Below are 113,996 nucleotides of genomic sequence, written 5' to 3'. Positions count from 1 at the left end.
CCCCTCGAGTGCACGGGCGGATGAAGCGGCGGTTGGCGGAACGCAGGACATCGCCACGTGCTGCCACGAAAAAAGCGCTTGCGCGAGCGCTTACAGGCGGATCGTGCGCCCCTCGCGCGCCGAGCGATAGATCGCCGCGACGATCCGCATGTCGCGGAGCCCCTCTTCGCCGGAGACGATCGGCTGGCGACCGGTCGCCACGCATTCCGACATATGGTCGAGCTGTCCGGCAAACTGCGTGGAGCGCGGCCCGGGTGGCGGCGTGACCGCCGTCTCGCGGCCGTCCGCGCCGACCCACATGTGGTTGCCGTCGTAGCGCGTCGCGGGTTCCAGCTCGATCCGTCCGCGATCCCCCATCAGCAGCACATGGTTCTGGTTTGCGCTGTACATCGACTGGCAACTGGCAATTGCCCCCGACGGGAATTCGAGCGTCCAGTCGAGGATATCCTCGACTTCCCGAAAGCGCGGGTCGCTGCGGTCGGTCGATTCCCGTGCCGTCACGGCGACCGGCTCCTCACCGGTCATGTAGCGCGCCGCTTGCAGGCTATAGATTCCCATGTCCATCAACGATCCGCCGCCCGACATCGCCCGCCGCAGCCGCCATTTGGCGGGATCGCGCTGGATGAAGCCATGCTCGCTGCGGACGTAGCGGACCTTGCCCGCTGCACCGCTACGCGCGAGCCGCATGGCCTCCAGGTTATAGGCCTCGAAATGACAGCGGTAGCCGATCATCAGCTTGCGATCCGCGGCCCGACAGGCCGCGATCATCGCCTCGCACTCGGCGACCGACACCGCCATCGGCTTCTCGCACAGCACGTGCTTGCCGGCGCGCGCGGCGCGGATGGTGAATTCGGCATGCATCGCATTGGGCAGACACACATAGACGATGTCGATCGCGGGGTTGTCGCGGATCCGGTCGAAATCGGCATAGGAGTAGATTGCGCCGGACCCGAGCCCGTGCTCAGCCGCGACCCGCTCCGCCTTGGAGCGATCCCCGCTCACCACCGCCACGAGCTTGCTATGCGTGCAATGGGCGAATTGCGGGATGATCACGCCGAGGCCGTAGCCGCCAAGCCCGACGATCGCATAGCCCAGCGGCCGGGCAGACGCCGCCCCGGCCATGCCGCCCGGTGCCAGCAAGAGCGCCGCCGAACCCAGCAGCACATCGCGTCTTGCGAAGTCCATCGCCATTCCTTTCATATCCCCGACGTTTCGTCGATCAACGTCGCCGACGGTCAGTGCGCCAGCGTCCGACCGTTCCAACCCAACGACCGGGCAGTGATGGCGAGTTGCGTACGATTGCGAACCTGCAGCTTGCGCATCAGCGCGGTCATGTGCGCCTTGACGGTGGCTTCGGCGATGCCGAGGTCGAAGGCGATCTGCTTGTTGAGACGGCCGGAATAGACCCCGTCCAGCACCTTGCGCTGGGTCGGAGTCAGCAGCGCGAACGGTGGCGGTGCCCCCCCGGCAGCCTGGCCCGGTACGGCCTGGGTCTTCGAGACCGCGTGTCGCATTGCCTTCACAGAACCTCTCCCTGTCGATCCGCGGTGCGATGCACGCGGCGTTCGGCCCGTTCCGGCCAATTGCGCGGGACCCCTGGTCGAGTCCTCGTTGCCGCATCCTAGGCAAATTGGTTGGACAGATTCAACCCCTGACTATGTCGTAATGCTGCATTTATGGCCTTTGTTGCTAATTTCACGCAATGTTGTCCAACAGCTTGACGGCCCTGCCCGTCCCCTCGCATCGTCGTTGATGATCATGCGGTGGACCGGCTAGACCTGCGTAACCGTGACCGCGGGAGGAGAGCGAACGATGAGCGAGGGGCGTCTGGCCGACCGGGCCTATGCCGGCATCGTCGAGATCATCAATGCCGACGCCCTGTCGGTGGGCGATCGTCTGCCGTCCGAAGCGCGCCTGGCCGAGATGTTCGGCATGTCGCGGACGATCGTCCGCGAAGCGCTGGTGCGGCTCGCGTCCGACGGGATCACCGAAGCGCGACGGGGTGCGGGGTCGTTCGTCAAGAGTCGACCCTCCGACCAGTTGATCGCCTTCATGCCGATGGACCATATGTCGGCGACGCTCGGTACTTATGAAGTGCGGTTTGTGCTCGAGGCGGAGGCCGCCCGACTGGCTGCGGCGCGACGATCCGCCGAGGAAATGGCGCATATCGACGACGGGCTGCAGCGGCTTCGCACGGCGTTGCTGTCGAGCGCGCCCGCGCATGACGAGGATATGGAATTCCACCGCCGGATCATGCTGGCCACCGCGAACCCCGCCTTCCTGCTGGCGTTCGAAGCCTTGTTTGCCGACGTCGACCGGATCATGCGGGCGGGTGTCGACATCTCGCGCTCGCGTCCGCCCGAAGTGATCGGCGCGATGCTGCGCGAACATGAGATGATCGTCGATGCGATCCGCGTGCAGGATCCGGACGGCGCCGCGCTGACGATGCGCTGGCATCTGGCGGAAGGCCGGAAACGGCTGATGCCCTGAAGCGATCGGGTTTGCGCTCCGACCGCTAGCTGCTCCGCGCCGCGGCCGTCTGGGTGCGCAGGCCTGCCGCCTCTGCGGTCAGCCATGCCGTCGCCGCGGCGCACAGGGCCTCCGGCGACGCGCTTGCATCGAGCGTCATGGCCGCTTCGTCCGCGGCCGGCCGCTCCAGCGTGGCGAGCTGGCTGTCGAGCAGGCTCGGCGGCATGTAATGCCCGGCGCGCGCCGCCATCCGCTGGTGCAGTTGCGCGGGCGTGTCATCCAGCAGGACGAAGCGGGTCGGCTGCCCGATCGCGGCGATCAGCCTGTCGCGATAGATCCGCCGCAGCGCGGAACAGGCCACCACCGCAACCCCTTCGGCCCGCATCGCGGCCCCGACGGCCGCGCCGAGCCGATCCAGCCACGGCCAGCGATCCGCGTCGTCGAGCGGATGCCCGCTGCGCATCTTCGCGACCGCGGCGGCATCGTGGAACGAGTCGCCCTCCACGAACGGTGCGGCCAGCGCCTGCGCCAGGACCGTCCCGAGGGTCGACTTGCCGCTCCCGCTGACGCCCATGATGACCACCGCCATCGGCGCGATTGCGCTGTTGCTATATGGCCGCTGCACACTGTGTCCCCGTACCGGACGGTACCTTCGCACGGAACACGTGCGACGGCCCGGGCCATGTCGCAGCACGCTCTAGCGCAGCTCCGTCGCGCTTGGGAACTACGACCATGGTCGCGGATGGCATGACCGATTACTCAGACTATCCCGCCCTTGACCAGTCGTACAGGCGCTGGCCGAGGAGAGCGTCGACGTGACGAAACAAACCGCGCGCTGGCTGGTGACGACGGCGGCAATCCTGCTGCCCGGCGTCGCATTCGCCGCGTCGCCGCACACCGCCCTCGCCCGCTCGACGCTCGCCGCGCAACCGGGCGATCCCCGGGCGATTACCGTGAAGGGCGGCGCCGATGGCCGCAGCGACGCGACCGCCGCGATCCAGCAGGCGATCGACGCCTCCCGCCGCGCCGATGGACAGGGTGCGGGCATCGTGTTCCTTCCCACGGGCCGATATCGCCTCACGCGGAGCATTCTCGTCCCGCCCGGCGTCCGCATCTTGGGGGTCGGCCCGACCCGCCCGGTGCTCGTCCTCGCGGATGCGACGCCCGGGTTCCAGAGCGGCGTGGGAACGATGGTGATCTTCACCGGCGGCGACCAGTATAATGTCGGCCGGGTGCCGGTTCCGGTTCCGACGGTCGTTCCCCCGCGCGACGACGTCCGCGACGCCAATTCGGCGACCTTCTATTCCGCGATGAGCAATGTCGACGTGGCGATCGGCGCGGGCAATCCGGCGGCGACCGCCGTGCGCTTCCACGTGGCGCAACATGCCTTTCTCAGCCACATGGACTTCCGGCTCGGATCGGGGTTCGCTGGCGTCTACCAGGCAGGCAATGTCATGGAAGACGTGCATTTCCACGGCGGCCGATACGGTATCGTCACCGAAAAGACCTCGCCCGCCTGGCAGTTCACGCTGATCGACTCGAGCTTCGACGGACAGCGCGACGCGGCGATCCGCGAGCATGAGGTCGACCTGACGCTGGTCAACGTCGCGATCCGCGACACGCCGGTCGGGATCGAGATCGATCCTGGCTACAGCGACTCGCTCTGGGGCAAGAACGTGCGGTTCGAGCGCGTGTCGCATGCGGGCGTCGTGATCAGCCGCGAAAACAGCGTGTTCACCCAGATCGGCTTCGACAATGCAGTCGCGACCGACACACCCGTGTTCGCGCGATTCCGGGAAAGCGGCAAGGTCGTCGCCGGCCCGGGACGAAGCTATCGTGTCACTGCGTTCAGCCACGGCGTCGCGGTCCCAGGGCTCGGCACGATGGGGACAATCTCGACCGACGCGCAGATCACGCCGCTGCGCACGCTCCCCGCGCCGGGCGCTCCCGCGATCCGGGCCTTGCCGGCGGTAAAGGACTGGACCGACGTGCACACGCTCGGGGTCGTCGGCGACGGCAAGACCGACGATACCGCCGCGCTGCAACGCGCGATCGATACGCGCCGGGTGGTCTACCTCCCGATCGGCTTCTACCGGGTCACCGCGACGCTCAAGCTCCGCCCCGACACCGTGTTGCTCGGCCTTCACCCGGCACTGACGCAGCTGGTGCTGCCGGATGGCAATCCTGCGCACGCCGGAGTCGGTGGCGTGGTGCCGCTGCTCGAAACTCCGCGCGGGGGGCGGAACATCGTTTCGGGAATCGGGCTGTTTACCGGCCGCATCAACCCGCGTGCGTCGGCGCTGCTGTGGCGATCCGGCGCGGACTCGCTGCTCGACGACGTCAAGATCATGGGCGGTGGCGGGTCGCCGACCGCGGACGGTCTCCCGCTTGGCGCGAAGACCGCGCGGAGCGGCGATCCGGTCGCCGACAATCGCTGGGACGCGCAATATCCGAGCATCTGGGTCACCGATGGCGGAGGCGGCACGTTCGCCGATGTGTGGACACCGAATACCTTCGCGCAGGCGGGATTCTACGTCTCCGATACCAAGACGCCCGGCCACGTGTACGAGCTGTCGGCCGAACATCATGTCCGCAACGAGATCGTGCTGGACGGTGTCGCGAACTGGGAGTTCCTCGCCCCGCAGACCGAACAGGAAGTCGGCGAGGGCATGGACGGCATGTCGCTCGACATTCGCAACTCGCGCAACCTGTTGTTCGCCAATTATCACAGCTACCGCGTCACGCGGACGTTCCATCCCGCAGCACATGCGGTCCAGCTGACCAACAGCAGCGACATCCGCTTCCGCAACGTCCATATCAACGCCGAAAGCGCGTTCGCAAGCTGTGAGGCGGCGGGCTGCGGCACCTACGTTCGCGCCAGCAAATTCCCGTTCGAGAATGCGATCGTCGACAAGACCCGTCACGGTGTTTTGCGCGAACGCGAATTCGCCCGGCTCGACCTGCCCGCAACACCCGCTTCGGCTATCGAAGCGACCCCGGGCATTCCCGGGATCGGCCCGGTTCGCAAGCTGGAGGACGGGTTCTTCTCGATTTCGGGCGCGACGGTCGATGCCAAGGGCGCCCTGTATTTCGTCGAACATCGGTTCCAGCGGATTCATCGCTGGACCGAAACCGCCGGGCTGGAGACGGTTCGTGATGCGGCGCTCGATCCAGTCAACCTCGCGATCGATGCGTCGGGCAAGCTGCTTGTCCTGTCCTCGCTCGGCGCCGAGGCAAGCGTCTATTCGTTCGATCCGGCGGCACCCCACACGGACATTCGGATGATCCCGCCGACGCCGGCCGGCGCGCACCCGGGGGCGGATACGTTGCTCCCGGTCAACTGGTGGAACAACGGCGAATTTCGCGATCAATATGATGCGAAGACGGATCATTTCACCACGCTGGGCGAAATGTTCGCGCGCGATGCAGGCACGCCCAAGCCGCTCGAATATGTCTCGCCCGACGGCAGCCTCGTCCTGCCGGCGTTCCGGGTGTGGCAACAGGGTGCGCCCGACCATGTCGGCTGGCGCTTTTCGGATACGCTCGACGCGCATGGTTTCGTCCGCGGCAAGATCGGATCGCGCGTCTTCGTCAGCAATGAATCCGAGGGGCGTACGCTCAGCGGGGTCGTCGGCACGGGCGGCACGCTCACCGACCTGAAGCTGTTTGCCGAGCGTGGCGGTGAAAGCGTCGCGGTCGATCGTCAGGGACGCGTGTTCATCGCCAACGGGCAAGTCTTCGTCCACGCGCCCGACGGCACCCCGATCGGGCAGATCGATGTCCCGGACCGGCCGCTTCAGCTGATCCTTGGCGGCCCCGATGGCCGGACCTTGTTCATCCTGACGCATCACGCGCTCTACGCCGCGCGGCTGGCGCCGGGATGACGTTTCACGACGACGATCAAACAAGAAAAACAACAGGGTGGGGATTATCATGAACATCAATGCATCGGACACTCTTCCCGCAGGGCGACGCCGCGTCGCCCTGCTCGGCGCCAGCCTGGCATCGCTGATGGCGGTCGCGCTCGCGGTCCCCGCGGCCGCGCAGACTGCGCCGACGCCAGCGCCGGACCAGTCCACCGCCGCGCCGGCGCCGCTTCCGAGCGACGCGCCCGCCGCGAAGGCCGATGACGACATCGTCGTCACCGGCTCGCGCATCACCGCCAGCGGGTTCACCGCGCCGACCCCGACGACCGTGATCGGCGCGGCGGACATCGCGCGCAATGCCGAGCCCAACGTCTTCACCACGATCGCGCAATTGCCTTCGCTGCAGGGGTCGAGCGGCGTCACCACCGGCACCAACAGCACGTCGAGCGGGCAGCAGGGCCTCAGCTCCTTCTCGCTGCGCGGGCTCGGCACGATCCGCACGCTGACGCTGCTCGACGGACAGCGCGTGGTCGGGGCGAACGTGACCGGCGTGCCGGACATCAGCCTGTTCCCGCAATTGCTCATCAAGCGGGTCGACGTGGTGACCGGCGGCGCGTCCGCCTCCTACGGCTCGGATGCGGTCGGCGGCGTCGTCAACTTCATCACCGATAAGCGCTTCGTCGGGTTCAAGGCGAACGTCCAGGGCGGCATCACGACCTATGGCGACAACAAGCAGGGCCTGTTCCAGGCCGCGATCGGCAAGAATTTCTTCAACGACCGGCTGCATGTCCAGCTCAGCGGCGAATATGACCATGAAGACGGCGTTCCCGCCGGCGGCTTCGGCGAGGCTGCGCCGAATGGCCGGAGCTGGTATCGCACGAGCACGTTCGTCAACCGCAACGTCACCAACGACGGATCGCCGCAATATCTCGTGCGCGACCATGCGCAGGCGTATCAATATACCAAATACGGCCTGATCAGCGCCGGCCCGCTGCAGGGCACCGCGTTCGACGTCAACGGCAACCCGTTCCAGTTCCAATATGGATCGGGCGGAGTCCCCGCCAAGAATGCGGCAGGCAACGTTTCGGGCTGTTTCTCGGCCGGCGGCTTCTGCCTTGGCGGCGACCTGTCGGGGAACGTCGGGATCGGTACGACGCTGCAGTCACGGCTCGATCGCTACAACGGCTACGGCCGGATCGGCTTCGACATCAACGACACGAACGAGATCTACGCGACCGTCAACGTCGCGCAGGTCGATACGATGAACCAGCCCAACCCGGGTGCGACCAAGTCCGGGCTGACGCTGCAATGCTCGAACCCCTATGTCCCCGCCTCGATCCAGGCCGCCTGCACGACCGCGGGAATCACGCAGTTCCAGTTCGGGACGAGCAACGGCGAGTTGCCCAAGAACATCTCGGTCTACCCGACCCGCAAGCAATATCGCTTCGTCGGCGGCGCGACAGGCAAGGTGCCGGTATTCGGAACCGACTGGAGCTATGACGTCTCCTACGAGCATGGCGAGAACATCACCGACATCCATGTCCAGAACATCACGCTGACCCCGCGCTACAATGCCGCGATCCAGGCAATCTCGCTGAACGGCCAGATCGTCTGCGCCAACGCGGTCGCCCGGGCGAATGGCTGCGTTCCGATCAACATCATTGGTGGCTCCGCGCCCAGCGCCGCCGCTCTTGCCTATATCGAGCCCGGCAACGGCCCGACCCAGCATACCCGCCAGACGCAGGACGCGTTCAACTTCAGCTTCAACGGTTCGCCGCTGACGCTGTGGGCGGGCCCGGTCTCGGTCGCAGCCGGCGCGGAATATCGCAACGAATTCTACCACGTCGTCGGCGATCCCTACGGGAATGGCGTGTCGGACGAGAGCCCGTACACCGCCGCCTACCCCGCCGATCCGTTGCTTTCGACCAACGGCGCCAACTGGTATGCGGGCAATTACCACAATGGCCGCGGCAGCTATCACGTCGCGGAAGGGTTCCTCGAAGTGAACCTGCCCTTCATCAACTCCGACAAACTGGGCAAGGCCAACCTGAACGCGGCGGGCCGCGTGACCAATTACAGCACGTCGGGCACGGTCTATACCTGGAAGATCGGCGGGACCTGGGACACGCCGATCGACGGGATCCGCCTCCGCGCGGTCACCTCGCGCGACGTGCGCGCGCCCAACCTGTCGGAGTTGTTCGCCGCGCCAATCACCACCACGCTTCCCAACTTTACCAATCCGTTCAACGGCACCGCGCTGACCGTGCTGCAGAATGCGATCGGCAATACCGCGCTCAAGCCTGAAATCGCGCGCAACACCACGGCCGGGATCGTGCTGACGCGCACGTCGTTGCTGCCAGGGTTCAGCGCCTCGTTCGATTACTACCGGATCAAGATCAACGGCGTGATCTCGACGCTCAACGCGCAACAGGAGGTCAATCTCTGCTTCACCGGGATTACCTCGCTGTGCAGCGCGTTCAATCTCGCGCCGGCATCGGGGACGCCCTTTGTCAACCTGCAGGCCTTCAACCTCGCATCGATCTTCACGGATGGATTCGACATCGAGGCCAGCTACCAGACGTCGCTGGAGAAGGCTGGGATTCCCGGGCGGCTGGTGCTGCGCGGGCTTGCCACCAATGTGAAGAATTTCATCACCGATCCGGGCGTACCGGGCACGATCCCGACGCAAGGCGCCGGGGTGAATGCGGGCAACACGCCGTCGTGGAAAGTGCTCGCGACCGAAAGCTGGACCACCGATCGGTTCAGCTTCAACATCCAGCAACGCTGGATCAGCGACGGCGTCTACAGCAACGAATATGTCGTGTGCAGCGCCGGCACCTGCCCGACCGGGCGGACCGCGCTGGAGAACACGGTGCACCCGACGATCGACAACAACACGATGCCAGGCGCCTTCTACCTGGACGTCGGCGGGTCGTTCAATCTCACCAAGAAGCTGAACGTCTATTTCAAGGTCGACAACCTGCTCGACCGCGACCCGACCCCTTCTCCGCAGACCAACACCGGCGTCGACATCAACCAGGGCTTGTATGATACGCTTGGTCGCTTGTTCCGCGTCGGGGCGCGCTACAACTTCTAGGTCCGCCATCCCCTCGCCGTGGCCGGTGGTCGCGGCGCTTTTTTGTCCCGGCCGTCGGTCGGGACGTTGTGTTTGAGGATATGCCATGTCCGGCTGGTCGCTCCCGTTCCGCACGATGCTGCTCGCCTCGCTGAGCGCGATGGCGCTGCCGGCATGCGCCTCGACCTCCGTCTACCAGATCGCACCGCAAGACCCGCGTGCCGTCACGGTCGAAGGCGCGCGCGACGGTCGGGCGGACGACAGCGTTGCGCTGCAGCGCGCGATCGACGCGGCCGCCGCAAAAGGTGGGGGCGGAATCGTGTTCGTGCCGTCGGGCCGCTATCGCATCAGCCGGACGATCTTCCTCTGGCCAGGCGTGCGCGTGTTCGGGGTCGGCAAGACGCGCCCGGTGATCGTGCTGGGCGATGCGACCCCGGGGTTCCAAAAGGGCCTCGCCACTATGGTGATCTTCGCCGGAGCGAAACCCGGCGCGGTCGACACGGCGGCGGCGTATCGCACCCCCTTCCCCCCGCCCGGAAGCGTTCCGTTCAATCCCGATATCGCGGATGCCAATCCCGGCACCTTCTATCCCGCCCTGTCGAACGTCGATTTCGTGATCGGCAAAGGCAACCCCGCCGCGACGGCGATCCGCTTCCACGCCGCCCAGCACGCCTATCTCGCGCATATCGACTTCGCCATCGGCTCGGGTCTTGCCGGCCTCTACCAGGTCGCCAACCAGGCGGAAGACCTGCATTTCCACGGCGGACGCTATGGCATCCTGACCGAGAAACCCTCCCCCGCCTGGCAGTTCACGCTGCTCGACTCGACCTTCGAGGGCCAGCGCGAAGCGGGGATCCGCGAGCACGAGGCCAACCTGACGCTCGTCAACGTCGCGTTTCGCGACATGCCGGTCGCGATCGACATCGACCGCGGCTATGGCGACTGGCTGTGGGGCAAGAATGTCCGCTTCGACCGCATTGCCACGGCGGGCGTTACCATCAGCAACGAAAGCACCGTCTTCACCCAGATCGGGTTCGAAAATGCGGTTGCCCGTGCGACTCCGGTCTTTGCGCGCTTCCGCGACAGTGGCCGGCAGGTCGCTGGCGCGGGCGCCAGCTACCGAGTCGCTGCCTTCACCTACGGCCTCACGCTCCCCGCCTTGGGCACGACCGGCACCTACCAGACCGTCATGACCGCAGCGCCGATCGCGCGGCTTCCCGCACCGTCCCCGCCCGCGATCCGCCCGCTGCCGCCGACCGCCCGCTGGTCCAACGTCCGCACCCTCGGCGCCGCAGGCGACAACAAGACCGACGATACCGCAGCCATCCAGCACGCGATCGATACGCATCGAACGGTTTATTTTCCGGCCGGGCGCTACGTCGTCACCGATACGCTGCGGCTCAAGCCCGACACGGTGCTGGTCGCGCTGCACCCGAGCCTGACCCAGATCATTCTCCCCGACGGGACACCCGCATTCCAGGGTGTGGGAAGCCCCAAGGCCCTGATCGAAAGCGCAAGCGGAGGCGATGCGATCGTGTCCGGGCTCGGCCTGTTCACCGGCGGGATCAACCCGCGCGCGACCGCACTGCTGTGGATGGCGGGGGCCGGGTCGCTGGTCGAGGACGTCAAGTTCCAGGGCGGGCACGGGACGGATCTGGCGGACGGCACGCGCTTCGATCCGTATAATGCCAACCACACGGGCGACGCGGATCCCGCCAAACGCTGGGACGCGCAATATCCGAGCCTGTGGGTCACGCGCGGCGGTGGCGGGACCTTCGCCAATCTGTGGACCCCGGACACCTATGCCGCAGCCGGCATGCTGGTTTCGGACACCGATACCCCTGGCCATGTCTACCAGATGTCGAGCGAGCATCACGTCCGCAGCGAGTTCGTGCTCGACCATGTCGCCAATTGGGAATTCCTCGCGCCGCAGACCGAGGAGGAAGCAGGCGAAAGCCAGGACGCGACCTCGTTCGAGATCCGCGATTCGCGCGCCATCCTCATCGCCAATTATCACGCATATCGCGTCACCCGCTCGATCAAGCCCGCGCCGGCGGCTGTGCGATTGTACGGGACCAACACGGTCCGCTTTCGCAACGTCCACGTCAACGCCGAGAGCGGGCTTGGCACTTGCGACGAGCAGGGCTGCGCAACCTATTTGCGGGCCAGCAAATTTCCTTACGAAAATGCGATCCAGGACATGGCCAGCGGCCTCCAGGTACGCGAACGCGAATTCGCCGTGCTCGACGTCGCCGGTCGTGCGGTTCCGGCTGCCGAGACCGGACCTTACGCAAACACCAGGGTAGAGCGGATCGCGGACGGTTTCTACGCCGCCGCCGGCGGGGCGATCGGTCCCGACGGATCGCTCTATTTCGTCGATCATGCGGCGCAACGCATCTATCACTGGGCACCGGAGCAAGGTCTCTCGATCGTCAGCGACGCGCCCCTGGACGCGGTCAACCTGGCGGTAGCGCGTTCCGGCGACCTGCTCGTCCTGTCGTCCGCGGGACGCAACGGCACGGTCTACAGCCTGACGCCGGATGCGCGGAACGGATCAATCACCACCATCGCCCCGACTCCTGCCGCCGACCATGAGACCGCCGCCACGGTCCTGCCGGTAAGCACCTGGAACAATGGTGAATTTAAGGATCAACTCGACCTCGAACGCTACACCTATCCGACGCTTGCCGACATGTACCGGCGCGACATGGCGCTCCCCAAGGCGCAGGCCTATGTCTCGCCCGACGGCAGCCTCGCGCTTCCCGCATACCGCACGTTCCAGCAAGGGCCGGCGACCTTCCGCGGCTGGCGCTTTTCGGACTCGCTGGACAGCTACGGGTTCGTCACCGCTCGGCCGGGCGAGCCGGTATGGGTCACCAACGGATCGGAAAACCGGACCTATCGCGGCCGCCTCGGCGCGCACGGCGCGGTCGTGGACCTCACCCCCTTCGCCGACCGCGGCGGAGAAAGCGTCACGACGGATGCGCAAGGCCGCGTCTATGTCGCGAACGGCCAGGTCTTCGTCTACGGCCAGGACGGCACTTCGCTCGGACGGATCGATATTCCGGCCCGTCCGCTGCAACTGTTGATCGGCGGCGGGGGCAAGACGCTGTTCGTGCTGACCCATCATGCTGTCTATCGCGTGGCGATTGCCGACTGACGTGCCGCAGGTGATGGACGGGATCGCCGACCAGATGATCGCGGCGCTTACCGGCCACGAGCTGAATACAACGCAATCATCGCGACAATTATCCAGCGCAACGTAGCTATGCCGACAGAAACAGTCGCTATCGTTCCTTAACGCTTTATCAGAAGCGAAGAATGACGGGAAAACAGACGGATAAAAGGGGCACGGGCACGTTCGTTAGTCCCGTCAATTTGCATCACCGTAATCTGCTCGAACCATTAACCGAATTTAACATTACAACTCAGCACGGCGTGTTCAAGTTATGCCTTGCTTTAGGTCGCACTCTCAGGTGTACTTGCCCAACTCATTGTCCACAGTGGCCGTTATTGGCCCTGCAAGCTCGGGAGGGCAGTTCAGTGAATACAATATACCTTATAAATAGTATTTTACGTTTGAGTTTTATGATATTTTTCTCTGCGACCCTCTTGCTGATCCCCAGTGAGGCCTACGCACAAGCGCAGACATGCAACAATCTTATCGAGCTATCACGTATTCGAAGCTCGCGCATTACAGACAACACGAGCTTTCACCAGTTTATTAATAACTTTTGCAGGCAACACTCGGAAGCCCATACCCAAGGTAAGTCTATGAGCGGTGGAGGCTCCTACGAAGGGTTCGCCGCAAACTTCGGCAGTTCCAGCATGTCTGCGGATGCAATTGCGGGAAAATACTGCAGCGATACCCAATCAACTCAATCCCGCGCCGATGCCTTTCAGCAATATATAGAGGAAATTGCCCCCGGCGCGTACACAGCCTATGATAACTGCTTAAAGATGTCGTATTATCTTATAGGTTTCGGAATAAATCCCGCCGCAATTGGCGCGAGCTCTGCCCGCTTCAGCGTATCCAACCGCTCTCCCAGTTCCGGCAACGCAGAGTCCATCGCATTTACAACGTCGCTTGGAGTACATTGTAATTGGAGTAACCCTGCAGGCCAAGCGTCACAGGGGAGTTCGGTCGTTCTCCGTAGCAACACGACCGCCAATCTTATTTGTAGTAGAAATTCGGCGTCGACGCTAGACAGCGTGTCCATCTTCGCGGCTACGCGTGCTGACTCCGAGGTCGTAATTCCCTGGGATAGCTATACCGACGGTGTTCCCGATTCCCTTTTGCAACGCCTGCAAAAGGCGATCGCCGATCTTGACGCCGTTACGGTTAGCACAAGAAACGCCGTTGTCGCGTTCAACGCCAACACCTGTCCGGCCGGCTGGTCGGAATTTACATTGGCGCAGGGAAGGTTCATCCGTGGCTTGGACCGAACAGGAACGAACATCGATCCGGCAGGCTTACGTCAGGTAGGCAGCACGCAGGACGATCAATTTAAAGAGCATTCTCATACACGCCCACAGGACGTATGGGACGACGGCAGTCCGAATGATGGTACTCAAGCCGGGGGAACGGGACTCGGTTTCGGATGGGCACCCTCGTCGCCACCACCCCCCACGGGCAAAGCTGGAGGTGATGAAACCCGGCCGAAGAACGTTGCGCTACTTTACTGCGTCAAAAACTAATTATTTCGATTTGGGGCGGGGGCTTGCTTCCGTCCCTCTGTTTGATCATGGCGCCGTAAACAACCCTAACAATCCCGCCATCAGTGCTGAGTCTCGCAAGAGCTGCCTCGTCGGCATCAATTACATGTCACGTCAATTGTCTCGTCGAGACCGATTTGAGGGCGTTGCTTCAATACCTGGCATCAACTTCAAACAGGCGTTCAGACAGGACAAAGACCTACGAGCCGGAATCTATATTCGTTATCAAGCTTTCGATTTCGGAAAAGTCGAAACGCCGATTGACACCGAGCAGAAAACCACGGAAATACGCCGCATTGCGGGTGTAGCTCAATGGTAGAGCAGAAGCTTCCCAAGCTTACGACGAGGGTTCGATTCCCTTCACCCGCTCCAGCCGATCAGATCCGCTGCACGGTGAACCGCAGCCGGCGCGCTCCAGACGCAGCGCGGCCGTGGCGGCGGAACCGCTGCCTTTTTTCGCGGACCATAGCCTGACGATCGTGGCCCCCATTCGCAAAGCGCTCACCGCCAACGCCGCGAACCTGCGCCAGATTGCGCGGATCATGGTCGGGACGAGTGCGGCGTTCGCGGCGTACAAGGCGCTCGGTCTGCACGAGGGCTATTGGTCGGTCTTTACCGTGCTGATCGTCATGCAGGGGTCGATCGGCGGAACGCTCGGCGCGGCGACGGACCGGTTGCTCGGGACGCTGATCGGCGCGCTCTTGGGCGGGCTGGGGGCGGCGTTGCAACGGACCGCGACGATCGAGGTCGGGCTGGTTCTCGTGACGGTGACCGGCATCGCGGCGTTTGTCGCGGCCATCCGCCCGCGGTTGCGGATCGCGCCGGTGACCGCGGCGATCATGCTGCTCAGCGCGCCGCCCGGGGCATCCGTCCAGGATTTCGTGCGCGACCGGGTCATCGAGATCGGGATCGGCGGGATCATCGGCGTGCTGGCGTCGATGCTCGTCTTCCCGGCGCGGTCGCACGGTCTGGTCATCGCGCGGACGGTCGCGGTGCTCGGGCACGTCGCGCGCATGCTGCGGGAACAGGCGCGAGCACTCACGGCGGGAGAGGCGTTGCCGTCCTCCCCGGATCACGCCGCGCTCCGCCTGGCGCTGGGGAACGTCGAACTGGCGATGAAGGACGCCGATCGCGAACGTGCGTCGCGGCTTGCCGATCACCGCATCCCCGCCGCGGTCCCCCGGACGCTGTGGCGCGTCCGCAACGACCTCGTGCTGATCGGGCGCGCGCTCGACGAACCGCTGCCCGGTGCCGCAATGGCTGCGCTGGCGACCCCGGCGGGCGCGATGCTCGAAGCGCACGCGCTCGTTGCCGCCAATTGTGCGGTGGCGTTGACCGCCGGCACCACGGTCGACCGCGGCGAGGCTACCGCATCGTATCGCGGGTTCGGGCTGGCGCTCGATGCGTTCCGGGGCAGCGCCGCTGCGACCACGCTCGATTTTGAGGCGTCGGGGCGGGTCTTCGGCCTCGCCTTTGCCGCCGGGCGGCTTCATCGCGACCTGCTCGACCTGGCGGCGCGTGCCGACGAAATCGTACCCTCGAAGGTCCTTGCCGCCAACGTCGCGTGAGACCGCAAACACCTTGACCTGTCGCGCGCCGGCCCTAGCGCCGGGCGATGACCGACACCCCGCCCCCCGCCGATCTCGCCGCGACCGTCCTCGCGTTGCTCGATCTCGAACGGCTCGACACCAACCTCTATCGCGGTCCGCGCAAGCCCGGCGCGACCGGACGCGTCTTTGGCGGGCAGGTCGTCGCGCAGGCGCTGATGGCGGCGCAACGCACGACCGATCCGACGACGCGCGTCCACAGCATGCACGCGTATTTCCTGCGGGCGGGCGACGAGACCCTGCCGATCATTTTCCATGTCGAGCGCGATTTCGACGGAAAGAGCTTCGCCAATCGCCGCGTGACCGCGCTGCAGAATGGGCTCGCGTTGCTGACGCTGGCGGCATCGTTCCAGCGGCCCGAGCCCGGGCTGACGCATACGACGGCGATGCCGGTCGTGCCGCCGCCAGAGAACCTGTTGCCGCTGGACGTTCTCGCGGACGACTATGCCGACCACTTTCCGGCGGCGGCAATCGCCTTCCTGCGCCGACCGAGCGCGTTCGAGATCCGCCCCTGTGCCACGCCCGCCTTCCTGCAGCGCGCCCCGGCCCCCGCCGCCTCGCATGTCTGGATCCGGTTGCGCGGCGCCGGTCCGCAAGACCCCGCCGTCGGGCGCGGGATCCTGGCCTATCTGTCCGATTATGCGCTGTTGAGTGCGTCGCTGATCCCGCACGGGATCAACATGTTCGACCATAGCATGCAGGTCGCGAGCCTCGACCATGCCATGTGGTTCCATGACGATCCCCCGCTGGCGGACTGGCTCCTGTACAGCAGCCACAGCCCGTGGAGCGGCCATGGCCGCGGGATCGCGCGCGGCATGATCCACAGCCGCGACGGCAGGCTGATCGCACACGTCACTCAGGAGGGGTTGATCCGGATGCGCCCCGATCTTGGCCCGCGAACGACCGTCCCCCACCTCCCTTGAGAACGCGAAGCGCTTGATCGAGGTTGTGAATTTGGTTGACTTCTAATTTGTACGGACAATAAGGAGAGCCAACCGGATATGAGTCCGGATGGAAGAGCGAAGCCGCGCCAGACGGGCCCTTCCGCTGCCAAGAGGATGTCAGAATGCGTCATTCGTACGCCGCGATGCTGTGCGCGTCGCTCACCCTGTTTCCATCGACCGCCTTCGCGCAGTCCGCCAAACCTGCGGCGTCTCCCCTCGACACGGACACGTCGTACCAGACGATGCTCGCGCTGATCGACGAGATGGTCGCCAACAAGCTGGTCTCGCGCGAACGCGCCGATGCGTTGATCGCTACTGCTCGCAGGAAGGCGCAGACCGCCATCGCCACGGCCGCCCCGCCGCCCGCGGTCGCCGCCGTGCCGCCGCAAAATCTGGCAGCGACACCCCCGTACCCCGGCGCCAAAGTCGCGCCCGTTGCGGTCAGTCAGCTGAAGACCACGGACTCGCCCGCCCCGCCACTGCCGGCGGATCTCGCGGTCGACTGGACCCGCGGCGCCCCGGTGCTGAGCAGCCGCGACGGGATGTTCTCGTTCAAGCCGCGCGGCCGCATTCTGGCGGACATCTCGTCCAGCACCGGATCGGCGTACGACCCGCGCAACATCACCGTATCGACGTTGCGGCAGTTCCGCTTCGGCGGCGTGGGGACGATCGGCAAGAACCTGTTCTACCAGTTCGAAGCGGACTTCCGGCGCAATGCGGTCGAGGTCGTGCAGACGTTCGTCGGCTATCGCACCAAGTTCGGCAAGACGGACGCGGACATCCGCTTCGGCAACCTGATCACCGACCGCGGCATGGACATCGGCACGGCGGCGACCGCCAACCCGTTCATCACGACGAACATCAATACGACCGCGCTCGCGACCCAGGGCGGGCGCGTCTACCTGCTCGGCGTGGCGGCGCGCGCGGGCGGGGAGAATTGGCACGTCAGCGCCGCGGTGCACGGCGATGCGATCGACAGCGATTTCACGCGCGGCGACAATCGCATGTTCCTGACGCGCGCGCACTGGAACCCGATCCTGACCAAAAACGCGGTCGTCCACGTCGGCGGGTGGGTGTATGACGAGAATATTCCGGGCACCTCGCCGGCGACCACGGTCGTCCAGAACATGTCGGGGGCGATCAACAACAGCATCCGCGTCGAATCCGCCCCGCTGACCGGCGCGACCGGGTCGACCGCGTTCGGGCTGGAATTCGGCGGCACGCTCGGCAAGATCTATGCGTTCAGCGAATACGGTCAGCGCACCGTCCGCGGCGGACCGGGCGCAACCTTCGCCCACGCCAAGGTAAAGGCCCTGTCGGTCAACGGCGGCTGGTGGATCACCGGCGAGAAGCCGACCTATTCCTCGCGCAGCGGGACGTACCTTTCGCCGCATGTGAAGCATTCGATCCTCGACGGCGGGATCGGCGCGTTCGAACTGGTCGCGCGCTATGAGGACATGGACGCATCCGGCCTGCCGCTCGGCGGGACGGGCTGGGCCGGGACGGTCGGCCTCAACTGGTATCTCACCAACAACTTCCGCTTCATGGCGGACTATATCCATTACCGTACCGACAACCGGACCGGCAGCTTCCAGGGTCGCGACACCGGCGACACGCTCGCAGCCCGCGCCGAGGTGGCCTTCTAACATTCTGTTACAAAGCGGAGGTTGCCACCAAACCGCAACTTCGATAATGTCCGTACAAACGTTCAAAGGAGAGTCCCGTTGAGCCTTTCTGCCATCAAGGTCGGCGACCATCGCTACCGCGCCAGCTACGGCCGCTATGTCGAGGATTTCGCCGTCGGCGACATCTACGAGCATCGCCCCGGCCGCACGATCACCGACGCCGACAATATCCAGTTCTCGCTCATGACGATGAACGCGCATCCGATGCACTGCGACGCGCAATATGCCGCGAAGAGCGAGTTCGGGCGGCTGCTGGTCAACAGCGGGCTGACGCTTGCGATCGTGCTCGGCATGACGGTCAACGACGTCAGCGGCAAATCCCCGGCCAACCTCGGCTGGACCGATATCAAGCTGACGCACCCGGTGTTCGGCGGCGATACGCTGACCGCGGAGACCGAGGTGCTTGCGATCCGCGATTCCAAGTCGCGGCCGACGCAGGGGATTGTCACCACGCGGACCCGCGCCTTCAACCAGGATGGGGCGCAGATCATGGAATTCACGCGCAATTCGCTCGTCTACAAGCGTGGACACGCGCCCGACGACATCTGACCCGATGGCCGACGCGCCTCCTGCGCTCGGCCCCCTGAACGACGGCAACAGATCTTCGATCAAGAAGGCCCCGCCGGTTTCATCACGAGAGGTAGCCGAGAATGGCCGATCACCTTGCCGTCAACGCCGGATCCCGGCTCGACCGCCTTCCGATATCGCGGTTCCACTGGCGGATCCTCGCGCTGATCAGCGCGGGTGCGTTCCTGGATGCGTTCGACGTCTATCTGGCGGGCGGCGTGATCGCCGCGCTCAAGGCGGAGGGGTTCTCGACGCTCGCGCAGAGTGCGGTGTTCATGTCGATGACCTTCCTCGGCATGATGATCGGCGCCGGCATGGCCGGCTACATCGGCGATCGCTTCGGCCGGCGCGCGTCCTATCAGTTCAACCTCGCGCTGTTCGGGCTCGCGTCGGTCGCGGCGATCTTCTCGCCCACCATGACCTTCCTCATCGTCTGCCGCTTCGTCATGGGGATCGGGCTCGGCGCGGAACTCGTCGTCGCGGCGGGAACGCTCGGCGAGTTCATCCCCCCGGCGTTTCGTGGCCGCTGGGTCTCGATCATGGGCATGGTGGTCAATTCGGGGCTGCTGGTCGCGACGTCGATCGGCTACATCGTCATCCCGACCCTCGGCTGGCGCTATATGTTCGCGATCGCGGGCGCTGCCGCGCTGATCGTCTGGATCATGCGCAAGAAGATGCCGGAATCGCCGCGCTGGCTCGAATCGGTCGGCCGGTTCGAGGAGGCCGAGGCGACGCTGACCGCGATCGAGCGCGAAGTCTCCGCGCAAAAAGGCCCGCTCCCCGCGCCGGCGCCCGCGCGTGCGATCGCAATGGTTCACGCCCCGCTGAAGGCCCTGTTCGGCCCCAAGCTGCGCAACCGCGTCATCGCCGCGACGCTTGCCGCGATTGCGGTCAACGTGTCGGTTTACGGCTTCGTCGCATGGCTCCCGACCTTCCTGGTCAGCCATGGCACCGGGATCGTCACGTCGCTCTGGTATACCACGCTGATGTCGTTCGGCAGCGTGTTCGGCGCGGTCATCGCGATCGGCATCGCCGACCGCATTTCGCGCCGCCTTTCGCTGATCCTGACGGCGGTCGCGATCATGCTGTTCGGCTTCCTCTACCCCAATGCCCAGGGGGACGTGATGGTCCCGCTCACCGGCTTCCTGCTGGTGTCGAGCATCTACACGCTCGTGACGCTCGCGCTGTTCGCCTATATCCCCGAGCTGTTCCCGACCGCCTACCGGTTGCGCGGCACCGGGTTCGCCGGGATGTGCGGGCGCGCCGCCTCGATGGTCACGCCCTATGCGACCGTCTTCCTGTTCGCCAACTTCGGGTTGCACGGCGTGCTCGGGATGGTCGGCGTGGTGCTGGTCGCCATGATCATCGCGGTCGGCCTGCTGCGGGTCGAGACGACCGGGCAGTCGCTCGACGAGGTGTCGGCGGATGAACTCGCCGCCGCCGCGGGTGCAACCGCATGACCTTGCTCTCCGCCACCTACGCGGCCTTCGCCAACGAACTGACGATCGACCGGGTGCCATCGACCGTGCTGGAGCGCGCGCGCCACCTGATCCTCGACGCGGTCGGCACCGGGATCGCCGCAATCGGCGCGCCCTGGGCGAACCGCGCCTTCGCCGCTGCCGAGGAACTGGGGCAAGGCACTGCCCCGGTGCTGGGCCACGGCCGCGCGCTCGTGCCGCGCGATGCGGCGATGCTCAACGGCATCCTGATGCACGGGCTGGATTACGACGACACCCACGCCGGCGGGATCATCCACGCGACCGTCAGCGCCTTCCCCACCGCGCTGGTCGCCGCGGACCGCGCCGACGCCTCGGGCGCGGATCTGCTGCTTGCCTATATCGCGGCGATGGAGGTCTCGACCCGCGTGGCGAGCGTATCGGGCGGCGCGTTCCACGGATTCGGCTTTCACCCGACCGGGCTGATCGGCGCGTTCGGATCGACCGTCGCGTCCTCGCGGCTGCTCGGGCTTGATCCGTCCCAGAGCGCGATGGCGCAAGGCATCGTCCTGTCGATGGCCGGCGGCAGCCTCGAGTTCCTCGAGGACGGGGCCTGGACCAAGCGGCTTCATCCCGGCTGGGCGGCGAGTTCGGCGATCACCGCGGCGACGCTCGCGCGGCACGGCTATGTCGGGCCGACCGCGGCCTATGAAGGGCGCTTCGGGTTGTACGCGCTGTATCTGCGCGATGCCGCCCCGGAGCACATCGCGCGCGCAACCGCCGGGTTGGGCGACGTGTGGGAAATCGACAATGTCGCGGTCAAGCCGCTGCCCGCGTGCCACATGACCCACGCCGCGATCGATGCCGCGATCTGGCTACGCCAGGAACACGGGCTGCGCGGCGCGGACATCGCGGAGGTCACTGTCCTCGTGCCCGAAGCCGTGATCCCGATCGTATGCGAACCCGCCGCCCCCAAGCGTACGCCCGCGACCGGGTACGATGCGCAATTCTCCATCCCCTATACGGTGGCGACCGCGCTGCTCATTGGCAGCTTCACGCTCGACGCGCTCGATCCGGCCGCGTTGCGCGATCCCGCCGTGCGCGATCTCGCCGGGCGGGTCGCCTATGCGATCGACCCCGACAGCGATTACCCCACGCACTTTACCGGCGAGGTGATCGTGCAAACCCGCGACGGCCGGACGCTGCGGCGACGCGAGGGGGTCAATCGTGGCGCTGCCGACCGGCCGCTGAGCAACGCCGATATCAGCCGCAAGTTCGTGGAAAACGCCACTCGCACGATCGACGCACCACGCGCCGAGGCGATCCGCGCCGCGATCCTCGCGATCGACCAAAATCCTGCACGCACGCTGGCCGACGTGCTCGCCCACCGTCCCTGACCTTCAAGGAGCCTGTCCGATGAACATGGAAACCCCGCTCGCCGCCCCCGGCGCAATGACCGAAGAGGAAGCGATGATTCTCGATTCGATCGAGAAATTCCTTGTTACCGACGTGAAGCCGTTCGTGCACCAGCTCGAACATGACGACGAATATCCGCAGAAGATCGTCGATACGATGAAGGAAATGGGCCTGTTCGGCCTGATGATCGCACCGGAATACGGCGGGTTCGGCGTATCGACGCTGATCTACGCGCGGATCATCGAGCGGATCTCGACCGTGTGGATGTCGGTCGCTGGAATCATCAACAGCCACATGATCATGGCGATGACCGTCCAGCGCTGCGGCACGACCGAGCAGAAGGACTATTACCTCCCCAAATTCGCAACTGGCGAACTCCGCGGTGGGATCGGCCTGACCGAGCCCGATGCGGGCACCGACCTCCAGGCGATCCGGACCACCGCGGTCCGCGACGGCGACGACTATGTCGTCAACGGGTCCAAGATGTGGATCACTAATTCGGGATCGGGCAACACCATCCTGCTGCTGGTCAAGACCGATCCGACCGCCGAGCCGCGCCACAAGGGTATGAGCCTGCTGATCGCAGAAAAAGGCCCCGGCTTCATCGTGTCCAAGAAGCTCGGGAAGCTCGGGTACAAGGGCCTCGACAGCAACGCACTGACCTTCGACGACTATCGTGTCCCGGTCAGCCGCCTGATCGGCGGAGTCGAGGGCGTCGGGCTCAAGCAGGTGCTCGGCGGGCTCGAACTCGGGCGGATCAACGTCGCCGCGCGCGGGGTCGGCATCGCGCAGGCGGCGCTCGACGAGGCGGTCGCCTATTCGCAGACCCGCAAGACCTTCGGCAAGCCGATCTGCGAGCATCAGGCGATCCAGCTCAAGCTCGGCGAGATGACGACCCGCGTCTATGCCGCGCGCCTGCTCACCGAGAGCGCCGCGCGCGCCTATGACCTTGGCCAGCGCTGCGACATGGAAGCGGGGATGGCGAAATATTATGCCACCGAAGCAGGCCTGGAAAACGCGATCGAAGCGATGCGGATCTTCGGCGGTTACGGCTATTCGACCGAATATAACGTCGAACGGCTGTACCGCGACGCGCCGCTGCTCACCATCGGCGAGGGCACCAACGAGATGCAGCGGATCATCATCGCCAAGCAGATCATCGCACGGAACCCGGTATGACCCAGCCCGCTTCCACCATGTCCGGCAACCAGCCGCTTGCTGGCCTGCGGATCGTCGCGGTCGAGCAATATGGGGCGGGTCCGTTCGGCACGCAGCAGCTCGCCGACCTGGGCGCCGAGGTCATCAAGATCGAGAACCACAAGGATGGCGGCGATATCGGTCGCCACGTCGGGCCCTATTTCTTCGGGCCCGGCGACAGCCACTTCTACGAATCGCTCAACCGCAACAAGCGCAGCCTCGGGCTCGACCTCAAGAGCCTCGAGGGACGCGCGGTGCTCGAAAAGCTCGTCGCGGAATCCGACGTAGTATTCAACAATCTGCGCGGCGACCTGCCGGTCAAGCTCGGGCTCGATTATGCCGCTTTGTCCAAGGCGAACCCGGCGATCGCCTGCGTCCATCTGTCGGCGTACGGGCGCACCGGCAGCCGCGCGGCGTGGCCGGGCTATGATTACCTGATGCAGGCGGAGGCAGGCTATCTGTCGCTCACCGGCGAACCGGGCACGCCGCCGTCGCGCTTCGGGCTGTCGATCGTCGACTTCATGACCGGCACCACCGCCGCGCTCGCCATCCTCGCGGGCGTCGTCTCGGCGCGCGCGAGCGGGGTCGGGCGCGATCTGGACGTCAGCCTGTTCGACGTCGCGCTCGGCAACCTCAACTATGTCGCCGAATGGTATCTCAACGGCGGCGTGAAGGTGGAGCGCACCGCTCGCTCGAGCCATCCGTCGTTGACCCCGAGCCAGCTCTACACGACGGCGGATGGCTGGATCTTCGTCATGTGCAACAAGGAGAAGTTCTGGCAGACGCTGACCGTGCTGATCGAGCGGCCCGAATGGGCGGAGGATCCGCGCTACGCGACCTTCGCCGACCGGCTTGCCAACCGGCCCGCGTTCAATGCCGATCTCGACGCGGTGCTGGCGACGCGAACAACCGCGGCGTGGATGGAACGGTTCGCCGGGCGTGTCCCCGCCGCGCCGGTGCTCGACGTCGCGCAGGCGCTCGACAATCCGTATCTGGCCGAGGCCGACCGAATTCTCGATTTCCAGCATCCCGAACATGGCCCCCTCCCCGGCATCGCCTCGTCGATCCGCGCGGGCGGCGCCACGCATCCAACGGTTGCGGCACCGACCCTTGGCCAGGATACCGACGACATTCTTGCGAAGCTCGGCTATGCCGCGGCCGAAGTCGCGGACCTGCGGGATCGCGCGGTCATCCGCTGACCGGGATGGTTACCGCGCGCTACCGTCCCTTGCGGTGCGGGGCATTGTCCGTATCATCGGGCAAAGCCTCTTATCCGCAATGGACCGTCCATGCCGCCAATCCGCCAGCAACCGCGCTATCTGCAACTCGCGCAGACGCTGATCAGCGAGATCGAGGAGGGGCATTATCCAGTCGGCGCGCTGATGCCGACCGAATTCGAACTGTGCGACCAGTTCGGCGCGAGCCGCTTTACCGTGCGCGAGGCAATCAAGCGGCTGGTCCAGCAGGGCATGGTCAGCCGCCAGGCGGGGGTCGGCACGCGCGTGCTCGGCCTGCCGCGCCCCACCGGCTATCGCCAGGTCATGGAAGGGCTGTCGGACCTACAGCAATATACGCAGGAGACGACGCTCACGATCCTCGAACGGCGGACGGTCGACATTGCCGGCGCGCTCGCCGTGCAGCTGGGCGCGACCGCGGGACAGACCTGGCTGCACCTGCGCGCCTTGCGGCGGGCGGACGGCAGTCGGCCGATTTCCTATTCGGACGTCTATATCCACCCCGCCTTCCGCAGCCTGAAGCTTGCCGATGAGGTGGGCGACGTGCCGATCTTCAAGCGGATCGAGGAACAGTTCGGCGAACAGATCGCCGAGGTCCGCCAGCAGATCGAGGCCGTGCCGATCGCCGCCGCGGTTGCCCGGTTGCTGGAGGCCAAGACCTCCTCCGCCGGCCTGCGGCTGACGCGCAGCTACCTCAACGGCCGCGGCGAAGTCGTCGAGATGGCGATCAATACGCACCCGGCCGATCGCTACAGTTATTCCCAGACCTTCCGCCGGGAGCAAAATCCCGGTCCTTGAAAGACCCGACGCCATGATCACCGCCCCCGCCCGTAGTATCCTGTTCGTTCCCGGCGATCGCCCCGAACGCTTCGACAAGGCCCGGGCGAGCGGTGCCGATCTGGTGGTGATCGACCTCGAGGACGCGGTGCTGCCCGAACGCAAGGCCGCCGCGCGCGACGTCATCCACGATGCGCTCGCCGGGCTGGGCGATCCACGCTTCGTGGTCCGGGTCAACAGCCTGGATACCGAGTGGCACGCCGAGGATGTCCGCGCGCTTGCCGGCTTGTCCGGTGTCGCCGGGCTGATGCTGCCCAAGACCGAACGCGCCGGCGACCTGTCCGCGCTGCAGGCAGCTGCGGGGGGCAAGCCGCTGCATGCACTGGTCGAGACGGTCGCGGGCGTGCTCAACCTGGCGCAGTTGGTGACCGCGCCGGGCCTGGTGCGCCTTTCGTTCGGTACGGTGGATTTCCAGGCCGATGCCGGGATCGACGGCGATGCCGCCGAACTCGACACGATCCGCACGCAGATGGTCCTGCACTCGCGCGCCGCCGGGCTCGACGCGCCGGTCGATGGCGTTTCGACCGACCTGTCGGACGACGCGGCGCTCGCCCGCGATACCGACCACGCCCGCCGGTTCGGCTTTGGCGGCAAGCTGTGCGTCCATCCGCGGCAGGTCGCGGTGGTCAATGCCGCGTTCCTCCCGTCCGACGCGGACGTCGCCTGGGCGCAGCGCGTGATCGCCGCGATCGACGGCGCGTTCGGCGCGGTGGCGGTCGATGGCAAGCTGATCGACAAGCCGGTGGTGGATCGCGCGAAACGCCTGGTCGCGATGCACCGGCGCTACGCCACGGTCGACTGACCCTGGTTCAGTCCGGTCGCATCGACGGCCACCACCCGAGCGCCTGCGGGGTGCCGGGTCCCGCGCTCGGGGCAATTACCGCCACGCGTACGCGAGCGGCCCCTCGCGGAAGGCGAACCGGTCGACGTGGCGCACGACCGCATCCTTCCGGCCGTCGAGCTGATCGGGCGCGGTTGCGTCGATCCGGATCGTCAGCAGGTCGGCCGTCGCGTCGAACGTCACGGTTGCATCCCCGGGGAACGACGCACCTCGCGCGTCCTTGGGAAAGGCCACGGTGCCATGGTCCGCGGTAAAGGCGACCGACAGATGATGCGCCCAATGCTTGCACGTCTGTTGCAGATATCTGGCGGCATGCGCGGTCGGGACCTGCGCGATGGCGGACAACGCCATCACAGTCGCTCGATCTTTTGCGCGGCGTCATCGATCAGCGCGACGACCTGATGGACCGTCTCGATCGCCACGTCCTCGCTGCGCAATTTGTGCAGCAGCACTTCCCGTAAATTGCCCATCGCGCGGCGCACCGATGCGCTGTCGGTACGCGCCCGCTCGGCCCCGACTTCGGCCAGCCGCGCCATCAGCGCCGCGACCAGTTCGGCGTTTTCGGCGAGATGCTGCGCGCCGGTCTCGGTCACCGCGTACAGCTTCTTCGCGCCCTCCGCCTGGCGTGCGGCGATCAGGTCCATTTCATCCAGCAGGGTCAACGTCGGATAGACCACCCCCGGGCTGGGCGCATAGGCTCCGCCGGTCAATTCCTCGATGCTACGGATCAGATCGTAGCCATGGCGAGGCTCATCCGCGATCAGCTTGAGCAGGACCAGGCGCAATTCGCCGCCGTCGAACATGCGACGTCCCCGCGGCCCGCCCCGCCCCTCGGGATGATCGCGTCCGCCAAAACCGCGAGGCCCCCCGCGCATCGTCGCCATGGCTGCACCGCGGCCACCGCCATGCCGGTGGTGGCATCCATGGCCACCCTGATGTTCAAATCCAGTCATATCGTTTTTCCTATCTGAGATGCCACTAAGATATATCTTATAGGCGCGACTACAAGGCCGCACGTGCAAATTTCGGGAACACTCCTATCTTCAGGCGATGGCCGACCTTTTTGCCGCGTTCGATCCCCCTGCCCCGGAGCCCGTCGCAGCCTCCGCCCCGCTGGCAGATCGGCTACGCCCGACCACGCTCGCCGAAGTCGTCGGGCAGGACCACATCACTGGTCCCGAGGGGGCGATCGGCCGGATGGTCGCGGCGGGCCGGCTGTCCTCGATGATCCTGTGGGGCCCGCCCGGCACCGGCAAGACGACGATCGCGCGCTTGCTGGCGGATGCCGTTGGTTTGCGCTTCATGGCGATCTCTGCGGTTTTTTCGGGCGTGGCGGACCTGAAGAAGGCGTTCGCCGAGGCGCGCGACCATGCCCGGATCGGCAAGCGGACATTGCTGTTCGTCGACGAGATCCATCGGTTCAATCGTGCGCAGCAGGATGGCTTCCTGCCGTATGTCGAGGACGGTACGGTCACGCTCGTCGGGGCAACGACGGAAAACCCGTCGTTCGAACTCAACGCCGCCGTCCTCAGCCGGGCGCAGGTGCTGATCCTGCACCGGCTGGACCATGCCGCGCTCGGGCACTTGCTCGATCGCGCGGAGCATGCCGAGGGACGCCCCCTGCCGCTGACCCGCGAAGCGCGCGACGCGATGATCGCGAGCGCGGATGGCGACGGCCGCTTCCTGCTGAACCAGTCGGAAACGCTGTTCGCCGTGAACCTTCCTGCCGCGCTGGATCCGGCCGGCCTGTCCGCCTTTCTGCAGCGGCGCGTGGCGGTGTACGACAAAGATCGCGAGGGGCATTACAACCTCATTTCCGCCCTGCACAAAGCCGTGCGCGGATCCGACCCGCAAGCCGCGCTCTATTATCTGGCACGCATGCTCACCGCCGGAGAGGAGCCGCTGTATCTGCTGCGTCGGATGATCCGCATGGCGGTCGAGGACATCGGCCTCGCCGATCCGGGGGCACTGACCCAATGCCTGGCCGCGAAGGACGCGTATGACTTCCTGGGGTCGCCCGAAGGCGAGCTCGCGATCGCACAGGCCTGCATCTATCTCGCGACCGCCCCCAAATCGAACGCGGCCTACAAGGCGCAGAAAGCTGCGTGGACGTCGGCCCGCGAAACCGGTTCGCTGATGCCGCCGGAGAACATCCTGAATGCCCCGACCAAGCTGATGAAGGACATCGGCTATGGCAAGGGCTATGCGTATGATCACGATACGGCGGAAGGGTTTTCGGGCTCGAACTACTGGCCGACCGGGATGGAGCCGCAAACGTTCTACAAGCCGACCGAGCGCGGGATGGAAAAACGGATCGCCGAGCGCATGGCCTGGTGGGCGAGCCTGAAGGCAGGCGATGCCTGAGCGACCTGCGTTCGAGCGTTCTGCGTCCACGTGACCCCGACCCATTTCACCCGATTTGCCGCGATCGACTGGTCCGGCGCCAAAGGCGCGCGCCATCCCGGCATTGCGCTCGCGGTCTGTGCGACGGGCGATGCGGCCCCCGTGCTGGTCGACCCGCCGCGCGGCGTATGGTCGCGAACCGATATCCTGCACTGGTTGCACGCACAGGCGCGCGAGCCGTTGCTCGTCGGGTTCGATTTCAGCTTTGCGGCGCCGTTCGTCGAACGCGGCGCCTATCTGCCGGGGGAAACCGCGGCGACCGACCCGCGCGCGCTCTGGGCCTATGTCGATCGGAACAGCGCCGATCCCGACCTCGGCGCGGCATCGTTTCTGGAGGCACGACGCGGGCAGCATTTCTATCTTGGCGCGGCCGATGGGGCAAAGGCGCGCTTCATGCACTACCGTCGCTGCGAAGCGCATTTCAACGCGAACGGTGGGGGCAAGCCATCGACCGTCTATGACGCGATCGGCGCGGCGCAGGTCGCCAAGGCAAGCTTTGCGGGCATGCGCCTGCTGCATCATCTCGATCCCGCCATTCCGGTCTGGCCGATCGATGCGCCGCCACGCGACGGGGCCTGCGTCGTCGAAATCTACACCACGATCGCCGCGCGCGCAGCCGGCCTGCGCAAGGGGCTGAGCAAGCTCCGCGACGGCGCGGCGCTGGACGTGGCGCTGGCGCAGGTCGGCAGCGCCCCGCATACGCCGCTGGACCGCTATACCGACCACGCCACCGACGCGATCCTGACCGCCGCCTGGCTGCGCACCCACGCGCGACGCGACGATTTCTGGCACCCGGCGGCCATGACCGATCAGATCGCGCGTACCGAGGGCTGGACCTTCGGCGTCACTTGACGCATGGAATGCGCGCGAGGGTGTGATCCTCCACGCCGGTTTAGCTCAGCTGGTAGAGCAGCGGTTTTGTAAACCGAAGGTCGCGGGTTCGATTCCTGCAACCGGCACCATTTCCTTGCATGACGCCGCGCACCGCGTCCCGCATCAGCTCGTGGTACTGCGGAACGCGTTTGATCAGGATGCCGTCTCGACGCCGCCTGTCAGATGCCAGCCATCCTCTTCGCGTACCATGCGACGACCACAGCCCTTGCAGACGGTATACCGCTTGCCGTCGTTCCACCGCACCCTGTGGCCGTTGCGATAGTGATATCCGAACAGACATTTGATCCGTTGCACGAAATACATAGTGACCCTCACCCCTGCCCGGGACGATCTTACACTATTTAAAGTATCCACGTCGATATGCTGGATAACCGTTCCTTGACGTTTCGTCCCATCTTCACGGTCGATTCTGTCCTGGCGACGATCAAGCCCGCCGGATCGCTGCGCACAGACGATGGACGAAAATAACCGTATAGTCATCAGGATGACGGGACTTCGATGACCGTAACCGCCGAGCGCAGGACGGTTCGCGCGGATGATCGGCTGCGGGCATCGGCAGAAAGATCGCCGCCGCAAACCACGCACATGATTGCATGATCCGCCGATCCGCCCGATAGGCGGTCGCGTGATCAAGGTTGTCAGCTACAACATGCACAAGGGAATCGGTCTGGATCGCCGTCGCGACCCGCGGCGTATTCTCGACGTGCTGTGCGAGATCGATGGCGATGTCATCGCGTTGCAGGAAGCAGACCTGCGGTATGGCACGAAGGCGGCAGTGATCCCGCACCGCCTGCTGGAGGATCATTCGCCCTGGCGTGCCGTCCAGTTGCACGATCGGGCGAGCATGGGGTGGCACGGCAATGCCTTGCTCACGCGCAAGGGGAGTGAAGTCCTCGACAGCGCCGCGCTCCATATCCCGGCGCTTGAACCCCGAGGCGCGATCCGGGTGGATGTGTCGATCGACGCGACCCCGATTCGCGTGTTCGGCATGCACCTCGATCTTTCGGGCTTGTGGCGACGCCGGCAGGCGCGCGCGATCCTGACGCATGCCGACGATTGCGCGCCGCCGATGCCGACCGTGATGATGGGCGATCTGAACGAATGGACCCCGAACGGCGGATGCCTGCATGACTTCCGCCGCGAATTCGCGATCGCACCGACCGGCCCGAGCTTTCACGCACGCCGCGCGATCGGGCGGCTCGACCGAATCATGACCCGGGGCTTTCGCGTGCGCGACTGCGGTGTCCACAACAGCGCGCTTGCGCGCAAGGCATCCGACCACCTGCCGATCTGGGCGCTGATCGAACCGTTATGACGCGCGACAAGGAGCTTCGTCTCGCGCTCGTGTGCTACGGCGGGATCAGCCTTGCGGTCTATATGCACGGGATCACCAAGGAGATCTGGCGCCTGGCGCGCGCAAGCCAGGCGTTCCATGCCAGCCCGGCCGCCGCCGAACCGCGATCCGGCAGCGCCGAAATCTACCTCGCCTTGCTGGCCGAGATCGAAGCGGTGACCGGAACACGGCTTCGCGTGCTGATCGACATCATTGCCGGCGCGAGCGCGGGCGGCATCAACGGCGTGTTTCTCGGTCAGGCGATCAGCACGGGGCAAAGCCTGGAACCCCTGACGCAACTCTGGCTCGACTCGGCGGACATAGAAGCGCTGGTCGACGAGAAACAGGCTCCGGCAACCCGCTTCTCCAAGGCCTGGGCGTTGCCGCTCGCATGGGTCGCGGCACGCAGTACGGACGGTGTCGAAGCCACGGTCGAAAGCGGCGCGCGGGACGAGGTCCGCGCGAAGCTGTCGCACTTCATCCGCTCCCGGTGGTTCGAGCCGCCCTTCGGCGGGGAACGCTTTACCGGGCTGATCCTCGATGCACTCACCGCCATGACGGCGGCGCCGCGTACGCCGCGCCTGCTCCCGCCCGGACAACCGCTCGACCTGTTCGTGACCGTAACCGACTTTCGCGGACATCCCGAACGGCTGACGCTGCATTCGCCGCCCGAAGTGCTGGAAACCGAACACCGCGTCATCGTGCCGTTCACGGATCACGGCACCGATTGCGAGACCCTCGCCGATCCCGCCGAACTCGCATTTGCCGCGCGCGCGACATCGTGTTTCCCCGGGGCCTTTCCACCCTTCATGGTAGGCGAGCTCGACCGGGTCCTCGAACGGCGCGAAGTCCACTGGCCCGGACGGGAGGCATTCCTGAAGCGCATCCTGCCGCGCCAATATGCCGCCAATGCCGCCGAAACCGCCGTGCTGATCGATGGATCCGTCCTCAACAACGCGCCGTTCCGTCCGGCAATCGAGGCGTTGCGCGAACGCCCTGCCCAGCGCCAGGTCGATCGGCGCTTCGTCTATATCGATCCGCACCCCCGCGGCAGTTTCGGGTTCGCGGCGTCCGGCACCAAAACCCCCGGCTTTTTCCAGACGATCATCGGAGCGATGTCGGAATTGCCGCGCCAGCAACCGATCCGGGACAATCTCGACGAGATCGCCGACCGCTCGCGTCGGATCGAGCGGATGCGTTCGATCATCGCCGGTATCCGGCCCGAAGTGGAGAAACAGGTCGAGGCGCTCTTCGGCTATACGTTGTTCCTCGATTCGCCGACGCCGGTGCGGCTGGCGGCATGGCGCCAACGCGCGCAGACCGCGGCGGCAAAGGCTTCGGGCTATGCCTATGCCGCGTACGGGCATCTCAAGATTACCGGGGTGGTGGAAACCATCGCCGCCCTGCTCGACGGCGCCGGCGGGGAGACGGGTCAGCAACGCGCGGACCGAGTCCGCCGTCTCATCGACGAAGCCGTTGCGCTTCAGGGATTCGACGAACTGAGGCCCGGCTTTGCCGGCGGCGCCGGCCAGCGGACGATCACGTTCCTGCGCACCTTCGATCTGGGCTTCCGCTTGCGACGCCTGCGGCTGCTGGCGCGGCGGATCACCGAGCTCGAGGGCGCGCACCCCGAGACCGAACTCGGTGCGATCCGAGAAGCGGTCTACGCCAGCCTGTCGGAATACCTCGAATGCAAGCGGACCGACCGCTACGCCGCGCTGCGGCGGGACGTGCGGCTGTTGCGCAGCGATGCGCGCCCGCTGCTCGACAAGCTGGGCGGCGTAATGGGGTTGCAGGCGCTGGACACGGCGACCGAAGCGCGCCTGGCGGCGGCGTTCGCCGGCCTGTCGCGCGACGTGAAGCGCACGATCCTGCTGACGTATCTGGGGTTCCCGTATTTTGACGTCGCGACGCTGCCGCTGCTGCAGGGCGAGGGTCTCGATGAGTTCGACCCGATCAAGGTCGACCGCATCGCCCCCGACGACGCGACGTCGATCCGGTCCGGCGGGGCGGAGGCGACGCTGAAGGGCATCCAGTTCAACAGCTTCGGCGCGTTCTTCAGCCGTGCCTATCGCGAAAACGACTATCTCTGGGGCAGGCTGCACGGCGCCGAGCGGATGATCGACATCCTGCTGTCGACGCTCGACCCCGACCAGCGGCTGAAACCGGGGCGCAATGCCGCGATCAAACGCGCCGCTTTTCTGGCCATCCTCGACGAGGAAGCCGACCGGCTGACGACGATCCCCGGCCTGTTTGAGACGCTGCGCCGCGAAATCGGCTGAGTCTGGTCAAGCGGCGCGGTTTTGAGTAGCCTTGCGCCCATGCAATTCCTCAAAATCCTCTTCTGGTGCCTGCTCGCCTTCATTGCGGCGGTGTTTACCGTGGCCAATTGGACGAGTGTCGCGATCCGCCTGTGGGGCGGCATGGAAGCGCTGGTCAATCTGCCGGTCCTGCTGCTCGTGACCTTTCTTGCCGGATTGCTGCCGACCCTCGCCTGGCATTCGACGCTGCGCTGGCGGCTCCGCGCCCGGCTGGCGAACGCCGAGCGTACGCTGGCGGACATGCGGACCGCCATGGCGCCGCCGCTGCCGCCAGCCACGATGGCGCCGGGCGCACCGCGGGCGTCGTCCGACCTTACCTCCTCAGCGTCCGACAGCGGAGTAATGCTGTGACCAATCGCCTGTATGTCGCGCTCGACACCCCGGACCTGGCGAAGGCGCATGCGATGGCCAGGCGCGTCCGCCATCATGTCGGCGGGATCAAGCTCGGCCTCGAATTCTTCCTCGCCAACGGTCAGCCCGGGGTGCGCAGCATGGCCGAACATGGCCTGCCGATCTTCCTCGACCTCAAGCTGCACGACATTCCCAACACGGTGGCCAAGGCGATCATGGCGCTGCACGGGCTCGATCCCGCGATCCTGACGGTCCATGCCGCCGGTGGCCGTGCCATGCTCGAGGATGCCAAGGCCGCGGCGCCGACCGGGACAAAGGTGGTCGCTGTGACGACGCTGACCAGCCTCGATACCAGCGATCTCGCCTCGATCGGCGTGCCCAGCAGTCCGCATGATCAGGTCCTGCGACTGACCGACCTCGCGCGGGAAGCCGGGATCGATGGCGTCGTCTGTTCGGGCGCGGAAGTCGGGGCGGCGCATGCGCTGTGGCCGAAGGGCTTTTTCGTCGTCCCCGGAGTCCGACCGCAAGACGGGCCGGTGGGCGACCAGAAGCGCGTCGTCACGCCGCGCGCCGCGCTGGACGCCGGCGCATCGATCCTCGTCGTGGGGCGCCCGATCACCCAGGCCGAGAACCCGGACATGGCCGCGCGCGAGATCGAAGCGACGCTCTGAACGGCACCCCCGGTGCGGCGGTGCGCGTTTTTCGATGGTTAAGCCTTGCGTGATATCGCTTGCGCCTACGTCGACGAGCCGCAAGGACGGTTGCATGCCTGTTTCTGCCAAGATCTGCGGGCTTTCCACGCCCGAAACGCTCGATGCCGCCATCGCTGGCGGTGCGAGCCACGTCGGGTTGGTGTTCTTCCCGCCCTCCCCGCGTCACGTCGGTCGCGACCGCGCGGCCCAACTTGCGGCGCGGGTGCCGCAGCGCGTCGCGCGCGTCGGCGTGTTCGTGAACCCCGATGATTCAACGCTCGATTCGGCGATCGAGGCCGGCAAGCTTGCGGTGCTGCAACTCCATCAGACATCGCCCGAGCGCGCCGCCGCGATCAAGGCGCGGACCGGACTGGAGCTGTGGGCGGCGGTGGCGGTGCGGACCCGGGCCGATCTTGATGGCGCGCTGCCCTACCAGGGCATCGCCGACCGCATCCTGTTCGATGCAAAGACGCCGCCGGGTGCCGCATTGCCGGGAGGCATGGGGGTTCGGTTCGACTGGACCCTTCTGCACGGCTTCCGCCACGCGCTCCCGTGGGCGCTGTCGGGCGGGCTCGACGCCGTCAACGTAGGCGAGGCGGTGCTTGGCACCGGGGCGACCCTGGTAGACGTCTCGTCTGGCCTGGAGAGCGCACCGGGCATCAAGGATCCGGCAAAGATCGGTGCCTTCCTCGGCGCCGTGGCGATGTGCTGAAACCGGCGCCGCGTGATGCGCGGCACGGTATGGCTCCCTGAGTAGGATTCGAACCTACGGCCGCTCGATTAACAGTCGAGAGCTCTACCGCTGAGCTATCAGGGAACAAGGCAGACCTGCGGATGTCGACGACACGCCCGCGTGACTGGATTGGCGTATCCGGCGAAAGTGGCTCCCTGAGTAGGATTCGAACCTACGGCCGCTCGATTAACAGTCGAGAGCTCTACCGCTGAGCTATCAGGGAACATCGCGGAGGCGCGCCTATAGCAGCGGGTTTCGCGCGAATGCAAGCGGTGTTACGCAGGTTTATCGCATCGGGCTGAAACCGCCCAGGCCGTGCAGATATTGCGTGTGGATATCCAGCGACACGATGCCCGAGCCCACCGCCACCGTGGCCGCATCGACCGACGGACGCGCGCGCCCGATCCGCGCGTTGCTCCGCAGACCGACGCCGTCGGCGAAGACGTCGAACTTGTCCTGCGCGCGCCGCGAATGCAGCATCAGCAGCGCATACCGTCCCGGGTGCGGCACCTTGATACACAGGCTGACCGCGCCGGTCTCCGGGGTCGCCACGGTCACCCGGCGAAACACCTTGCCCGCCGTGAGCAGGTCCGTATCGGATCGCATGAAATCGTCGGGATTGTCGGGATAGAGTTCGAGCTTCACCTGCCCCTGGCGATCCTTGAGACCCAGCACGTTGACCAGGATCGCAGGCCCCCTGCCCGATGTACAGGCATTGGCATCGCTGCCGAACATGCCGCCCGCGCTCGCGCGCTCCGGCTGACCCAAAAGGGCGATCGTCAGGCCACAGAGACCCAGGGCGATCCACGACTTGTCACGCATCTTCACTCTCTTCGTCGATTGGGGTGATCAGAATTTCAGGCCGACCATGAGATTGGCGATCGGATTGAGACCGCCGGGCCGGTCGCCCAAGGCGCGGTAGGACCGTGGCAGGTTGGCGTTGGCGGCGCCGATCAGCGTGCCCATCTCCACGCCGAACATGGCATTGTGATACGTGCCGCTATAGCCGACGGTGGCAGCGGGGGTCCGGCGGTTGAAACCGGTGCGTACGCCGGAATTTCCCCCGGGCAAGCGGGGCGCATACAGCAGGCCGCCGGTCGCCTTTTCCGCATCCCGCACGAAATTCGCGACGGAAAAAAACTTCATCCCCCCGGAGAGATGCAGCCCGCTCCCGTGGATCGGGTAATAATCGATCATCGAACTGGCGAACCGGTGCTTCATCGTCCCGTCCGGATCCTGCAGCGGATCCAGCGTCTCGGACGTACTCAGCACGGCCAGTCTCAGGCGGAAGTCCGGGGCGAGCCTTGCCTCGACCGGCGTCACCCGGCCGACCGCCGCCGGCGCAGGCGCCGCCAGCACTGCCGCATAGTCGGCGTGCGCCGATCCCCCCAGCGCCACCCCTGCGGCCAAACTTGCGGCAAACCCTGTCACGATCCGCATCGGCACCCCCGTAGGCACTGCGATCCCCGTCGCATCCATCCCTGTTGCAAAGACGGTAACCGGCGCCTTAACCCGCCCATCGTAGCGGCCCGGTGCGACCAAAGGAGTATCGATCGCGACAAAACGATGGAACCGTAGTTCGTCGCGCGTCAGTCTCCGTTCATCTCGCAAGGCTTACAAAGTGTGAGACCGGATCAATTACCCGGAGCCTTGCGCCCGGTCGCTCGTTCTGCGCTTCATGGCCTCGACGGCACGGCTCGCCGCACAGACCAGTTCACTGGAGACCGAAATGCCCAAGTTTTCGCCGACCTTCCGCAGATCCGCTATCGTCGCGGCACTGGCGGCATCTACCCTATTGACGGCTTGCGCCACGGAATCGACCTATCGCCCGGCGGTCGGCCGCGGGTTCGAGCGTTCGGGCTACAGCGATCGCCAGATCGAAGACAACCGCTTCCAGGTCAGCTTCTCGGGCAACAGTTACACGTCGCGCGACACGGTCGAAAAGTACCTGCTGTTCCGTGCGGCCGAGCTGACCGTCCAGCGTGGCTACGACTATTTCGTCTTCGCCGACCGTAACGTCGACAAGAGCACGCGGACCTATACCACGCCCGGTGTCGGCGGGTTCGGTGGATTCGGATATGGCGGCGGCTTCGGCGGCGGCTATTGGGGCCCCAGCTGGCGCTATCGCGGGCGTGGCTTCGGCTGGCGTTCGTGGGATCCGTATTTCGGCGACCCGTTCTTCGACCGCGGGGTCGATATCAACACGATCGACAAGTACGAGGCGAATGCCGAGATCGTGGTCGGCAAGGGCCCCAAGCCCAAGGACAATATCCGCGCCTTCGATGCACGCGAAGTGTTGCGCAACCTCGGACCGAGCATCGTCACGCCGAAGTAACGGCTACCGCGCGACGGCATGAAAAGCCCCCCTTCTGCAGACAGGAAGGGGGGCTTTTTTTGTCCCGTTTTGAGGGACGCGGTGGTGGGCTTTCAGGTTCCGTCATTTTCGCAACGGCATGAGCGCCCCGAATCCGGAGCTGCTCTCCCGCGAAGGCGGGAGCCCAGGAGTCGCGCGAACTGCAAGCCGTTGTCTTGCTTGGCACTGGATTCCCGCCTTCGCGGGAAAACAGTGCATGGCGCGTCCCTGGCTCAAGCTTCGCGGGGATGACGGCGTCTAAGGGAGAGGGTCGGTGCCCGTCACACCGCCCCGTGGCAATGCTTGTACTTGTTCCCCGACCCGCACGGGCACGGCGCGTTGCGGCTGACGTTGCCCGCCCATTCGGACGGATCCTGCCCGAGCTCCTGCCCCTCGGGCCGCGGGATCGACAGCGGCGGGAGGCGCGTGGTGATCAGCCCGCTGCCCGCGTCCTGATCGTAGGTGTCGTCGTCCCCGGTGAACGGGTCGAAATGGTTGGTGATGAAGTCGGGCAGCGTCGGCAGGGCCGGTGCCGGCTCGACGTTGAACTCGGCGAAGGCGATCGTGCGGGTCACGTCCTCGCGGATGCTGCCGAGCATCCGCTCGAACAGCGAGAACGCCTCCTGCTTGTATTCGTTGATCGGCGTCTTCTGCGCATAGGCGCGCAAGTGGACGACCTGGCGCAAAGCGTCGAGCGTCGCGAGATGCTCCTTCCAGTGATGATCGAGGTTCTGCAGCAGGATCGACTTCTCGACCCGGATCCACGTCTCGGGATCGAGCGACTCCGCCTTTTCGCGGACCAGATCGTCCGCCTGCGCGCGGACGCGCTCCTCGATGATCTCGGGGTCGATCGCCTCTTCCTCGAGCCACGCCTCGACCTGCGGTTCGAGGTTGAGCGTGGTCGCGAGCTGCTCCTTCATCCCCGCGACATCCCATTGTTCGGGATAGGTGCCCGGAGGGCATGCCGCGCCGACGATGCCGTTGACCGTCTCCGCACGCATGTCCTCGACCACGTCGCCGACGGTCGCGGCATCCATGATGTCCGACCGCTGCTCGTAGATGACCTTGCGCTGGTCGTTCATCACGTCGTCATATTCGACGACCTGCTTGCGGATGTCGTAGTTGCGCGCCTCGACCTTCTTCTGCGCGGTCTCGATCGCCTTGGACAGCCACTTGCTGCCGATCGCCTCGCCGTCGCCGATGTTCGAGCGCATCATCTTGGCGAACAGCGTGTCCGGCCCGAAGATGCGGAGCAGATCATCGTCGAGGCTGAGGTAGAATCGCGAGAGACCCGGATCACCCTGACGCCCCGAACGCCCGCGCAGCTGATTGTCGATACGCCGGCTCTCGTGCCGCTCGGTGCCGAGCACGAACAGCCCGCCCGCCGCGAGCACCTCGGCCTTCTCGACCGCGATTTCCTGCTTGATCCGGGCGATCGCCGCCTCGCGCTCCGGCCCCTCGGCCATCGCCGACAGCTCGTCGTTGACGCGGAATTCGAGATTGCCGCCCAACTGAATATCGGTGCCGCGGCCCGCCATGTTGGTCGCGATCGTCACGACGCTCTTGCGCCCCGCCTGCGCGACGATGTGCGCCTCGCGCTCATGCTGGCGCGCGTTGAGCACCTCGTGCTTGACGCCTTCCTGCACCAGGAATTCGCTCAGCAATTCGGACTTCTCGATCGACACAGTGCCGACCAGCACCGGCTGGCCGAGATCGGCGTGATGCTTGATCTTCTTGGCGATCGCGCGGAATTTGTCCGGCGTGTCCTTGTAGAACTCGTCTTCCTCGTCGACGCGCTGGACTTGCACGTGAGTCGGGATCGTCACCACGTTCATCTTGTAGATGTCGTAGAATTCGGCCGCCTCGGTCGCCGCGGTGCCGGTCATGCCCGCCAGCTTGGGATACATGCGGAAATAGTTCTGGAAGGTGATCGACGCCATCGTCTGGTTCTCGGGCTCGATCTCGACGCCTTCCTTGGCCTCGATCGCCTGATGCAAGCCGTCCGACCAGCGCCGACCATCCATCATGCGGCCGGTGAACTCGTCGATGATGATGACCTTGCCGTCCTTGACGATGTAGTCGATGTCCGCCTTGAACATCATGTTCGCGCGGAGCGCCTGGTTGGTGTGGTGCACCACCTGCGTGTTCTCGAAATCGTACAGGTTCGCGCCCTCGAGCAGCCCCGCCGCCTCGAGCAGCCGCTCGACCTTCTCGGTGCCGTCCTCGGTCAGGATGATCGACTTCTGCTTCTCGTCCTTTTCGTAATCCTCCGCAGCCAGCTCGCGGACGATCAGGTCGACCGAGCGGTACAGGTCGGACTTGTCGTCGGTCGGGCCGGAGATGATCAAAGGCGTGCGCGCCTCGTCGATCAGCACCGAATCGACCTCGTCGACGATCGCCATCGCAAACGGGCGCTGGACCATCGTCTCGCGCTCATATTTCATGTTGTCGCGCAGGTAATCGAAGCCGAATTCGTTGTTCGTGCCGTAGGTGATGTCCGCGGCATAAGCGTCGGCGCGCTGCTGGTCCGACAGGTTCGGGACGATGACGCCGACCGTCATCCCGAGGAAGTTATAGACCTGCGCCATCCAGCCCGCATCGCGTGCCGCCAGATAGTCGTTGACGGTGATGACGTGGACGCCCTTGCCCGGCAGCGCGTTGAGATAGGTCGCGAGCGTCGCGACGAGCGTCTTGCCCTCGCCGGTGCGCATTTCGGCGATCTCGCCGCGGTGGAGGACGATGCCGCCGATCATCTGCACGTCGTAATGCCGCTGGCCGAGCGCACGCTTGGCGGCTTCGCGCACCGTGGCGAACGCTTCGGGGAGCAGCGCGTCGAGATCCTCGCCCGCTTCCAGCCGCTCGCGGAAGCGCGCGGTCTGGGCGGAGAGGTCCTCGTCGGACATGGCGGAGATGGTGGGCTCGAACCCGTTGATCTTCGCGACGACCGCGCCGAGCGACTTGACGTAGCGGTCGTTGGACGAGCCGAAGAGCGATTTGGCAATGCCGCCGAACATGGGCAATTCCTGTATGTCTAAAGGGGATGAGCGGCGCGCTACCCGCGGCCACCGGAAAATGTCGTTAAGAAGGGCAGCGCGGCAGGCGCCGCCGGATCAAGCCCGCGGGCGATCCAGGTAGAGGCGCGCAGGTGCGATCGCGGGAAGCGCAACGACTTGCAGCGCGAAAACCGCCGTTTCGCCAAAGCCGCTCGCGAGGTGCAGATGCCCCGCTACGCGCAGCACCCGCGCCGGGAGCGCGACCTGCGTGCGTGCCGCCGCGACCGACTGGCATTCGACCTGCACGTCCGGTGCGCGAACGCCCGTCACCACGCCGGTCAGCGCGGAGAGGATCGCAGAAAAGAACAACAGCCATTCCATGGGTGCTCGGGCATGTAATGGCTGCGACGCGCTTCGTCTATCGGCAAACACCGCTCGTCGTGGGGGGCTGTTCGTGCGCAGACGACCCTTCGACTTCGCTCAGGGCGAACGGGGGGAGGATGGTTTCGGCGAGCAACCCGCGCCCGAAAGGGTGAAGGAAAGAGCTGCGCTGCATTGCGTTCGTGCTGAGCGTAACATTCCGTTCGTGCTGAGCGAAGTCGAAGCACCGCCCCAAGCAAGACGCCTGAAACCGCGCCCTCCCTTGCCTAGGAAGGGGAGAGGGACTTCCGACAAGTTCCTCCCCTCCCTGGAAGGGAGGGGTTGGGGGTGGGTAGGCTCGAGGCGGGTGCTGCACCCTCCCCACACCAACCCACCCCCGCCCCCTCCCTTCCAGGGAGGGGAGAAGCAACAGCGGCACCGCTTGAGACGCAGTAGCGATCTGCTAAAGCCGCGCACATGACCCGCTCCCCGCTCGCTCGCCCCTTCCCCGCCCTGCCTGCGATCGCCGGGGTAACCCCCCGCGTCGCGCGCGCCGGGTACAAGGCGTGGGAGCGCAACGACCTCACCTTCATCACGCTCGACCCCGGCACCACCGTTGCGGGCGTGCTGACACAAAGCAAATGCCCCTCGCCCGAAGTCGAATGGTGCCGCGCGGCGCTGATCCTCGGCGAGGCCCGCGCGGTCGTCGTCAATGCCGGGAACGCCAACGCCTTCACCGGCGGGCGCGGCCGCGCCGCGGTCGAGGCGATCGCGGCCAAGGTCGCCGGCGCGCTCGCTTGCCGCCCATCGGACGTGTTCGTCTCCTCGACCGGCGTGATCGGCGTGCCGTTGCCGATCGACAAGGCCGAGGCCGGGCTCGACGCCGCCTTCGCCGCGCTGCCGTGCTCGTGGGAAGACGCAACCAACACGATCGGCACGACCGACACCTTCGCCAAGGGCGCGATGACGACCGCAGTGGTCGGCGGGCGTACGGTGACGTTGGTCGGGATCATCAAGGGCTCGGGGATGATCGCCCCCGACATGGCGACGATGCTCGGCTATATCTTCACCGACGCGGCGGTTTCCGCCGAGTTCCTCCAGGCGATGCTCGGCGAAGCCAACCGCGCGACCTTTTCGTGCATCACGGTCGACAGCGATACCTCGACCAGCGACAGCGTCCTCGCCTTCGCCACCGGCAAGGCCGGGAATACCCCGCTCACCGGCGCGGACGACGACGGCGCCGACGCGTTCCGCGCGGCACTCGGCGACCTGTGCCGCCAGCTCGCGCATCTGGTCGTGCGCGACGGCGAGGGCGCGTCCAAGTTCATCGAGGTCGCGGTGACCGGCGCGGAGAGCGACCGCAGCGCCCACCGCATCGCGATGAGCATCGCCAACTCACCGCTCGTGAAGACGGCGATCGCGGGCGAGGATGCGAACTGGGGCCGCGTCGTGATGGCGGTCGGCAAGGCGGGCGAACCCGCCGAACGCGACCTGCTGGCAATCCGTTTCGGCGATACGCAGGTCGCGCGCGAGGGCCTGGCGGTCGTCGGCTATGACGAGGCACCGGTCGCCGCACATCTCAAGGGGCAGACGATCGAGATCGGAGTCGATCTCGGGCTTGGCGACGGTATTGCGACGGTGTGGACGTGCGACCTGACGCACGGGTACATCTCGATCAACGCGGACTATCGGAGCTGACGCCCGGCTCGGGACCGTCGACCGACATGGGGCGTGTCAGCGTCCTGACGCACCGCCGAGCCGTACCCCGATCCACAACCGGCGCGGCGTGCCGAGGTCGATCGACCCGGCCGCGTTCCGCGTGATCACCGTGGTATCGGTCAGATTCTCGCCGCGCGCGATCACCGCCCAGCGCCGCGCGATCGGCACCGACACGACGCCATCGAGGGTCGTTGCCGCCGGCAGGACGTCGGTTTGCAGATCGTCTTCATATTGTCGCCCGACGTACCGGCCCGTCAGCGATACGCCGAGCCCGCGCGGATCCTGCCAACCCAGCGTTGCGCTGGCCGTGTGGCGCGGGCTCTGCGCCGGGATGAACCCGTTCAGCTGCGCCGAGGCCCCGGAGGCGCGGACCTTGCTGTCGCTGAACGCATAGGACCCGTCGAGCGACACGCGCCCGTGCGTCGCATGCGCGGTCACTTCCACCCCGCGCGCGACGATCGCATCGACATTGCGGCGCTGCCGCACGGTGGGGGTAATCGTCACGTTGGCGATCGCACCCTTCAGCCGGTTATAGAACGCGGTCACACCCAGCGAAACGCCGTCGACCGGTGTCAGGTCGATCCCGCCCTCCACGCCGCGCAACCGTTCCAACCCCAGCGCGGCATTGGCCTGGGTCGTGATCGGGAACACCACGAACGGCCGGTAAAGTTCGTTGAGCGTCGGCAACCGGAAACCGGTATAGCCCGCCGTCCGCAAGGCCACCGCGTCGCTGGCATGAAACACCGCCCCCGCGCGTCCGGTCGCCTCCACCCCGTCGCGATCGGCGAAGCGCTGATTCGTCGTGACCGTTCCCGCGCCGTTGCGCTCGCGGAAGAAGCCGTCCGTAATCGTCCAGCGGTCCCCCCGCACACCCGCCGTCAGCACCAGACGGCCGAGCGTCCAGTCATCCTCCGCAAACAGGCCGGTCGTATTGGTCGTCCCGCCGGCGGTCCGCCGCGTCGTGACGGCACCGCTCGCGGCATAGGCGTCCTCGTACAGCGTACCGTCCCCCAGCCGGACGTCCGCGCCGATCCGCAGGACGTGGTCCGGGCCAACCGGCGGCCGCAGTTCGATCTTGCCGCCAATTCCGGTCGACGGAGTGTTGCGCTGGTCGAGAGTCAGTTTCGCGGTCGTCGCGCTGATCACGCGATTGGCGAAGTTCCGCGCCTGGACATACGCCAGCACATCCACCGCCCAGGGTCCGCGATGGACCACCCGGATGCTGGCGTCCTCGCCTTCGGAGCGACTGTCCGCCCCCGCGAACCGCAGCGTCCGGTCGTCCCGGAACACCACCGCCCGCGCCTGCAACTCGGTTTCGGCATCGATCGGGACGACGGCGCGGGCTTGCCCCGACCAGTCGCGATAGCGCGCGCGGACGGTGGCCGCGGTCCGCTGGTCGAGTGGGGTCGTGTAGAAGCCGTCGCCCCGTTCATACTTCCCCGCGACCGTCAGGAAGCCCGCGCCGACGTCGGGGGATAGGCTCGCGGTCGTTTCCACCGCATGGTCGCTGCCGTAGAAAGCACTGCCGGCGACGCGGGGGAGATCGGCGCGGGTGGCGCTGGAAAGCTCGATCGTTCCCGCGACCGCCCCCGCGCCGAAGGCCCCGGCCCCGCCCCCGCGCGTGATCCGCACGCTCGACAGGCGGTCCGGCGACAAGGCGTTGAACGGGATATAGCCGAAGAACGGGTCCGCCAGCGGGACGCCGTCCAGCAGCACCAGCGCCCGCGACGAGGCATTTCCGCCCAAAGCGCGCAACGTGACGCCCTGCGCCGACGGATTGGCCGACCGGCTGTCGCTGCGGCGGAACTGCTGGAAGCCGGCGACGTCCGACAGGACGTCCTCGACCCGGCCCGACGCATCGTTGGTGAGCCGGTCCCGATCGATCGTCACCGATCCATAGGCTGGCATGCCCGGCGGCACCGGCAGCGGTGACCCGAGCACCACGATATCGGGGCCGGAAACGCCCGGCGCCGCGACCGGCGCAGCCCCCTGTTGTGCGGACAGGCCGGCCGGCACGCCGATGACGGCGAGCGCGAGACGTCGACATTTCACGGACGCTATTGTTTCTTGGCCTGGGGCACGCCGCTGACCCAGAAGACGCCATCCGGCTGCAGCGTGATGACATATTGTCCGCGATCGTCGCACTCTGCGATCCACACGGCGTGCCCGTCGATCGGTGCGTGCTTTTCGAAACGCACGATCTTCTGACACGTGTAGCCGCCATCCCTGATCGCGCGGAACAGGGTGGTTTCCTGCAGGTTGCGCGGCAGCGCGTCGATCCTGGCTTCCATCGGATCGGGCTTGGTGGTGGCCGCCGCGGTGGTCCCGGCGGTGCTGCCCGGATCGCAGGCCGACACACCGGCAACCATGGCGGCGAGCATGGCGATGCGGGGTAGGACGTGTTTCATCTCAGCTCTCCGGATCATATGCCGTCGCCAACGACGCTGCGCCCGGATTGCTCCAGCGCCGCCGTCAGATCGGCGATACAGCGATCTGCCAGTGCCGCATCGGTTGCCCGCACGACGAAATTGGCGCCAACCTTGCCGTCCCGAAAGAACGGGTAGCTGCCGATTGCGACGCCTTCGTGCGCCTTTTCGGCCTGGCTGAGCAGGTCGGCGACCTCGCTCTCGGCGACCCAGCAGCCGATCGTGCGCGACAGTACGGGCAACCCGCCCTCCAGCGTCCCGGTCAGCGCATCCAGCATCCCGGCGGTGATGTGCGGCACCCCGGCCATGATGAAGATGTTGCCGATCTTGATCCCCGGCGCGCCCGACATGCGATTCTCGATCAAGTCCGCGCCTTGGGGAACGCGGGCCATGCGCTTGCGCGCCTCGGTCAACCCGCCGCGCTCGGCATAATAGGTTTCCAGCACGGCCAGCGCCTGCGGATGGAAGGCGACCGGCACCCCCAGCGCCGTTGCGATCGCATCGACGGTAATGTCGTCGTGGGTCGGGCCGATGCCGCCGGTGGTGAAGAGATAATCGTTGCGCTGTCGCAGGATATTAATTGCCTCGACGATCGCGTCGGTCTTGTCCGCGACGATCCGCACCTCGGCGAGGCGGATCCCCTGCACGTTGAGCCAGGCCGCGATCTGCGCGACATTCTTGTCCTGCGTTCGGCCCGACAGGATTTCGTCGCCGATCACCGCGAGCGCGGCTGTCCAGATGCGTTGCGTCATCTGCTTCGCATAGCCCCCCGCCGCCCTCTCGCAAAGCCCGCACGGAGCCGCTATATCGCTTCGCATGACCGAATATGTAACCGTAACCGCCGACGCGCCGATGGGCCGCACCGGCGCGATCAAGCTTCATGGCCGCGATGCGTTCGACGGCATGCATGCCGCGGGCAAGCTCGCCGCCGAAACGCTCGACATGATCGTGCCGCACATGGTGCCCGGCATGGCGACCGCCGAACTCGACGCCATGATCCGGCGGTTCATCGTCGATCGCGGCGGCATCCCCGCGACGCTCGGCTATCGCGGCTATACCCATTCGAGCTGCATCTCGACCAACCATGTCGTCTGTCACGGCATCCCGAGCGAGAAGACGCTCAAGAGCGGCGACATCGTCAACGTCGACGTGACGCCGATCCTCGACGGCTGGCATGGCGACAGCAGCCGCATGTATCTGGTCGGCGACGTGCCGATCAAGGCGAAGCGGTTGGTCGACGTGACCTACGAATGCCTGATGATCGGGATCGAGCAGGCGAAGCCGGGCAACCATCTCGGCGACATCGGCCATGCGATCCAGCGGCATGCCGAGAAGCATCGCTACGGCGTGGTGCGCGATTTCTGCGGGCACGGGCTGGGGCGGCTGTTCCATGACGCGCCCGAGGTGGTTCATGCCGGACGTCCCGGCACCGGGCCGGAATTGAAGCCGGGGATGATCTTCACGATCGAGCCGATGATCAACACCGGGCGCGCCGACGTGAAGCTGCTCGACGACGGCTGGACAGCGGTGACGCGCGATCGCTCGCTGTCCGCGCAGTTCGAACACTCGATCGGGATTACCGAGGACGGCTGCGAGATCTTCACGCTCAGTCCGGGCGGGTTCGACAAGCCGCCGTATTGAGGGGTTGGGTAGCGCGCGCGCACCACTTCTCACGCACCAAGCACGTGCACCATGCGCAACCACCCCGGCGAAGGCCGGGGCCCAATTGCGAAGGTCGAGGTAATGTAGCGCAGCGCTGTAAGCGCCTGCTGCGCTATTGGGCCCCGGCCTCCGCCGGGGGGGGTGCGTTCCATGGCTGCGTCTCTTGAGGTGCGCTGGGTGCGTTTCTAAGGGTGCACTCCGCCACGACAAGCGCGCTGCCGCAAAATCGGGCACACCCTCACCGCCTGCGCGCCAGTTAGGCATCGCACTCCCCGCGCCCCCGCGCATAACCAACGCCTTTCCGCCCCTCGCGTAGCTGGCATGGTTATTGTAAGGTAAACGAACATTCCGGGAGGCGTACCAGCGTGAAAAAGATCGAGGCGATCATCAAGCCGTTCAAGCTCGATGAGGTGAAGGAGGCGCTGCACGAAGTCGGGGTCAGCGGGATCACCGTGACCGAGGCCAAGGGGTTCGGGCGCCAGAAGGGCCATACCGAACTGTACCGCGGTGCCGAATATGTCGTCGACTTTCTCCCCAAGGTAAAACTCGAGGTCGTGGTCGAGGACGGCATGGCCGACCGCGTCGTCGAGGCGATCGCCGCCGCAGCGCAGACCGGGCGAATCGGGGATGGCAAGATCTTCGTCATTCCGGTCGAGACCGTGCTGCGCATCCGTACCGGCGAACGCGACGAAGACGCGATCTGACCGCGCAACGATCGGAATGCGGGTTTGACGCAGCGCAACATCTTGTGACAGCGTGAGCATCCGGGCTTAACACGAGTCCCGCCCCGGAATGACCGGAACGGGCAATTTTTCAGTATCCAGAAAGGGCGTGGGGACATGGCGAAGACGGGCAACAGCGCAAGCGACGTGCTGAAGATGATCAAGGACCAGGAGATCGAGTGGGTCGATCTGCGGTTCACCGATCCCAAGGGCAAGTGGCAGCATCTGACGATGGTCGCGGGCGTCGTCGGCGAGGACGAGCTGACCGACGGCTTCATGTTCGACGGATCGTCGATCGAAGGCTGGAAGGCAATCAACGAGTCGGACATGATCCTCATGCCGGATCTCGACGCGGTGTGGACCGATCCGTTCTCGGCGACTCCGATGCTGATCCTGGTGTGCGACATCGTCGAGCCGTCGACCGGCGAGCTGTACGCGCGCGATCCGCGCTCGACCGCGAAGCGCGCCGAGGCGTATCTCAAGACGACCGGCATCGGCGACACGATCTTCATCGGGCCGGAAGCCGAGTTCTTCATGTTCGACAACGTCCAGTTCGAGAACAGCTACGCGACCAGCTATTACAAGATCGACGACATCGAGCTGCCGACCAACACCGGCACCAGCTATGAGGGTGGCAACCTCGGCCACCGTCCGCGCGCCAAGGGCGGTTACTTCCCGGTCGCGCCGGTCGACAGCGCGGTCGATATCCGCGGCGAGATGGTCTCGACCATGCTCGAGATGGGCCTGCCGTGCGACAAGCATCACCACGAAGTCGCCGCCGGCCAGCATGAGCTGGGCCTGACCTTCGGCACGATGACGCTGACCGCGGATCGCATGCAGATCTACAAGTACGTTTGCCACAACGTTGCGCAGGCGTACGGCAAGACCGTCACCTTCATGCCCAAGCCGATCAAGGAAGATAACGGCTCGGGGATGCACACGCATCTGTCGATCTGGGACAAGGGCAACCCGCTGTTCGCCGGCAACGGCTATGCGGGCCTGTCGGAAACGTGCCTGTTCTTCATCGGCGGCATCATCAAGCATGCCAAGGCGGTCAACGCCTTCACCAACCCGACGACCAACAGCTACAAGCGTCTGGTCCCGGGCTATGAAGCACCGGTGCTGCTCGCTTACTCGGCGCGCAACCGCTCGGCTTCGTGCCGTATCCCGTACGGCACCGGCCCCAAGGCGAAGCGCGTCGAAGTGCGCTTCCCCGATGCGATGGCAAACCCGTATCTCTGCTACGCCGCTTTGTTCATGGCGGGCATGGACGGGATCCAGAACCGCATCCACCCGGGCGAGGCAATGGACAAGAACCTGTACGACCTGCCCCCGGCAGAGCTCGCCGAGGTTCCGACCGTCTGCGGTTCGCTCCGCGAGGCGCTCGACTCGCTGGCGGCGGATCACGACTTCCTGCTGAAGGGCGACGTGTTCTCCAAGGACCAGATCGAATCGTACATCGAGCTGAAGATGCACGACGTGCTGCGCTGGGAGATGACGCCGAGCCCGGTCGAGTTCGATATGTACTACAGCTACTGAGGCGCGGCCACGACCGCGCCGGTGGCGACGAGGCGAAGCCAAGTCGCCACAGGAGCTGTCGGCCGGCCTCGCCCTGGCGAGGACCGACGGCGTGGCTTTGCCACGACGGGACACAAAGAAAGGGCGTCCGGAGCGATCCGGGCGCCTTTTCCGTATTAACGTCATCCCGGCGCAGGCCGGGGCCGCCATGTTGTGCTTGGGAACATCGGTTTCGCGTCCAACCTGGCGGCCCCGGCCTTCGCCGGGGCGACGGGGAGGAGCAACAAAGCGACTTTCGCACCGCTCTCGCCTTCGCTTTGGTGACGCCCCCCACACCGACCGCATTCCAAACCCCCGCAAAACCCCCTAAACCCCGCCGCATGATCCACGTCGCCGCGCTCTACCGTTTCGCCCGCTTCCCCGACCCCAAGGCGCTTCGCCAGCCGCTGCTCGACCTGTGCGAAGCGCACGGCATCAAGGGCACGCTGCTGCTCGCCCCCGAAGGCATCAACGGTACGATCGCGGGCAGCGACGCGGCGATCGCGGCGGTGCTGGCGCACATCCGCACCTTCCCCGATTGCGCCGCGATCACCGCCAAGCACAGTCACGCCGAGACGATGCCGTTCCACCGCATGAAGGTCCGCCTCAAGCGCGAGATCGTGACGATGGGCGAACCCGCGATTGATCCGCTGGAGGGCACCGGCACCTATGTGACGCCCGCCAACTGGAACGCGTTGATCGCGCACCCCGACACCGTCGTGATCGACACGCGCAACGCCTATGAGGTCAAGGTCGGCACCTTCGCCGGCGCGATCGACCCCGGCACCGACAGTTTCAGCGACTTTCCCGGCTGGGCCCGCGCGCACCGCGCCGAGCTCGAGGGAAAGCGCATCGCGATGTTCTGCACCGGAGGAATCCGCTGCGAGAAATCGACCGCCTTCCTCAAGGCCGAAGGGCTGACCGACGTGTTCCATCTCGAAGGCGGCATCCTGAAATATCTCGAGACGACGCCGCAGGCCGAGAGCCGCTGGCAGGGTGAATGCTTCGTGTTCGACGAGCGCGTCGCGGTCGGCCACGGACTGGAGCCCGGTACGCACGCGCTCTGCCGCGCGTGTCGCATGCCGGTCAGCCCGGCGGAACGAGCGTCGCCACAGTATCAGGAAGGCGTCTCCTGCCCGGCGTGTGCCGACACGCGCGATGCGGCCCGGCGCGCCGCCTATGCTGAACGCCATCGGCAGGTGAAGCTTGCCGAGGAGCGGGGCGAAGCGCATGTCGGCGCGACGCAATCGAGGTCCTGATCCCGTCCAAGGCCAGCGGATGAATAGATCGCCGTTCCTTGTCTCGTCGCATTTGTATGCACTTAAACATGTTCTTTGATAGATCTTTGCTGCATTGCGCCCGCATTGGAAAAATACGGGTGGGTCCAGTGATGGTACGATCGACGGTTGGTTTACTGGCGCTGGCCTCGGCTGGTCTCTGCGTCGCGCATCCGGCCTTTGCGCAGCAGGTCGACATCGGCGCGCCGGCGCCGCCCCCCGCCGCCGACTCACCCGCACCGCAGACACCCGGCAACGACAGCCAGAAACCCGCGACCGAACCGGCCGGACCGTCCGGGCCGGATACCCCCGCCGATTCGCCCACGCCGTCGCAGCGCCACGTGCCCACGCACATGCAACACCCGCGCAACATGCTGTTCGAACAGCCGATCGGCGACACCCAGACCAGTGCCCCGCCCGGACTGTTCGCCGACTGGCGGCATACCCGCACCTGGCTGGGCGAGCGCGGCTTCGACGTATCGGCGCGGTATGCGTCCGAAAGCGCCTATAACCCGACCGGGGGCGCGCGGCACAAGCTGACCGAGACCGGGCAGCTCGACTTTGGCGCGAAGATCGACATGGGCAAGGTTGCCGGGATCGAAGGCGGCACGTTGCAGGCGACCGTCACCTGGCGGCGCGGGCGTAACCTGTCGGACGATGCCGGCCTCGGTACACTGCAACAGGTGCAGGAAGTCTATGGCCGGGGCCAGACCGTGCGCATCACCGAATTGTGGTATGAGCAGAAGATCGGCGATGCGATCGAGATCAAGGTCGGCCGGACCAACCCGGGGTCGGATTTCGCGGTCTTCTCCTGCCATTTCGAGAACCTGTCGTTCTGCGGCGCGCAGCCGGGCAACCTCGTCGGCGATTATTGGTACAATTGGCCGGTCAGCCAATGGGGCGGCCGCCTGCATGCCGACGTCGGCAGCGGGATCTATCTCCAGATTGGCGCTTACGAGGTCAACCCGCTCAACTTGCGCAACAATTTCTTCGTCGCCCGCTTCCACGGCGCGACCGGCGCGCTGATCCCGGTTGAAGCCGGCTGGACCCGCCTCGGCGACACCGGGCATGTCGGCTCGTACAAGGTCGGCGCGTGGTATTCGACCGCCAATGGCGACGACATCCTGCTCGACGTCAACCGTCGCCCGATCGTCGTCACCGGGCTTGCGCCACTCCAGCGCTCGGGGCGGTATGGCGTCTATGCCAATATCCAGCAGCAGATCACGGGAACGTCGAAGGACGGGAAGGCGCTAACCGGGCTCGGCGTGTTCGCCAACGTCACCCAGGCCGACCGCGCGACCAGCGTGACCGACAATCAGGTGACCGGCGGGCTGTTCTACAAGGGTTTGCTGCCGGGCCTGGAGGGCGACGTGCTCGGCGTCGCGGTCGGGCGCACCAACGTGAACGGACGTGCCGCGGAAGCCGATCGGCTGATCGCAGGTACGCCGGTGCGCGATGCGGAATATGCGGCCGAAGTCTATTACAGCCTGACCCCGGTGCCGTGGCTGGAACTCCAGCCCAACGTCCAGTGGATCCACCATCCGGGCGGCATCCGGACGCGCGGCGATGTCGCCGTGCTGGGGCTCAAGGCAGCGCTGACGCTCTAGCGGAGTCGCGTCGCGTCGATTGCAAAGATCGGCCGCACGTCTTATTGTTGGTTCCGGAGGTCGCATGCGCGTCAACACGGCTCAATCGATCGAAACCGCCAATACGGTGCATCTGCGCTACGGCAGCTGGCAGGCCGCGCGCGAGGTTGCGCGGTTCGAGGAAGGCAAGTTCGTGCTGCACGTCGCCGCTGACTCGACCGCCGTGCAACCGTCCGAGCCGAAGGACGCTGCCCCCGCCGCATGAGTTTCAGCTATACGCTCTTTCTGGCGCTGCTGCTGCTCGCGCCGGGGCTGGGCGCATGGGCCGGGTTGCGTAGCGGCGAACGCTCCGACCTGATCGCGCAGGCTCCGGAAAAACCCGGATCGACTTTTTCGCTGCTGGTCATCGTCTTCGGTGCGCTTGCCGGGCATATCCTGCTCTCGCTGGTGTTCGCCGTGCAGGCGTGGGCATGCCGCTCCACGGCCGCGTGCTGGACGCTCGGGTTCGATCCCAACGTCTACCGCGTCATCCTCAACGCCGGGCACGCTGGGGCGCGCCCGCCCGACTTGGCCTTTCTGTGCTGGTTCGTCGGACTGCTCAGTCCGGCGCTGATCGTCGGCGCCATCGCCTATCGCGCGAGCGGCTGGCAGTGGGTCCGTACGATGCGCGAGACGGCGGCGTTCGGCTGGCTCAAGCGCTGGGTCGATCTCGGGCGCGCCCCGAACCGGTTCATCATCGCCTATGTCGTCACCACGCTGGAACATGACGGCGCGAGTGTCGCCTATGAGGGCGTCGTCGAGACGCTCGCGCTCGACGACAACAAGGCGATCGCGATGCTCGTGCTCAGCAACTGCGACCGATTTCTCGTTCGCATCGGCCCCGACCGAGTCGAACGCGTCAGCACTGCCGCCGCGCCGATCCCGCTGATCCAGCTCGACAGCCGCAACTTCGTCAACGTCGCGCTGGAGGTGTTCGATACCGATCTGCTGCCGGGCCAGCGCGCGCTGCCGGATCGCGATGACCGCGGCAGCCCGGTGGAGCGAGACCTTTAGAAAACCCGTCTCGTTACCTTCAAACGGTATTCCGGGATGCTCCATGTTCCTGCCCTGGCAGGCACACGATCAATAGGCGCGCCCGATCAGCACCCGCTCCACCGCCGGCGCAGCGGTGAACACGCAGGGGCCATCGACCGCGGCTTGCAGCATCGGCGCGTTGCGGATCGTCAGCTTGAGCGCCTTAAGCCGCGCGACCACCGCGTCGAGCGCGGGTCCGGTCGGCCTGGACCATTGCACCTCGAGCCAGCCGGGGTTCTTCACCCCCTCCGCGAAATGCGTCTCGATCGCGGCGAAGTCGGACGCGGCAACGACACTCGCCTCGAGCCGCGCGCTGGCCTCGCCGTGGAGCGACGCCTGAATGTCTGCGAGCATCGCCCCCGCACCCGCGACGAAATCGTCCTGCGCGACGACGTTGCTGTCGAGCTTGCCGTCCTCGCGGTACAGCCGGTCGCGCCGGATCAGCGAGACGTTGCCCCCCGCCACGTCGCGCCCGCCGACCTCGATCACGATCGGCGCGCCCTTCTTGACCCAGCCCCAGCGCTTGGTCGCGGTCTTGCCGAACTTGAGGTCAAGCAGCGCGCGCACCGGCTCGCCCAGCGCGGTCTGCTGCGCGAGCTTGGCCTGCAACGCCTTGCAATAGTCGATGATCGCCGCGTCCTCGGGATTTTCGCGTAGCATCGGGACGATCACCACCTGCCACGGTGCGATCCGCGGCGGGACGCGCAGCCCGTCGTCATCGCCGTGGACCATGATGACCGCGCCGATCATCCGCGTCGACACGCCCCAGCTCGTCGTATTGGCGAGCTCGAACACGCCTTCCGAATTCTGGAACTTGATCTCCTGCGCCTGCGCGAAGTTGGTGCCGAGGAAATGTGAGGTGCCCGCCTGGAGCGCCTTGCCGTCCTGCATCATCGCCTCGATGCTGTAGGTCGAGACCGCGCCGGGGAAACGCTCGTTCTCGGGCTTCTCGCCCGCGACGACCGGGACCGCGAGGCAATCCTCCGAGAAGGCGCGGTAAACCTCGAGCATCTTGAGCGTTTCCTCGCGCGCCTCGTCCGCGGTGGCATGGGCGGTATGGCCTTCCTGCCACAGGAATTCGCTGGTGCGCAGGAACATCCGGGTGCGCATCTCCCAGCGAACGACGTTTGCCCATTGGTTGATGAGGACGGGGAGGTCGCGCCACGACTGCACCCAGCGCGCGAACGCCGCGCCGATCACCATTTCCGAGGTCGGGCGGACGACGAGCGGTTCCTCGAGCTTCGCTTCGGGATCGGGGATCAGCCGGCCGAGCCCGTCCGCCTTGAGCCGGTGATGCGTGACGACCGCCATTTCCTTGGCGAAGCCTTCGACATGCTCGGCTTCCTTCTCAAAATAGGAGAGCGGGATGAACAGCGGGAAGTAGCAATTCTCGTGGCCGGTCGCCTTGATCTGGTCGTCGAGCAACCGCTGGATCCGTTCCCAGATGCCATAGCCCCACGGCCGAATGACCATGCAGCCGCGCACCCCCGATTCTTCGGCGAGGTCGGCCTCGGTGATGACGGACTGGTACCAGGCGGAAAAATCGGCCTCGCGGGTGACGGGAAGTGCGCGTTTGATCATGACCGCGCGGATAGCGGCAAATTGGTCGGCGGCAAAGCCCAGCGACTGCCTGCGTGCAGCAAATGCATGCAGGAATGCAACGGACCCTGGATGATTCGGCCGACGATCGGCGTAGATTCGTCCGCGCGGCGCGTGCCGCAGCAAGCCGCATGATCGCGGCATTCAACGGGGTTTTCATGGAGTTCTTGATAGGGGTCGCGGTGCTGTTCGGCATCGCGCTGGTGCTTGCGCTCAAATCTTTCGGCATCAACCAGGAATATGAACGCGGCGTCGTCTTCCGCCTGGGGCGGTTGCAGGCGACCAAGGGGCCGGGGTGGTTCTGGCTGGTGCCGCTGGTCGAGCGCGTCGTGAAGGTCGACATCCGCACGATCACCTACGCGCTCGACACGCAGGAGACGGTGACGCGCGACGGCGTCGCGGTGCGGGTCAATGCGGTGCTGTGGTATCGCGCGTTCGATGCGGCGGGCGTGGTGACGACCGTCAGCAACTGGCAATCCGCGATCGTCCAGGCCGCCGAAACCGCCATGCGCGACGCGATCGGGCAAAGCGACCTCGACCAGATGCTGAAGGACCGCACGACGATCAACAAGCGGCTGTATGAGATCCTGACGACGACCTGCAATCGCTGGGGCGTCGAGTTCGACGCGGTCGAGATCAAGGACCTGGACATACCCGCGCAGATGCAGCGCGCGATCGCGCGCGAGGCCGAGGCGATCCGCGAGAAGCGCGCGCGGATCATCAAGGCGGAGGGCGAACAGGAAGCGGCGGCCAAGCTCAGCGACGCAGCCCGCGTGATCGGCGAGGTGCCGGGCGCACTCGAACTCCGGCGGCTTCAGACGCTGTCCGAAATCGGGGTCGAGCATAATTCGACGATCATCGCGATGTTCCCGACCGAAATCCTCGAGGCGGCGAAACGCCTCGCGGCACCTGCCGTCTGACCCACGGTACGGGGCCATCCGTCATGCGCGGCTTGTCCCCGCATCCACCGGGTCGCCTCGTCGTCGATCGGCGATGGCAACCCGAAGGGGCCCCGGGGCAGGCCCGGGTGTCACGGCTTAGCGGTAGCGCCAGCCGTTGTGATAGCGATAGCGGTTCTGCCAATAGCGGCGGCCATCCCAATAGCCGCGGCCGTGATAAAAACCGCCGACGCGGGGTGGGCCACGATCGACGAACACCGGACCGTTGGGGCGGCACATGCCTCGCGGTCCGCGATGGCCGCCGCGACCGCAGCCGTCCGCGGCATCCGCCGGCGCGATGGCGGTAAGCGCCACGCCTGCCGCAATCGCTGCCAATACAAGCTTTTTCATGATCACCTCGTGTAGAACGATCCACATTGCCCTTGCGGGACGCGAGACAAACCGATCGACACCGCCGGATGTTCCTGACGCTCCGGTTCGGCCCTTTTCCGGGCTAGACCAGCAACAGCGTCGCGCCCGACGTATCCCCTTTCGCCAGCGCGCGATGCGCCTCCGCCGCCTGCTCCAGCGGAAACGTCTGGCCGATCGCGGGAGTGATCGCGCCCGACCGCAGCATCGCGAAGAGCCGGTCGATCCCCGCCTGTCGCTCCTCGGGCGTGACATAGTAGCTGAACAGGGTCGGCCGCGTGACGAACAGCGACCCGCGCGTCGACAGGATGCCGAGGTCGACCCCGGTCACCTTGCCCCCGGCATTGCCGTAACTGACGATCAACCCGCGCCGCGCCGCACAGGCAAGCGAGATGTCCCACGTCGCCATGCCGACCCCGTCGAGCACGACCGGCACGCCCGCACCGGCGGTAATATCCCGGACCCGCGCCGCGACGTCTTCCTGCTTGTGGAGGATGACGTGATCCGCGCCCGCCGCCCGGGCCTGCGCCGCCTTGTCCTCCGTACCGACCGTCCCGATGACGATCGCGCCTATCGCCTTGAGCCAGCCGACCAGCAAATGCCCGACCCCACCCGCCGCCGCATGGACCAGCACGGTCTGCCCCGCTTCGATTCTGGCACAGCGTTCGACCAAAAACTCGGTGGTACAGCCCTTCAGCAGAACGGCGGCGGCGGTCCGATCGTCTATGTCGTCGGGCAGCTTGAACACCGTTGCCGCGGCCAGGTTTCGCGCCTGTGCATAGGCACCAAGCGTTGGCCCGAAGGTGCCGACACGGTCGCCCACCGCCAGACCCATCACCCCGTCGCCGACCGCCTCGACCACGCCCGCCGCCTCCGACCCGAGGCCGCACGGCAGACTGGCGGGATAGACCCCGCTGCGAAAATAGATGTCGATGAAATTCAGCCCGACCACGGTGTTGCGCATCCGGATCTCCCCCGGGCCGGGGGGCGCCAGGGTGACGTCGGTCCATTCGATCACTTCGGGGCCGCCGGTGCGGTCGATCCGTGCGGTACGCGTCATATGCCGTGTCTCCTGTGGTCGCAGCCGGCACCCTATCGATCAGGTTTCAGGTTGCAACGCTTGTTCGCCCGCGCCAGATATGGCGTCACGTACCCCATATTCAAAAAACGCGGAGGCTGAGGATGAAGAGCTATCTCAAGCACTATATCGACGGCGCCTGGGTCGAGAGCCAGGGCGGCACGCGGCACGACGTGATCAACCCGGCGACCGAGCAGCCCTGCACCGAGATCACGCTCGGCACAGCCGCCGACGTCGATGCCGCGGTAAAGGCCGCCCGCGCGGCGTTCGAGACCTTCTCGCAGACCTCGGTCGCCGAGCGTGCCGCGCTGCTCGAGCGGATCATCGACGCGTACAAGAAGCGCATTCCGGATCTGGCCAACGCGGTGAGCAGCGAGATGGGCGCGCCAATCGGCTTCGCGATGGCGGCGCAGGTCCCGGCGGGGCTTGGTCATTTCCTCTCGACGCTGAAGGCGCTCAACGCCTTCGCATTCGAGGAACGGCTGGGGCGGTCGACGGTGGTGCATGAACCGCTGGGCGTGGTCGCGATGATCACCCCGTGGAACTGGCCGCTCAACCAGATTACCGCAAAGGTCGCCCCTGCGATCGCTGCCGGCGATACCATGATCCTGAAGCCGAGCGAGGAATCGCCGGGCTGCGCCGTGATCCTTGCCGAGATCATGGACGCGGCGGGCGTTCCGAAGGGCGTCTTCAACCTCGTCAACGGTGACGGCCCCGGCGTGGGCGTCGCGCTGTCGAGCCACGGCGACGTCGACATGGTGAGCTTCACCGGATCGACCCGCGCCGGCATCGCCGTGGCGCAAGCCGCCGCCGCGACGGTCAAGCGCGTTCATCAGGAGCTTGGCGGCAAGGCCGCCAACCTCGTGCTGGAAGGCGCCGATCTCGGCACGGTGCTGCCGCCGACCGTGCAGGGCGTGCTGGCCAATTCGGGGCAGAGCTGCATTGCGCCGACCCGTCTGCTCGTCCACGCCAGCCAGGTCGACGAAGCAACCGCGATCGTCAAGGCGATGATGGAGGGCACGCAGGTCGGCGACCCCGCCGAGATGGGCGCGCACATCGGCCCGGTCGTCAACAAGGCGCAGTTCGACAAGATCCAGGGCCTGATCCAGTCCGCGATCGACGAGGGCGCCACGCTCGTGACCGGCGGCACCGGGCGGCCCGATGGGCGCAACGCGGGCTATTTTATTAAGCCGACGCTGTTCGCCGACGTGACGCCGGAGATGCGGATCGCGCAGGAGGAAGTGTTCGGCCCGGTCGCCACGATCACCCGCTACGACACCGAGGACGAAGCGGTGAAGATCGCCAACGGCACGCCGTTCGGCCTGTCGGCGACCATCTCGGGCGATCCCGCCGCCGCCGCGAAGGTCGCGCCACGGCTGCGCGCCGGGCTGGTCACGATCAATTCGTGGAGCCCCGACGGCAATGCGCCGTTTGGCGGATACAAGCAGTCGGGCAACGGGCGCGAGAACGGCAAGTTCGGGCTGGCCGATTTCATGGAGGTCAAGACGGTGGTGGGCGCGCCGGAGTAACCGGCTTCCCGCCCTGACCCGGCCCGCTCGCCAGCCGCGTCACGGTGGCGCGCGCCGTGCCGTCGCGCCGCGATCCTTTGCTGGACTTGCCCCCGGCTGCGGTAGCCGCCGCCGGGGGTGACGGCACCGCGCTCAATAATCCTTCGAAACGCGCAGGTTCGCGCTCTGCCGCCCGAGCGTCGAGATCGTCGAGAGGACCGACAGCCAGCGCGTCACCTGGAACTCCACCTGGGTCGCGGAATAGCCGGCACCGTCGGTAACGATCTCGGCATAGAAGCGGCGCGTGATATACTTGCCCGCGGCGATCGACGTGCGCTGCCCCGTTTGCGGATCGGCCGAGACGATCCGCAACCGATCCAGCCCCGCGACGCGGCGCACGGCGTTGATCGGGTCGAGCCCGCCCTTGCCATTCTGCAGCGCCGCGACGGCGGAAGCGAGCTGCAGCGCCTCGGGGGCCGACAGATTGGTGATCGACGTCCCGAACAACAGGCGCGACAGCAGTTCGTCCTGCGGCAACGCGGGCACGCTGGAAAAGGCGATCTCGGGTTTCAGAGCAGGTCCGGTCACGTTGATCGTCGCGGTCAGGCCGGTGGTGTTGGCATTGGCGGCAATATCGAGCGCGGGGTTGGCCGGTGCTTCGCCCGTGAACAGGATCTTGCCGCGTTCGAGCGCGAAGGTCCGCCCCGCGAAATCGTAATTTCCCCGCACGAGATCGGCGCGTCCCGAAATCGCCGGATTGTCGGGTGCTCCGCCGATCTGCAGATCCGCCAGCCACTCGCTGCGCAGGCCGAGACCCGACACGATCAGCTGGTTGGGCGCGCGCGCGTGGATCGCGAGCCGCCATGGCGCGCGCGGAACGTCGTCATCCTCGGTGCCGCCGCCGGGAAGGTTGATCTCGCGGATGTTGAGCTGCGGCACGGCGCTCGCAGCGGTCGCCTGGCCGAGCCGGTAGCGGCTCTTGTCGAGGCGCAAGTCGCCCGAGATGGTGCCGCCGCGCTTGTCCGACTGGAAGCGCAGCGGCCCGGTGACCGTCGCGCCGATGTCGTCGCGCGCGATCATCACCGCATGGTCGGCCTGGACCGCGAGGTCGAACCCGCTGTTCGCGCCGAAATCGAAACTGCCCTTGCCCGTGACGTGACCACCCTTGCCCGCGTCGGCGGTAAAGGTGTCGATCGTCAGCCGCGATCCGCCGAACTGCCCGTTGGCGACGACATTGGTCAGGACGGTGCCGGTCGTCGCGCTTTCGATCCGCGCGCCGCGCGCCTGCACCACGCCCCGGATCTGCGGGTTGCCGACACGACCGCCGACATCCGCGCCGATCGCGACGGGGCCGGTCAGGTCGAACAGTTCGATCCCGGTGAGCCGCCACAAGGTATCCGCGGCGCCATCGTAGCGCAGCTGCGCGAAGAGCCCTGCATCGGCGACGCGCGTCGCGAGATCCTGCCCAGCGGGCAGGTTGAGCAACATCTGCGCGCGGCCGACGGTCTTGCCCCCGGTCGCCGCAACCGCCCGCGCCGCGATCCGGTCGGCCGACAGGATGCCGGCCACCCCGACGTCGACCGGTCGCGACGTCAGCACCAGCCCCGAGCGGGTCAGCCCGCGCACCGTCATGTCGATCCGCCCGGTGGGCGGCGCGGCGCCCCCCTGTGCGTAGGACAGGCTGCCCGACGCGCTACCGCCCAGCCCAAGACCGGGATAACCGATATCGAGGATCGTCAACGGCATGTGCGCGAGCTTCGCATCGATCGCATTCGCCCCGCGGGTGAAGCGCCCGGACAGCTGCGCATCGCCCCCCGCGAACGTCAGCTCGGTCGGTGCCAGACGCCAACCCGTATTTTCGGCCTCGCGCGTGAACACGGCGGGCGTCACCAGTTTGAGCGGACGGCGGTCGAGCGTTCCCTGGGCGGACACGACCCAGCGATCGGGCGTGACCTGCGCCACCGATCGGATGTCGAAGGCGCGCCCGCCCGACCCGGCGATCGACGCCGTCACCGTGCCGACACCGCCGCGCAGCGACGCGCGCGCGGCAAAACGGCCCAGGACGAGCGACCCCCGCCGCAAGCCGCCACCGGCAAGGTTCGCCTCGATCGATGTGCCGGCTGGATCGAGCACCGTCACCGCGTCGAGATGCGCCCGCCGGATCGTGACCCCGTCGGCCAGGCTTGCCGCGCGCGCGTCGAGGTGCGCCTCGATCCGTTGGTTGTCGCCGACCGGCGCGAACAGCAGCGCGCCCGCCATCCCGCCCCCGGCCACCGCCAGTCGTCCGTTGAACCCGCCGTCGACGATCGCCAGCGGCCCCGCCAGATGCGTGCCGCTCACCGCCAGGTCGGCGATCGCGATCGTTCCGCCGCCGCCCGGTGGCAGCAGGATCGCACCATTGCCCGTGAACGGCCCGAGCCTGGATCCCCCGCGCGCGGTAAAGGCGAACCCCGCGTCGGTCGGATCGAGATGCGCGACGACGTCCGTAAGGCCCAGAACATCGTTCGGCCGCTGGAACACCAGATCGAGCGTCGGCCGGTCGATCTTGCCATCGAGCTTGAGAGTCAGTGGCCCATAGGTCTGCTGCGTCCCGCTGCCCTCGAAATGGAACGTGCCGTCACGGCGGCGGATGCCGTTTCCGATGATCCGGATCTGCGGGCCGGTCAGCACCAGATTGTTCAGGTGCAGCACCCCGTCCGGGGTGCGTTCGAGCCCGGTGACGAGCCGCGGCAGCCCCCCCGCCAGCGAGCGGAAGAAGGCATTGTCGAGCCGCACCATCTGCGCGACCCCCTGCCCCAGCACGCGCGTGCCGTGGCCGTCGGGTCCGGGCACGACCTTGAGCATCGTCCTGACGTCGACCACGCCGAGCCCCGGGATCAGGTACCGGCCGAGCCCCCCGTTGATCGCGATGTCGTATCGGCCATCGCGCAGGTCGAGCAACAGGTTGAACCGCCCGCTGAGCTTGTCCGAGGTCAGCCGCATGTCGTCGCCGGTGACCAGGGTCGACGTCACGCGCAGCACGCCCTGCATCGTCAGGTTGCGCAGGATGCCGCCCGCGACGTCGCCGACCCCCGTCACGCGCGCGGCGACGAAGCGGATCGGAACGAGCACCGGGGATTTGGACAGGCGCCCGCTGCCCGCCGCAAAGGCATTCTCGAATCCGGTATCGTCGAAGGCGAAGCGCTTCGCCGCCAGCCGATAGTCGAACCGCGCGGTCGCGAAGGCCCCGTCGAGGAGTACGCGCAGTTCGATCGCGCGGCCCGACATGTTGGGGAAGAGCCCCGTCGGGCGGACCAGGATCGCATGCACCCGAACGCCCCGAAACGCGTTCGCGGCGAGGTCGAGGATACCATCGGCGGTCACGCTCAGCGATACCGAGCGGAGCGACAGCGTGCCTTTCAACCGGCGATCGACCAGCGTCGCGGTGCCATGGGTCAGTACGCGCGGCGCCGACAGCCGCTGCAACTTGCCATGCGACAGCGGAGCCGGCGTCAACACACCGGCCAGCGCATAGGCGCCGGCGCGATTGGTCAGTTTGAGGTCGACCAGCCGGACCTTGCCGACCACCGCGACCGCGCTGCCGTCCCATTTCGCCCAGGTGCCGCGACCAGCGATATCGAGCGCGATCGGGCGCAGGAAACCGGTCAGTTTGGCGAGCACCCCGTTGGCGGCCCCGCGCGCGTGCGTGTCGATCGCGAAACGATTGCGGTCGGGCGCCGCGTCGATCCTCATGCGCAGCGTGTCGCTCTGGGCGACCACGGCGTCGAGATCGACCAGCGCGCGGCCGCGGTGGATGGTCGCGCGTCCCGACAACCGGCCGACGCGCTCGACCCCGGTCACCGCCTTCGCCAGGACGATCCGATCGATCGCCAGCGCCCCGATCCGGATGTCGAACGACGGCAGGATCGGCTGCCGGGTGTCCGACTTGATCAGATCGGGCAACCGCTCGAGCCGTGCCTGCGCGATGTGCAGTCGGGTGATGTCCAGCCGATTGTCCAGCCAGCGCAACGGGGACCAGTCGAGCTCCGCGCGCGGCGTGGAAAAGACCAGCCCGCGCCGGTCGCGAATCCGCAGGTCGATCAGCGTCGCCTTGCCATAGATCGACCCGTCGATCCGCCCGATGCTGTAGCGCAACCCGTTCGACGGACGCAGCGCCGCGATCCGGTCGGTCAGCAGCCGGTGCCCGATGCCGGTGTCGAGCAAGGCCGCCAGCGCCGCGACCAGCGCGAGCGCCCCCAGCAGCACGCCGAACGCAATCCGCCCCCACCGCCGGCGCCGCGGCACCGCCACGATGGCATCGTCGGGGGTCGGGGGCGCCAGCGGTTCGCTCAAAAGGCCTGTCCCAACGAGACGTAGACGGCGACCCGCGGATCGCCCTTGGCCGGGTTCACGGGCGTGCCGACGTCGATACGGATCGGGCCGAAATTGGTGTAATAGCGCAGGCCGATCCCGGCGCCGTAGCGCATGTCGGTCAGTTTGGGCAGTCCGCTGGTGTAGATGTTGCCGCCGTCGAAGAACGGCACGACCCCGAAATTGCCAAAGGCCTTGACCCGCGCCTCGATCGAAAATTCGGACAGGCTGCGGCCGCCGATCGGATCGTTGTTGGGATCGCGCGGGCCGATATCCTGATAGCCATAGCCGCGCACCGAGGCGCCGCCGCCGGCATAGAAACGCCGCGATGGCGCGATCGCATCGCGCGGGGCACCGACGATCGTCCCGAGCCGGATCCGGCCGGCGAGCACGGTCCCCTTTGTCACCGTGCGATAGGTGCTGGCGTCGAGCTGCACGCGGGAATAGCCGAAGACGTTCCCCTCGAGCGACAGCTCCGGCGAAAACCGACCGCTCAGCCGGAAGCCGCGCGACGGGTTGAGCAGATCGTCCGACCCGTCATAACTGAGCGTGGTCGGCAGCGCGCCGATGAAATAGGTCCGCCGTCGCGGCGCGCCGGTCGAGACGATCACGTCGCGCTCGTCCGATGCCAGCAGCTCCCCCCCCAGCGACCAGGTCCATTTCTTCTGGAAGAAGATGTTGGTCTGCCGTTCCAGGCTGGCGGCAAGGCCGAAGGTTCGCGCCTGATACGCATTTCGCGTCAGGTTGGAGGCGGTGACCGAGGCGGTCAGGATCCGGTCGCGACCGTTGAAATTGTTACGCCGGAAGATGACGCTGGCGAGTTGCTCCTGCGTGCCGAGCACGCCGCGCAGCGTGAGCCCCCCTTCGGGCGGGAACAGGTTGCGATGGGTCCAGCTCACCTCCGATCGCGCACCTTCGCCCGTGCCATAGCCGATCTCGCCGGCGATGGTATGCGGCGGCGCGCGTTCGACGCCGACGGCGATGTCGACGGTGCCGGGTTCCTTCCCCTCGACGGGTGCGACCTTGACCGTGGATACGAGCCCGGTCTGGATCAGCGCGCGCCGCAGGTCGACCAGCGCGGACGCATCATAGGGATTACCCGGGGTGAAGCGCGCGATGTCCTGAACATGGACGGCATCGAACACCTGCTGCCCGGACGTCATCACGATATGCCCGAACCGCCGCTGCGCACCGGGGACGACCGCGACATCGAGCGTCGCGCTGTGCGCCGCGCGGTCCACCACGATTTCGGGATCCCCGACCACCGCAAAGGGGAAGCCCTTGTCGGTGATCGTCGTCACCAGCGCCGACTGGCCCGCGACGACCGAATCGGAATTGACCGGATCCCCGGCGTGCAGCCCGAAGGCCTTGCGCAACAGCGCCTCTTTGTCCCCCGCGCCGGCCACGCCGGACAGGGTCACGCCGCTGAACGTATAGCGCGTACCAGGATCGGCATCGAGCACCACCAGCGGATGACGGGCGTTGGGCTCGACCCGCGTCGCCACGCGCGCATCGTAATAGCCGTCCGCCTTGAGCAACGACACCAGCAAGGACGCATCCTCGCGCGCGCGCCGGTCGAGCTGCGCCGCGTTGGCGGGCTGGCCGTCATTGGTCGCCAGCGTCGACAATTGGTCGAAACGGTCCCGCAGCAGCGCGCTCGCGACCCCGTCGATCCCATCGATGCGGTAGCTGTAGCGCGCCTCTCCCGTCAGCGTGGCGAGCGTCGGCACGACCAGCGGCTCGACCGGGGCCTTGGACAGATCGGGCCAATCCACCCCAAGTCCGGGCAACGGCGCCATCGGCGATTGCGGGTCGAGGTGCTGCGGCTCGATCGCGGGGGAAGCCGGTACGGACGGCTCCGCTGCCGGACGCACCTGTGCAGCCGCGCACGGACACCCCACGACAAAGACCCCGACGGTGGCAAGCAACTGGCCCCGCCGCCCAACCGGTAACGACATGGATCCGTCCTAGCCCGGCAATCGGCGAAGCGACAGGGGGTAGGCGTGCGCGGTTAGTGAACCGTGCCGATCGCGCGATCGGACGACAGAAAGGCGATCAGCCGCTCGATCTGGCGCCAGCGGCAAAAGTGCAGATAGTTGCCGAGGTCCCTGCTGCGATCCGCGCGCGCCGCGGCTTCCGAGCACGCCTCGCTCCCGAACATGGTGATCAGGTCTGCCGCATCGGTGCATTCGGCGCGATCAGCGAGATAGGGAAGATGCGGCATTCTGGCTCCAGACGGGTCCGAGGCGACCGATGATCCGCCCGGCGATGCAGGCGCCTAGCAACTCTTATCGGCTGCGTCACGCATCCACGAGCACGCAATTGCGCCGTTGGTGTTCCATTTGATCCACCGCTCCCGGATCGGGACGCTGGCGTACGATCCCGGGACATGGCAGAGCATTCCGCATGGCATCTTCCCCCCCGCCCCGCTCGCCCGTCGCCGGTGGTTCCCTGATCGCGCTGGGGGCGATCGTGGGGGCAGCGGTCGGGCTGTTCACGGTCCTTGGGCCGACGCGCGGCTTCCTGCTCGGGCTCTCGGGCGGGGTCGCGATGTCGTTGGCGATCTGGTTGCTCGACCGCAGGCGCTGACGCCGCGGCCCCGTTTACCGCAGCGCGCGCGATAGCCACACCACGCGGCCGACGATATCGGCTTGCTGCAGGACGATGTCCGGATAGGCGGGGTTGTCGCTCGCAACGGTGATGGCGGCGTCACGCCGCGAAACACGCTTGACCAGCAACACCCCGTCGTGCCGCAGGACGAAGATCGCCGGACGGGCCCCGACCCGCTGGTCGCGCTCGTCGACCACCAGCGTGTCGCCATCGGCAATCGTCGGCAGCATGGAATCGCCGCGCGCGGTCAGCATGCCGGCGTCGGACGGACTTAACCGCAAATCGGTCAGCAGGCGCGGGTCGAGCAGCATGGTACGGGCGCCGTCGCGGCTTTCCGCCCCGTCGACCATTGCGCCGGGTCCGGCGGACGCCTCCACCGACAGGCGGCGGATCGCGGTCATCCGGGGCGTGGGCGGCCCGCCGAGTTCGCTTTGATCCACCCGGAAATACGCGGCCAGCAAGGCACGGTCGCGCTCCGCCAGGACCCGCGGCGTTCCCCGTCGCACATATTGCTGCAGATAGGCGTCGTTCCGGCGCAGCATCCGCGACAGCGCGGCATAGCCGACGCCGTGCTGCGCGACGAGCGCCGCCAGACGGGCACGAGGATCGGACGCATCCATGGTCAAAACGATACCATAGGAAAATTCCTAGACAAGTTGGAAATGGCGGAACACATCGGGAACATAAAGCGACTCAAACCGAAAGGCCATCCGATGTCGGTACTGTACAAGATCGATCGTTATCTCCGCGCAACCGCGATGCCGCCGACGACGTTCGGGCGGCTGGCGGTGCGCGATCCCCGGCTCGTGCAGGATCTGCGGCGGGGGCGCGAGCCGGGCGCGCGGATGGTCCGGCGCATCGAAGCCTTCCTCGCGACCCAGCGGGACTTGCCGCGATGAGCCGCGGTCCCGATGCCACCATGCTGTTGCAGCGCCAGCTGGAACGCCATGCCGATCGCTGCGGCATCGCCCTGACCTGGCATGCGCTGCACGTCCGCCGATGGGCCAGCGCGACCTTCGTCGGCGCGCAACACCGGCTTGCCCTGTCGATCAGCGGTGCGGGCACCGCCGCCTGGGCGGCGGCGCTGGACGAGGTCGACCTGCCGTTGCGAGGGCATCTGGTGGCGGATCTGGTCGTGACGACGATCACCCAGGCCGACGACAGCGCCGACCTTGGCATCGAGGTGCTCACCGTCGAAACGTGAGGACGGATCGATCGATCCTGCCGGTCTGCCGCGAAGGCGCCGCGGCGTCTGGCGGCCTAGCGCGCGCGCAGCGCCATGCTGCGCAGTTCGGCAAGCGCGGCTTCCAGCCCGCGTTCCGGCTGGTCGGACCGATCGTTCGGCGGGCGCTGCACCACCTGCTCGAGCCGGTCGAGCAAGGCATGGATCGACTCCGAAGGATCGATCTTCCCCGGCTTCAGGCGAAAGGTTTCCAGGCGCTCCCCCGGCGCGAATGTCTGCGGACGCGCGGATACGGGCTCGGTACGATACGCCGCGAGCGGCACGTCGAGATCCTTCGGCAAGGCGCGTTCGGCACCCGGCGCAACCGTCCCCGGGAAGAGGAAGCCGGACACCGCGTCCCCGCCCGTCTTCGGTGCCCCCGTCTTCAGTGCCCCCGTCCTGGGATCTTCCGTCCTGGGATCTTCCGTCTTGGGTTCTTCCGTCTTGGGTTCTCGCGTCATCGACGCCGTTGTGAGGGGCGTTTGCGCTGCGCCGTCCCCGGCGGAGACCTGCAGGAACGGCGTGCCGAGATCACGGTCGGCGCGCAGGGGGCGACGTGCGGGCGCATCCGGGTGCGCATCGGCGCGACGCAGGATTGGTGCGGCTTCCTCCCGGGATGCGCCTTCGTCGATGGTGATGCCATGCTCGGCGACCGCCGCCGACCGCGTCCCCCGGACGAGAAACGCTGCGAACCAGCCGATCACGCCCAGTCCCCCACCCCCGAACACGACCATCAGCAACCGAGCGGTGAAACCGAGTGGCGGGGCCGCGGCCGAGACGATCGCGGCAATGCCGCTGTCGAGCGCGATCGTCTCGACCACGCCGATCGGCACCGCGGCCAGCACCACGGCGGCACAGCTGCCGACGAGCGCGCCGACGAGCGGCGCGACGGGGAGGATCAGGCGTTGAGAATCGGAGTGGACGGCCATGGAGCGAACCTTGCCTGGGGATCGGTGAGTTTCTGGTAAACGGGGGCGTAACATGCAACGTTGAGCGCCCAGTTGCGCTCTTTCTCGACGAAGGCGCGGCCGCGGTCGCGCCGTCCGTCCCAGCTTGCCCGGTCCGCCAGCAACGTCGCCAGCGCCTGTGCCATCGCGGCGGGATCGTCCGGCGCGAACAGCGTGCCGGTCACCCCGTCCGCGATCAGCTCGCGATGGCCGCCGACATCGGACGCCGCGACGAGTCGGCGCTGCGCCATCGCTTCCAGCGGCTTGAGTGGCGTGACGAGATCGGTCAGCCGCATATGCTTGCGCGGATAGGCGAGGACGTCGATCACGCTGTAATAGCGCTCGACCTCGGTGTGCGGCACGCGGCCGACGAAATGGATATGACCCGCGACCGGCGAGGCCGCCGCCTGCGCGCGGAGCGCCGCCTCGACCGGGCCGCCGCCGACCAGCACGAGATGCGCGCGCGGCCGCGCCGCGACGAGCTGCGGCATCGCGGCGAGCAGATCGTCGAGCCCCTCGTAATCGTAGAAGCTCCCGATGAAGCCGATGACCTCGGCAGCGCCGATACCGAGCTGCGTGGCCAGCGCGGTATCGTAAGCGGGCGGCTCCCCGAACACTGAGAGATCGACTCCATTGGGCGACACGAACACCTTGTCGCGATCGATCCCGCGCGCGACGAGATCGCGGCGCAGCCCATCGCAGATCACCGCGACTGCATCGGCACGGCGCACCGCATAGGTTTCAAGCGCGCGAGTGGCGCGATAGACCGCGGATCCCTCGCGCCCCGTGCCGTTGCCGACCGCCGCATCCTCCCAGAAGGCGCGGATCTCATACACCAGGGGCAGCGAACGTCGCCGCGCGACCCGCAGCGCGGCCAGCGCATCCAGCACCGGCGAGTGCGCATGCAACACGTCCGGCCGGAAAGCCTCCACCACGGCATCGATCCGCTTGGCGAAGGCATGGATTTCGCGGAGTTCCCGAAGGACCGGCGGCATGCCCCTGACCGGCGCGGTGCGATGGAAGTCGATCGCGTCGATCGTTTCCTCGCCGGCGGGGGCGTCTCCGTGGCGCGGGCCGGTGACGGCCGCGACCTGCCATCCGCGCCGCATCTGGCTCTTCAGGATTGCCCGCGTCCGAAAGGTATAGCCGCTGTGGAGCGGCAAGCCGTGATCGAGGATGTGAAGAATCCGCATGCGCATCGGTTAGCGCAAGAGTGTTTAACGGAGCCTCAACCGCCCGCGCGCTAGGACGACGCCGTGGCCGGCCTGACGGACACGCGGGACACGGGCGTCGAAGGGGTTTGCGCGGATGATCGACAATTTCGCGCTCGCCGTGAGCCATGGCCTGATCGCGTTGACAATCTGGCTGCTCCTGCGCCGTCCCGATCTCGACCGCGAAGCCGCCGCGACCGCGAACGACCCCGCGCCCGCCACCCCAGAAAGACCGGGGAGACGCCCGCGTGCGTGACCTGTTCTTCGTCGCGTTCCTTGCGGCCTTCTTCGCGGCGGGGTTCCGGCGGCCGTTCGTGTTCGTGCTGTCCTATGTCTATATCGACATCGTTTCGCCGCAGCGCCTGACCTATCTGCTGCTCAATTCGGTTCCGATCTCGCTGGTTGCGGTCGCGCTCGCGGTCGGCGGCTTCCTGCTCGCCGACGACAAGCGCGACGTCCGCCTTGCCCCGCGCCAGCTGCTGATCGTCCTGCTGCTGCTATATTGCGGCCTCACCACGCGCAGCGCCGATTTCCCGGTCGAAGCGCTCGATAAATGGGGTTGGGTGTGGAAGACGCTCGCCTTCGCCGCCTTCCTCCCGCTGACCCTGCGCACCCGCCTGCGGATCGAGGCACTGCTGGTGGTGATGATCGCCTCGGCGGCGTCGATCATCATCGTCGGCGGGCTGAAGACGATCGCCAGCGGCGGGGGCGGCTATGGCACGCTCAACCTGATGGTCGCGAACAATTCGGGGCTTTACGAAGGCTCGACCATTTCGACCGTCGCGGTCGCGATCATCCCGCTGATCCTGTGGTTCACCCGCTACGGGACGATCTTCCCGCCGGGATGGAAGGTGACCGCCTTCTGCTATGCGCTGGTGTTCGCCTGTCTGCTGATCCCGGTCGGCACGTCGACCCGCACCGGCCTGCTCTGTATCGGGCTGGTCGCGCTGTTGATGCTGCGCGATGCCAAGCGCAAACTCCTGTATCTCGGCCTGATCGCGGCAGCGGGACTGATCGCGGTGCCGTTCCTGCCGAGCGCCTTCACCGAGCGGATGGGCACGATCAAGACTTATAAGGGCGATGAATCCGCCTCCACCCGGCTCGCGGTGTGGGGCTGGACGTGGGATTATGCCAAGCAGCACCCGCTGGGCGGCGGGTTCGAAATGTATCGCCAGAACCAGATCCGCTACGACACCGAAAAAGTCGAAGGCGACGGCAACAACGCGACCGTCGACCGCAAGCTGACGGTCGACAAGGCGCGCGCCTTCCACAGTGCCTATTTCGAGATGATCGGCGAACAGGGCTTCCCCGGCCTGCTGTTGTGGGCGCTGATCAACGGGATCGGGCTGATCCGCATGGAAGTGCTGCGCCGTCGCTATCGCAAGGCGGACGCGCACCAGGCGTGGATCGCGCCGCTCGCCGGGGCGCTGCAATCCGCGCATATCGTTTACCTGCTCGGCGCGGCGTTCATCGCGATTGCGTTCCAGCCGTTCGTCTACATGCTGATCGGCGCGCAGATCGGCCTGGACACCTATCTCGCGCGCAAGCGCGCCGAACAGACGTTCCGGCCGCTCCGCAAGGCCCGCCCCGCGCGGATCGCCACGACGTGACCGCGCGCGCCGAGTTGCGCGCGCTCACCGGGGTGCGCGGGATTGCCGCCTGGTGGGTCGTGCTGTATCACATCCGCCTGTCGATCGCCGGATTGCCCCCCTTCTGGCTGGCGCTGTTCGCCAAGGGGTATCTGGCGGTCGATTTCTTCTTCTTGCTGTCGGGCTTCGTCCTGTGGCTGAGCTGGAACGACCGCCTGCGCAGCGGCGGGATCGGCGCGCTTCCCGGGTTCCTGTGGCGTCGGCTGGCGCGGATCTGGCCGCTTCACCTGTTCATGCTCGCGTGCGCGACTGCGCTTGCGCTCGCGCTCGCCGCGATCGGCAAGGGGGACGCACAGGCCTTTCCCTTCGCTGCGCTGCCGCTGCATATCCTGCTGCTGCAGAATTTAGGGTTCACCGATCGGCTCGCCTGGAACGATCCGAGCTGGTCGATCAGCACCGAATGGGCGGCCTATATCCTGTTTCCGGTGCTGGCAATCGTCCTCGACTGGCGACGGGTGCCGACCGCCGGCATCGTCGCGGCGATCGTTGCGCTGGGCGTGCTGCTGCACGCCGCAATGGCCGGCGCGCCGACCCTCGGCACCGACATCTGGTCGCTCGGCCTGCGCCGCTGCCTGATCGAATTCGTGATGGGAACCGCGACCTACGCGCTGTGGAGCCGATACCGGACCACCCCGATCGGCCCCGCCGTGGTCGCGCTGTTCGTCTTCGGCGGCGCGGTTACGGCATGTGCATTGGGCACGCGAGAAACGCTCGTGTTGCCGTGCGGATGCGCGGCCGGGTTGCTTGCCCTTGCCCTGACGTCGGGTCTCCCCGGAAACCCGCTGGCCGCGCCGCTCCTCCACCGACTGGGCGAGATCAGCTATGCGACCTATCTCGGCCATTTCCTGTTGTTCGTCGTGGTCAAGCTCGTGCTCGTGCGCGACGCGCACGCCGTGCCACCACCGGTCATCGCGCTCTACCTGGCACTCGTGCTGGCCAGTTCGGTCGTCCTGTACTCCTGCGTCGAGCAACCCGCGCAGGAGCGGATGAACCGGCTCGCCAAGACCTGGCGAGCCGGTTCGCGGCGTCACGCGTCCGCCGTGTCTTCCTGATCGGCTTCCTGGTCGTCCAGGTCTTCCTGCAGCGCCTGCAAGATCGCCTTGTTGAACGCCGGAATGTCGTCCGGCTTGCGGCTGGTGATGAAAGGACCGTCGCGGACGACCTCCTCGTCGACCACGTCCGCACCGGCATTCGCCAGGTCGGTCCGCAGCGACGGCCAGCTCGTCATGCGACGACCATCGACGACGTCCGCCTCGATCAACAGCCACGGCGCGTGGCAGATCGCGGCGATCAACTTGCCGTCATCGGCGAATTCCTCGACGATCTCGACCGCGCGGTCATCCATCCGCAAGGCATCCGGATTGGCGACGCCTCCCGGCAGGAGAAGCGCGGTGTAATCCTCGGTATCCACGGTATCGAGCGTCATGTCCGGGGTGATCGTCTGCCCCTTCTGGTCATGCTCCATGCCCTGGATCGGGTCCATCTTGGGCGCGGCCAGAGTGACTTTGACGCCCGCGTCGAGCAGCGCCTTGCGCGGCTCGAACAGTTCGGCTTGCTCGAAGCCGTCGGTCGCGATGATGAGAACGTGCGCCTGCGAAAGCTCGGCCATGATAGTCTCCGGTGCTCAAAGGGTCGGTGGGGATCAAGCCTGGGGGCTCGCGGTGCTCAACCCGCGAGCGGGGTCGGCTGTTCCGGAACGATGCGCCCACCCGTGCATTCAAACAGGCCATGGAGCAGCACATCCCCAGCATCGATTACCACGACGACAGCGAGCCTGGCATTACACGCAAGAAGATGCGGCACGGCTGGGGCTATCATGATGCGCAGGGCAATCGTGTCACCGACCGTGCCGAGATCGACCGGCTGAACGCGATCGGCCTGCCCCCCGCCTATCGCGATGCGTGGTTCTGCCCCTCGCCGACGGGTCATATCCAGGCGGTTGGCTGGGACGAAAAGGGCCGTAAGCAATATCGCTACCACACCGGCTTCCGCGAAACGCAGGAGGCGGCGAAATACGACCTGTGCGCGCCGTTCGGCCAGGCCTTGCCAAGGCTGCGGGCGCGCGTCGAGCGCGATCTCGCGCGCCGCGGTCTGGACAAGAACATCGCGGTCGCCGCGGTGGTCCGCCTGCTCGACCTGGGCAAGGTCCGGATCGGGAACGAAGGGTATGTGAAGTCCAACAAGAGCTTCGGTGCCACGACGCTGCGCAAGCGCCATGCGGACATCAAGGGACAGTCGCTGAAGCTGCAGTTCAAGGCGAAGTCGGGCAAGATGCGCATGCTCACGATTACCGATGGATCCCTGAGCCGCTTCGTCAAACGCTGCCAGGACCTGCCGGGCCAACATCTGTTCCGCTGGGTCGATGCCGAGGGCACATGCCACCCGGTCAGTTCGTCCGACGTAAACGCCTATATCCGCGATGCGATGGGCGCGGATTTCACCGCCAAGCACTTCCGCACCTGGAGCGCGAGCGTTCTGGCGTTCGAGGCGCTCGCGTCGGCGAAGCACGATATCACGCTGAAAACGATGCTCGAGCCCGTCACCGAAGCGCTCGGCAACACCCCGGCCATCGCGCGCAAATCCTATGTTCATCCCGCGCTGCTCGCCCTGGTAAAGGACGGGCAGTCCGCCTTTCGCGACGGGTTACGCCTGCCGCGCTCCACGCAGCATCTTTCCCGGGTAGAACGCGGGTTGATCGCGTTTCTAGACAGCGGCTCACCTACGGGAAGCGCAGCAACGCTCGCCGGGGCCGCGTAAAGGTTTCATCATCATGAGCAACAAGTCCGCGGCCATCCTCCCGCCCATCCGTGTGCGCGACGTGAACAGTCAGGTTCACGGTCTGGTCAAGACGACGGTCGACTGGGTCGGCGACTATTGGCTGCAATTGCTGGTATCAATCGGCGTCGGAACCGCGATCGTCCTGGCGCTGCACGTTGCGCGCCGGCTCGGGCGGACACTGTGCGAGCGCGACGGCAAATTGCAGGGCTGGGGAATCGTACTGGGGCGTGCGATAGCGCGGACCGGGAACGTCTTCATGGTGCTGCTGGCGGCGAAGCTGGTCGTGGGCTTCGCCAATCCGCCGGCCGACGTCACACGGGTGATCAATTTCCTGTTCACGATCTCCGCGGTCTTCCAGGCGGCCTTGTGGGCCCGCGAGCTGATCCTCGGCGCGATCGAGCACCGCACGCGCAACGAACATTATTCCGGCGAGGCGATCGGCAGCGCGATGGGCATCATCCGCCTGCTGGTGAGCTTCGCGGTATTTGCGATCGCGTTGATCGTCGTCCTCGACAACCTCGGCGTCAACGTCACCGGGCTGGTGGCGGGACTCGGCGTCAGCGGCATCGCGATCGGTCTGGCCGCGCAAGGCATCTTCGCCGATCTGTTCGCCGCCCTTGCGATCATCTTCGACCGGCCGTTCCGTCGCGGCGACGCGATCAGCTATGACAAGTCGTCCGGGACGGTCGAGGCGATCGGGCTGAAGTCGACGCGCATCCGCGGCGTTACCGGCGAAGAACGGATCGTCGCGAACAAGCAGCTGCTCGAGAAGGAAATCATCAACAACAGCTCGCGCGACTATCGGCGCGTCATCTTCACGCTCGGGCTGGTGCAATGGACCCCGATCGAGACGATGGAGGCACTGCCGTCGATGCTGAAAGACGTGATCGAGGCCAATGGCATGAAATTCGTTCGCGCCGGCTTCACCACGTTCGGCACGAACAGCTATGATTTCGACGTGGAATTCGATTCCCCCAGCGCCGCGTTCCAGGACTTCTACGACGCACGTCACACCGTCGGGATGGCGATCGTCCGCATGTTGAACACGGACGGGATCGAACTGGCCTATCCGACCCAAACGACGCTCGCCGGGCCGGGAGCGGACGGATCCGGCTTGCCGCCGACCGCGACGAAGCCGCCATCGTCCGAACAGCGCAAGGGCACCGGAGCAGCCGCCAGCCGTTCCGCCGTGGACGAGGACGCCGCGCACAATTGATTTCGCAATACGGTTACTGTCGAATTGTGACTGTTGCGTACGTCATTCACAGTATATTGCCGATAGTTTCGGCGGGAACATTCAAAACGGCTGTATCGCCACTGGCGTTACCGCCGTTTTTGACCTATAATTTCCCTGTATACAGAGAGCGAATGAACTGATCCCGAAGATAACAGCGAAAGGGATTATAGCGGACGCCGATCTCTTAGGGGCGACAGTAGTGGCATTGCAGCGGTTGCACGACCCAGAGGCCAGTATCGAAACGCGGCTTAATCAGGCCGCTCTCGCCTATTTGCGCAAGAACTGGCCAACACCGGTCCATCTTTCGCCGACCCGACTTGGCACGGAGTTCTCGCCCGAAGGCAAGACCTTCGTCCGCATCGTCCAGAGCCTGATCGACGAGGGCTTTCTGTCGGTCGAGTTTTTCCTGATCGGTACGGGCGACGAACCGACCGCCCGCGATGCGATCCTCACGCGGAAAGGTGTCGCCGCGACGCTGAACCTGTGACCGGCGGTCGCCCGGTCACACGATCAGTTCGATAATTCCCGCCAGTTTCCGCAAGGTTGCGAGGTCGTCGTCCGATACGGTGCGGGTCTCCTCCGCCAGGATCGCCAAAGTCCCGATCCGCGCGCCGCGGTCGTCGCGCAACGGAACGGCGACATAGAAGGGAAAACCCGCCGCCCCCGCGGCCACCGGATTGACCAGCGCGCCGAGCGAATGTTGCGCCTGCCCGCTGACGGGCGTGATGCTCGCCGCGCCGACACGCTTGGTTTGCCAACCCTGGGCGATGCGGTCGATGACGATCACGGCAAGCGGAACATCGAGCGACCGCATCGCCAAATGGGCCAAATCGTCGAGCACCACAGCGCCGCTCGCCGCGCGCCGGTCGTGGCGTGCATCGCTCAATACATACATTTCGCGTTGATCGGTTGGTCGCTGTTTCATCGCTACTCGCATGAGGATCTTGTTCCTTCCGACGGCGCCCAACTGATGTTGGGTTAATGTAGGAGGACCTATGCATGGATATTCTAGGGGCACATCCGCCTTAAGTCGGGTTTCATTCCTATTGACTATGATCGGTGGCAACTCGACGAAGGTTTTGCGTCATTTAAAATGCTCCGTCGCGCCCGCCGGCCGCTCCGACGAATCGTCGGCCGCCCTGATTCGAAAATCCGGTTCGCCGGAGAGGGCCTGCGCGGCGTCGCGTTCCTGCCAATTAACGCTACGGCCGCCTATCCGTTCCGATCATGGGTTTCCACAAGGCTTGCATGGGGCAAAAGCCGGTGCCATCTCCCGCAGCACGATAGCCAGGCGCGCACTTTGCAGGGGAATGCCGTGACGACCACGATTACAATTCAGGAGCTCGCCGGTCGGATCGGCAGCGAGCAGGTATCGGACTGGGTCGAAGTCAGCCAGGAAATGATCGACAAATTCGCGGATGCGACGGGCGACCACCAGTTCATCCACGTCAATCCGCAAATGGCCGCGATGACCCCGTTCGGCGGCACGATCGCGCACGGCTTCCTGACGCTGTCGCTGATGCCGCTGCTGTCCTCGAAGATCATCGACGCGGTCCAGATCGAGGGCGTCAAGATGGGGATCAATTACGGCGGCAACAAAGTGCGCTTCCTCCAGCCCGTGCGGTCCGGCAAGCGCGTGCGCGGTCGGTTCAAGTTGCTCGAACTGATCGAGAAGCGCCCCGGCCAGTGGCAGCAGACCAACGAATTCACGGTCGAGATCGAAGGCGAAGAAAAGCCCGCGATGATCGCCGAATGGATGTCGCAGATCTTCGTGTGATCTTTAAAAAGCCCCTCCCCTTTAGGGGAGGGGTCGGGGTGGGGCCGTGCCGTTATCGAACCGGCTGCCTCCATCCCACGTCCCCACCCCAACCCCTCCCCTGAAGGGGAGGGGCTTATAGAAGGAGAAGCCCGATGCGTTCAGCCGTCATCGTTTCCACCGCCCGCACCCCGATCGGTCGCGCCTATCGCGGTGCGTTCAACAACACCCCCGCCCCCACGCTTGCCAGCCACGCGATCAAGGCCGCCGTCGAGCGCGCCGGGATCGATGGTGGCATGGTCGACGACGTCGTCTTCGGCTGCGCGCTCCAGCAGGGCCACCAGGCCGGCAACATCGCGCGCACGTCGCTGCTGCGCGCCGGGCTCCCCGTCACTGTGCCGGGCATGTCGGTCGACCGCCAGTGCGCCAGCGGCCTGATGGCGATCGCAACCGCCGCCAAGCAGATCATCACCGACAATATGGACGTCACCATCGGCGGCGGGGTCGAGAGCATCAGCCTCGTCCAGACCCCGCAGATGCGTTTCGCCCCCGACCCCGAGCTGATCGCCATGCACAAGGACGTGTACATGGCGATGCTCGGCACGGCGGAAGTCGTCGCCAAGCGGTACAACATCAGCCGCGAAGCCTGCGACGAATATGCGCTCCAGTCGCAGCAGCGCACGGCTGCCGCGCAGGCAGCGGGCTATTACGATCAGGAGATCATCCCCGTCACCGCGACGATGGCGGTGACCAACAAGGAGACCAAGGAAGTCACGCACAAGGAGGTCACGCTCTCCAAGGACGAAGGCAACCGCCCCGAGACGACGCTCGAGGGTCTCCAGTCGCTCCAGCCCGTGATGGGTCCGGGGATGAACGTGACCGCGGGCAACGCCAGCCAGCTGTCGGACGGCTCGTCCGCCTCGGTGCTGATGGAAGAGTCGCTCGCCTCGAAGCGCGGCCTCACCCCGCTCGGCCGTTATGTCGGCATGGCGGTGGCTGGCACCGAGCCCGACGAGATGGGCATCGGCCCGGTCTTCGCGATCCCCAAGCTGCTCGAGCGCTTCAACCTCAAGATGGACGATATCGGCCTGTGGGAGCTCAACGAGGCGTTCGCGGTGCAAGTGCTGTATTGCCGCGACAACCTCGGCATTCCGGATGAGCTGCTCAACGTGTCGGGCGGTGCGATCTCGATCGGCCATCCGTACGGCATGACCGGCGCGCGCGCGACCGGCCACGCGCTGATCGAGGGCAAGCGGCGCGGCGCGAAGTACGTCGTCGTGACGATGTGCATCGGCGGCGGCCAGGGTGCGGCAGGGTTGTTCGAAGTCCTGTAATTGAAGTCGACGCCCGTTTCGTCTATAACGGCGTCGGCGATCATAGGCGCCTCTCATAGCGAGCCCCGGTCGTGTCAGCGGCCGGGGCTCAATACGTGTGGGGCTCGGCTGTCAGACCGAGCCCCGCCCGTGCACCTCAATCTTTGCGTGCCATCTCGATGATCTTCAGGACCAAGGTCGCGAAGGCAAGAAGCACGCCCAGGATCAGGCACAGATCGGCGACCATCATAGGTGCACCTCTCATCTTGGCGGCCGAATTGCCGCCGCGGGAATGACTAATCGCGACTTTGACGATCGGCAAATCCAGGCGACACTCGCCTTGCCCGGTCGCCCTGCTTTCGACCGATGGTGTTCCGTATTCTTCGCAGGATACGCCAATGTCTTGCCAGCGATTACCGCAGAAAATGCCGGGCAACCAACCCAGCGTCCCGTCGTTTCCTGTCCGAACCATCCTGAAGGAGACACCCGCATGGCCGACACCCACGAAATCAAGGAAACGCTGTGGAAGAAGATGGCGGACAGCCCCTTCGTCATGGTCGGCCTCGCCGACGGTTCGTCGCATAGCGAACCGCTGACCGCGCAGCTCGACAAGGATCTGGTCGACACGCTGTTCTTCTTCACCGGCAAGGACAATCGGCTCGCCGGCGGTGGCAAGGTGATGGCCCAGTTCGTGGCCAAGGGGCACGACTATTTCGCGTGCATGGCCGGCACGATCCGCCAGGACAATGACACGGGCATGATCGACAAGCTGTGGAACAAGCAGGTCGAGGCCTGGTTTCCCGAAGGTAAGGAAGACCCCAACCTCGCCCTTCTGCGCATGGACATCGACAGCGCCGAATTGTGGGAAACCGACATTTCGCTGACGGGTCGCGTCAAGATGTTGTTCGGCGGCACCATCACTGCGGAGGAAAGCAGCAGCCACGCCAAGGTCAGCACGACGGCCGCGTAAGCGAAGGGTTCCCTGATCCCGCTGGATTCCGGCCGCGTGCCGGGATCCAGCATAAACAGGTACGGACCGGCCCGGCAACGCGCGGCGGAGCGCGGTCCGCTACGCTCTTCAGCCGTGCGCTTTCATCCATTCCTCGACGACCGGCGCGACCTTGTTGCGCCACTTCGACCCGTTGAAGATGCCGTAATGGCCCGCGCCCTCGGCCATGTAATAGCGCTTCTTGTCGTCCGGCAGGTTGGTCGCGATCGTCAGCGCCGCGCGCGTCTGCCCGAGCCCCGAAATGTCGTCCTTCTCGCCTTCGATCGCGAGGATCGCGATATCGGTGATCGCACCCGGATCGACCGGACGACCGCGATGCGTCATCGTTCCCTTGGGCAGCGCATGGTCCTGGAACACCACGTCGATCGTCTGCAGGTAGAATTCGGCGGTCATGTCGCAGACCGAGCGATATTCCTCGTAGAACCGCTTGGTCGCATCCGCCTCCAGATCCTCGCCGACCACCAGATGTTTGAACATCTCGTAATGCGACATCATGTGGCTGCCGAGGTTCATCGACATGAAGCCGGCAAGCTGCAGGAACCCCGGATACACCTTGCGGCCAGCGCCCGGATGCGTCGCGGGGATCGTCGCAATGACGTTCTGGCTGAACCAGCTGTGCGGACGCTCGGTCGCCAGCGTGTTGACCGAGGTCGGTGCCTCGCGCGTATCTACCGGGCCGCCCATCATGGTCAGCGTCCTGGGACGGCACGGATGCTTGTCCGCACTCATCACGCACGCCGCCGCATAGCACGGCACGGACGGCTGGCACACCGCGAGCATGTGCCCGCCCGGGCCCACGACCTCGAGAAACGAGATCAGATAATCGATGTAATCGTCGAGGTCGAACTTGCCCTCGGACAGCGGCACCTGCTTCGCATCGCGCCAGTCGGTGATGTACACGTCCGCCACGGGTAGCATCCGCTCGACCGTACCGCGCAGCAGCGTCGCATAATGGCCGGACATCGGCGCGACGATCAGCAGTTTCGGTCCGGTTTCGACGCCTTCGCGGACGAACCGCTTGAGCTGTCCGAAGGGCTTGCGCGCAACGATCTCTTCGGTGACGGCAACGGTCTTGCCATCGACTTCGGTGAAATCAAGCCCGAAGGCCGGCTTCCCGCGCGGCGCGGCGGCGTGCGCGAACACTTCGAGCGCCGAGCCCATCACCGCCCCGCCGCCGAAATAGGCAAAGGGATTGGCCGGGTTGCTCAGCCACCCTGCGCTGAAGTCGGCCATGGCACTCGCGCCGGCGAGCATCGATTTTTGAATTTCATAGGCATTGTAGAGCATAGCCGCGCCTTCTAGCATACCGAGCTTACGATTCTATCATCATATGCGGCCATGCGACGAACGGACGTGCCGCATGCCCCAGAGAGATACGCGCCGCGCGGCAATAGGCTGCACGACGATTGAGGCGCCTGCCAGTCCCTGCTAGGCGATGCGCCATGGCAGAGACCGTTCACGCCGCTCCCACGCACGACCCAGCGCCTGGCACCGCCCCTCGCGACACGCCGGCACCCGGCCGGCGCAAGCTCAGCAACCTGCTGATGATCTGGCATTTCGGATCGCGCTATCCGGCGCAGATCACGATCGCACTGCTCGCGTTGCTGACGACGTCGGCAACCACCCTGTACATCCCGTGGACCTTCAAGTCGGTGATCGATCAGGGATTCAGCCACGGCGGCGATCCGCAGCACATCGATCGCGTGTTTTACGGCCTGTTCGCGCTGGTCGCGGTCCTGGCCGTGGCGACCGCCGTGCGCTTCTACTTCGTGTCCTGGCTGGGCGAGCGAACCGTCGCCGATATCAGGACCGCGGTGCAGGCCAATCTGCTGCGCCTCGCCCCGCGCTGGTTCGAGGAGAACCGGCCATCGGAAGTCGCCTCGCGCCTGACATCCGACACCGCGCAGATCGAGAGCGCGGTCGGCACGACCGTATCGGTTGCCTTGCGCAACACGTTGACCGGGATCGGCGGGATCGTCTCGTTGTTCGCGCTCGCGCCGAAACTGGCGGGGATGCTGATCATCGGCATTCCGATCGTCGTTCTGCCGATCATGCTGCTCGGGCGGCGCGTGCAGAAATATTCGCGTTCCAGCCAGGATCGGATCGCCGACATCGGGGCGATGGCGGTCGAGACGTTTGCCGCGATGAAGATCGTCCAGGCGTTCGGCCAGGAAACCCGCGAGGCCGAGCGTTTCGCCGGGGCGGTCGACCGCAGCTTCACCGCCGCCAAGCGCCGGATCCGGATCCGCGCGATCATGACCGCGCTGGTGATCGGCCTGCTGTTCGGTGCGGTCACGCTCCTGATGTGGTCGACCCTGGCGGACGTCTCCGCAGGTCGGCTGACGGGTGGCGCCCTGACCGCGTTCATCTTCACCGCCGGGCTGGTAACCGGCGCATTCGGGGCCCTGACCGAGGTGTACGGCGATCTGCTGCGTGCTTCGGGCGCGGCCGAGCGGCTGGCCGAATTGCTCAACGAGGAGCCCGAGATCAGCGCGCCGGCGGTCCCGGCCACGCTGCCGGTTCCGGCGCGCGGCACGCTGACCTTCGATCATGTCGAATTCCGCTACCCGACGCGGCAGGATGTCGCAGCGTTGCACGACTTCTCGCTCGAGATCGGCAGCGGGGAAACCGTCGCGATCGTCGGCCCCTCGGGCGCGGGCAAGACCACGCTGTTCCAGCTGATCCAGCGCTTCTACGATCCCGATGCCGGATCGGTGCGGATCGACGGGGTCGATCTGCGCGATGCCGACCCCGCGGAAATCCGCGCGCGGATCGCGATGGTGCCGCAGGAAACCGTCATCTTCGGCGCGACCGCGCGCGACAATTTGCGCTACGGGCGCTGGAGCGCGCAGGACGACGAATTATGGGCAGCGGCAGAGGCCGCGAACGCCGCGGAATTCCTCCGCAAATTGCCCGACGGGCTCGATACCTTCCTCGGCGAGAGCGGCGCACGGCTGTCCGGCGGCCAGCGCCAGCGAGTCGCCATCGCCCGCGCCTTGCTGCGTGATGCGCCGATCCTGCTGCTCGACGAGGCGACCAGCGCGCTCGACGCGGAGAGCGAACGGCTCGTCCAGCAGGCGCTCGAGCGGCTGATGACCAACCGCACCACCCTTGTCATCGCGCACCGGCTTGCGACCGTGCGCGCCGCCAAGCGGATCATCGTCATGCGCGATGGCCAGATCGTCGAGCAGGGGTCGCACGGGTCGCTGATCGGCGAGAACGGGCTGTATGCGCGTCTCGCCAGCCTGCAGTTCAACGAAGCGGCTTGAAGGAGCCCGGCGGCCGCGGGCTTGTTCGCGCGCCGTCTATGCCGCACACTCCGCCGCATCCGGCACAGCATCCGGATCGCTCAACGGAGAGCCACATGACGCGCGACTTCGACATCATCGTATTCGGGGCAACGGGGTTCACGGGTCGCCTGGTTGCCGAATATCTCCTCGGCAGCGGCGCCCGGCGCTGGGCGATGGCGGGCCGATCGCTCACCAAGCTGGAACAGGTGCGCGACCTGATCGGTGCCCCGGCAGATACGCCGCTCGTCACCGCCAATGCCGACGATCCCGCGGCGCTCCGCGCGCTGTGCCGTCGCACCACCGTCGTGCTGACCACGGTCGGCCCGTACCAACTGTACGGCAGCGATCTGGTCGCCGCCTGTGCCGAAACCGGGACCGCCTATGTCGATCTCTGCGGGGAACCGGCATGGATGCGCCACATGATCGACGCGCATCACGAGACGGCAACGGCCTCGGGCGCACGGATCGTGTTCAGCTGCGGCTTCGATTCCATTCCGTTCGACCTGGGCGTGCTGACGCTCCAGGAGGCTGCCCGGACCAAGTTCGGTCATCCGCTACCGCGGGTGAAGGGGCGGGTCCGCAAGATGCAGGGCGGCTTTTCCGGCGGGACCGCCGCCAGTCTCAAGGCGACACTCGCCGCGGCGGCGAAGGATCCGTCGCTGCTCGGTCTGCTGGTCGATCCGTTCGCGCTGACACCGGGGTTCCAGGGGCCGAGCCAGCCGCGCGGCTTGCTGCCCGAATATGACAAGACGATCGAGGCGTGGGTCGCGCCGTTCATCATGGCGCCGATCAACACCAAGAACGTCCACCGCACCAATTTCCTGCTCGGCGATGCCTATGGCCCCGGCTTCGTCTATGACGAAATGATGGTGGCGCCGGGGCTCGGCGACATGGGCAAGGCGGCGGCCGAGGCGATCGCCCGGATCAATCCGCTCGCGAGCGACAAGGGTCCGAAGCCTGGCGAGGGGCCAAGTCGGGAAGAGCGCGACGCGGGTTTCTACGATTTGCTGTTCATCGGGGAAGGCCCGGGGGGCGAACGGATCGACTGCGTCGTCACCGGCGACAAGGATCCAGGCTATGGATCGACCAGCAAGATGATCGCAGAGACCGCGCTCTGCCTGGTGGAAGAGGCGGGCGGCGCTGGCGGCATCTGGACGCCGGGCGCGTTGCTGGGGCGCGGTCTCGCGGACCGGCTGCAGGCCCGGGCCGGGCTTGTCTTCCGGGTGGGGTGATCGCAAGGGGGCTGCTACCAGGGGCAAGGCACGCCCGGGCGGACGCACCGCGATCCCTACGACCGGAAACAGGACGTAGAATTGCTCCTCAACGCCGAGTGTCCAGGTGTGGAGGAAGGGAATGGTGAAATGGCCATCCCCGGGCACGATAGCGGACAAGACTTGGCTGCGACTCAGCTACCCAGCGCATGTCCGTCATTAGTATTGCCCCCAGCAAGATTTGCTTCGCAAATCGGCTGGCCTTTCCTTGATTTTTACTGGGATGTCCATGCAGGAATACGGGGCGAGCGGATCAGCCTCGCGGACCTCGGCACGGCGCGTTCTCAGCGCGTCCATCCGGCGGCAGAGTGTCATCCATGGCGCGGGCTAAGCCGCGGTAGCCCTGTCCGTGCGGCGTTGGCCGCCCACGGCATGCGAAATGCGCCGGGCGAGGATCAGTCCGCCGACGGCAAGATCGGTCGCAGGTCGCCGGACACCATCGCCCGCCCCTTCCCCAGCGATTTTGCGTTGTACAGCGACAGGTCGGCGCGACGCAGGATATCGCTGCGCGACGTAATGCCTTGATCGAGCACGCACGCCCCGATGGTCGCGCGCACGACGATCGCCCCCGCCGCGCCGGCCACCGGAAACGTCAGCGCGGTCAGCAACGTCGCCAGCAACGCCCGTAGCCGCCCCAGCGCGTCTCGATCCGTGATCGCGAGCACGAACTCGTCACCCCCCGGTCGCGCGACAAAGCCGATGCGATCGGCATGGCGCGCGAGGATGTCGGCGGTGCGCTGCAGCACCTGGTCTCCCGCCTGGTGTCCGTACGTGTCGTTGACCCGTTTGAAATTATCGAGGTCGAGCAGAACGACGGCAAGCCCGTCCTCCGTCGAGCGGTTTTCGAAACGCTCGTTCAGGAAACGATTGAGCGCGGCGCGATTGGCAATACCGGTGAGATCGTCGACCAGCGCGCTCCGCTCCAGGGCACGCTCGATTTCATATTGCGCCGTGACGTCCTGGCAAACCCCGACCAGGCATCTGGCTTCGCCGTCCGGCCGGTCCACTTCCCCGACGTTGCGAAAGCGCCGTCGCCGTCCGTCCACCGTGATGATGTCGGTTTCGACCTCATAGGGCTGCCCCGTTGCGATCGCGCGGTCGATCGCCTGCATCAACACCATGCGGTCGTTGAACGGATAGAAGTTCAGGAACCTGTCCCACGTCGGCATCGCGGCCGCCGGATCGACGCCAAACACGATCCGCGCTTGCCGGGTCCACTCCATCTCGGCGGTCGCGAGATCCAGCCGCCAAGACCCGATGTCGGCCAACCGCTCCACCAGGTCGAAATGGCGAAGCCAGCGGGCTTGCACGACATCCCGCCGGGCGGGCGCGAGCCGCTTTATCGGGTGTCGCATCAGCACGATGCGGTCGTCCCCGGACATCGCCCTGCGGGCTGCCGACACGTAATCGTCCTTGTTTTACGGCTTCACAGCCAATGGTCATGACCCATTATAGACGTGTCCGGGCGCTGACCGCGGTTCGGCAAGGGATTCCGCGCCGCGACCCGACGCCGACCCGGCATCGCGTCGCGTCGCGTCGCGCCGGCGGGCTAGCGTTTCTTCCCCTGATGGCGAATGTTTGCAGGCCGACCCCGCCGTTTGAGCACGCGGGGCGCGGGCTTGCCAGCGCTCCTGCCGCGCTCGGCGCGGTCGGGCGAAGCGCCCCGCCCCTCGACCATCTCGAAGCGCAGCGCCCCGGACACGGGATTCGCCTCGGCCAGGCGAAGCGGGAGTTTCTGCCCACTGGCATAGACCGTCCCGCTCTGTTCGCCGGTAAGCGTGCGCGCCGCCTCGTCAAACCGGAAATATTCGCCACCGATATCGCGCACGGGCATCAAGCCGTCGCCCCCGATGCCATCGACGGTCGCGAAGAACCCGAAGTTGGTGACACCGGTGATCCGCGTCTCGAGCACCTCGCCGACCTTCTCCGCCAGGAACGCGGCGACATAGCGGTCGATCGTATCGCGCTCGGCCTCCATCGCGCGGCGTTCGAATTGCGAGATCGACTGGCCGATGCGTTCCATGCCCGCGGCCTCGCCTTCGGTCAGGCCGCCCGCGCCGAGCGTGTACGCGGCAACCAGCGAACGATGGACGAGCAGATCGGCATAGCGCCGGATCGGCGAGGTGAAATGCCCGTAGCTCCCGAGCGCCAGCCCGAAATGGCCGAGGTTGGCCGGGGCATAATAGGCCTGCGTCTGGGTCCGCAGCACCTGTTCCATGATCTGCGGCCGCACGTCTTCATCGACGACCTTGGCGAGGATGTGGTTGAACGTGCGCGGCTGGATCACCTGGCCGAGCGCGAAATCGATCCCGAAGGTCTTGAGATAGTCCTTGAGCGCGACGATCTTCTCGCGGCTCGGCTGTTCGTGGACGCGGTACATGACCGGCGCCTTCTTCGCCTCGAGCGCCTTGGCGGCCGCGACGTTGGCGGCGATCATGTAATCCTCGATCAGCTTGTGCGCGTCGAGCCGTTCGCGTGGGCTCACCGAGAGGATCCGGCCTTTCTCGTCGAGCACGACGCGGCGTTCGGGGAGATCGAGATCGAGCGGCGCCCGCGCCTCGCGCGCCGTGTTGAGCGCGCGCCAGCACTCCCACAGGGGAAGAAGCGCCGCGAGGATGGGATCAACGCCAAAACCGTCCCGTAGCCCCTCCCCTTCAGGGGAGGGGTTGGGGTGGGGCAGTCCAGCAGACACATCGTCGGCGGCAGGCACGGCCCCACCCCCAACCCCGCCCCTGACGGGGAGGGGTTTTTGGGTGTCCCCAACCCCGCCCGCAGAGGGCTGGGCGTTGTGCGCATCCACCATCGCCTGCGCATCCTCATACGCCAGGTTGGCCGCGATCCGCACCACCGCGCGGGTAAAGTGAAAGCTCTTGAGCGTGCCGTCCTTGCCGATCCGCAGATGGCAGGCCAACGCCGCGCGATCGACGCCCTCTTTCAGCGAGCACATTTCCGCCGACAGGCTCTCGGGCAGCATCGGCACGACGCGATCCGGGAAATAGACGCTGTTGCCGCGTCGGCGCGCCTCGCGATCGAGCGCCGAGCCGGGGCGAACGTAGAAGGACACGTCGGCGATCGCGACGATCGCCTTCCAGCCGCCGGCGTTGCCGGGATCGTCGTCCGGCGCCGCCCACACCGCATCGTCATGGTCGCGCGCATCCGCCGGATCGATCGCGACGATCGGCAGGGCGCGCAGGTCCTCGCGATCCGCGCCGAGCGGCTGCGCGGCGACGCGAACGGCTTCCTCGAGCGTCTCCGTCGAGAACACGTCCGGGATGCCGAGCTTGTGGATCGCGATCAGCGAAAAGCTCCGCGGGGCGAACGGATCGCCCAGCACCTGGGTCACCCGCACGGTGATGCGGGGCGGCCGCCCGGCCCGTTCGGCAAGGACGAGATCGCCCGCCTGCGCGCCGCCTGCATCCGACACCGCGAATTCGTGGCGCTCCTTCTTTTCGACGCCTTGCAGCCACATGCCGCCGGGTTCCTGCCGCAGCACGCCGAGCACGAGGTCCTCGCCGCGCGGCAAGGTCTTCATGGGATGCGCGATCCAGCCCTGCCCCGCCTCCTCGGTGCGGGCCAGCACGCGGTCCCCGACGCCGAGCGCGCCGCGCTTGCGCTCGCGGACCCGCAGCTTCGGCGCGGGTGTATCGGCTTCCCACCGCTCGGGCACGGCCCAGACATTGCCGCCGTCATCGGCATCGACGATGCGCAAGACGGTCACCTTCGGCACGCCACCCATCTTGTGGAACGCACGGCCGGGGGCGCTGTCGATCAGGCCTTCGTCGGCCATGTCCTTGAGCAACGCCTTGAGCAGGATCTTGTCCTGCGCGGTCAGGCCGAAGGCACGCGCGATCTCGCGCTTGCCCGCGGGCGTGTCCGATGTCGCGATGAAATCGAGGATCTGTTCAGGGGTCGGAAGACCCTTGGTCGTGCTGCTAGGGGTACGCTTAGGCATCGCTCGACCATAGGGCAGCGGACGGGTGATGCCATCCATGAAAAAGCCGCTACCCGGGGCTTACGCCAGGCAGCGGCTTGAGGTGGGCGAAATACTGTCGCCGGAAACGTCGCGTTACGCGATCAGAACTTGCCCCGCAGCGTCACGCCATAGGTGCGTGGCTCGGCCAGATATTGCGAGAAGATCTGGCGGCCGCCGGGATATTGCGGATCGACGAACGGCGCGCTGGTCGTTCCCGCCTGGAAGGGCGAGTTGAACGCGACCTGCGTGTAGTTCTTGTTGAAGATGTTCTGGCCCCACAGCTCGATCGCCCAGCGCTGGTCGCGACCACGGATGCCGACGCGCGCGTTGAACACCGCGAAACTGTCCTGCGCCTTCTGCGGGAACAGGTCGGAACCGGTGTTATAGTCGCCCGACAGGCGGCTATCGATGTAGAACAGCGCCGACAGTCCGTTGCTGCCAAGGCTCGGCGTCCAGGCGACCGAGCTGGTCACCACGACTTCGGGTGCGTTCGACAGGTTCTTGCCCGGCAGCACGCGCAAGGCCGGGTCGAGCGGCGCGCCGCTGCTGTTGCCGACCAGATTGTTGCGATACTTCGTCGACTGGTAAGTGAAGCCCAGATTGACGCGGAAATCGCGCATCGGGACCAGCGCCGCCTCGAGCTCGACACCCTGCGACAGGACACCGTACCCTACGCTGCCACTGGAACACTGACCCGTGGCTGCGCTGAGATCCCGATCCCCGCCGTTGAGGCTGCTGGTGCACCCGTTAATGTTCTGTACCAGGAACACCGTGCCGTTGAACGTGTTCAGCTGGAAATTGCTGAATTCCTGACGGAACGCCGCCGCCGACAGCGTGAACGGACCGGTCCCGTATTTCGCGCCGACTTCGTAGGACGTCACCGTCTCGGGATCGAACTGCAGGTTGTTGACCAGCGCCTGGGCACCACCCACCGCGGCGAACGTCGTCGTCGGGACGCCGTTGAACAGCTGGATCGGGTTCTTGAGCGCCGACCGATCGAGGTTGAAGCCGCCCGCTTTGTAGCCGCGCGAATAGCTGCCGTAGAGCAACATGTGGTCGAACGGCCGCCACGACAGGATGCCCGTGCCGCTGAACCGGTCCTCGTGACGCTTGCTGTTGATCGACACGCCGTTCAGCTCGGCGGTGGAATTGCCTTGGCACGACAGGCCGATCAGGCCACCGGCCACGGCGGCCAGCCCGGCGTTGCTGAGGAACGGCGTCAGCGCGGCCTCATTGGCGACGCACGCCGTATTGTCATTGCCGAAGGTCGCCGCGAACTTCTTGGTTTCGTTGGTGTAGCGTACCCCGAGCGTGACATCGAGCCGGTCGGTCAGGTGAAAGATGTTGTGCGTGAAGATCGCGAAATTGCGGCTGTTCTGGGTATAGCGGTCGAGCGTCGAGCCCTTGTCGTTGATGCTGTCGAGCCGGTCGAACGCCGCATAGATCAGCGGCGACGCGGCGCCGAACGCCAGCGGGCGCGCGCCAAGGCAACCGGGCGACGTCGGCGAATACAGCGCCGCCAAGCCCCCGCCGGAAACGATCCGGCAGGTCGCGAAGCGCCCATATTGGCTGCCGAACCGCAAATTGTCGGTCACGGTCAGGTCTTCGTTCGCGAAATAGCCGCCGACCAGCCAGTCGAGCTTGTTGTCGAACAGATTGCCCTGCAGGCGCAATTCCTGCGTGAAGGTCTTGAACTGGCGCAGCGAACCGCCGTTGGCGGCACGGTACAGGATGTCCACCGAGCTATAGTCGGTGTCCGATCCCTGATCGCTCTTATATTCGCGATACGCCGTGATCGACGTCAGGTTGATCCCGCCGAGACGCCAGTCGATCTGGCCCGAGATCCCCTTGTCGGTCGTGATGCCGGCGAAACTGCGCCCGGGGCTGACGCTCACGTTGCGGTCGTATCCCGCGTTGGTCAGCTTGGCGAGCGGCTGGCCCAGATCGCGCAGCACGTTGATGATGTTGTTGCCGTTTGCGTTCGTCGGCGACAGCGGCGTCTGCGGGTTGTTCAGATTGCCGACGAACTGGTTGACCGAATTGTCGACGTAGATCGCGGCGCAGCACTTCTCGTTGCGATGCGTATAGTCGCCGATCAGCCGCAGCGAGAAATCCGCGCTGGGTTGATACAGGATCTGCCCGCGGATGAAGTAGCGGTCGCGGTTGTTGATGTCGGTCTTGTTGGTGGTGTCGTAATAGAAGCCGTCGCGCTTGACATATACCGCGTCGAGCCGGGCGGCGATCGTCTGCGTCAGCGGCACGTTGACCGCGCCCGCCAGACGATAATAATTGTAGTTGCCGTAGGTCGCCTCGCCGTTCGCGCCGAAGGTGAAGCTCGGCTTCTTCGAAAAGACGTTGATCACGCCCGCGGATGCATTGCGGCCGCCCAGCGTTCCCTGTGGTCCCCGCAACACTTCGACCCGGTCGATCTCGCCGAGTTCGTTGAGCCCGATGCCCGCGCGCGACCGATACACGCCGTCGACGAAAACCGCGACCGAGCTTTCCAGCCCGGGGTTGTCACCGACCGTACCGATGCCGCGAATACGGGGCGAACCGTTCGCTTCCGATCCGGTGGAGGACACCAGCAGCGACGGGGCGAGCTGGCTCAGCTGGCGGATGTCGTTGGCGCCCGAGTTGGCGAGCGAGGCCGAGGACACGGCGGACACCGCGACCGGGACATTGGCGAGCAGCTGCGAACGGCCCTGCGCGGTGACGATGATGTCCTGACCGGCGTCGTCCTGGCTGCCGCCGGTGTCTGCCGCCGGGGCTGGCGAAGGCGTTTGGGCTGGTGGGGTCGCTTGCTGGGCAAGAACGGGGTTAGCCGTACCGATTGCCAGAGCCGAAAGCGCACACGCCACCAAATACCGCTTGTTGGGCATCTTTATCTCTCCCCGGGCCGGAGCGCTGATCGGCTCCGTACCCTATCCTCGAATGCCCTGACAACAGACTCCCGTCAAGCATCGGATTCTGCTAATTGACGGAGCGTGACGTTGCTGTTGCACAAAAGACATAATGAGAATGCGCCCGGTGCGGCCAGAACGTATTTTCTAAACCATAGTGTCGAGGATCCGTCGTCCAAACGGATGAGCCGTGGGTCAATAGCCGTTGAGCCGCGCGAACCGTTCGCGGTGGTAGGCGGCATTGCCCCACATCGATTCCAGCACGCGCGACCGCTTGATGTAGAAACCGGCGTCATAATCGTCGGTCATGCCGATGCCGCCGTGTAACTGGATCATCTCGCGACTCATCAGGTTGAGCGTGTCGCTCGCGATCGCCTTGGCGAGGCTCACCGACTGGTCGAGATCCGAGCGCCCGGCATCGATCGCTTCCAGCGCCCCTTCCACAGCCGATCGCATCAGCTCCAGTTCGGTGAACAGCTTCGCCATGCGGTGCTGGAGCGCCTGGAAGGTCGACAGTTGCTGTCCGAACTGGACCCGCGTCTTCAGGTAATCGTTGGTCGTGTGAAACGCCTGCTCCGCCATGCCCAGCATTTCCGCGCACACGATCGCCGTCGCGCGGTCGACCACCTGTGCGGTCAGCGCCCGGTCGCCGAGCCGTTCAGCGGGTGCGTTGGTGAAGCGCACTTCGGCATGGCTGCGCGAATCCGCCATGGCGCGGGAATGGCGCGTCACCCCTTCGTCCCCCGAAACGAGGTACAACCCGTCGGTCGCGGCGACGACGAACAGCGTGGCGCTGTCGCCTTCTGCGACGAAGGCCTTGGTGCCCGTCAGCTTGCCGTCGACCACATGCGTGGCGATCGATGCCGGGTCGTGCGTTGGGCCTTCGTCGATCGCGAGCGTGGCAACCACCTCTCCCGCGGCGATCCGGGGCAACCATTCCGCCCGCGCGGACTCCGACCCGCCCAGCACGATCGCGGTAGCGGCTGCCGCGCTGGCCGCGAGCGGCGACGCGGCGAGGTTGCGCCCGAGCTGTTCGAGCACGATCCCGAGCGACAGGTAGCCGAAGCCGGTCCCGCCGAACGCCTCGGGAATCACGATCCCGCCGAGCCCCATTTCCGCCAGCGCGGACCAGGCGGCCGGGTCGTATTTCTCGGCTGGCGCGGCGGCGCGCATCTTGCGGAAGGCGGAGACGGGCGATTCATTGTCCGCCCATTCGCGCACCATGTCGCGCAGCATCGTCTGTTCGTCGTTGAGTACGGCCATGTCGCTATCCCCCGATGATGTTGGCAAGAAAACGGGGGAGAATGGCTTCAGCCATCCTTCACCCCGCCCCTCTCCGGCGCGCCGCAGCGTCGCGGCCGCCTAACTGAATTTACTGGTGATCCAGCATCCCGAGGATGCGCTTGGAAATCACGTTGTTCTGGATCTCGGTCGAGCCGCCGTAGATCGACACGGCCTTGCCCCACAGCCAGGTGCGGGTCTGTTCGAGCTCCGCGTCGGTAAAGCCGTCGCCTTCCCAGCCGAGCCCGGCCATGCCCATGATCTCGATCGACAATTCGGCGCGGTCCTGGGTAATCCGCGCGCCGACGTTCTTCATGATCGAGGTCGCGGCCGACGGCCCCTGGTTCGACTTTGCCTCGAGCGCCGCGCGGCGCAGCGTCAGCGCGAAGGCGCGCGCGTCCATCTCGTGCCGCACGATCCGCATCCGCAGGTCGCTGTCGTTGACGCGCCCCTCGGCGTCGGTCCCGCGATAGTCCTTGGCGAGCGCGTTGACCGGCTTGCCCGCGAACAGCCGCGACGCCGAACCGCCGCCCGACAGGCTCGAGCGTTCGTGCTGGAGCAGCCGCGTGCCGATTTCCCAGCCCTGCCCCTCGCGTCCGACGAGATTGCCCTTGGGCACCATCACGTCGGTGAAGAAGGTCTCGCAGAACGGCGACTGGCCCGAGATCATCCGGATCGGCTTCACGTCGACGCCCTCGGCGGTCATGTCGAGCAGCAGGAAGCTGATCCCGCCATGCTTCTGGCTCTTGTCGGTCCGGACCAGCGCGAAGCATTTGTCCGCCCATTGCCCGCCGCTGGTCCAGGTCTTCTGCCCGTTGACGAGGTAGTGATCGCCCTTGTCCTCGGCGAAGGTCTGGACGTTGGCGAGATCGGACCCGGCATTGGGCTCGCTATACCCCTGGCACCAGCGGACTTCCCCCTTGGCGATCGCGGGAATATGCTCGCGCTTCTGGTCCTCGCTGCCATATTCGAGCAGCGTAGGCCCGAACATCATCACGCCCATCCCGCCGATCGGGTTCCACGCGCCGATCCGCGCCATTTCCTCCTGCAGCACCCTAATCTCGGGCTTGCTCAAGCCACCACCGCCATAGGCCGCGGGCCAGCCGGGGACGCCCCAGCCCTTCTCGCCCATCGCCTTCTGCCACGCGATTTCATCGGCGGAGGGATCGCTCGGGCCTTCGAGCGCGGACATCGCATTGTCCTTGCCCTTGAGCGCGGGCGGAAAATGTTCGGCAAGCCACGCGCGCGCCTCTTCGCGGAACGCGTCGAGCGCAGTCGCTGGAGTGTCGAGTTCGGGCGCGGTTGCCATGAAACCTGTCCTTGCTTCTGAAAACTGAAGATCGGGTATGGCGGCGCGATGCCATAGATCGGGGCGAATTGGAAGCGCAAAGACGGCACGCCCGGCACTCTCGGTCTTTGATGAAAGGACCTCGCTGACCGCCGTTCGGGCTGAGCGAAGTCGAAGCCCCTCTCCCCAGAGAGCTTCGCTTTCTGAACGAGCAGCCCTTCGACTTCGCTCAGGGCGAACGGAAATGTTGCGCGGTTTCCAAAGGGCGCGACACGGTCCCACGCCCCATCCTGAAAACAGGTCGCGCTTCAGATATTCTCGCGTAAACTCCCCGTCCCGGGGGGGGACCGTCCAATGCCATCGACCAGTCGCGCCATGCCGATCGTTCTCGCCGCCGTGTTGATCGACACGATCGGCTTCGGCATCGTCATGCCGGTATTCCCGACACTCCTCCGGCATCTCGGACATATCGATCTCGAAGCCGCCACACGGGTGGCCGGCTACATGCTCGTCGCCTTCGCGCTCGCGCAATTCGTCGCGGGGCCGGTGCTCGGCAACCTCAGCGACCGCTATGGCCGTCGCCCGGTGCTGATCGCGTCGATGCTCGCGTTCGGCGTGGATTATGCGCTGATGGCGGTCGCGCCGTCGCTGGCGTGGCTGTTCGTCGGACGGATCGTCGCGGGAATCGCGGGTGCGGTCTTTGGCCCGGCGGGTTCGGTGATCGCCGATGTGACCCCGCCCGAGCGCCGCAGCGCCGCCTTCGGCTATATCAGCGCCGCGTTCGGAATCGGCTTCGTCATCGGTCCCGCGATCGGCGGGCTGCTGGCAGGGTTCGGCCCGCGCGCGCCGTTCATCGCGGCGGCGGTGCTCGCGCTCGGCAATGCCGCGGTGATGGCAGTCGCCATGCCCGAGACATACGCACGCGAGAACCGCCGCGCGTTCCACTGGCGCGACGCGCATATCGTCGGCGCGTTCAAGCCGCTGTTCGCGATTCGCATCGCCGTTCCCCTGATCGCGGCGTGCTTCTCCTACCAGCTTTCGCACATGGTCTATCCCGCGACCTGGGCGTTCTGGGCGACGATCCGCTTTCAGTGGAGCCCGAGCGCGATCGGCTGGAGTCTCGCCTATATCGGCCTCGTCATGGCGGTGATGCAGGCGGTGGTGGTCGGCCCGGTGATCGCGCGGATCGGCGACCGCCGCGCGCTGGTGATCGGACTGGCGGCAGATGCGCTGGGCTTTGTCCTCTTCGCGTTCATCGCCGCGGGGTGGCAGAACTATGCGATCATGCCGATCGCGGCACTGTCGGGGTTCGTCGGCCCGGCGGTCAACGGGTTGCTGTCGCGGATGGCCGGGCCCGAGCGGCAGGGTGCGTTGCAGGGCGGGCTGGGCAGTCTCAATAGCGTCGCGACGATCATCAGCCCCTTGCTGATGACTCAGGTTCTTGCCGCCGGAGTGACCCACGGTTTCGTCGGCGCGGCGTTCCTGCTAGCCGCGGGGCTCGCGTTTCTCGCGCTGATCATCGTGGTGTGGAAAGTGCTCGACCGTGTCCCGCCCGCGCCGGACGCGATTGCGGAGGCGTGACGCCTTCCCCATCTCCCGATCCACATCAACAGGAGCCGCGCATGATCGACCTGCATTACTGGCCTACCCCCAATGGCCACAAGATCACGCTGTTCCTCGAGGAAGCCGGGGTCGAATACCGGATCCTGCCGGTCAACATCGGGACGGGCGAGCAATTCCAGCCCGACTTCCTGAAGATCGCCCCCAACAACCGGATGCCCGCGATCGTCGATCACGCGCCGGCGGATGGCGGCGAACCGATCGCGATTTTCGAGTCCGGCGCGATCCTGCTGTACCTCGCGGACAAATACGCCAAGTTCATCCCCGCCGACCTGCGCGGGCGGACCGAGACGGTGCAATGGCTGATGTGGCAGATGGGCGGGCTCGGGCCGATGCTCGGGCAGAACCATCATTTCAGCGGCTATGCGCCCGAGAAGATTCCCTATGCGATCGACCGCTACGTCAAGGAGACCAATCGGTTATACGGCGTGCTCGACCGGCGGCTGGAGGGGCGCGACTTCATCACGGGGACCTATTCGATCGCCGACATGGCGGCCTATCCTTGGATCGTCCCGTATGAACGGCAGGGCCAGCGCCTCGAGGACTTCCCCAATGTGAAACGCTGGTTCGAAGCGATCGCCGCGCGCCCGGCGACCGTCACGGCCTACGCCAAGGGGGCCGAGATCAGCGAGCAGAAGCCGATGACCGAGGAAGCCAAGAAGATCCTGTTCGGACAGACCGCCGCGACGCGCTAGGCTCGCGCCTTTCCCACTTCCGTTCGCCCTGAGCGAAGTCGAAGGGCCCGCGCTGCGCAAGGGGCTTCGACTTCGCTCAGCCCGAACGGAAGGTGGGGCGCTCCGACGCGGAACCGGTGCGCGCACATGCCCTTTCGAACGTCCCGTATGGCGTTCGACCCTCTTCTCCCCTAGCAATCTCGAACATCCGGATTCCGAAACGAGGCTTCATGACCGCCGCCACCCTCCTCGCCAGCGACTTCGCCACCCTCCCCGATCTGATCCGCCAGCACGCGCTGGAGCAGCCTGAGAAGGTCGCGCTCGCCGAGGCCGGCGGGGAGATCGACTATGCCGCGCTCGACGCGCTGATGGACCGGATCGCGGCGGCGCTGCAGCGGGACGGCGTCCGCCAAGGCGCGCCGGTCGCGATCGTCGGCCTCGCCAGTATCGATTATGCGGCGGTGTTCCTCGGCGCACTGCGCGCCGGCTGCGTCGCCACGCCGATCGCGCCGTCGGCCACGCCCGACTCGATCGTCGCGATGATCGCTGATTGCGCCGCGCCGATCACCTTCATCGACGCCGACTCCGCCGCCGCGCTCGGCGGGCATCGTATCCCCGGCAAGCTCGTCCACCTCAAGTCGCTCGGCCACTGGATCGCCCCCGAAGGCGCGCGCCCGCAGCCGGTCGAGATCGCCCCGCAGGACCCGTTCAACATCATATATTCCTCGGGCACTACCGGCACCCCCAAGGGCATCGTCCAGAGCCACGCGATGCGCTGGGCCCACATCAACCGCAACGAGGCCGCCGGGTTCGCGCAAGCCGTGACGATGATCGCGACCCCACTCTATTCCAACACCACGCTGGTCAGCTTCCTGCCGACATTGGGCTGGGGCGGGACGGTGGTTCTGATGAAGAAGTTCGACGCGCGCGGCTATCTCCAGCTTGCCGAGCGTCACCGTGCGACGCACACGATGCTCGTGCCGGTGCAATACAGCCGGATCATGGCGCTCCCCGATTTCGACCGCTTCGACCTGTCGCGCTTCGTCTTCAAGACGTCGACCAGCGCGCCCTTCTCCGCCGCCCTCAAGGCCGATGTGGTCGCGCGCTGGCCCGGGTTGCTGGTCGAATATTACGGCATGACCGAAGGCGGCGGCACCTGCCTGCTCGTCGCCAACGCCTGGCCCGACAAGCTCCACACCGTCGGCCGCCCGATCGAAGGGCATGACATCCGGCTGATCGACGACGACGGCCGTGAAGTGCCGCAAGGCGAGACGGGCGAAGTCGTCGGCCGCTCGCCCGCGATGATGACCGGCTATCACGGCCGCAGCGATGCGACCGCGGCGGCGGAATGGTTCGATGCGGCGGGCAACCGCTATATCCGGCACGGCGATGTCGGGCGGTTCGACGAGGACGGCTTCCTGACGCTGCTCGACCGCAAGAAGGACCTGATTATCTCGGGCGGGTTCAACATCTATCCGACCGACCTGGAGGCGGTGCTGGCGCAGCATCCCGCGGTCGCCGATTGCAGCGTGATCGGCGTCCCGTCCGAGGCGTGGGGCGAAACCCCGGTCGGTTTCTACGTGCCGCATACCGGGGTCGATGCGAGCGTCGCCGAGATTCTGGAATGGACCAACGCCCGGCTCGGGAAGACGCAGCGGCTCTCCGCGCTCCATGCGATCGACGAATTGCCGCGCAGCACGATCGGCAAGGTGCTCAAGCGCGAATTGCGCGAGCGGCTTCCGGCATGACGCCGATCGCCGACATCCTCGCCGCCGCGACTCCGATCGCGAACGGCTTCCGCGCGACCGTGCCGACCGACTGGCTTCAGGGCCGCACCGCTTATGGTGGCCTGTCGAGCGCGCTCGCGCTCCATGCCGCACAGGGGATCGAGCCCGACCTGCCGCCGCTGCGCTCGGCGCAGGTGTCGTTCATCGGGCCGCTCGCGGGCGAGGTCACCGTCACCGCCACCAGGCTGCGCCGCGGGCGCACCGCGGCGTTCATCCAGGTCGACATCACCGCCGACGCCGGGCTCGGCTATCGCGCGATGTTCGTTTTCATGGGCGGCCACCCCTCGCGAGTCGATCTGCAGGGGGGCCTGCGCAAGCCGCTGCTGCCGCCTGCCGCCGATGCGAAACTCTACACCGGCCCGGACGACTTCTTCACCGGCAACTTCAATTTCCTCGACCTCAAGCAGGATGGCGAGCGGCCGCTCGGCGAGGCCGAATGGCTGCGCTGGGCACGGCTGCGCGGCACCGGCGCGATCGACCCGATGGTCGAGGTGATGGCGATCGGCGATGCGCTGCCCCCCGCCGCGTTCAAGCTGTTCGGCAAGGATTTCGTGCCGCTGAGTTCGCTCACCTGGATCGTCAACCTGCTCACCCCCACGCCGCGCACGACCGACGGCTGGTGGCTGCTGTCCGCGCGCTCGGATCATGCGGTCGAGGGCGGGTCGAGCCAGACGATGCTGCTGTGGAACGCCGATGGCGAGCCGGTGGCGCAGGCGATGCAGAGCGTCGCGATCTTCGGCTGACGCAAGTGCGACGTTACCCAGGCCCTGCACAAGACTGTGCGAAACCCTCGCTGTTCTCCCCGCGAAGGCGGGAGTCCAGGAGTCGCGAGAACTGCAAGCCGTTGTTCTGCTCGGCTCTGAGTTCCCGCCTTCGCGGGAAAACAGCAAATGACGAGCCCCTAACTCAACTTTCGCAGGGGCCCCGCCTTCGCCCGGGGTGACGGATGGCCCACGCTCCAGCCCCTCGCGACACTTTGATACAGTTTGGCGGATTGTCGACATAGCTGGGGCACAGCTAGGGTCGATAGCGTCCAACGACGATGCGGCGGGCGGCCCGCCCTGGGAGGAACCGGCAATGCACAAGATGCTTCTCATGGCGAGCGCGCTTCTGGTCGCCGTCCCCTTCGCGGCGAGCGCCCAGCAGGACCCGTCCGCCGTCGGCCAGATGGCGCCGCGCGGCGCGCCGCCCCCCGGCGGCGGTCCGATGGCGGGCATGATGCGCGCCGATACCAACGGCGATGGCAAGATCTCGCGCGCCGAGGCGGATGCGCAGGCGAGCCAGCGCTTCGATCGGCTCGACCTCAATCACGACGGGTTCCTTACCGCCGACGAGATGACCGGCCCCGGCGGCCGGATGATGGGCCGTGCGGACGCGGACCACGACGGCAAACTGTCGCGATCCGAATATCTGGTGCAGGCCGGCAACCGTTTCGACCGGATCGACGCCAATCGCGACGGCATGATCACGCCGGACGAGATGAAGGCGTGGATGGATCGTGCGCGCAGCATGATGCAGCGCGGTGGCCGGTCCGACCCGGCCGATGCGATCGCCCCGCCGCCGGCGCAAGCGCCGTCGCAGTCGCCCCCTTCCACCAAACCGGGCCAGTAACCCCGCGGCCCGGTCGCCGGGCGAGTTCCCCCGCTCGCCCGGCCCTCCCTTCCCTGAGCGGAGCATCATGCTAAACCCCGACCCCATGGGAGATACGCCGCACCTGTTGCTGGTCGACGACGAGCGCTCGATCCGCGAACCGCTCGCCCAATATCTGACGCGACAGGGCTTTCGCGTCACGCAGGCGGGCGACGCCGAAGGCGCGCGCGCGCGGATGAACGCCTATGCGATCGACCTCGTCATCCTCGACATCATGATGCCGGGCGAGGACGGCCTGAGCCTGACGCGCCATATCCGGGAATCGGGCGAGATCCCGGTCATCCTGCTCACCGCGCGGACCGAGGAGACCGACCGGATCGTCGGGCTCGAGATGGGCGCGGACGATTATGTCGTGAAGCCCTTCTCGCCGCGCGAACTCGCGGCGCGGGTCAAGGTGATCCTCCGCCGCGCCGCTGCCGGCGGCACGCGCCAGCACGCACCCGAGGCGGGCTCGTTCGCCTTCGCCGGCTGGGTGCTCAAGTCGGGCGAGCGCACGCTGGTCGATCGCGACGGCGTGTCGGTCCCATTGTCGACCGGCGAGTACAACCTCCTCCACGCGCTCGTCACGCGCCCGCGCCAGGTGTTGACGCGCGACCAGCTGCTCGACCTGACGCAGGGCCGCGAGGCCGCCGCGTTCGACCGCGCGATCGACAATCAGGTCAGCCGCCTGCGTCGCAAGATCGAAGCCGACCCCAAGGCGCCAGACCTGATCAAGACGGTGTGGGGTGGCGGCTATACGCTCGCCGCCGAGGTGACGCGGCTTTGAAGCTCCTGCCCCGCAGCCTATCGGGGCAGATGGCGTTGCTGATCGCGGTCGCGCTGTTCATTGCGCAGGCGATCAATTTCACCCTGCTGCTGCAGCAGCGCCGCCAGGCGCGGCTCGACCAGGCAACCGGCCCGGTGGTGACGCGGATCGTCGACGCCGAGGAACGGATCGCGGCGGGTCGTCCCCCGAACGACCACAACCGGCGCATTCGCCTCGTCCCCCGCTCGCCGATCGCGCAGGGACAAGACCGCGTCGGCGAGGTCGAGGAGGCGCTGCATGCGGCGTTGATCGAGGCAGGGCTCAAGCCACAGCGGATCGAAACGCAGGTCCTGCCCATCACCAAGGACGATCCGCGGCTGCGCTATGTCAGCCAGGCGCGGGTGGAGCGGCTGCTGCGCGAAGGGGGCGAACTGGTCGTCGCGGTCGAGCGGACCGACCATCGCTGGCTCGTGCTGAGCCTGCCCTGGTCCCGCAGCGAATCCTCGATCATCTCGCGTCTGGTGGCCCAAACCCTGATTTTGTACGCGATCGTGCTGGTCCCCCTGTTGTGGGCCGGCCGGCGGATCTCGCGTCCGTTGCGCAGCCTTGCCGAGGCGGCACGCCGCTTCGTCCCGGGCGAAATCGACGTGCCGGTCGCCGAAGGGGGGCCGCAGGACGTGCGCGACACCATCACCGCGTTCAACGCGCTCCGGCTTCGCGTAACGGCGATGCTGGACGAAAAGGACCGGATGCTGGGGGCGATCGGGCATGACCTGCGCACCCCGCTCGCCGCGCTGCGCGTCCGGATCGAGTCGGTCGAGGACGATACCGACCGCGAGAAGATGGCCGAGACGATCGCGGAGATGAACAGCACGCTCGACGACATCCTCTCGCTCGCGCGGCTCGGGCGCCCGAGCGAACCGCCGACCGAGGTCGACCTCGCCGCGCTGGTCGACGCCGTGGTCGAGGATTTCCGCGATCTCGGCAACGACGTGGTGTTCGCGGAAGCCGCCCGGCTACGAATGCGGTTGCGGCCCGGACTGATGCGGCGGGCGGTGCGCAACCTGATCGAGAACGCGCTGAAATATGCCGGTTCGGCCGAGGTGAAGGTGGTCGGCTCGGCGCGATCGGTGGTCATCGCGGTGTGTGATCGCGGCCCCGGCATTCCCCCCGAACGGTTCGGCGACGTGTTCGACGCCTTCACCCGGCTGGAGACCTCGCGCAATCGCGAGACCGGGGGGATCGGCCTCGGCCTTGCGCTCGCGCGATCGATCGTGCGCGATGCGGGCGGCGACATCACCCTCGAAAACCGCGACGGCGGCGGGCTGGTCGCGCGGATCACGCTGCCACGATAACAGCGCCTTACAGGGTGCCTTACAGGGCGCGCTGCGGCTTGAACGGAAGCCGCAGGGTGAATTCCCGCGCAATATCGGCCGCGCGCCGCGCATGCATCGCGCTATGGGTATGTGGCGCAATCCGTTCGCGCGCGTTCAGCCCATAAGTCAGCCCCGCAGAAGGATCGGCGATGGCTTGCGTCATCGTTTCGGCGAGCTGGTCGCAATCATCGGGCTGGACGATCCAGCCGTAGCGCTGATGCGTCACGAACCCGACGTTGCCCGAGGTCGCGGAGGCAATGACGGGAACCCCGCGCGCAAAGGCATCGACGATGATGCGCGGCTGTTCGTCGGACAGGGTGGGAACGATGACCGCTGCGTAACGATCGAGCGTTTCGTAGAAGGCCGGTCCGTATGGCACTGGCGCGAGGACCTGGACTCGCTGGGGGTGGCGCTCGGCGACGGCCCGACAGGCATCGCGCAAATCCCCATCGCCCATGATATCGACCGCTGCGTCGCTCCGCTCGATCGCCTGCAACAGGACGTTCACGCCCTTTTCCGCCGTCAGGCGGCCAGCGTACAACAACCGTTGCTCCGCCCGGACTCCCCGCGCGGTGATCGCTGCATGAGACAGGATCGAGGAATCATCGATCCAGCTCGCTGGGGAAACGGTCTTGAACCCATGCGCCGAACGGCCGAGGTCCGTTGCATAGGCTTCCGTCGTGAAAAAGCTTGCCGACGCCAGCCGGATGCAAAACCGGTTGATGGTCTCGAACAGGCCGGCCTTGGCACGCGCCCACGGGCTGCTCTTGCCGGAGGCGGCCCGCCAGAAGCTCGATTCGACGACGATGACCAGAAAGCGGCGCCGAAGCCATGCGATCGGCACCGCGACCCAGCCGATCGGAAACGGCCAGCCGGCCACGCCGGTATGAATGATCTCGTGGCGACCGACCGCGTTCCAGATCGCCGCGACCAACTGGGGTATCCGCAACACGCTCGAATAGCCCAGCGGCCTGACACCCACGATCGAAAGACGAGAATCGGAGCAGGCAAGCCAGTCTTGCGGCGGCGGACCTTCGCGAACCGGACACAGCAGGGTCAACGCATCGATATTGGCCAGATGCAGCATCAGGTCCTTGTGCCACAGGGGTTCCGCCCAGTAGCGCCCGCCCCATTTCGCCAGTTCGATATTGAGGACCAACAAATACGGCTGTTTAATCAAGACCATCGATAAGGCCCGTCATGCGTTTGTGGCGATCGGTGAGGTTACGCTGGCACACTGTTTTCGCCCCCTGCCATCATGCCCATCCACCCCTTAGCCAGTATCAAGACACGATATTGATATCGTGATCCGTCAGACGGCGTGGCACTATTCGGGAAGCCCGACCTCATCAATTCGTACGGTTACCTGTCGTCCTTGTAAAGTTACGATCCTTTACGAGTCATCCATGACCATGGATCACCGACACCTATAGTATCTAATTGTTCAATAAACCTAGCTGTTACGAGACAATCTGTGAAATTCCGATGAACGGGTAAACACGCCGTCCGAACAGCACCTGGCCCCGTCACGGGCTGAATTTTCGTTTACGCTGCGCCAACTCCCCACGGCGCGCGACTCAGCGAACCCGGACGATCTCGATCGCATCGGCCTTCCCGCCGAATTCCACGCACTCGCCCACCTCCGCGCCGATCAAGGCGCGCGCCAGCGGGGCCTGGAAGCCGATCCGGCCCTCCGCCGGCTCCGCTTCGTCGCCGCCGACGATCTCGACCGTCCGCTCGCTTCCTCCGAGCAGGAACGTGACCCGGCTGCCGATCGCAATCTCGCCCGGTTCGGGCGACGGCACGACTTCCGCGGTGGTCTGGCGCGTGTGCCAATACCGCTGCTCGCGCAGCAAGGCCGGCCGATCCTCCGCGGCGGCCTGCGCCAGCGCGGCATCGAGCCGCACGACCTGGGCATCGATCAGCGCGAGCCCGCGCGGGGTGACCAGATTTGGCCCCGGCGCGATCGGCCGCTCGAACTTGGGTTCGAGATGTTCGTCATCGCTTTCGCGGCGAAACGCTACGCTCATTGTTCGGTCCTCATAGGGGCTTCATCCGGCCGTCGGCCGCGAATGTCCACCAACGCGCCGTCCCCCGGAACAGACCCTTGGGTGCGGCGCAACATTCTGCTACGCGGTCGCGCATGCTGAACATCAACGGTATCACGGTGCGCCTCGGCGGGCGCGCCATCCTCGACGGCGCGAGCGCGGCCTTGCCGCCGAAGAGTCGCGTCGGCCTGATCGGACGCAACGGCGCGGGCAAGTCCACGCTGATGAAGGTCATGATCGGCCAGCTCGAACCCGACCTCGGCGAGATCGAGATGCCGCGCGGCACCCGCATCGGCTATATCGCGCAGGAAGCGCCCTCGGGCACGACCACGCCGATCGAGCAGGTTCTCGCCGCCGATACCGAGCGCGCGGAACTGCTGGTCGAGGCCGAGACGAGCCAGGACCCCAACCGCGTCGGCGAAATCCACGAACGCCTGATCGCGATCGACGCTTATACCGCCCCGGCCCGCGCCGCGCGGATTCTCGTCGGCCTCGGGTTCGACGAGGAAATGCAGGGACGTCCGCTCGACAGCTATTCGGGCGGCTGGAAGATGCGCGTCGCGCTCGCCTCACTGCTCTTCTCCGAACCCGATCTGCTGCTGCTCGACGAGCCGTCGAACCATCTCGATCTCGAAGCGACTTTGTGGCTCGAGAATTTCCTCAAATCCTATCCCGCGATGATGGTCGTCATCAGCCACGAGCGCGATCTGCTCAACAACGTGGTCGACACGATCCTTCACCTCGAGGGCGGCAAGGTCCATCTCTACACCGGCGGCTACGACAGTTTCGAGCGCCAGCGCGCCGAGCGTGTCGCACAGCTTGCCGCCGCCAAGGCCGCGCAGGATACGCAAAGGGCCAAGCTCAGCGAATATATCGCCAAGAACTCGGCCCGCGCCTCGACCGCGAAACAGGCGCAGAGCCGCCAGAAGATGCTCGCCAAGATGCAGCCGATCGCCTCGATGGCGGAGGATCCGACGCTGTCGTTCGAATTCCCGTCGCCAGAGGAATTGCGCCCGCCGCTGATCACGCTCGACATGGCTGCGGTTGGTTATGCCGAAAAGCCGATCCTCCAGCGGCTCAACCTCCGCCTCGACCCGGACGATCGCGTCGCGCTGTTGGGGCGCAACGGCAACGGCAAGACCACCCTCGCCCGCCTGCTCGCCGCGCAATTGCCGACGATGGACGGCGAGATGAACGCCAGCGGCAAGATGCGCGTCGGCTATTTCACCCAGTATCAGGTCGAGGAACTCGACGGCGACGACACCCCGCTCGAACATATGACTCGGATGATGTCGGGCAAGACCCCCGGCGCGGTCCGCGCGCAGCTCGGGCGGTTCGGTTTCTCGGGCGTCAAGGCGACCCAGAAGGTCGGCAAGCTCTCGGGCGGCGAGCGCGCGCGGCTGGCGCTCGCGCTGATCACGCGTGATGCGCCGCACATGCTGATCCTCGATGAGCCGACGAACCATCTCGACGTCGATGCACGCGAAGCGTTGGTACAGGCGCTCAACGCCTATGACGGCGCGGTGATTCTCGTCAGCCACGATCGCCACATGGTCGAGCTCGCCGCCGACCGGCTGGTGCTGGTCGATGGCGGCACCGCGAAGGAATATGCGGGCAGCATGGAGGATTATATCGCCTTCGTGCTCGCCGGAGACGGCGGCGGCGAAGGGGCGAAGACCAAGGCGGTCAAGAAGGACGACAAGCCGCAGATCTCCGCCGCGGCGGTCGCGCTCCAGAAGAAGGCGCATGAAGCCGAGGCGTTGGTCGCCAAGCTGACCAAGCAGTTGAACGCCGTGGACCGCGCGATGGCGGATCCGTCGACGGCGGAAGCGTGGCTGTCGCGGATGAACGCGGCGGAACTCGCCAAGCAACATGCGCAGATCAGCAAGAAGCTCGATGCGGCGGAAGCCGTGTGGTTCCAGGTGAGCGAGTCGCTGGAGACGGCGTGACGCGCTGACCGGGCCTTCGCTTCGCCCGTGTCGTAACCCCGGTCTCGGCTCCATCCCCCGTGTTCCTGCGAAAGCAGGAACCTAGGGTTACGCAGAACAACGCCGCCTGGCTCGTGCGACTCCTGGGCTCCTGCCTGCGCAGGAGCACGTTGGGGCTTTCTCGGAAGGCATTGCTAGAAGCCGGGGTCCGCTGCGGCCTCCCGTTCGCTACCAGCGGTCGTTGCCGACATCCCTCGAACAGAACCGCTGGAGGGCTCACCCACCCCGACCAGTAGCCAGCAACGCCAGCGTCCGCGCATCGCGTTCGCCTACGAACCATCGCTCCAGCGCCGCGCCGAGCATCGGTCCGACCCCCGCCATCTCGACCCCCGCCGCCTCGACCCCGGCGATCTCGCCCCCCGCCGCCTCGAACAGCGTCAGCGACGACCGCAATTTCATCGCATCCACGCCGCCGAAGATCTGCTCCGCCGATTTGCCGGTCACCCCCTGCAAGGCCTCCACCGCAGCGAGATAGCGTCCCCCGAGCACAGGGTCCGCCAGATACGCACGCGCCTCGTCGAGCGAACCGATCGCGAAATGCCGTGCGGTCGGGCTGCTGCCCAGCCCGGCGAGCTGCGGAAAGACGAACCACATCCAGTGGCTGCGCTTCTGCCCGGCGCGTATCTCGGCGAGCGCGGTGTCATAAACGCCAGACTGCGCCACACGGAATCGGTCGAGATCGAAGTCGGACATGGCGGAATTCCCTCTGCGGTGCCGTCCCCCAACGCGCCGGCGCGCAAACCGTTCGTCAGTCGCCCGGCCCTGCGCGCGCCGCGCGCCAGCGTTTGAGCGCCGCCGCATAGGCCTTGTCCGCCCGGTCGGCGGCATCGCGCAGGTCGGAGCGTTCGGCGGCGTGCGTCCGCTCCAGCTCGCGTCGCCGCCGGTCGAGCGCGGCCTGCTCACGCTCGAGCGCGAGGGTTTCCTCGGCATGGCGCTTCTCGGCGTCCGCGACGGCGGCCTCGGCGGCTTCCAGTGCGGAAGGCGACGGACGGGGGATGACGGGTGCCGGTTTGCGTTCTGGCTTGGCGGCTTTCTTCGCCGTCCTGGCGGCAGGCGGCGGCTCCACCGGGTCTTCTGCCGGCTCGGGTCGCTCGACCGCCGGCAACGCCGCGATCTGCGCCGCGGTGGTCCCGCGCGATCGCTTGATCACCACGCCGGGTTGCGCGAGCGGTTCTTCCGTCAGGGCGGGATCGGTGACGATCTCCGCCTGCCCGCGGGCGAACAGGTCGTGCGTCGTGCCCCACGCTTCCAGCGCGGCCTTCTTCGTCGGGGCCGCGACATAGGCGTCGTGGAACCCGATCGGGGTACGAAAGACTTTGAGCGCGCGTGGCATGACGGGAGGCTAGCGATCCCGCGCGCGAGCGACAATGCGCTCGGCCGGGATGGTGGTGCGGGCGGTCGGAATCGAACCGACACTCCTTGCGGAACCGGATTTTGAGTCCGGCGCGTCTACCAGTTCCACCACGCCCGCACGCAAGCTCCGCTAGCGCAAGCTGCGCGACGCTGCAACACCCTGTTGCGAACCGATCCTGCATCGCGCCGATTTGCCCCCGACGGTGCGATCCGGGGCGTGCCCGCACGGCATCAATCCGGCAACGACGTTGCATCGCGCTGTACGGCCAGGAGAATCTCGACGGCCCGCTGCGCCATCGCCTCCGGCACGAACACGTGGTCGTGATGATAGGCCGCAACCATGTTGCACGGGATCCCCGCATCGGCGAGCGCCCCGGCAACCCCGGCGGTAAGCCCGACCCCGTCCAGCGCGGAATAGACCTCCAGCACGATCCGGGCCATCGGCATCGACAGGTCGAAGCCATGGGCCTGCGCATCCTCGCTGGAGAGGATCAGCGCGGTGCCTTTGTCCTCCCGGAAGATCGCGAGGCTCCGGGACAGCAGCGACGCCGGCACCGTCGCCGCGTCCGTCGTGCAGAAATGGTAGCTGCCCGCCTTGAGCGTGGGCGTCATTCCCGCAAGCATGGCCTGCCGCTCGCGGATGAGGTCCTGTGTCATCGCTTCTCTCCACCACCGCGACGCGACCGTACTGCCCCGTCGCCCGGCCCGTTTCCAGCCTTGGGCGCCCTCAATTGACGGGCATTCGCCGCCGATAACTCAGCGCCTCGGCAACGTGCAGCCGCGTAACCCCCTCGCCCCCCTCGAGATCCGCGATCGTCCGCGCGGTCCTGAGCACGCGGGTGTAGCCGCGCGCGGACAGCCGCATCGCCTCCGATGCCTGCGCGAGCAGCGCCCGCCCCGCTTCGTCCGGGGTCGCCACGCGATCGAGCAACGCGCCGTCCGCCTCGGCGTTGGTCCGGACCCCTTCCTCCGCATAGCGCGCGCGCTGGATCGCGCGCGCGGCGGCGACCCGCGCGGCAACCTCGGCGGACCCTTCGGCGGGCGGCGGCAGGACCAGATCGGCCGCGCGCACCGCCTCCACCTCGACATGCAGGTCGATCCGGTCGAGCAGCGGCCCCGATACCTTCGCCTGGTAATCGACCGCGCACCGCGGCGCGCGCGAACAGGCGAGCGCGGCGTCGCCGAGATGCCCGCAGCGACACGGGTTCATCGCCGCGATCAGCTGGACCCGCGCCGGGAAGGTCACATGCGCATTGGCGCGCGCGACGCTGACCGTGCCGGTCTCGAGCGGCTGGCGCAGCGAATCGAGCACGACGCGCTGGAATTCAGGCAACTCATCGAGGAACAGCACGCCGAGATGCGCGAGACTCACCTCGCCCGGCTTGACCTTCAACCCGCCGCCGACCAGCGCCGCCATCGACGCCGAGTGGTGCGGCGCACGGAACGGTCGCGCGCGCGTCAGCCTTCCACCGGTCAGCGTCCCCGCGACGCTCGCGACCATCGAGACTTCGAGCGCCTCCGCCGCATCGAGCGGCGGGAGGATGCCGGGCAGGCACGACGCCATCAGCGACTTTCCCGAGCCCGGCGGCCCCACCATGATGAGGTTGTGCCCGCCCGCCGCCGCGATCTCGAGTGCGCGCTTGGCGGTCTCCTGCCCCTTCACCTGCCGCAGGTCGGGGCCGGGTACGATCGGCTCGGCCTGCCCCGGCGGCGGCGCGGCCAGCAGGCCGTGTCCCTTGAAGTGGTTGATCAGCGACAGGATGTCGGGCGCGGCGAGCACGCCCTGTCCCGCCCATGCCGCTTCCGCCCCCTGCGCGACCGGGCAGATCAGCCCCTTGCCGAGCTCGGACGCATGCAACGCCGCGAGCAACACCCCGGGCGACGGCGCGATCCGCGCGTCAAGCCCGAGCTCGCCGACCACGACATGATCCGCCAGGTCTTCGGCATCGACGATCCCCATCGCCGCGAGCAACGCCAGCGCGATCGGCAGGTCGAAATGCGAGCCTTCCTTGGGCAGGTCGGCGGGGGAGAGATTGACCACGATCCGCTTGGGCGGCAGCGCCAGCCCCATCGCGGCGATCGCGCCGCGCACGCGCTCCCGGCTCTCGCCGACCGCCTTGTCGCCGAGCCCCACCACATTGAACGCGGGCAACCCGGGAATCAGCTGGACCTGCACCTCGACGGCGCGCGCCTCCAGACCCAGATATGCCACCGTCGACACGCTCGCGACCATTCGTTCCCCCCCGGGCCTGTTCCCGGGCTTAACGGACGCCGACACGAAGTCCACTGCCTTGCCAAGCGCGTCAGGCTTCCCACATGCTGTGGCGATGCAGTCCACGCGCCATCCGATGCTCCGGCTCACCCTGTTCTCGATCGGGGTGGTGCTCGTCCTCGCCGCACCGATCGTCGGCGCGATTCCCGGGCCTGGCGGGATCTTCGTGTTCGCGGCCGGTCTTGCGCTGCTGTTGCAGAATTCGCTGTGGGCGAAGAAGCGGTTCGTCCAGGCCAAGCGACGATGGCCGAAGGTCGGCCATTATGCCGACATGGGGCTGAGGCGGCAGAGTGCGGCGCGGCGCCGCGCACGCGATCGCGCAATCACCGTGGCGCGTGATTGACTAGCGCGCCCTTTTTGCCTAGGGGGACCGCTTACGAGGCCGTCCGCGTGGCGGCCCTTTTCTGTTTGCAGTCCTAGGGAATGAACGATGAAGCGGACCTTTCAGCCGAGCAATCTGGTGCGTGCACGCCGCCACGGGTTCCGCTCGCGCATGGCGACCCCGGGTGGCCGCAACGTGATTCGCGCCCGCCGCAACCGCGGCCGCAAGAAGCTGTCGGCGTAAACCGGGATCTCCGCGGCGCGACCATCGAGACGATGGCGCGCCGCGCCGATTTCCTCGCCGCGAACGCGGGGAAACGCGCGCCGATGCCGGGATTCGTCCTGTTGATGCGGCGGCGCGACGATGGTTCCCCGGCGATGCGCGTGGGCTTTACCGTCACCAAGAAAGTCGGCAATTCCGTCATCCGCAACCGGCTCAAGCGTCGGCTGCGTGCCTTGGCGCGTGAGCTGTTGCCGGTCGCCGGAGTCGAAGGCGCGGATCACGTGCTGATCGGCCGCAGCGGCGGGATCGAACGCGATTACGCGGCGATGCGCAGCGAACTGACCAAGGCGCTGGCCAAGGTGGTGCGGTGAGCATTCCCCGACCCAACGGCGGTCGTTGATGTGCGAACCGCGCCCCACCCTCCTCGCCCGCGCACTGATCCTGGTCGTGCGCGGCTGGCAGATCGGCCCGTCGGCGGTGCTCCCGCCAAGCTGCCGCTTCCAGCCAAGCTGTTCCAGCTATGCAATTACCGCAGTTCGCCGCTATGGCGCTCTGAAGGGCGGATGGCTGGCCGCGAAACGAATCGCGCGGTGTCATCCCTGGGGCGGGTACGGACCCGACCCGGTCCCATGATCGCCGAAACCCTGATCGACGAACGGATACGACTCGCGTGAAGCACGACAGCAAGAATTTCATCCTCTTCGCGCTCTTTGCCGCGATCATCCTGCTCGGCAGCAACTTCCTCACCCAGAAGTTCTTCCCCGCGGCGAACCCGCCCGCGACCAAGGTCGTCAAGGGCAAGTCGAAGGCGCTCGAGACCTCGACCGGCCCCGCCGCGGACGGTGCGATGGCAGTCCGCGACCGCAACGTCGTGCTGCGCGAAAGCGCGGGCCAGCGCGTCCGGATCGAGACGCCAAAGCTCAACGGGTCGATCAACTTGAAGGGCGCATGGATCGACGATCTCACGCTGTCGCAATATAAGGAAACGGTCGCGAAGGGCTCGCCCCCGATCCGGCTGTTCTCCCCGCGCGGGACCAAGGACGCCTATTACGCCGGTTTCGGCTGGTCGGGCGACGGCGTCACCGTCCCCAATGGCGACACCGTCTATACGGCTTCGTCCAACGTGCTGCGCCCGGGCCAGCCGGTCACGCTCAGCTACGCCAACCCGCAGGGCCAGCGGTTCGCGCTGACCGTTGCGATCGACGACAAATACATGTTCACGGTCCGCCAGGTCGCCGCCAACGGGGGCGCGACGCCGATCGCGCTGCGCGCCTATTCGCTGATCTCGCGCACCGGCGTCGGCACTGAGGCGGATACCTGGACCAACCACGTCGGCCCGATCGGCGTGTTCGACAAGGGCGCGACCTACGACATCACCTATGACAATCTGAAGGGCAAGGACGCCTCGTTCTTCGGCAAGATCTGGGGCAGCGGCGCCAAGCCCGGCGAGAACATGTTCGACGGCAATGGCGGCTGGGTCGGCTTCGGCGACAAATACTGGCTCGCCGCGGCGATCCCCGATGCCAACGCCCCCGTCCATGCCGGCTTCACCGCCGCCACGGGCAACACCTTCCAGGCCGGCTTCACGCTCGCCCCGCGCGTCGTCGCCCCGGGCAAGGCGCTGGTCACCACCGCCAAGCTGTTCGCGGGCGCCAAGGAGACCAACACGCTCGACCGCTATGAGGATCGCCTCGGCGTCCGGCATTTCGGCAAGGCGATCGACTGGGGCTGGTTCGAGGTGGTCGAGAAGCCGATCTTCAAATATCTCGACTGGTTGTTCCGCATGATCGGCAACTTCGGGGTCGCGATCATCCTGCTCACCGTCACGATCCGCACGCTGATCTTCCCGATCGCGCAGCGCCAGTTCGCGTCGATGGCGGCGATGAAGGCGATCCAGCCGAAAATGAAGGCGATCCAGGAAAAGTATAAGGACGACAAGGCGCGCCAGCAGCAGGAAGTGATGGCGCTCTACAAGACCGAGAAGGTCAACCCGCTCGCGGGCTGCCTGCCGACGCTGATCCAGATCCCGATCATGTACTCGCTGTACAAGGTGCTGCTGCTGACGATCGAAATGCGGCACCAGCCGTTCGTCGGCTGGATCCACGATCTGTCCGCGCCGGACCCTGCGACGATCCTCAACCTGTTCGGCTATCTGCCGTACCATCTGCCGCCGTTCCTCGCGATCGGGATCGTGCCGGTCCTGCTCGGCGTGTCGATGTTCTTCCAGTTCAAGCTCAACCCCGCGCCGATGGACGAGGCCCAGAAGCAGGTGTTCGCGCTGATGCCGTGGGTGCTGATGTTCGTGATGGCGCCGTTCGCGGTCGGGCTGCAGGTTTACTGGATCACGTCGAACCTGTGGACCGTCGCGCAGCAGCGGCTGCTCTACGCCCGCCATCCCGGGATGCGCGAGCCCGCCGCCACGAAGGTCGTCAAGGCATGAGTTTCGAACCCGAAGCGATCGAGGCGGCGCGCAAGATCTTCGCGGGGCCGGTGGCCTTCCTGAAGTCCGCGCCCGCGCTCGAGTTCCTGCCCAATGCGGACGTGCCCGAGGTTGCGTTCGCCGGGCGTTCGAACGTCGGCAAGTCGTCGCTGCTCAACGCGCTGACCCATCGCAACTCGCTCGCGCGCACCTCGAACACGCCGGGGCGGACGCAGGAGCTCAACTTCTTCGACGTCGGCACGCCGCTGACGTTCCGGCTCGTCGACATGCCCGGCTACGGCTTTGCCAAAGCGCCCAAGGACATGGTCCGCAAGTGGCGCTTCCTGGTGAACGACTTCCTGCGCGGACGCGACGTCTTGAAGCGCGCGCTGGTGCTGATCGACTCGCGCCACGGCATCAAGGACGTCGACCGCGAGATCCTCGAGATGCTCGACAAGGCGGCGGTCAGCTACCGCATGGTGCTGACCAAGGCGGACAAGATCAAGGCGAGCGACCTCGCCGAAGTGACCGAGGCGACCGCGGTGGAAGCGCGCAAGCGGCCGGCGGCGCATCCGGACATTCTGGTGACGTCGAGCGATACCGGGCTGGGCATCCCCGAACTGCGCGCGGCGGTGATCGAAGCGATCAACTGAGCGGCGGGGGCCCGCCGCCCTGGCGGTTCCCTCCAATATTACTTCCCCGGCGAAGGCCGGGGCCCAGGAGCGGGCGTTGCGTAAGTCAGCGCAGCACCCTGTTACCACGACCCTCGCTACTGGGCCCCGGCCTCCGCCGGGGAAGTGAAGGGAGGACGGACCGTTCGCGGACGTTGGCACCCCCAAGCTCCGCACGGCGGGTGATCAAGGCAATCCTCTGAGGCGCTAAGGATGCGTTCGTCCGAGACGGCCCGTGCGCCGCTACCACCTCCCCTTCCTACAACCTCCCCGGCGAAGGCCGGGGCCCAACAGCGGCCGTTGCATAAGTGAGCGCAACACCCTGTTACCACGACCTTCGCTACTGGGCCCCGGCCTCCGCCGGGGAAGTGAAGGGAGGACGGACCGTTCGCGGACGTTGGCACCCCCAAACTCCGCACGGCGGGTGATCAAGGCAATCCGCTGAGGCGCTAAGGATGCGTTCGTCCCAGACGGCCCGTGCGCCGCTACCACCTCCCCTTCCTACAACTTCCCCGGCGCAGGCCGGGGCCCAAGAGCGGCCGTTGCATCAGTGAGCGCAGCACCCTGTTACCACGACCTTCGCTACTGGGCCCCGGCCTCCGCCGGGGAAGTGAAGGGAGGACGGATCGTTCGCGGACGTTGGCACCCCCAAACTCCGCACGGGCATGATCAAGGCAATCCGCTGAGGCGCTAAGGATGCATTCGTCCCGGACGGCCCGTGCGCCGCTACCACCTCCCCTTCCTACAACCTCCCCGGCGCAGGCCGGGGCCCAGGACCGGGCGTTGCGTAAGTGAGCGCAACACTCTGTTACCACGACCTTCGCTACTGGGCCGCGGCCTCCGCCGGGGAAGTGAAGGGAGGACGGACCGTTCGCGGACGTTGGCACCCCCAAACTCCGCACGGGCATGATCAAGGCAATCCGCTGAGGCGCTAAGGATGCGTTCGTCCCAGACGGCCCGTGCGCCGCTACCACCTCCCCTTCCTACAACCTCCCCGGCGAAGGCCGGGGCCCAGGAACGGGCGTTGCGTAAGTGAGCGCAGCACCCTGTTACAGCAACCTTCGCTACTGGGCCCCGGCCTGCGCCGGGGAAGTGCAGCAAAAGCGGGATCGCTCGTCGGGATTAGACGTCCTTCGCATCCTGCCCTATACCCGCTGGATGACCCGCAAGATGCCAACGCCCCTCCGCCCCGTCCTGCTGGCGATCGCGAGCATCGTCGCCGTACCCGCCGCCGCGCTGGCACAAAGCAACGACCCGGCACCGTCCGCGCAAACCACCCCCGCCCCGGCAGGCGACACGATCCGCCTGAGCGACGCCGAGCGCGACGCGATCCTCGACAGCAATACGGTCGAAAGCGCCGCCATCGCGCGCGGCGAACGCGACCAATCCGGCAAGGGCGCGCTCGGTATCCACGACGAGGTGGGTGCCGCGATCGGAACGAACGGCTACCGCAGCGCCTATGGCGTCGCGGCGATTCCGCTGGGCGACAATGCCGGGGCGGTGGTGTCGTTCGAGAGCACCCAGTTCGACGGGTATCGCCGCCGCCGCTGAGGGCCGGACGCGTCACGCCGCAATCCCATCGCCGCGACCGCGCCGCCGACCTGGCCGTTCCTTTTTAGCTCTTCCCCGGCGGAGGCCGGGGCCCAGTAGCAAAGGTGGTGGTTGCCGCGGGCAGTCCTCCGCGACTCACCGCTCGCTACTGGGCCCCGGCCTACGCCGGGGAAGCAGCAAAAGAAGCGGCAGAGGAAGGAGAAGGGAAAGCGCTTCCCAGCCCACGGGACGCGCTGCAGACGTGCACCCGTCGCTCACGCCACTCGATACGTCGCCGCGTGGTCCACCGGAAACGCCACCGAGCGCGCGATGAAGCAATGCGCATGGATTTGCGCATGAATCGCATCCGCCGCCGCAGCATCGCTCCCGGCCGCGAGCGTGATGCGCGGGCGCAGCACCGCCCTGACGAACCGCCCGGTCCCGTCGGGCGCGCTTTCCGCCACGCCGAGCGGATCGTCCGCATAATCGGTCACCACGATCCCCGCGGTGCTCGCCAGATGCAGATACCAAAGCATGTGGCAGGCAGCGAGGCTCGCGAGCAGCATGTCCTCCGGGTTGGGCCGCGCCGGGTCGCCGCCCAGCCGCGGATCGTTCGAACATTGCAGGGCGACGCCGGCGGGCGTCACCAGCTCCCACGTCCGGTCATAGCCCTGGTAGCGCCGCGTCCCGTCGCCGCGATTCCCGGTCCAGCCGATCCGCGCGGTGAAGGCGTGCTCCGCCATGGCTATGCCTCGATGATGTGCGGCACGAAGCGCGCGGTGTTGCCGGTAATCGGCCCGTCCTCGCGGATCCCCATGCCGGCGGGCGCGCCATCGACCATCCACGCACCGATCACCGGGCGCTGCGTCCCGCTGCCGGGCAGGTCGTACAGCGCCTGATAGACGAATCCTTCCGCGCCATAGTCGCCCGCGGTCTCGGCGAGCGTCGCCCCGCCCCGCACCAGCGTCACGTTCGCGCCTTCGCGCGCGAGCAGCGGCTTGCGGACGTGATCTCCAGTGAGCGGCGTGCGCCGTGCCTCGAGCAGATTCGGATGATCCGGGAACAGCTCCCACAACACCGCGAGGATCGCCTTGTTGCTCCACAGCATCTTCCAGATCGGCTCGATCCACAGCGTCGTGCCGAGGCTCTCGACCAGATTCTTGCCGAACGGCTCGTTCACCAGCCACTCCCACGGATAGAGGTGGAAGATCGCGTCGATCGGCATGTTGTCGAGATCGACGAACCGCCGCCCCGCGCTGTCCCAGCCGAGGTCGGGCATTTCGATCAGCCGCGTCTCGATCCCCGCCGCGCGCGCGGTATCGGCGAGATAGGCGGTGGTGACGCTGTCCTCCCCCGCGGCATCGGCGACGTGCGCGAGATACAGCGCGCTGCTC

General features: G+C 66.5%; 102 protein-coding genes and 5 tRNA genes (2 of these 107 cut by a window edge). 65 read left to right on the top strand and 42 right to left on the bottom strand.

Annotation, left to right across the window (positions count from 1 at the left end):
* The 3 genes in view from L8G49_RS07715 to L8G49_RS07705 are tightly spaced (at most 50 nt apart) and all read right to left on the bottom strand, a layout consistent with a single transcriptional unit that may run on beyond the window.
* Nucleotides 1–51, bottom strand: the 5' end (the start) of a protein-coding gene (locus tag L8G49_RS07715) for a CoA transferase (RefSeq protein ID WP_242183610.1). It extends 1,197 nt beyond the left edge of the window; 51 of the gene's 1,248 nt are visible here — the first part of the coding sequence; the start codon lies at nucleotides 49–51; its stop codon lies off the left edge, out of view.
* Nucleotides 52–90: 39 nt separating this feature from the next.
* The gene (locus L8G49_RS07710) at nucleotides 91–1,185 is read right to left on the bottom strand and encodes a Gfo/Idh/MocA family oxidoreductase (RefSeq protein WP_242183608.1); all 1,095 of its coding nucleotides are present in this window, start codon (nucleotides 1,183–1,185) and stop codon (nucleotides 91–93) included.
* 50 nt (nucleotides 1,186–1,235) lie between these two features.
* On the bottom strand, nucleotides 1,236–1,514 hold the full coding sequence (locus L8G49_RS07705) for a LuxR C-terminal-related transcriptional regulator (RefSeq protein WP_242140177.1): 279 nt from the start codon (nucleotides 1,512–1,514) through the stop codon (nucleotides 1,236–1,238).
* 298 nt (nucleotides 1,515–1,812) lie between these two features.
* On the opposite strand from L8G49_RS07705, the gene L8G49_RS07700 reads away from it, so the two are divergent.
* On the top strand, nucleotides 1,813–2,490 hold the full coding sequence (locus L8G49_RS07700) for an FCD domain-containing protein (RefSeq protein WP_242139953.1): 678 nt from the start codon (nucleotides 1,813–1,815) through the stop codon (nucleotides 2,488–2,490).
* A gap of 25 nt (nucleotides 2,491–2,515) precedes the next feature.
* Here the strand turns inward: L8G49_RS07700 and L8G49_RS07695 are convergent, their stop codons facing one another.
* A complete protein-coding gene (locus L8G49_RS07695; RefSeq protein WP_242183812.1) occupies nucleotides 2,516–3,058 on the bottom strand; it encodes a gluconokinase in 543 nt (180 codons plus the stop codon).
* Nucleotides 3,059–3,311: 253 nt separating this feature from the next.
* Between L8G49_RS07695 and L8G49_RS07690 the strand changes: the two genes are divergently transcribed.
* From L8G49_RS07690 to L8G49_RS07615, 16 genes are all read left to right on the top strand, one after another.
* Nucleotides 3,312–6,353: a glycosyl hydrolase family 28-related protein gene (locus L8G49_RS07690; RefSeq protein WP_242183810.1), complete on the top strand. Its 3,042-nt coding sequence runs from the start codon at nucleotides 3,312–3,314 to the stop codon at nucleotides 6,351–6,353.
* 49 nt (nucleotides 6,354–6,402) lie between these two features.
* Nucleotides 6,403–9,432: a TonB-dependent receptor gene (locus L8G49_RS07685; RefSeq protein ID WP_242183606.1), complete on the top strand. Its 3,030-nt coding sequence runs from the start codon at nucleotides 6,403–6,405 to the stop codon at nucleotides 9,430–9,432.
* Between the two features lie 85 nt (nucleotides 9,433–9,517).
* Nucleotides 9,518–12,571: a glycosyl hydrolase family 28-related protein gene (locus L8G49_RS07680; protein WP_242183604.1), complete on the top strand. Its 3,054-nt coding sequence runs from the start codon at nucleotides 9,518–9,520 to the stop codon at nucleotides 12,569–12,571.
* Between the two features lie 383 nt (nucleotides 12,572–12,954).
* Nucleotides 12,955–14,109 (top strand): hypothetical protein, encoded by a 1,155-nt coding sequence (locus L8G49_RS07675; RefSeq protein ID WP_242183602.1) that lies wholly within the window; start codon nucleotides 12,955–12,957, stop codon nucleotides 14,107–14,109.
* The gene (locus tag L8G49_RS07670) at nucleotides 14,081–14,446 is read left to right on the top strand and encodes a hypothetical protein (protein WP_242183600.1); all 366 of its coding nucleotides are present in this window, start codon (nucleotides 14,081–14,083) and stop codon (nucleotides 14,444–14,446) included. Before L8G49_RS07675 ends, L8G49_RS07670 begins: the two co-directional genes overlap by 29 nt.
* Nucleotides 14,426–14,499, top strand: a tRNA-Gly gene (locus L8G49_RS07665). Before L8G49_RS07670 ends, L8G49_RS07665 begins: the two co-directional genes overlap by 21 nt.
* A gap of 107 nt (nucleotides 14,500–14,606) precedes the next feature.
* On the top strand, nucleotides 14,607–15,695 hold the full coding sequence (locus L8G49_RS07660) for an FUSC family protein (protein ID WP_242183598.1): 1,089 nt from the start codon (nucleotides 14,607–14,609) through the stop codon (nucleotides 15,693–15,695).
* Between the two features lie 47 nt (nucleotides 15,696–15,742).
* Entirely contained in the window at nucleotides 15,743–16,657 is a 915-nt protein-coding gene (locus L8G49_RS07655) for an acyl-CoA thioesterase II (protein WP_242183596.1), read from the top strand.
* A gap of 143 nt (nucleotides 16,658–16,800) precedes the next feature.
* Complete coding sequence (locus L8G49_RS07650) at nucleotides 16,801–18,324, top strand: porin (RefSeq protein ID WP_242183594.1); 1,524 nt, start codon at nucleotides 16,801–16,803, stop codon at nucleotides 18,322–18,324.
* A 78-nt stretch (nucleotides 18,325–18,402) separates the two neighbouring features.
* On the top strand, nucleotides 18,403–18,912 hold the full coding sequence (locus L8G49_RS07645; protein WP_242183592.1) for a MaoC family dehydratase: 510 nt from the start codon (nucleotides 18,403–18,405) through the stop codon (nucleotides 18,910–18,912).
* Nucleotides 18,913–19,013: 101 nt separating this feature from the next.
* Nucleotides 19,014–20,390: an MFS transporter gene (locus L8G49_RS07640; protein ID WP_242183590.1), complete on the top strand. Its 1,377-nt coding sequence runs from the start codon at nucleotides 19,014–19,016 to the stop codon at nucleotides 20,388–20,390.
* Nucleotides 20,387–21,763, top strand: coding sequence for an MmgE/PrpD family protein (locus L8G49_RS07635; RefSeq protein ID WP_242183588.1), 1,377 nt, complete (start codon nucleotides 20,387–20,389; stop codon nucleotides 21,761–21,763). Before L8G49_RS07640 ends, L8G49_RS07635 begins: the two co-directional genes overlap by 4 nt.
* A 19-nt stretch (nucleotides 21,764–21,782) precedes the next feature.
* A complete protein-coding gene (locus tag L8G49_RS07630) occupies nucleotides 21,783–22,961 on the top strand; it encodes an acyl-CoA dehydrogenase family protein (RefSeq protein ID WP_242139942.1) in 1,179 nt (392 codons plus the stop codon).
* Nucleotides 22,958–24,178, top strand: a complete 1,221-nt coding sequence (locus tag L8G49_RS07625; protein ID WP_242139941.1) for a CoA transferase — start codon at nucleotides 22,958–22,960, stop codon at nucleotides 24,176–24,178. The genes L8G49_RS07630 and L8G49_RS07625 overlap by 4 nt, the downstream gene beginning before the upstream one ends.
* A 90-nt stretch (nucleotides 24,179–24,268) precedes the next feature.
* The gene (locus L8G49_RS07620; RefSeq protein WP_242183586.1) at nucleotides 24,269–25,012 is read left to right on the top strand and encodes a GntR family transcriptional regulator; all 744 of its coding nucleotides are present in this window, start codon (nucleotides 24,269–24,271) and stop codon (nucleotides 25,010–25,012) included.
* Between the two features lie 13 nt (nucleotides 25,013–25,025).
* Nucleotides 25,026–25,853, top strand: a complete 828-nt coding sequence (locus L8G49_RS07615) for a CoA ester lyase (RefSeq protein WP_242183584.1) — start codon at nucleotides 25,026–25,028, stop codon at nucleotides 25,851–25,853.
* A gap of 75 nt (nucleotides 25,854–25,928) precedes the next feature.
* On the opposite strand, the gene L8G49_RS07610 is transcribed toward L8G49_RS07615, so the two are convergent.
* Together L8G49_RS07610 and L8G49_RS07605 are read right to left on the bottom strand one after the other, a co-directional pair.
* A complete protein-coding gene (locus L8G49_RS07610; protein ID WP_242183582.1) occupies nucleotides 25,929–26,243 on the bottom strand; it encodes a DUF2218 domain-containing protein in 315 nt (104 codons plus the stop codon).
* Complete coding sequence (locus L8G49_RS07605) at nucleotides 26,243–26,767, bottom strand: PadR family transcriptional regulator (protein WP_242183808.1); 525 nt, start codon at nucleotides 26,765–26,767, stop codon at nucleotides 26,243–26,245. The genes L8G49_RS07610 and L8G49_RS07605 overlap by 1 nt, the downstream gene beginning before the upstream one ends.
* A gap of 175 nt (nucleotides 26,768–26,942) precedes the next feature.
* Between L8G49_RS07605 and L8G49_RS07600 the strand changes: the two genes are divergently transcribed.
* From L8G49_RS07600 to L8G49_RS07565, 8 genes are all read left to right on the top strand, one after another.
* Nucleotides 26,943–28,256, top strand: coding sequence for a replication-associated recombination protein A (locus tag L8G49_RS07600; RefSeq protein WP_242183580.1), 1,314 nt, complete (start codon nucleotides 26,943–26,945; stop codon nucleotides 28,254–28,256).
* Nucleotides 28,257–28,286: 30 nt separating this feature from the next.
* A complete protein-coding gene (locus tag L8G49_RS07595) occupies nucleotides 28,287–29,147 on the top strand; it encodes a hypothetical protein (RefSeq protein ID WP_242183578.1) in 861 nt (286 codons plus the stop codon).
* A gap of 34 nt (nucleotides 29,148–29,181) precedes the next feature.
* Nucleotides 29,182–29,257, top strand: a tRNA-Thr gene (locus L8G49_RS07590).
* 557 nt (nucleotides 29,258–29,814) lie between these two features.
* On the top strand, nucleotides 29,815–30,504 hold the full coding sequence (locus tag L8G49_RS07585; protein WP_242183576.1) for an endonuclease/exonuclease/phosphatase family protein: 690 nt from the start codon (nucleotides 29,815–29,817) through the stop codon (nucleotides 30,502–30,504).
* Complete coding sequence (locus L8G49_RS07580; protein WP_242183574.1) at nucleotides 30,501–32,804, top strand: patatin-like protein; 2,304 nt, start codon at nucleotides 30,501–30,503, stop codon at nucleotides 32,802–32,804. The genes L8G49_RS07585 and L8G49_RS07580 overlap by 4 nt, the downstream gene beginning before the upstream one ends.
* A 39-nt stretch (nucleotides 32,805–32,843) precedes the next feature.
* The gene (locus L8G49_RS07575) at nucleotides 32,844–33,194 is read left to right on the top strand and encodes a hypothetical protein (RefSeq protein ID WP_242183572.1); all 351 of its coding nucleotides are present in this window, start codon (nucleotides 32,844–32,846) and stop codon (nucleotides 33,192–33,194) included.
* Nucleotides 33,191–33,865 carry an orotidine-5'-phosphate decarboxylase gene (pyrF, locus tag L8G49_RS07570; RefSeq protein ID WP_242139932.1) on the top strand — a complete coding sequence of 225 codons (675 nt, stop codon included), beginning with the start codon at nucleotides 33,191–33,193 and terminating at the stop codon, nucleotides 33,863–33,865. The genes L8G49_RS07575 and pyrF overlap by 4 nt, the downstream gene beginning before the upstream one ends.
* A gap of 94 nt (nucleotides 33,866–33,959) precedes the next feature.
* Nucleotides 33,960–34,598 (top strand): phosphoribosylanthranilate isomerase, encoded by a 639-nt coding sequence (locus L8G49_RS07565; protein ID WP_242183571.1) that lies wholly within the window; start codon nucleotides 33,960–33,962, stop codon nucleotides 34,596–34,598.
* Between the two features lie 30 nt (nucleotides 34,599–34,628).
* Here L8G49_RS07565 and L8G49_RS07560 read toward each other — a convergent pair.
* The 4 genes from L8G49_RS07560 to L8G49_RS07545 form a co-directional block, all read right to left on the bottom strand.
* Nucleotides 34,629–34,703, bottom strand: a tRNA-Asn gene (locus tag L8G49_RS07560).
* Nucleotides 34,704–34,767: 64 nt separating this feature from the next.
* Nucleotides 34,768–34,842: transfer RNA gene (locus L8G49_RS07555), tRNA-Asn, on the bottom strand.
* A gap of 62 nt (nucleotides 34,843–34,904) precedes the next feature.
* Nucleotides 34,905–35,441, bottom strand: coding sequence for a DUF2141 domain-containing protein (locus L8G49_RS07550; protein ID WP_242140537.1), 537 nt, complete (start codon nucleotides 35,439–35,441; stop codon nucleotides 34,905–34,907).
* 27 nt (nucleotides 35,442–35,468) lie between these two features.
* On the bottom strand, nucleotides 35,469–36,059 hold the full coding sequence (locus L8G49_RS07545) for a hypothetical protein (RefSeq protein WP_242140538.1): 591 nt from the start codon (nucleotides 36,057–36,059) through the stop codon (nucleotides 35,469–35,471).
* A gap of 238 nt (nucleotides 36,060–36,297) precedes the next feature.
* On the opposite strand from L8G49_RS07545, the gene L8G49_RS07540 reads away from it, so the two are divergent.
* Entirely contained in the window at nucleotides 36,298–36,954 is a 657-nt protein-coding gene (locus L8G49_RS07540; protein ID WP_242183570.1) for a hypothetical protein, read from the top strand.
* A gap of 299 nt (nucleotides 36,955–37,253) precedes the next feature.
* Here L8G49_RS07540 and secA read toward each other — a convergent pair whose 3' ends face one another.
* Both secA and L8G49_RS07530 read right to left on the bottom strand, forming a co-directional pair.
* The gene (secA, locus tag L8G49_RS07535) at nucleotides 37,254–39,986 is read right to left on the bottom strand and encodes a preprotein translocase subunit SecA (RefSeq protein ID WP_242183569.1); all 2,733 of its coding nucleotides are present in this window, start codon (nucleotides 39,984–39,986) and stop codon (nucleotides 37,254–37,256) included.
* A 96-nt stretch (nucleotides 39,987–40,082) separates the two neighbouring features.
* On the bottom strand, nucleotides 40,083–40,346 hold the full coding sequence (locus L8G49_RS07530; protein WP_242140541.1) for a hypothetical protein: 264 nt from the start codon (nucleotides 40,344–40,346) through the stop codon (nucleotides 40,083–40,085).
* A gap of 456 nt (nucleotides 40,347–40,802) precedes the next feature.
* Between L8G49_RS07530 and argJ the strand changes: the two genes are divergently transcribed.
* Nucleotides 40,803–42,023, top strand: coding sequence for a bifunctional glutamate N-acetyltransferase/amino-acid acetyltransferase ArgJ (gene argJ / locus L8G49_RS07525; RefSeq protein WP_242183568.1), 1,221 nt, complete (start codon nucleotides 40,803–40,805; stop codon nucleotides 42,021–42,023).
* A gap of 36 nt (nucleotides 42,024–42,059) precedes the next feature.
* Here the strand turns inward: argJ and L8G49_RS07520 are convergent, their stop codons facing one another.
* The 3 genes from L8G49_RS07520 to L8G49_RS07510 are packed head-to-tail and all read right to left on the bottom strand — an operon-like array spanning nucleotide 42,060 to nucleotide 45,222.
* Nucleotides 42,060–44,048, bottom strand: coding sequence for a TonB-dependent receptor (locus tag L8G49_RS07520; RefSeq protein ID WP_242183806.1), 1,989 nt, complete (start codon nucleotides 44,046–44,048; stop codon nucleotides 42,060–42,062).
* A gap of 53 nt (nucleotides 44,049–44,101) precedes the next feature.
* Nucleotides 44,102–44,425 carry a hypothetical protein gene (locus L8G49_RS07515; RefSeq protein WP_242183567.1) on the bottom strand — a complete coding sequence of 108 codons (324 nt, stop codon included), beginning with the start codon at nucleotides 44,423–44,425 and terminating at the stop codon, nucleotides 44,102–44,104.
* 41 nt (nucleotides 44,426–44,466) lie between these two features.
* Entirely contained in the window at nucleotides 44,467–45,222 is a 756-nt protein-coding gene (locus tag L8G49_RS07510; RefSeq protein ID WP_242183566.1) for a molybdopterin-binding protein, read from the bottom strand.
* 64 nt (nucleotides 45,223–45,286) lie between these two features.
* Between L8G49_RS07510 and map the strand changes: the two genes are divergently transcribed.
* The 7 genes from map to L8G49_RS07475 all read left to right on the top strand — a co-directional run bounded on the left by map (nucleotide 45,287) and on the right by L8G49_RS07475 (nucleotide 52,327).
* Entirely contained in the window at nucleotides 45,287–46,111 is an 825-nt protein-coding gene (map, locus tag L8G49_RS07505) for a type I methionyl aminopeptidase (RefSeq protein WP_242140545.1), read from the top strand.
* A gap of 386 nt (nucleotides 46,112–46,497) precedes the next feature.
* Nucleotides 46,498–46,836, top strand: coding sequence for a P-II family nitrogen regulator (locus tag L8G49_RS07500; RefSeq protein WP_242140546.1), 339 nt, complete (start codon nucleotides 46,498–46,500; stop codon nucleotides 46,834–46,836).
* 135 nt (nucleotides 46,837–46,971) lie between these two features.
* Nucleotides 46,972–48,393, top strand: a complete 1,422-nt coding sequence (glnA, locus tag L8G49_RS07495) for a type I glutamate--ammonia ligase (RefSeq protein ID WP_242183565.1) — start codon at nucleotides 46,972–46,974, stop codon at nucleotides 48,391–48,393.
* A gap of 359 nt (nucleotides 48,394–48,752) precedes the next feature.
* Entirely contained in the window at nucleotides 48,753–49,670 is a 918-nt protein-coding gene (locus tag L8G49_RS07490; RefSeq protein ID WP_242183564.1) for a rhodanese-related sulfurtransferase, read from the top strand.
* 131 nt (nucleotides 49,671–49,801) lie between these two features.
* Nucleotides 49,802–51,295: a carbohydrate porin gene (locus tag L8G49_RS07485; protein ID WP_242183563.1), complete on the top strand. Its 1,494-nt coding sequence runs from the start codon at nucleotides 49,802–49,804 to the stop codon at nucleotides 51,293–51,295.
* Nucleotides 51,296–51,359: 64 nt separating this feature from the next.
* Nucleotides 51,360–51,539 carry a hypothetical protein gene (locus tag L8G49_RS07480; protein ID WP_242183562.1) on the top strand — a complete coding sequence of 60 codons (180 nt, stop codon included), beginning with the start codon at nucleotides 51,360–51,362 and terminating at the stop codon, nucleotides 51,537–51,539.
* Nucleotides 51,536–52,327 carry a hypothetical protein gene (locus L8G49_RS07475; RefSeq protein WP_242183561.1) on the top strand — a complete coding sequence of 264 codons (792 nt, stop codon included), beginning with the start codon at nucleotides 51,536–51,538 and terminating at the stop codon, nucleotides 52,325–52,327. The genes L8G49_RS07480 and L8G49_RS07475 overlap by 4 nt, the downstream gene beginning before the upstream one ends.
* Nucleotides 52,328–52,396: 69 nt before the next feature.
* Here L8G49_RS07475 and L8G49_RS07470 read toward each other — a convergent pair whose 3' ends face one another.
* Nucleotides 52,397–53,929, bottom strand: a complete 1,533-nt coding sequence (locus L8G49_RS07470) for an aminoacyl--tRNA ligase-related protein (RefSeq protein WP_242183560.1) — start codon at nucleotides 53,927–53,929, stop codon at nucleotides 52,397–52,399.
* A gap of 176 nt (nucleotides 53,930–54,105) precedes the next feature.
* Between L8G49_RS07470 and L8G49_RS07465 the strand changes: the two genes are divergently transcribed.
* Entirely contained in the window at nucleotides 54,106–54,867 is a 762-nt protein-coding gene (locus L8G49_RS07465; RefSeq protein ID WP_242183559.1) for an SPFH domain-containing protein, read from the top strand.
* Between the two features lie 117 nt (nucleotides 54,868–54,984).
* Here L8G49_RS07465 and L8G49_RS07460 read toward each other — a convergent pair whose 3' ends face one another.
* Both L8G49_RS07460 and L8G49_RS07455 read right to left on the bottom strand, forming a co-directional pair.
* Nucleotides 54,985–55,236 (bottom strand): hypothetical protein, encoded by a 252-nt coding sequence (locus L8G49_RS07460; protein ID WP_242140554.1) that lies wholly within the window; start codon nucleotides 55,234–55,236, stop codon nucleotides 54,985–54,987.
* 103 nt (nucleotides 55,237–55,339) lie between these two features.
* Nucleotides 55,340–56,314 carry a quinone oxidoreductase gene (locus L8G49_RS07455; RefSeq protein WP_242183558.1) on the bottom strand — a complete coding sequence of 325 codons (975 nt, stop codon included), beginning with the start codon at nucleotides 56,312–56,314 and terminating at the stop codon, nucleotides 55,340–55,342.
* A 122-nt stretch (nucleotides 56,315–56,436) separates the two neighbouring features.
* Here L8G49_RS07455 and L8G49_RS07450 point away from each other — a divergent pair, with 122 nt between their 5' ends.
* Entirely contained in the window at nucleotides 56,437–57,861 is a 1,425-nt protein-coding gene (locus tag L8G49_RS07450) for an aldehyde dehydrogenase family protein (protein WP_242183557.1), read from the top strand.
* 132 nt (nucleotides 57,862–57,993) lie between these two features.
* Here L8G49_RS07450 and L8G49_RS07445 read toward each other — a convergent pair whose 3' ends face one another.
* The 3 genes from L8G49_RS07445 to L8G49_RS07435 are packed head-to-tail and all read right to left on the bottom strand — an operon-like array spanning nucleotide 57,994 to nucleotide 64,414.
* Nucleotides 57,994–62,172 (bottom strand): translocation/assembly module TamB domain-containing protein, encoded by a 4,179-nt coding sequence (locus tag L8G49_RS07445; RefSeq protein WP_242183556.1) that lies wholly within the window; start codon nucleotides 62,170–62,172, stop codon nucleotides 57,994–57,996.
* Nucleotides 62,169–64,148, bottom strand: a complete 1,980-nt coding sequence (locus L8G49_RS07440) for an autotransporter assembly complex family protein (RefSeq protein ID WP_242183555.1) — start codon at nucleotides 64,146–64,148, stop codon at nucleotides 62,169–62,171. The genes L8G49_RS07445 and L8G49_RS07440 overlap by 4 nt, the downstream gene beginning before the upstream one ends.
* Nucleotides 64,149–64,201: 53 nt before the next feature.
* The gene (locus L8G49_RS07435) at nucleotides 64,202–64,414 is read right to left on the bottom strand and encodes a hypothetical protein (protein ID WP_242140558.1); all 213 of its coding nucleotides are present in this window, start codon (nucleotides 64,412–64,414) and stop codon (nucleotides 64,202–64,204) included.
* Nucleotides 64,415–64,596: 182 nt separating this feature from the next.
* Here L8G49_RS07435 and L8G49_RS07430 point away from each other — a divergent pair, with 182 nt between their 5' ends.
* Nucleotides 64,597–64,779 carry a hypothetical protein gene (locus L8G49_RS07430; protein ID WP_242140559.1) on the top strand — a complete coding sequence of 61 codons (183 nt, stop codon included), beginning with the start codon at nucleotides 64,597–64,599 and terminating at the stop codon, nucleotides 64,777–64,779.
* A 14-nt stretch (nucleotides 64,780–64,793) separates the two neighbouring features.
* On the opposite strand, the gene L8G49_RS07425 is transcribed toward L8G49_RS07430, so the two are convergent.
* The gene (locus tag L8G49_RS07425; protein WP_242183554.1) at nucleotides 64,794–65,420 is read right to left on the bottom strand and encodes a S24 family peptidase; all 627 of its coding nucleotides are present in this window, start codon (nucleotides 65,418–65,420) and stop codon (nucleotides 64,794–64,796) included.
* A 93-nt stretch (nucleotides 65,421–65,513) separates the two neighbouring features.
* On the opposite strand from L8G49_RS07425, the gene L8G49_RS07420 reads away from it, so the two are divergent.
* Both L8G49_RS07420 and L8G49_RS07415 read left to right on the top strand, forming a co-directional pair.
* On the top strand, nucleotides 65,514–65,699 hold the full coding sequence (locus L8G49_RS07420; RefSeq protein ID WP_242140560.1) for a hypothetical protein: 186 nt from the start codon (nucleotides 65,514–65,516) through the stop codon (nucleotides 65,697–65,699).
* Entirely contained in the window at nucleotides 65,696–66,004 is a 309-nt protein-coding gene (locus L8G49_RS07415) for a hypothetical protein (RefSeq protein WP_242140561.1), read from the top strand. The genes L8G49_RS07420 and L8G49_RS07415 overlap by 4 nt, the downstream gene beginning before the upstream one ends.
* Nucleotides 66,005–66,060: 56 nt before the next feature.
* Here L8G49_RS07415 and L8G49_RS07410 read toward each other — a convergent pair whose 3' ends face one another.
* Both L8G49_RS07410 and L8G49_RS07405 read right to left on the bottom strand, forming a co-directional pair.
* Complete coding sequence (locus tag L8G49_RS07410; protein ID WP_242183553.1) at nucleotides 66,061–66,951, bottom strand: hypothetical protein; 891 nt, start codon at nucleotides 66,949–66,951, stop codon at nucleotides 66,061–66,063.
* Nucleotides 66,921–68,162, bottom strand: a complete 1,242-nt coding sequence (locus tag L8G49_RS07405) for a TIGR04063 family PEP-CTERM/XrtA system glycosyltransferase (RefSeq protein ID WP_242183552.1) — start codon at nucleotides 68,160–68,162, stop codon at nucleotides 66,921–66,923. Before L8G49_RS07405 ends, L8G49_RS07410 begins: the two co-directional genes overlap by 31 nt.
* A 115-nt stretch (nucleotides 68,163–68,277) precedes the next feature.
* Here L8G49_RS07405 and L8G49_RS07400 point away from each other — a divergent pair, with 115 nt between their 5' ends.
* The 3 genes from L8G49_RS07400 to L8G49_RS07390 are packed head-to-tail and all read left to right on the top strand — an operon-like array spanning nucleotide 68,278 to nucleotide 70,881.
* A complete protein-coding gene (locus L8G49_RS07400; protein ID WP_242183551.1) occupies nucleotides 68,278–68,436 on the top strand; it encodes a hypothetical protein in 159 nt (52 codons plus the stop codon).
* Complete coding sequence (locus tag L8G49_RS07395) at nucleotides 68,429–69,790, top strand: putative O-glycosylation ligase, exosortase A system-associated (RefSeq protein WP_242183550.1); 1,362 nt, start codon at nucleotides 68,429–68,431, stop codon at nucleotides 69,788–69,790. The genes L8G49_RS07400 and L8G49_RS07395 overlap by 8 nt, the downstream gene beginning before the upstream one ends.
* The gene (locus L8G49_RS07390; protein WP_242183549.1) at nucleotides 69,787–70,881 is read left to right on the top strand and encodes an acyltransferase; all 1,095 of its coding nucleotides are present in this window, start codon (nucleotides 69,787–69,789) and stop codon (nucleotides 70,879–70,881) included. The genes L8G49_RS07395 and L8G49_RS07390 overlap by 4 nt, the downstream gene beginning before the upstream one ends.
* Here the strand turns inward: L8G49_RS07390 and L8G49_RS07385 are convergent.
* On the bottom strand, nucleotides 70,857–71,438 hold the full coding sequence (locus L8G49_RS07385) for a type 1 glutamine amidotransferase domain-containing protein (protein ID WP_242140567.1): 582 nt from the start codon (nucleotides 71,436–71,438) through the stop codon (nucleotides 70,857–70,859). The two genes, L8G49_RS07390 and L8G49_RS07385, sit on opposite strands and share 25 nt — an antisense overlap.
* A 119-nt stretch (nucleotides 71,439–71,557) precedes the next feature.
* Here L8G49_RS07385 and L8G49_RS07380 point away from each other — a divergent pair, with 119 nt between their 5' ends.
* The 3 genes from L8G49_RS07380 (at nucleotide 71,558) to L8G49_RS07370 (ending at nucleotide 74,331) form a co-directional block, all read left to right on the top strand.
* Nucleotides 71,558–72,586, top strand: coding sequence for a DNA topoisomerase IB (locus L8G49_RS07380; RefSeq protein WP_242140568.1), 1,029 nt, complete (start codon nucleotides 71,558–71,560; stop codon nucleotides 72,584–72,586).
* Between the two features lie 13 nt (nucleotides 72,587–72,599).
* Nucleotides 72,600–73,823, top strand: coding sequence for a mechanosensitive ion channel family protein (locus tag L8G49_RS07375; RefSeq protein ID WP_242140569.1), 1,224 nt, complete (start codon nucleotides 72,600–72,602; stop codon nucleotides 73,821–73,823).
* 220 nt (nucleotides 73,824–74,043) lie between these two features.
* The gene (locus L8G49_RS07370) at nucleotides 74,044–74,331 is read left to right on the top strand and encodes a hypothetical protein (RefSeq protein WP_242140570.1); all 288 of its coding nucleotides are present in this window, start codon (nucleotides 74,044–74,046) and stop codon (nucleotides 74,329–74,331) included.
* A 15-nt stretch (nucleotides 74,332–74,346) separates the two neighbouring features.
* Here the strand turns inward: L8G49_RS07370 and L8G49_RS07365 are convergent, their stop codons facing one another.
* Complete coding sequence (locus L8G49_RS07365; RefSeq protein ID WP_242140571.1) at nucleotides 74,347–74,769, bottom strand: diguanylate cyclase; 423 nt, start codon at nucleotides 74,767–74,769, stop codon at nucleotides 74,347–74,349.
* A 375-nt stretch (nucleotides 74,770–75,144) separates the two neighbouring features.
* On the opposite strand from L8G49_RS07365, the gene L8G49_RS07360 reads away from it, so the two are divergent.
* The gene (locus L8G49_RS07360; protein WP_277923125.1) at nucleotides 75,145–75,621 is read left to right on the top strand and encodes a MaoC family dehydratase; all 477 of its coding nucleotides are present in this window, start codon (nucleotides 75,145–75,147) and stop codon (nucleotides 75,619–75,621) included.
* Between the two features lie 134 nt (nucleotides 75,622–75,755).
* Entirely contained in the window at nucleotides 75,756–76,934 is a 1,179-nt protein-coding gene (locus L8G49_RS07355; protein ID WP_242183548.1) for an acetyl-CoA C-acyltransferase, read from the top strand.
* Nucleotides 76,935–77,070: 136 nt separating this feature from the next.
* Here L8G49_RS07355 and L8G49_RS07350 read toward each other — a convergent pair whose 3' ends face one another.
* The gene (locus L8G49_RS07350; RefSeq protein ID WP_242183547.1) at nucleotides 77,071–77,385 is read right to left on the bottom strand and encodes a hypothetical protein; all 315 of its coding nucleotides are present in this window, start codon (nucleotides 77,383–77,385) and stop codon (nucleotides 77,071–77,073) included.
* A gap of 18 nt (nucleotides 77,386–77,403) precedes the next feature.
* Between L8G49_RS07350 and L8G49_RS07345 the strand changes: the two genes are divergently transcribed.
* A complete protein-coding gene (locus tag L8G49_RS07345; protein WP_242183546.1) occupies nucleotides 77,404–77,883 on the top strand; it encodes a pyridoxamine 5'-phosphate oxidase family protein in 480 nt (159 codons plus the stop codon).
* A 108-nt stretch (nucleotides 77,884–77,991) separates the two neighbouring features.
* On the opposite strand, the gene phaZ is transcribed toward L8G49_RS07345, so the two are convergent.
* Nucleotides 77,992–79,209, bottom strand: coding sequence for a polyhydroxyalkanoate depolymerase (gene phaZ, locus L8G49_RS07340; protein ID WP_242183545.1), 1,218 nt, complete (start codon nucleotides 79,207–79,209; stop codon nucleotides 77,992–77,994).
* Between the two features lie 155 nt (nucleotides 79,210–79,364).
* Here phaZ and L8G49_RS07335 point away from each other — a divergent pair, with 155 nt between their 5' ends.
* Entirely contained in the window at nucleotides 79,365–81,191 is a 1,827-nt protein-coding gene (locus L8G49_RS07335) for an ABC transporter transmembrane domain-containing protein (protein ID WP_277923124.1), read from the top strand.
* Between the two features lie 95 nt (nucleotides 81,192–81,286).
* Complete coding sequence (locus tag L8G49_RS07330; RefSeq protein WP_242140577.1) at nucleotides 81,287–82,444, top strand: saccharopine dehydrogenase NADP-binding domain-containing protein; 1,158 nt, start codon at nucleotides 81,287–81,289, stop codon at nucleotides 82,442–82,444.
* Between the two features lie 434 nt (nucleotides 82,445–82,878).
* Here the strand turns inward: L8G49_RS07330 and L8G49_RS07325 are convergent, their stop codons facing one another.
* The 5 genes from L8G49_RS07325 to L8G49_RS07305 form a co-directional block, all read right to left on the bottom strand.
* Nucleotides 82,879–83,886: a sensor domain-containing diguanylate cyclase gene (locus L8G49_RS07325; RefSeq protein WP_242183544.1), complete on the bottom strand. Its 1,008-nt coding sequence runs from the start codon at nucleotides 83,884–83,886 to the stop codon at nucleotides 82,879–82,881.
* Nucleotides 83,887–84,032: 146 nt separating this feature from the next.
* Nucleotides 84,033–86,435: an RNB domain-containing ribonuclease gene (locus tag L8G49_RS07320; protein ID WP_242183543.1), complete on the bottom strand. Its 2,403-nt coding sequence runs from the start codon at nucleotides 86,433–86,435 to the stop codon at nucleotides 84,033–84,035.
* Between the two features lie 122 nt (nucleotides 86,436–86,557).
* Nucleotides 86,558–89,335: a TonB-dependent receptor gene (locus L8G49_RS07315; RefSeq protein ID WP_242140579.1), complete on the bottom strand. Its 2,778-nt coding sequence runs from the start codon at nucleotides 89,333–89,335 to the stop codon at nucleotides 86,558–86,560.
* Nucleotides 89,336–89,551: 216 nt separating this feature from the next.
* The gene (locus L8G49_RS07310; protein WP_242140580.1) at nucleotides 89,552–90,619 is read right to left on the bottom strand and encodes an acyl-CoA dehydrogenase family protein; all 1,068 of its coding nucleotides are present in this window, start codon (nucleotides 90,617–90,619) and stop codon (nucleotides 89,552–89,554) included.
* A gap of 109 nt (nucleotides 90,620–90,728) precedes the next feature.
* On the bottom strand, nucleotides 90,729–91,946 hold the full coding sequence (locus L8G49_RS07305; RefSeq protein ID WP_242140581.1) for an acyl-CoA dehydrogenase family protein: 1,218 nt from the start codon (nucleotides 91,944–91,946) through the stop codon (nucleotides 90,729–90,731).
* A 333-nt stretch (nucleotides 91,947–92,279) separates the two neighbouring features.
* On the opposite strand from L8G49_RS07305, the gene L8G49_RS07300 reads away from it, so the two are divergent.
* The 7 genes from L8G49_RS07300 (at nucleotide 92,280) to L8G49_RS07270 (ending at nucleotide 99,756) form a co-directional block, all read left to right on the top strand.
* On the top strand, nucleotides 92,280–93,506 hold the full coding sequence (locus tag L8G49_RS07300; protein WP_242183542.1) for a TCR/Tet family MFS transporter: 1,227 nt from the start codon (nucleotides 92,280–92,282) through the stop codon (nucleotides 93,504–93,506).
* Nucleotides 93,507–93,547: 41 nt separating this feature from the next.
* A complete protein-coding gene (locus L8G49_RS07295; protein WP_242140583.1) occupies nucleotides 93,548–94,240 on the top strand; it encodes a glutathione binding-like protein in 693 nt (230 codons plus the stop codon).
* Nucleotides 94,241–94,449: 209 nt separating this feature from the next.
* The gene (locus L8G49_RS07290) at nucleotides 94,450–95,967 is read left to right on the top strand and encodes a class I adenylate-forming enzyme family protein (protein ID WP_242183541.1); all 1,518 of its coding nucleotides are present in this window, start codon (nucleotides 94,450–94,452) and stop codon (nucleotides 95,965–95,967) included.
* The gene (locus L8G49_RS07285; RefSeq protein WP_242183540.1) at nucleotides 95,964–96,749 is read left to right on the top strand and encodes a thioesterase family protein; all 786 of its coding nucleotides are present in this window, start codon (nucleotides 95,964–95,966) and stop codon (nucleotides 96,747–96,749) included. Before L8G49_RS07290 ends, L8G49_RS07285 begins: the two co-directional genes overlap by 4 nt.
* 334 nt (nucleotides 96,750–97,083) lie before the next feature.
* Nucleotides 97,084–97,617, top strand: coding sequence for an EF-hand domain-containing protein (locus L8G49_RS07280; RefSeq protein WP_242140586.1), 534 nt, complete (start codon nucleotides 97,084–97,086; stop codon nucleotides 97,615–97,617).
* A gap of 85 nt (nucleotides 97,618–97,702) precedes the next feature.
* Nucleotides 97,703–98,422 carry a response regulator gene (locus L8G49_RS07275; protein WP_242140601.1) on the top strand — a complete coding sequence of 240 codons (720 nt, stop codon included), beginning with the start codon at nucleotides 97,703–97,705 and terminating at the stop codon, nucleotides 98,420–98,422.
* A 29-nt stretch (nucleotides 98,423–98,451) separates the two neighbouring features.
* Nucleotides 98,452–99,756, top strand: coding sequence for an ATP-binding protein (locus L8G49_RS07270; protein ID WP_242140602.1), 1,305 nt, complete (start codon nucleotides 98,452–98,454; stop codon nucleotides 99,754–99,756).
* Between the two features lie 19 nt (nucleotides 99,757–99,775).
* Here L8G49_RS07270 and L8G49_RS07265 read toward each other — a convergent pair whose 3' ends face one another.
* Entirely contained in the window at nucleotides 99,776–100,963 is a 1,188-nt protein-coding gene (locus tag L8G49_RS07265; RefSeq protein WP_242183539.1) for a glycosyltransferase, read from the bottom strand.
* Between the two features lie 391 nt (nucleotides 100,964–101,354).
* On the bottom strand, nucleotides 101,355–101,807 hold the full coding sequence (locus L8G49_RS07260) for a GreA/GreB family elongation factor (RefSeq protein ID WP_242183538.1): 453 nt from the start codon (nucleotides 101,805–101,807) through the stop codon (nucleotides 101,355–101,357).
* Between the two features lie 113 nt (nucleotides 101,808–101,920).
* Between L8G49_RS07260 and L8G49_RS07255 the strand changes: the two genes are divergently transcribed.
* Nucleotides 101,921–103,774 carry an ABC-F family ATP-binding cassette domain-containing protein gene (locus L8G49_RS07255; RefSeq protein ID WP_242183537.1) on the top strand — a complete coding sequence of 618 codons (1,854 nt, stop codon included), beginning with the start codon at nucleotides 101,921–101,923 and terminating at the stop codon, nucleotides 103,772–103,774.
* A 255-nt stretch (nucleotides 103,775–104,029) separates the two neighbouring features.
* Here the strand turns inward: L8G49_RS07255 and L8G49_RS07250 are convergent, their stop codons facing one another.
* From L8G49_RS07250 to L8G49_RS07230, 5 genes are all read right to left on the bottom strand, one after another.
* Nucleotides 104,030–104,506, bottom strand: coding sequence for a DUF1810 domain-containing protein (locus tag L8G49_RS07250; RefSeq protein WP_242183536.1), 477 nt, complete (start codon nucleotides 104,504–104,506; stop codon nucleotides 104,030–104,032).
* A 55-nt stretch (nucleotides 104,507–104,561) separates the two neighbouring features.
* On the bottom strand, nucleotides 104,562–105,146 hold the full coding sequence (locus tag L8G49_RS07245; RefSeq protein WP_242183535.1) for a hypothetical protein: 585 nt from the start codon (nucleotides 105,144–105,146) through the stop codon (nucleotides 104,562–104,564).
* Between the two features lie 53 nt (nucleotides 105,147–105,199).
* Nucleotides 105,200–105,284: transfer RNA gene (locus L8G49_RS07240), tRNA-Leu, on the bottom strand.
* A 113-nt stretch (nucleotides 105,285–105,397) separates the two neighbouring features.
* Nucleotides 105,398–105,823 carry an ACT domain-containing protein gene (locus L8G49_RS07235; protein WP_242183534.1) on the bottom strand — a complete coding sequence of 142 codons (426 nt, stop codon included), beginning with the start codon at nucleotides 105,821–105,823 and terminating at the stop codon, nucleotides 105,398–105,400.
* Between the two features lie 70 nt (nucleotides 105,824–105,893).
* Nucleotides 105,894–107,399: a YifB family Mg chelatase-like AAA ATPase gene (locus L8G49_RS07230; RefSeq protein WP_242183533.1), complete on the bottom strand. Its 1,506-nt coding sequence runs from the start codon at nucleotides 107,397–107,399 to the stop codon at nucleotides 105,894–105,896.
* A gap of 94 nt (nucleotides 107,400–107,493) precedes the next feature.
* On the opposite strand from L8G49_RS07230, the gene L8G49_RS07225 reads away from it, so the two are divergent.
* From L8G49_RS07225 to L8G49_RS07195, 7 genes are all read left to right on the top strand, one after another.
* Nucleotides 107,494–107,781, top strand: coding sequence for a hypothetical protein (locus L8G49_RS07225; RefSeq protein WP_242183532.1), 288 nt, complete (start codon nucleotides 107,494–107,496; stop codon nucleotides 107,779–107,781).
* Nucleotides 107,782–107,868: 87 nt separating this feature from the next.
* Nucleotides 107,869–108,003, top strand: coding sequence for a 50S ribosomal protein L34 (gene rpmH, locus L8G49_RS07220; RefSeq protein WP_010162954.1), 135 nt, complete (start codon nucleotides 107,869–107,871; stop codon nucleotides 108,001–108,003).
* 32 nt (nucleotides 108,004–108,035) lie between these two features.
* Nucleotides 108,036–108,353: a ribonuclease P protein component gene (gene rnpA, locus L8G49_RS07215; protein ID WP_010162953.1), complete on the top strand. Its 318-nt coding sequence runs from the start codon at nucleotides 108,036–108,038 to the stop codon at nucleotides 108,351–108,353.
* 28 nt (nucleotides 108,354–108,381) lie between these two features.
* Nucleotides 108,382–108,615, top strand: coding sequence for a membrane protein insertion efficiency factor YidD (gene yidD, locus L8G49_RS07210; RefSeq protein WP_242183531.1), 234 nt, complete (start codon nucleotides 108,382–108,384; stop codon nucleotides 108,613–108,615).
* A gap of 37 nt (nucleotides 108,616–108,652) precedes the next feature.
* Entirely contained in the window at nucleotides 108,653–110,422 is a 1,770-nt protein-coding gene (yidC, locus tag L8G49_RS07205) for a membrane protein insertase YidC (protein WP_242183530.1), read from the top strand.
* The gene (gene yihA, locus L8G49_RS07200; RefSeq protein WP_242183529.1) at nucleotides 110,419–111,054 is read left to right on the top strand and encodes a ribosome biogenesis GTP-binding protein YihA/YsxC; all 636 of its coding nucleotides are present in this window, start codon (nucleotides 110,419–110,421) and stop codon (nucleotides 111,052–111,054) included. Before yidC ends, yihA begins: the two co-directional genes overlap by 4 nt.
* 1,176 nt (nucleotides 111,055–112,230) lie before the next feature.
* Nucleotides 112,231–112,623: a hypothetical protein gene (locus L8G49_RS07195; RefSeq protein WP_242183528.1), complete on the top strand. Its 393-nt coding sequence runs from the start codon at nucleotides 112,231–112,233 to the stop codon at nucleotides 112,621–112,623.
* Nucleotides 112,624–112,877: 254 nt separating this feature from the next.
* On the opposite strand, the gene L8G49_RS07190 is transcribed toward L8G49_RS07195, so the two are convergent.
* Together L8G49_RS07190 and L8G49_RS07185 are read right to left on the bottom strand one after the other, a co-directional pair.
* Nucleotides 112,878–113,345, bottom strand: a complete 468-nt coding sequence (locus L8G49_RS07190) for an OsmC family protein (RefSeq protein WP_242183527.1) — start codon at nucleotides 113,343–113,345, stop codon at nucleotides 112,878–112,880.
* A 2-nt stretch (nucleotides 113,346–113,347) separates the two neighbouring features.
* Nucleotides 113,348–113,996, bottom strand: partial view of a glutathionylspermidine synthase family protein gene (locus L8G49_RS07185; protein WP_242183526.1) — the 3' portion only. It continues 491 nt past the right edge of the window; 649 of the gene's 1,140 nt are visible here — the last part of the coding sequence; its start codon lies off the right edge, out of view — the gene reads right to left on this strand; it ends in the stop codon at nucleotides 113,348–113,350.

This window comes from Sphingomonas sp. CARO-RG-8B-R24-01 (genome assembly GCF_022662295.1).
Classification (GTDB): Bacteria; Pseudomonadota; Alphaproteobacteria; order Sphingomonadales; family Sphingomonadaceae; genus Sphingomonas.
Note: the sequence above shows the minus strand (reverse complement) of the source record. Positions and strands in the feature narration are given on the sequence as shown.

Excerpts from the sequence above, each read along its gene's own strand:
- L8G49_RS07710 (WP_242183608.1), bottom strand. The coding sequence starts at position 1,185 with ATGGACTTCGCAAGACGCGATGTGCTGCTGGGTTCGGCGGCGCTCTTG.
- L8G49_RS07705 (WP_242140177.1), bottom strand. The coding sequence starts at position 1,514 with ATGCGACACGCGGTCTCGAAGACCCAGGCCGTACCGGGCCAGGCTGCC.
- L8G49_RS07700 (WP_242139953.1), top strand. The coding sequence starts at position 1,813 with ATGAGCGAGGGGCGTCTGGCCGACCGGGCCTATGCCGGCATCGTCGAG.
- L8G49_RS07695 (WP_242183812.1), bottom strand. The coding sequence starts at position 3,058 with ATGGCGGTGGTCATCATGGGCGTCAGCGGGAGCGGCAAGTCGACCCTC.
- L8G49_RS07685 (WP_242183606.1), top strand. The coding sequence starts at position 6,403 with ATGAACATCAATGCATCGGACACTCTTCCCGCAGGGCGACGCCGCGTC.
- L8G49_RS07680 (WP_242183604.1), top strand. The coding sequence starts at position 9,518 with ATGTCCGGCTGGTCGCTCCCGTTCCGCACGATGCTGCTCGCCTCGCTG.
- L8G49_RS07655 (WP_242183596.1), top strand. The coding sequence starts at position 15,743 with ATGACCGACACCCCGCCCCCCGCCGATCTCGCCGCGACCGTCCTCGCG.
- L8G49_RS07650 (WP_242183594.1), top strand. The coding sequence starts at position 16,801 with ATGCGTCATTCGTACGCCGCGATGCTGTGCGCGTCGCTCACCCTGTTT.
- L8G49_RS07640 (WP_242183590.1), top strand. The coding sequence starts at position 19,014 with ATGGCCGATCACCTTGCCGTCAACGCCGGATCCCGGCTCGACCGCCTT.
- L8G49_RS07635 (WP_242183588.1), top strand. The coding sequence starts at position 20,387 with ATGACCTTGCTCTCCGCCACCTACGCGGCCTTCGCCAACGAACTGACG.
- L8G49_RS07630 (WP_242139942.1), top strand. The coding sequence starts at position 21,783 with ATGAACATGGAAACCCCGCTCGCCGCCCCCGGCGCAATGACCGAAGAG.
- L8G49_RS07625 (WP_242139941.1), top strand. The coding sequence starts at position 22,958 with ATGACCCAGCCCGCTTCCACCATGTCCGGCAACCAGCCGCTTGCTGGC.
- L8G49_RS07620 (WP_242183586.1), top strand. The coding sequence starts at position 24,269 with ATGCCGCCAATCCGCCAGCAACCGCGCTATCTGCAACTCGCGCAGACG.
- L8G49_RS07615 (WP_242183584.1), top strand. The coding sequence starts at position 25,026 with ATGATCACCGCCCCCGCCCGTAGTATCCTGTTCGTTCCCGGCGATCGC.
- L8G49_RS07610 (WP_242183582.1), bottom strand. The coding sequence starts at position 26,243 with ATGGCGTTGTCCGCCATCGCGCAGGTCCCGACCGCGCATGCCGCCAGA.
- L8G49_RS07605 (WP_242183808.1), bottom strand. The coding sequence starts at position 26,767 with ATGCGCGGGGGGCCTCGCGGTTTTGGCGGACGCGATCATCCCGAGGGG.
- L8G49_RS07600 (WP_242183580.1), top strand. The coding sequence starts at position 26,943 with ATGGCCGACCTTTTTGCCGCGTTCGATCCCCCTGCCCCGGAGCCCGTC.
- L8G49_RS07580 (WP_242183574.1), top strand. The coding sequence starts at position 30,501 with ATGACGCGCGACAAGGAGCTTCGTCTCGCGCTCGTGTGCTACGGCGGG.
- L8G49_RS07575 (WP_242183572.1), top strand. The coding sequence starts at position 32,844 with ATGCAATTCCTCAAAATCCTCTTCTGGTGCCTGCTCGCCTTCATTGCG.
- L8G49_RS07565 (WP_242183571.1), top strand. The coding sequence starts at position 33,960 with ATGCCTGTTTCTGCCAAGATCTGCGGGCTTTCCACGCCCGAAACGCTC.
- L8G49_RS07550 (WP_242140537.1), bottom strand. The coding sequence starts at position 35,441 with ATGCGTGACAAGTCGTGGATCGCCCTGGGTCTCTGTGGCCTGACGATC.
- L8G49_RS07545 (WP_242140538.1), bottom strand. The coding sequence starts at position 36,059 with ATGCGGATCGTGACAGGGTTTGCCGCAAGTTTGGCCGCAGGGGTGGCG.
- L8G49_RS07540 (WP_242183570.1), top strand. The coding sequence starts at position 36,298 with ATGGCCTCGACGGCACGGCTCGCCGCACAGACCAGTTCACTGGAGACC.
- secA (WP_242183569.1), bottom strand. The coding sequence starts at position 39,986 with ATGTTCGGCGGCATTGCCAAATCGCTCTTCGGCTCGTCCAACGACCGC.
- L8G49_RS07530 (WP_242140541.1), bottom strand. The coding sequence starts at position 40,346 with ATGGAATGGCTGTTGTTCTTTTCTGCGATCCTCTCCGCGCTGACCGGC.
- argJ (WP_242183568.1), top strand. The coding sequence starts at position 40,803 with ATGACCCGCTCCCCGCTCGCTCGCCCCTTCCCCGCCCTGCCTGCGATC.
- L8G49_RS07515 (WP_242183567.1), bottom strand. The coding sequence starts at position 44,425 with ATGCTCGCCGCCATGGTTGCCGGTGTGTCGGCCTGCGATCCGGGCAGC.
- L8G49_RS07510 (WP_242183566.1), bottom strand. The coding sequence starts at position 45,222 with ATGACGCAACGCATCTGGACAGCCGCGCTCGCGGTGATCGGCGACGAA.
- map (WP_242140545.1), top strand. The coding sequence starts at position 45,287 with ATGACCGAATATGTAACCGTAACCGCCGACGCGCCGATGGGCCGCACC.
- glnA (WP_242183565.1), top strand. The coding sequence starts at position 46,972 with ATGGCGAAGACGGGCAACAGCGCAAGCGACGTGCTGAAGATGATCAAG.
- L8G49_RS07490 (WP_242183564.1), top strand. The coding sequence starts at position 48,753 with ATGATCCACGTCGCCGCGCTCTACCGTTTCGCCCGCTTCCCCGACCCC.
- L8G49_RS07485 (WP_242183563.1), top strand. The coding sequence starts at position 49,802 with ATGGTACGATCGACGGTTGGTTTACTGGCGCTGGCCTCGGCTGGTCTC.
- L8G49_RS07480 (WP_242183562.1), top strand. The coding sequence starts at position 51,360 with ATGCGCGTCAACACGGCTCAATCGATCGAAACCGCCAATACGGTGCAT.
- L8G49_RS07475 (WP_242183561.1), top strand. The coding sequence starts at position 51,536 with ATGAGTTTCAGCTATACGCTCTTTCTGGCGCTGCTGCTGCTCGCGCCG.
- L8G49_RS07470 (WP_242183560.1), bottom strand. The coding sequence starts at position 53,929 with ATGATCAAACGCGCACTTCCCGTCACCCGCGAGGCCGATTTTTCCGCC.
- L8G49_RS07465 (WP_242183559.1), top strand. The coding sequence starts at position 54,106 with ATGGAGTTCTTGATAGGGGTCGCGGTGCTGTTCGGCATCGCGCTGGTG.
- L8G49_RS07460 (WP_242140554.1), bottom strand. The coding sequence starts at position 55,236 with ATGAAAAAGCTTGTATTGGCAGCGATTGCGGCAGGCGTGGCGCTTACC.
- L8G49_RS07455 (WP_242183558.1), bottom strand. The coding sequence starts at position 56,314 with ATGACGCGTACCGCACGGATCGACCGCACCGGCGGCCCCGAAGTGATC.
- L8G49_RS07450 (WP_242183557.1), top strand. The coding sequence starts at position 56,437 with ATGAAGAGCTATCTCAAGCACTATATCGACGGCGCCTGGGTCGAGAGC.
- L8G49_RS07440 (WP_242183555.1), bottom strand. The coding sequence starts at position 64,148 with ATGTCGTTACCGGTTGGGCGGCGGGGCCAGTTGCTTGCCACCGTCGGG.
- L8G49_RS07435 (WP_242140558.1), bottom strand. The coding sequence starts at position 64,414 with ATGCCGCATCTTCCCTATCTCGCTGATCGCGCCGAATGCACCGATGCG.
- L8G49_RS07430 (WP_242140559.1), top strand. The coding sequence starts at position 64,597 with ATGGCATCTTCCCCCCCGCCCCGCTCGCCCGTCGCCGGTGGTTCCCTG.
- L8G49_RS07425 (WP_242183554.1), bottom strand. The coding sequence starts at position 65,420 with ATGGATGCGTCCGATCCTCGTGCCCGTCTGGCGGCGCTCGTCGCGCAG.
- L8G49_RS07420 (WP_242140560.1), top strand. The coding sequence starts at position 65,514 with ATGTCGGTACTGTACAAGATCGATCGTTATCTCCGCGCAACCGCGATG.
- L8G49_RS07415 (WP_242140561.1), top strand. The coding sequence starts at position 65,696 with ATGAGCCGCGGTCCCGATGCCACCATGCTGTTGCAGCGCCAGCTGGAA.
- L8G49_RS07410 (WP_242183553.1), bottom strand. The coding sequence starts at position 66,951 with ATGGCCGTCCACTCCGATTCTCAACGCCTGATCCTCCCCGTCGCGCCG.
- L8G49_RS07405 (WP_242183552.1), bottom strand. The coding sequence starts at position 68,162 with ATGCGGATTCTTCACATCCTCGATCACGGCTTGCCGCTCCACAGCGGC.
- L8G49_RS07400 (WP_242183551.1), top strand. The coding sequence starts at position 68,278 with ATGATCGACAATTTCGCGCTCGCCGTGAGCCATGGCCTGATCGCGTTG.
- L8G49_RS07385 (WP_242140567.1), bottom strand. The coding sequence starts at position 71,438 with ATGGCCGAGCTTTCGCAGGCGCACGTTCTCATCATCGCGACCGACGGC.
- L8G49_RS07380 (WP_242140568.1), top strand. The coding sequence starts at position 71,558 with ATGGAGCAGCACATCCCCAGCATCGATTACCACGACGACAGCGAGCCT.
- L8G49_RS07375 (WP_242140569.1), top strand. The coding sequence starts at position 72,600 with ATGAGCAACAAGTCCGCGGCCATCCTCCCGCCCATCCGTGTGCGCGAC.
- L8G49_RS07365 (WP_242140571.1), bottom strand. The coding sequence starts at position 74,769 with ATGAAACAGCGACCAACCGATCAACGCGAAATGTATGTATTGAGCGAT.
- L8G49_RS07355 (WP_242183548.1), top strand. The coding sequence starts at position 75,756 with ATGCGTTCAGCCGTCATCGTTTCCACCGCCCGCACCCCGATCGGTCGC.
- L8G49_RS07350 (WP_242183547.1), bottom strand. The coding sequence starts at position 77,385 with ATGGTTCGGACAGGAAACGACGGGACGCTGGGTTGGTTGCCCGGCATT.
- L8G49_RS07345 (WP_242183546.1), top strand. The coding sequence starts at position 77,404 with ATGGCCGACACCCACGAAATCAAGGAAACGCTGTGGAAGAAGATGGCG.
- phaZ (WP_242183545.1), bottom strand. The coding sequence starts at position 79,209 with ATGCTCTACAATGCCTATGAAATTCAAAAATCGATGCTCGCCGGCGCG.
- L8G49_RS07335 (WP_277923124.1), top strand. The coding sequence starts at position 79,365 with ATGGCAGAGACCGTTCACGCCGCTCCCACGCACGACCCAGCGCCTGGC.
- L8G49_RS07330 (WP_242140577.1), top strand. The coding sequence starts at position 81,287 with ATGACGCGCGACTTCGACATCATCGTATTCGGGGCAACGGGGTTCACG.
- L8G49_RS07320 (WP_242183543.1), bottom strand. The coding sequence starts at position 86,435 with ATGCCTAAGCGTACCCCTAGCAGCACGACCAAGGGTCTTCCGACCCCT.
- L8G49_RS07315 (WP_242140579.1), bottom strand. The coding sequence starts at position 89,335 with ATGCCCAACAAGCGGTATTTGGTGGCGTGTGCGCTTTCGGCTCTGGCA.
- L8G49_RS07310 (WP_242140580.1), bottom strand. The coding sequence starts at position 90,619 with ATGGCCGTACTCAACGACGAACAGACGATGCTGCGCGACATGGTGCGC.
- L8G49_RS07305 (WP_242140581.1), bottom strand. The coding sequence starts at position 91,946 with ATGGCAACCGCGCCCGAACTCGACACTCCAGCGACTGCGCTCGACGCG.
- L8G49_RS07300 (WP_242183542.1), top strand. The coding sequence starts at position 92,280 with ATGCCATCGACCAGTCGCGCCATGCCGATCGTTCTCGCCGCCGTGTTG.
- L8G49_RS07295 (WP_242140583.1), top strand. The coding sequence starts at position 93,548 with ATGATCGACCTGCATTACTGGCCTACCCCCAATGGCCACAAGATCACG.
- L8G49_RS07290 (WP_242183541.1), top strand. The coding sequence starts at position 94,450 with ATGACCGCCGCCACCCTCCTCGCCAGCGACTTCGCCACCCTCCCCGAT.
- L8G49_RS07285 (WP_242183540.1), top strand. The coding sequence starts at position 95,964 with ATGACGCCGATCGCCGACATCCTCGCCGCCGCGACTCCGATCGCGAAC.
- L8G49_RS07280 (WP_242140586.1), top strand. The coding sequence starts at position 97,084 with ATGCACAAGATGCTTCTCATGGCGAGCGCGCTTCTGGTCGCCGTCCCC.
- L8G49_RS07275 (WP_242140601.1), top strand. The coding sequence starts at position 97,703 with ATGGGAGATACGCCGCACCTGTTGCTGGTCGACGACGAGCGCTCGATC.
- L8G49_RS07270 (WP_242140602.1), top strand. The coding sequence starts at position 98,452 with ATGGCGTTGCTGATCGCGGTCGCGCTGTTCATTGCGCAGGCGATCAAT.
- L8G49_RS07265 (WP_242183539.1), bottom strand. The coding sequence starts at position 100,963 with ATGGTCTTGATTAAACAGCCGTATTTGTTGGTCCTCAATATCGAACTG.
- L8G49_RS07260 (WP_242183538.1), bottom strand. The coding sequence starts at position 101,807 with ATGAGCGTAGCGTTTCGCCGCGAAAGCGATGACGAACATCTCGAACCC.
- L8G49_RS07255 (WP_242183537.1), top strand. The coding sequence starts at position 101,921 with ATGCTGAACATCAACGGTATCACGGTGCGCCTCGGCGGGCGCGCCATC.
- L8G49_RS07250 (WP_242183536.1), bottom strand. The coding sequence starts at position 104,506 with ATGTCCGACTTCGATCTCGACCGATTCCGTGTGGCGCAGTCTGGCGTT.
- L8G49_RS07245 (WP_242183535.1), bottom strand. The coding sequence starts at position 105,146 with ATGCCACGCGCGCTCAAAGTCTTTCGTACCCCGATCGGGTTCCACGAC.
- L8G49_RS07235 (WP_242183534.1), bottom strand. The coding sequence starts at position 105,823 with ATGACACAGGACCTCATCCGCGAGCGGCAGGCCATGCTTGCGGGAATG.
- L8G49_RS07230 (WP_242183533.1), bottom strand. The coding sequence starts at position 107,399 with ATGGTCGCGAGCGTGTCGACGGTGGCATATCTGGGTCTGGAGGCGCGC.
- L8G49_RS07225 (WP_242183532.1), top strand. The coding sequence starts at position 107,494 with ATGCAGTCCACGCGCCATCCGATGCTCCGGCTCACCCTGTTCTCGATC.
- rpmH (WP_010162954.1), top strand. The coding sequence starts at position 107,869 with ATGAAGCGGACCTTTCAGCCGAGCAATCTGGTGCGTGCACGCCGCCAC.
- rnpA (WP_010162953.1), top strand. The coding sequence starts at position 108,036 with ATGGCGCGCCGCGCCGATTTCCTCGCCGCGAACGCGGGGAAACGCGCG.
- yidD (WP_242183531.1), top strand. The coding sequence starts at position 108,382 with ATGTGCGAACCGCGCCCCACCCTCCTCGCCCGCGCACTGATCCTGGTC.
- yihA (WP_242183529.1), top strand. The coding sequence starts at position 110,419 with ATGAGTTTCGAACCCGAAGCGATCGAGGCGGCGCGCAAGATCTTCGCG.
- L8G49_RS07195 (WP_242183528.1), top strand. The coding sequence starts at position 112,231 with ATGACCCGCAAGATGCCAACGCCCCTCCGCCCCGTCCTGCTGGCGATC.
- L8G49_RS07190 (WP_242183527.1), bottom strand. The coding sequence starts at position 113,345 with ATGGCGGAGCACGCCTTCACCGCGCGGATCGGCTGGACCGGGAATCGC.